A 115,343-nucleotide genomic window follows, 5' to 3' on the forward strand; every position below is an offset into this window, starting at 1 on the left:
TCCGAACCCATGAGTCAAACCGGTCCCGGAAGCCAAACGAAAGAAGGCGGCCAACCGGCCGCCCTCTTCGTTTTACCGGTCGAGATCAAAAATCGTCTTCGACCTGGCCGTCTTTGACTTTGAATTCGCGGTTCTGCAGGTACGCATTGCGGATGAAGGTGTACTTGTCGCCAGTGATCAGCTTCTCGCTCGACAGCAGATTGGCGCGGGTGTCGATGATGTTCAGGCCGAAGATCGAGTTACGCACGGGTACGTCGTTGATGTAAGGGTACGGGCCGGTGTAGCCGTCGACATACTTGGACGGCGCGTCACGCAGGGTGCTTGGGCCCAGAAGCGGCAGCATCACGTACGGGCCGCTGCCGACGCCCCAGTAGCCGAGGGTCTGGCCGAAGTCTTCGTCATTGCGTTGCAGGCCCATTTTGGTGCCCACATCGAAGAAGCCCAGCAGGCCGAAGGTGGTGTTGAAGATCAAGCGTGCGGTGTCAACGCCAGCGGCGGCCGGTTTGACCTGCAAGATATCGTTGGCAAGGTTGGTGACTTCACCGACGTTGCGAAACATGTTGTGGATGCCGTCTTCAAGGAACTGCGGCGTCACAAACTGATATCCCTGGGCCAAAGGCTTCAGCGCATAGGTGTCGAGCACATCGTTGAACTTGTAGATCGGGCGGTTGATGCTTTCCCAAGGGTCGTCTTCCGAGGCTGCCTGGGCAACGAACGGAACCAGCAATACGCTGGTAAACACACAAAACTGAGCTAGATGATTGCTCCAGCGCATAGAAAAACTCCTTGGATTGTACTGGCGCGGGCGCTTGGCCCAAGCGTTAAGCGGGCTAGTATAAGACGGAAAAGCCGCTTAAGGCAGCACTGTGCGAGGCAGCCTGCGGATCATTCGTGATGATTGTGAGCGATTCACATCAGTGTCACTCAACTGTCACCGTCGCCCCCTAGCCTTGAGGCTATTTCAGGGACGTTGATATGCCGCACGCCGAAACCTTGCCCCACATTGCTCCCAGCCTGACCGCCGTCCTGTTCGGCCTCAGTGGTTGCCTGGTGGATTTCGGCGCCCGCACACGCGCACACGGCGTCCCCTCTGCCATGCACGCCGAGGTCACGCCCGGCGCGCTGGATAGCCTGCGCAGCTTGCAGCATCAGCAGATTCCCTGTGCCTGGCTCGATGAACTCCCCCCTGCCCTCAGCCATTCCCTGGCCGCTGCCTTGCCTTCATGGATCAAACCCTCGCAACACCCCGAAACAAACAATCCATGGCCGGCACCGCATGCCTGCTGGCAAGCCCTAATGACATTGAATGTTGAACGACTGGAGGGTTGCGTGTTGGTCAGCGGCGAACCGCGATTGCTGCAAGCGGGGCTCAATGCCGGATTGTGGACGATTGGGCTGGCGTCCTGCGGCTCACTCTGCGGCCTGGCGCCCAACGAATGGCAGGCGCTGACTCAGCAGGAACGGGAATTCAAACGCGGCAAGGCAACGATGCAACTGTTCGGTCTGGGTGTGCATTCGGTAATCGATCACCTCGGTGAACTCGACACCTGCCTGGCCGACATCAGCCTGCGCCGGCTCAAGGGCGAAAAGCCCTGATCGAGATCATGCAGGTTGCGCGCGAGTGGATTAATCTAAAGGTCAAGCCATAGACCTTTGGCGTGCTGCTGCGGTCTATGCCAGTGCCTATCGATAAAAGGAAGAACGCCATGCCTGCCCGCGAACTGCAACAACAACTCAATACTCTGCGCGAGCAATTGGAACAGAATCCACCGCTGACCGAAGCCGAGCGCGAAGACCTGCACGCGCTGATGCAACAAATCGAACTGGAAATTGAGCTGGAAACCAAAACCCAGGACTCCAGCCTCTCCGACAATGTGAACCTGGCCGTCGAGCGTTTCGAAATCGAACACCCAACCCTGGCCGGCACCTTGCGCAACATCGTGCAAGCGCTGGCCAACATGGGGATCTGAACCCCGAATACGCAAAAGCCCCGCTAGTGATAGCGGGGCTTTTTCATCTCCAGCGTTGAAATCAAAAGATCGCAGCCTGCGGCAGCTCCTACAGGGGAATGCATTCCAATGTAGGAGCTGCCGAAGGCTGCGATCTTTTGATCTTATTGGCGGACCAGACGGTGGTTTGGCAGTTGAACGGTTTCAGTGCTGCGATACGGGTTGATGTCCAACCCACCGCGGCGTACATACCGCGCATACACCGTCAATTTCTCCGGTTTCAACAACCGCTGCAGGTCGAGAAAGATCCGCTCCACGCACTGCTCGTGGAAGTCGGAGTGCTGACGGAAGCTCACGATGTATTCCAGCAAGCTCGCGTGATCCAGCGCCGCGCCACGGTATTCCACCGCCACGCTGCCCCAGTCCGGCTGACTGGTGACCGGGCAGTTGGATTTGAGCAAATGGCTGTGCACGCTCTCCTCGACGATGCGCGATTCATCGCAACGCAGCAATTCCGGACGCGGATGCTCATAGTTGCTGACGCTGATGTCCAGATCATCAATGCACACGCCCGGCAATGCCACGACGCCTTCAGCCTCGACGTCCTTGAGGCTGCGAATCCGCACGCCGACCGGTTTACCGGCAGCGGCCGACAGGTCTTTGGCCAACGTCGCTTCAAGGCTCGCGGTGTCGGCAAATGGAGTCTGGTTCAGGGAGTTGAGGTACAGCTTGAACGACTTCGATTCGATGATATTCGGCGAATCCGCCGGGATAATGAACTCGCCAATCGCCACCACTGGCTTGCCGGACGGCAACAGCCACGACAGCTCGAAGCAGTTCCAGAAATCCACGCCCTTGTATGGCAGGGTTTCAGCCGTCAGGCCCAGCTCGGCCCATTTCGCGGTGCGCGGGATCGGGAACAGCAAGGACGGCGTGTAGGTGGCGATGTATTCGCTGGATTTGCCCAGCGGCGAGTGTTCGGCTGCGGGATGCATGGCGGAAACCTGACTGAAGAATCAGCGGATTCTACCAGCCTTTGCTCCCGCCTTTGAGTGCTTACTGACTGACAGTCAACTTGCCGACCATGCCGGCCTGGTAATGACCGGGGATGTTGCAGGCAAATTCCAGGTTGGTGGCCTTGGTGAAGGTCCAGGTCAGCTCGGCGGTCTTGCCCGGCTCGACGAGCACGCTATTGGGATCGTCGTGCTTCATTTCATGCCCCATACCGGCCATGGCGCCGTGGTCCATTTCCTTCATGCCTGTAGGCATCAGCATGCCGCTCTGCTGCATCTTCATCATTTCCTGCTGATGTTTGGCGTGCATTGCCGCGTCACCGAGGTTGAATTCGTGCAGCAACTGCCCTTTATTCACCAACACAAAACGAACTGTCTCACCGGCCTTGATATCAATCGCCTTCGGTGTGAACGACATGTCACCCATGACCACTTCAATGCTGCGAGTCGCCTTTGCCGCCGGGGCCGGCTGACCGAAGTCATAGGTATGCGCCGGGGCAGCCCACGCCGGCGAGCTCAACGCCAGCAAACACGCGACGCGCACCAGTGATTTGCGCAAAAACATAGTCGTACTCCAACAAGATAAGGTTCAGCCTGTGGAAAACTCTAAACTGCTGCGACTGCCCGCAACCTGACAGCCAGATTACAACTTTGTCAGGTTGACCTGTATTAACGCTGCCCACGGTATAAAGCGTTCGTTCCATTTGCCTCGAGTCGCCCATGAAACTGCTGATCGTCGAAGACCAACCGAAAACCGGCCACTACTTGCGCCAAGGCCTGACCGAGGCCGGTTTCAATACTGAATTGGTGGCGGACGGCAGCACCGGCCAGCAACTGGCGCTGACCGGCGACTACGCGCTGTTGATCCTTGATGTGATGCTGCCCGGTCGCGATGGCTGGCAGATTCTGCAAGCGGTGCGCGGTGCCGGCCTCGACACGCCGGTACTGTTTCTGACAGCGCGAGACGCGGTGGAGGACAGGGTCCACGGCCTGGAACTGGGCGCCGACGATTACCTGGTCAAGCCTTTCGCCTTCTCCGAACTGCTGGCCCGGGTCCGCAGCCTGTTGCGCCGTGGTAACGCCACACCTCAGGAAACCAGCCTGCAACTGGCGGACTTGCGTCTGGACCTGATCCGCCGTCGGGTCGAACGCAGCGGTCAGCGCATTGACCTGACGGCCAAGGAATTCACCCTGCTGGAAATGCTCCTGCGCAGGCAGGGTGAAGTCCTGCCCAAGTCGTTGATCGCTTCCCAGGTCTGGGACATGAATTTCGACAGTGACACCAACGTCATCGAAGTGGCGATCCGTCGTTTGCGCCTGAAGATCGACGATGAATTCCCCAACAAGTTGATTCACACCGTGCGCGGCATGGGTTACGTCCTTGAAGAGCGCCCCGCCTGATGCGTCGACTTTCGTTAAGCACTCGCCTGGCGCTGCTGTTTGCAGCGTGCACCGCCGTGGTGTCGCTGTTTGCCGGGGTGTTGTTCAGTCGGGCCAGTGAAGCGCATTTCGTTGAGCTCGATCAGCAGTTGCTCGACGGCAAGTTGATTGGTTTGCGTCGGGCACTTCACGACATTCAGTCGAGTGAAAGCGAAATCAAACTGGCAGATGAACTGAGCCGACAGGCTGATCTGTCGCTACGAATCACTGGCAGCGACGGCAAGCGCTGGTATGACAGCTCAACGCACCTGCCCCAGGCATTGCCGACTCAACCGGGTTTGTCCACGGTGAGCAGCGAAGGTACGGACTACCGCGTCCTCAACGCTCCGTTGTACCTCGACAAACCTGACTCGCCGCAGTTGACCTTGCTGCTGGACATCACCCATCACCAGCACTTTCTGCAACGCATGCAGCACCTGATCTGGCTGACGGTCGGTTTGTCAGCACTGGCCACTGCCCTGCTCGGTGCCTGGGCCGCGCGCAGTGGATTGCGGCCATTACGGCGCATGAGTGCAGTTGCCAGCGGCGTTTCAGCGCAATCGCTCAATGTACGCCTGCCCGAAGAAAACATGCCGCCAGAACTCGCGGAAATGGCCCACAACTTCAATGCCATGCTCGGACGCCTAGACGACTCTTTTCAGCGGCTCTCGGCCTTCTCCGCCGACATCGCCCATGAATTGCGCACGCCATTGTCGAACCTGCTGACCCACACCCAGGTCACCCTCACCCGCCCACGCCCCATTGAGGATTACCGCGAAGCACTGCACAGCAATCTCGAAGAACTGCAATGGATGGCGCAACTGGTCAACGACATGTTGTACCTGGCCAAGGCTGACCACGGGTTGTTGATGCCCAAGCGCGAACCGCTGGAGCTGGCGGAAGAAGCGGATCTATTGCTGGAGTTTTTTGCGCCGTTGGCGGAGGACGCTCAGGTCAGGTTGAGTCGTGAAGGCAGTGCGCGCATGGAGGGCGATCGCAGCATGTTGCGGCGGGCGCTTTCCAATTTGCTGGACAATGCGTTGCGGTTTACGCCGGTCGAAGGCGAGGTTCGGGTGCGGATTGTTGATCAGCCTAAGGGGTTGAGCTTGACGGTCGAGAACAGCGGCGACGGAATTGACCGGGCGTTGCTGCCGCGTTTATTTGATCGTTTCTACCGGGCTGATCCGGCGCGCCAGGAAGGCATTAGTGAACATGCGGGATTGGGGTTGGCGATCACTCAGTCAATCATCCGCGCCCATGGCGGGCAGATTCGTTGTGAATCGGATAACGGATGGACGCGGTTTGTGATTGAGTTGCCTAAGGGGGATTGAGGCCAGCAGGTCTGGCCCCATCGCGAGCAAGCTCGGCTCCCACATTTGACCGAGTTGACTCAGATCTAATGTGGGAGCGGGCTTGCTCGCGAAAGCGGTCTATCAGACTACGAATACCGCAACGCGGTAGCCGGCTCGACTTTCGCTGCACGCCATGCCGGGTAAACCGTGGCGAGGAAGCTCAGAATGAACCCGGCGGAGCAGATCAACACCACATCCGCCCCCTGCAGTTCGGACGGCAGGTTACTGACGAAGTACACGTCGGAACTGAAGATGTGCTGCCCGCTGACCCGCTCCATCCAGCCCACCAGCTCACTGACGTTCAGCGCCGCAATCACGCCAAGCACACCACCAATCAACGTACCGACAACCCCGATCACGGTGCCCTGCACCATGAAGATCGCCATGATCTGCCGCGGCGTGGCGCCGATGGTCCGCAGGATCGCGATATCCGCGCCCTTGTCGTTCACCACCATGATCAGGGTTGCGATGATGTTGAACGCCGCCACGGCGACGATCATCAGCAACAGCAGGCCGATCATGGTTTTTTCCATCTTCATCGCACTGAACAGACTGCCCTGCGTGTGAGTCCAGTCATCAGCCTTGTAAGCAGTGCCCAGCCCGCCAGCAATATCGCTGGAAACCTTCGGCGCAGCGTATAAATCCTTTACCGCCAGGCGCACGCTCTGTACCTGATTAGGTGCCCAGTGCTGCATCTGCGCGGCATCGGCCACGTGGATCAGCGCCATGGAACCGTCCAGTTCGGCGCCAACCTTGAACACGCCGACCACGTTCAACCGCTGCATGCGCGGAGTGATGCCGCCCGGTGCAGTGCTGACTTCCGGCACGATCAGGGTGATCTTGTCGCCGACGTTCAAGCGGAAGCGTCGAGCCGTGATCTCGCCGATCACCACGCCGAACTCACCCGGTTTCAAGGCATCGAGACGGCCCTGAACAATGTGCTGGGCGACGATCGACACCTTGCCTTCCAGCGCCGGATCAACGCCGCTGACCTGGATCGGCTGCATCGTCCCCTTGTAGGACAGCATGCCTTCCATCTCGGTGAACGGCACGGCGGCCGTCACTTCAGGATTCTTCATGGCCGCCGCTGCGACGGGCTGCCAATCATCGATCGGGTTGACGCCGACGATAGTCGCGTGAGGCACCATGCCGAGGATGCGCGAGCTCATTTCGCGCTGGAAGCCGTTCATCACCGACAGCACCACGATCATCGCCAGCACGCCCAGGGCGAGGCCGATCATCGAGGTCATCGAGATGAAGGAAACAAAGCGATTGCGGCGCTTGGCGCGGGTATAGCGCGCGCCGATGAAGATCGATAACGGTCTGAACATTCGCTGGGCACCGTATAAAAATAAAAGACCCGACGTACTGTTCAGTACGTCGGGTTTCGGCCAATCAGATGGGCGTCAGGTAACCTTCCTGCAAATGCAGGACGCGATCCATCTGGCGAGCCAGGTTCATGTCGTGAGTCACCACCAGGAACGCCGTGCGCATCGAGGTGCTGAGTTCCAGCATCAGATCCTGAATGCCCTGGGCGGTGTGGGAGTCGAGGTTACCGGTCGGCTCGTCGAGCATCACCAGGCCTGGCTTGTTCACCAGAGCGCGGGCGATGGCCACACGCTGACGCTCACCACCGGACAATTCGGCCGGTTTGTGTTCCAGACGATGGCCCAGCCCTACCCGCTCCAGCAATGCCGTCGCACGCTGACGCGCTTCCGGGATAGCCGTCTTGCCGATCAGCAGCGGCATGCAGACGTTTTCCAGCGCGGTGAACTCAGGCAGCAAGTGGTGGAACTGGTAAACGAAACCCAGCGACCGATTGCGCAGCAAACCGCGAGCCTTTTCGTTTAGCGCCGACAGCTCTTCACCGGCCAGCCAGACGCTGCCCTTGGTTGGTGTATCGAGGCCGCCCAGCAGGTTGAGCAAGGTACTTTTGCCCGAGCCCGACGTACCGACAATCGCCACGCGCTCACCCGGATGCAGCTCCAGCTGCAGACCGGCCAGAACCTCTACCGATTCCGGGCCTTCCTCGTAGGATTTGCCCAGGTCGCGGCAGCTCAAGATTGCTTTATCACTCATGCCCAACTCACTCATAACGTAGCGCCTCCGCAGGCTGGGTGCGCGCGGCACGCCAGGCTGGATACAGGGTGGCGAGGAAACTCAGGACCAACGCGGCGGCGCAGACCATCAACACATCCTGGCTCTGCACTTGCGACGGCAGGTAATCGATGAAGTACACGTCGGCGTTGAGGAATTTGTGCCCGATCAGGCCTTCGAGGGCCGAGATCGCGGCGCTGACGTTCAACGCGGCGAAGATCCCGACCACGGCGCCGATCAGCGTCCCGACCACTCCAATGACGGTGCCCTGCACCATGAAGATCGCCATGATCGAACCCGGCGTCGCGCCAAGGGTACGCAGAATCGCGATATCGCCCTTCTTGTCGTTCACCACCATCACCAACGTGGAAATGATATTGAACGCGGCAACAGCGACGATCAGCAGCAACAGCAGACCGATCATGGCTTTTTCCATACGGATCGCCTGATACAGATTGCCGTGGGTGCGCGTCCAGTCGCGGGCATAGAAATGGTCTTCGCCAAGTTGCTGGGCGATGCTCCACGCGACGCGTGGCGCCTGGAACAGGTCGTCGAACTTCAGGCGGATGCCCTGGACCTGATCCGGTTTCCAGCGATGCAGCTTGGCCAGATCCTGCAGATTGGTGATGCCCAGATAGCCGTCCAGCTCACCCGCGCCGACATGGAAGATGCCGACCACGGTAAAGCGTTTCATGCGAGGGAACATCCCGGCCGGGGTCACGGTGACTTCCGGTGCCACGAACGTCAGCTTGTCGCCGATCGCCGCACCCAACTTGGCCGCGGCCTTGTCACCGATGACGATGCCGAAACTGCCCGGCGCCAGGTCATCAAGTTTGCCCTGCTGCATGAAGTTATCAATGATCGAGACCTGCCGTTCCAGCGCAGGATCGATGGCATTGAGCAGGACTTTGGACACCTTGCCGTTGTTGGTCAGCAAACCCTGCATCTGGGTAAACGGCGCCACGGCCGTCACCTGCGGGTTCTGCTTGACCTTGGCGGCCAGGCTTTTCCAGTCGCTGATCGGTTCACCGGACTCGATGGTCGCGTGGGGCACCATGCCCAGCACGCGGGTGCGCATCTCATGGTCGAAGCCGTTCATGACCGACAGCACCACGATCATCACGACCACGCCGAGGGCGAGTCCGATCATTGAAGTCAGGGAAATGAACGACACAAAATGATTGCGACGCTTTGCACGGGTATAACGCGTGCCAATAAATACGAAGAGAGGTCTGAACATGTCGGGGCTTGTTCGGAGGGAAAAGGAACGTCCTTGTGGCGGGGGTCGATAACCAGCTTTACACTCAGACCACCGCCGCTACCATGGGTTCGCCATGTCGACATTAGATGAAGAAGATCGCCGCGAATACTACCGTATCGAGGACACGATCGCACTGGAAATTCGGCCCCTGTCCGCTCCCGAAGCCGCAGGCCAGGATGTGTTGCAGGATGCTTCCCCACTGTTCAACTTGCTCAGCGAGCTGCACCTGAGCGAATTCGAGTCACAGCACCTGTTGCGCCAGATCAGTGAGCGCGACCGGAACCTCGCGGCGTTCCTGAAATCCCAGAATAAACGCATCGACTTATTGAGCCAGGTGATCGCAATCACTGTGCTCGGGCAGATTGGCGAGCCGCAGCCGGTGATCATTTCCGAAGGCGGGATCGAGTTTCAGTATCCGACGCCCATTGCCGAGGACGCACACCTGTCAGTCAAACTGGTGCTGATGCCGCAAGCCCTCGGCCTGTTGCTGCGAGCCCGGGTCACCCATTGCGATCGCAAAGGCGACGGCTACGACATCGGTACCGAGTTCGAATACCCGACCGATGCCCAGCGCCAATTGCTGGCCCGCTACATTTTGCAGAAGCAGGCTCAGGAACGACGTCTGGCCCGCGAACAAAACGAATCAGGCATTTAATTTAAGGAAGAACCGTGACTCTCATCTACGGCCATCGCGGCGCCAAGGGCGAAGCACCGGAAAATACGCTGACCAGCTTTCAGCAATGCCTCAAGCACGGCGTGCGCCGCTGCGAACTGGACCTGCACCTGTCCATGGACGGCGAGTTGATGGTCATCCACGACCCGACACTCAAGCGCACCACCGACCGTCGCGGCAAAGTCGTCGAACACACGGCGGCCGAGTTGGTGACCTACGACGCGCGCACTGGAGGACCGGGCTGGATCAAACCGTGCCCGATTCCAAGACTGGAAGAACTGTTCGAGAAATGCGATTTCGAGCACTGGCAGCTGGAAGTCAAAAGCGCTTCGCGCACCCGCGCCGCGACTACCGTACTGGCGATTCGCGAAATGGCTCAGCGTTTCGGCCTGCTCGACAAGGTGACGATCACCTCGAGTTCGCGGGAAGTATTGAAAGCTGCGCTGGACTTCGTGCCAGATGTGTCTCGCGGATTGGTGGCCGAGTACGCCTGGCTCGATCCGTTGAAGGTCGCGCAAAGCTATGGCTGTGAGATTCTGGCGCTGAACTGGACCCTGTGTACGCCGGAACGCCTGCAGAAGGCGCAGCGTCAGGGGCTGCATGTGTCGGTATGGACAGTCAACGAGCCCGCGCTAATGCGCAGACTCGCCGACTTCGGCGTTGACAGCCTGATTACAGACTTTCCCGGTTTGGCCAGCGCCACGCTCGAGAATTGCTGAAATCGGTCTCCCCGGCCGGCTCAGGCCACCGGCCGGAGCCACTCAAAAAAGCCGGTTGAGGCCATCGTACGCCGCTACCCGATAGGCTTCGGCCATGGTCGGGTAGTTGAACGTCGTGTTGACGAAGTACTTCAGCGTGTTCAGTTCGCCCGGCTGGTTCATGATCGCCTGGCCAATGTGAACGATCTCCGACGCCTGATAACCGAAGCAGTGAACGCCGAGTACTTCCAGGGTTTCGCGGTGGAACAGAATCTTCAGCATGCCCTGAGGCTCGCCGGCGATCTGTGCACGCGCCATGCCCTTGAAGAACGCCTTGCCCACTTCGTACGGCACCTTGGCTTGAGTCAGCTCCTGCTCGTTCTTGCCGATCGAGCTGATCTCCGGAATGGTGTAGATGCCGGTCGGCACGTCGTTGACGAAGCGCCAGCTTTGGTTGTCAACGATGCTGCCAGCCGCCGAACGACCCTGGTCGTGAGCCGCACTGGCCAGGCTCGGCCAACCAATAACGTCACCGGCGCCGTAGATGTTCGGCTTGCAGGTACGGTAGGCCTCGTCCACTTCGATCTGGCCACGGCTGTTGACCTTCACGCCGATGTTTTCCAGACCCAACTGATCGGTGTTGCCGGTACGGCCGTTGCACCAGAGCAAGGCGTCGGCCTTGATCTTCTTGCCGGACTTGAGGTGCAGGATCACGCCGTTGTCCACGCCTTCGACGCGGTCGTAGTCTTCGTTGTGGCGAACCGTGATGTTGTTGTTGCTGAAGTGATAGCTCAGGGCCTGGGAAATTTCCGAGTCGAGGAAGCTCAGCAACTGACCGCGGTTATCCACCAGTTCAACCAATACACCCAGACCGCTGAAGATCGAAGCGTACTCACAACCGATCACGCCAGCGCCGTAAACGATGAGTTTGCGCGGGGTGTGGCCGAGGCTGAGGATGGTGTCGCTATCGTAGATACGTGGGTGGTGGAAATCGATGTCCGCCGGACGATAAGGACGCGAACCGGTGGCGATGATGATGTGCTTGGCCACCAGTTTTTCGACCACGCCGTTGGCGCAAACCACTTCAATGGTTTGCTCATCGGCGAAACTGCCGGTGCCGAAGAACACGTCGACGCGGTTACGGGCGTAGTAGCCGGTGCGCGATGCGACTTGTTTGGAGATGACTTTTTCGGCGCTTTTCAAAACGTCCGGGAACGAGAACCAGCGCGGCTCACCAATGGCCCGGAACATCGGGTTGGTGTTGAACTGCATGATCTGCCGGACCGAGTGACGCAGTGCCTTGGACGGGATGGTGCCCAGGTGGGTGCAGTTGCCGCCGACCTGGCGACGGCTATCGACCATCGCCACCTTGCGCCCTGCTTTGGCGGCGTTCATTGCCGCGCCTTCTCCCGCCGGGCCGGAACCCAGCACCACCACGTCGTAGTTGTAGACAGCCATGCATACTCCTCAGAACAGGCCGCGGCGCCCTCGGCACCTGCGGCTAAATCACGCCGATCTGCGGCGTGAAGGAACAATTTGGGGCCAGTGCAGAACCCAGACACAGTCTATATAAGCGTCAACGCCGCGCACATTAACCCTTGGTCGCGTCGTAGGCTAGTTTTGCCTGCACTACAACGCCAGTCTTTGCTGCTTGAATCGCCGTGATCACTCGGTTTTTCCGCCACTCAGGCGTTCAAAAGCCTGATTGGTTCGTGTGACGAAACCTGTATCGGCACGAATCACAAAGAATGCACCGATGTCATGCGTTTGGGCATAGTCCCAACCCCTTTCGGGACCCAGAATCAGCAACAGCGTCGATAAGCCATCGGCCATCAATGCTGAAGGATGAATCACCGTGACTGACGCCAGGGTGTGTAGGACCGGCGCCCCGGTGCGGGCATCGAAGGTGTGGGAATAACGCCGACCGTCCTGCTCGAAATAGTTGCGGTAGTCGCCGGAAGTGGAAACGCCGTAACCGTCGACGGCGATGATGCGCTCGGCCACTTGCTGGTCGTCACGGGGTTCTTCCAGAGCGACGCGCCACGGTGAGCCGTCGAGTTTTTTGCCGGCAGCCTTGAGTTCGCCGGTGGCTTCGGCGAGATAGTTGTGGATGCCCATTGCTTCGAGTTTTGCGGCAATAGTGTCGACTGCGTAGCCAGCGGCGATGCTGTTGAAGTCGACCGCGACCGCGGCGTCCTTGCACAGCTGATCGCCGTCGATGCGCAGGTGACTGTGACCGACGCGCTGCCGCACCTCGGCCAGCGCTTCGGCGCTCGGGACCTTTTCCTCACGCGCCTGCGGGCCGAATCCCCAGAGGTTGAGCAGCGGCTCCACCGTCAGGTCGTAGGAGCCTTCGCTTTGCGAAGACAGTTGCTCGCCGACGCGAACCAATTCGAGGATCGGCTCGGGCATTTTCTGACAATGATTGGCGGGCAGATCGTTGAAGCGCTCGATGTCCGAGTCGCTGCGATAGGTCGAGAATTGTCGATCCACTTCGGCGAGGATCTTTTCTACTTCGGCCTGCACCGCTTTCGGCCCGGGTGTGGAGGAATGTCTTACGTATTGAATGGAATAACGGCTGCCCATGGTCGGGCCGTCGAAGCGTTCCAGACTGTCGCCGTTGCCACAACCGGACAAAACGCCGACCAGCATCACAACCCCACTCCACCGTCCAGTTAACAAATCTTCATCTCCCCTCAAAACTGCGCCCGCCATTATGGGCTCAGGCTCGCACAGGTGCAGCGCTTCCAAACAAGATTTACCAGAGTGAGTATCTACAAATGGCTTCCAACACGAGCAAAGGCAAAGCGATTTTTCGCGTTGTCAGCGGTAACTTTCTCGAGATGTTCGACTTTATGGTCTACGGCTTTTACGCCACGGCCATCGCTAAAACCTTCTTTCCTGCCGATAGCGCTTTCGCTTCCTTGATGTTGTCGCTGGCCACCTTTGGTGCCGGTTTCCTGATGCGCCCATTGGGGGCGATTTTCCTCGGGGCCTACATCGACCGTCACGGCCGGCGCAAAGGCCTGATCATCACACTGGCAATGATGGCCGCCGGCACGGTGCTGATTGCCTGCGTACCGGGTTACGCCACGCTGGGCGTTGCGGCGCCGCTGATCGTACTGTTCGGTCGCCTGCTGCAAGGTTTCTCGGCTGGCGTGGAACTGGGCGGTGTGTCGGTCTACCTCGCTGAGATTTCCACCCCGGGTCGCAAAGGCTTCTTTGTCAGTTGGCAGTCCGCCAGTCAGCAAGCGGCGGTCGTGTTCGCCGGCCTGCTTGGCGTGGGTTTGAACCACTGGCTCAGCCCGGAACAAATGGGCGACTGGGGCTGGCGCGTGCCGTTCCTGATCGGGTGCATGATCGTGCCGGTGATCTTCGTGATTCGTCGCTCGCTGGAAGAAACCCCGGAATTCCAGGCGCGCAAACACCGCCCTACCCTGCGGGACGTCGTCCGCTCGATCAGTCAGAACTTTGGCATCGTCATCGCCGGCATGGCATTGGTGGTGATGACCACAGTGTCGTTTTATCTGATCACCGCCTACACCCCGACCTTCGGTAAAGCCGAGCTGCACTTGTCGGATCTGGATGCTTTGCTGGTGACGGTGTGCATTGGCCTGTCGAACTTTTTCTGGCTGCCGGTAATGGGCGCCGTGTCTGACAGGATTGGGCGCAAACCCTTACTGCTGGCGGCGACCATACTGGCGATCCTCACCGCGTACCCTGCCCTGTCATGGCTGGTGGCGAACCCGAGCTTCAGCCATTTGCTGATTGTCGAGTTGTGGCTGTCGTTCCTGTATGGCTCGTACAACGGCGCCATGGTCGTGGCGCTGACAGAGATCATGCCGGTGGAAGTTCGTACGACTGGATTCTCTTTGGCCTACAGCCTGGCGACAGCAACCTTCGGCGGGTTTACACCGGCGGCCTGTACGTACCTGATTCATGTGCTGGACAACAAGGCGGCACCGGGGATCTGGCTTAGTGGTGCGGCGGTGCTGGGGTTGATTGCGACGCTGGTGTTGTTCCGTGGTAACCGGCATGAACTGCGGATGGCGCAAGCAGCTGTGGTTGGCGACGCCTGAGTGACGCACAAACAAAAACGCCCCGACCAAAGTCGGGGCGTTCTCATGTGCAGCTGACGCTTAGCGCGGGAATGCAGGCGGGTTTACACCGGCCATGTCTTCCATCACGCGAACCACCTGGCAGCTGTAACCGAATTCGTTGTCGTACCAAACGTACAGAACAACGCGGTTGTCTTGGCTGATGGTTGCTTCAGCGTCCACCACGCCTGCGTGGCGCGAGCCAACGAAGTCGGTGGAAACCACTTCCTGCGAGTTGACGTAGTCGATTTGCTTATGCAGATCGGAGTGCAGCGCCATGTAGCGCAGGTACTCGTTCATCTCTTCACGGGTGGCGGCTTTCTCAAGGTTCAGGTTGAGAATGGCCATCGACACGTTAGGCGTCGGAACGCGGATCGCGTTACCGGTCAGCTTGCCGGCCAGCTCAGGCAGGGCCTTGGCAGCAGCGGTGGCAGCACCGGTCTCGGTGATCACCATGTTCAACGCGGCGCTACGGCCACGGCGATCGCCTTTGTGGAAGTTGTCGATCAGGTTCTGATCGTTGGTGTACGAGTGAACCGTTTCAACGTGACCGTTGATGATGCCGAACTTGTCGTTGACGGCTTTGAGCACCGGCACGATAGCGTTGGTGGTGCAGGAAGCCGCGGAAACGATCTTGTCATCAGCGGTGATTTCACCGTGGTTGATGCCGTGAACGATGTTCTTCAGCTTGCCTTTGCCAGGCGCGGTCAGAACAACGCGATCGATACCCGGGCAAGCCAAGTGCTGGCCCAGGCCTTCGGCGTCACGCCATACACCGGTGTTATCCACCAGCAGCGCGTCTTTGATGCCGTACTGGGTGTAGTCCACTTCAGTCGGGTTTTTCGCGTAGATAACCTGGATCAGGTTGCCGTTGGCGGTGATGGTGTTGTTGGCTTCATCAATGGTGATGGTGCCATTGAACGAACCGTGCACCGAGTCGCGACGCAGCAGGCTGGCACGCTTGACCAGATCGTTCTCGGCGCCCTTGCGGACAACGATGGCGCGCAGACGCAGGCCGTCGCCACCACCGGTTTTCTCGATCAGGATGCGCGCCAGCAGACGACCGATACGACCGAAGCCATACAGGACAACGTCGGTGCCGGTACGGCCGGAACCATTCTGCTTGCCGACCACATCGGCCAGTTCGTCACGGACGAACGCTTCGGCGGTACGGCCATTACCTTCAGCTTTGAATTTGACAGCCAGCTTGCCCAGATCTACCGAAGCAGCGCCGAGCTTGAGCTCGCTCATTGCCTTGAGCAGCGGGAATGTTTCGTGGACGGACAATTCGCTGTCATCGGACTGGCGATGGCGAGCAAAGCGGTGAGCTTTGAGAATCGCGATGACAGACTGGTTGATCAGACTGCGGCCATAGATCGAGCTCACCACGTTGTTATTGCGGTAGAGCTGACCGATAAGCGGAATCATCGCTTCTGCGAGTGCTTCACGGTCGATCCATTCACCAAGACACTGGTCGGGCTTCTGAGTCACGGGAACCTTCCACATGTAGGGGCAGAAAAAAGGGGCTACATTATGCCGCCGAGTGCCTCCCGTAGCAATGCGCGCCTGTCGCGCGGTCAGTAACAAATTCCTCTTCAAAAAAATGACGCACGGCTCAAGCCCAATAAAACCGTGGCCTGCAGCGCAGCCATTTTTTGGGAGACAACGCTGTCTTGTCTGTAACCCTCCGTAACACTCGGTCGTTTTGCCACTACATAATCAGTCTTTTTTACTAAAAAACGGGCCGATTTTGTCTTTACCACTACATTTCGCCCAACCTGCGTAATAGACACATCTGCAACTGACAGGCGGCACCCGGGACCGCTACAATTACCGACTTTGTCGCAACGCTTGGAGCTCAACCTTCCGTGCCCGTTCTGCGTCTACCGCTTCTCCCTGCCGCGGCAGGTAAACAGCACTGGGGCAACCTGCCCGGTGCCGCCCTGAGCCTGGCCATTGCCGAGGCCGCCAGCGCTGCCAAGCGCTTTACCCTGCTACTGACCGCCGACAGCCAAAGTGCCGAACGGCTGGAACAGGAGCTGAGTTTCTTCGCCCCGGATTTGCCGGTGCTGCATTTCCCGGACTGGGAAACCCTGCCCTACGATCTGTTTTCGCCGCACCAGGACATTATTTCCCAGCGAATCTCCGCGTTGTATCGGTTGCCGGAACTGAGTCATGGCGTTTTGGTCGTGCCGATCACGACGGCCCTGCATCGCCTGGCGCCGACCAAATTCCTGCTCGGCAGCAGCCTGGTGCTGGACATCGGCCAGAAGCTCGATGTCGAGCAAATGCGCACCCGGCTTGAGGCCAGCGGCTATCGCTACGTCGATACCGTCTACGAGCATGGCGAATTCACCGTGCGCGGCTCGTTGATCGATCTGTTCCCGATGGGCAGCAAATTACCTTTCCGCATCGACCTGTTCGACGACGAAATCGAGACCCTTCGTACATTCGATCCGGAAAACCAGCGCTCCATAGACAAGGTCGAAACGGTTCGCCTTCTGCCAGCGAGAGAGTTTCCGCTGCAAAAGGATGCGGTCACCCGCTTCAAGGCGCGCTTCCGTGAGCGTTTCGATGTCGACTTCCGTCGCTGCCCGATCTTCCAGGACTTGAGCAGCGGGATTACACCGGCCGGTATCGAGTACTACCTGCCGCTGTTCTTCGATGAAACCTCCACGCTGTTCGATTACCTGCCGCAGGACACGCAAGTGTTTTCCTTGCCGGGCATCGAGCAGGCGGCGGAGAACTTCTGGAACGACGTGCGCAATCGCTATGAAGAGCGTCGCGTCGATCCGGCCCGTCCTTTATTACCGCCGGCCGAGTTGTTCCTGCCGGTGGAGGATTGCTTCGCTCGACTGAAGAACTGGCCGCGCGTGGTCGCCAGTCAACAGGACGTTGAAACCGGCGTTGGCCGCGAGCGCTTCCCCGCTCGGGAGCTGCCGAACCTGGCCATTGAAGCTAAAGCCACCCAACCGTTGGCGGCGCTGGCCGGTTTCCTCGACGAGTTTCCCGGTCGCGTGCTGTTTACCGCCGAGTCCGCGGGCCGTCGTGAAGTGTTGCTGGAATTGCTTGAACGCCTGAAGCTGCGACCGAAAACCGTCGACAGCTGGCCAGACTTTGTCGCGAGCAAGGAGCGCCTGGCGATCACCATCGCGCCACTCGACGAAGGCTTGGTACTCGACGATCCGGCCTTGGCCCTGGTCGCTGAAAGCCCGTTGTTCGGCCAGCGTGTGATGCAGCGCCGTCGCCGCGAAAAACGCGCCGATGCCAACAACGATGCAGTGATCAAAAACCTCACCGAGCTGCGCGAAGGCGCGCCGGTGGTGCACATCGATCACGGTGTCGGGCGTTACCTCGGCCTGACGATTCTGGAAATCGATAGTCAGGCCGCCGAATTCCTGACCCTCGAGTACGCCGAAAACGCCAAGCTTTATGTGCCGGTGGCCAACCTGCATCTGATCGCCCGATACACCGGCAGCGACGATGCCCTGGCCCCGCTGCACCGCCTAGGCTCCGAGACCTGGCAGAAAGCCAAACGCAAAGCCGCCGAACAAGTACGCGATGTGGCCGCCGAGTTGCTCGACATTTATGCCCGTCGCGCCGCTCGCGAAGGTTATGCGTTCGCCGACCCGAAAGCCGATTACGCGACCTTCAGCGCCGGCTTCCCGTTTGAAGAAACCCCGGACCAGCAAACCACCATCGATGCGGTGCGCGCCGACATGCTCGCGCCGAAACCGATGGACCGCCTGGTCTGCGGCGACGTCGGTTTCGGCAAGACCGAAGTGGCGATGCGCGCAGCGTTCATTGCGGTGCATGGCGGTCGTCAAGTGGCGATTCTGGTGCCGACCACCCTGCTCGCGCAGCAGCACTACAACAGCTTCCGCGACCGCTTCGCCGATTGGCCGGTGAGCGTGGAAGTGATGAGCCGCTTCAAGTCGACCAAGGAAGTAAACGCCGCGGTCGTGGATCTGGCCGAAGGCAAGATCGACATCGTCATCGGCACGCACAAGCTGCTGCAAGACGACGTAAAAATCAAAAACCTGGGGCTGGTGATCATCGACGAAGAGCACCGTTTCGGTGTCCGTCAGAAGGAACAGCTCAAGGCCCTGCGCAGTGAAGTCGACATCCTCACCCTGACCGCCACGCCGATTCCGCGCACGCTGAACATGGCGGTGTCGGGCATGCGCGACCTGTCGATCATCGCCACGCCGCCGGCCCGTCGCCTGTCGGTACGGACTTTCGTCATGGAGCAGAACAAGAGCACGGTCAAAGAGGCCTTGCTTCGTGAGCTGTTGCGTGGCGGTCAGGTCTATTACCTGCACAACGACGTGAAGACCATTGAGAAATGCGCCGCCGACCTCGCTGAACTGGTGCCGGAAGCGCGGATCGGCATCGGCCACGGGCAGATGCGCGAACGCGATCTCGAGCAAGTGATGAGCGACTTCTACCACAAGCGCTTCAACGTGCTGATTGCCTCGACCATCATCGAGACCGGCATTGACGTGCCGAGCGCGAACACCATCATCATCGAGCGTGCCGACAAGTTCGGCCTGGCGCAGCTGCACCAGTTGCGCGGCCGGGTCGGTCGCAGTCACCACCAGGCTTATGCTTATTTGCTGACGCCGCCGCGCCAGCAAATCACGCCTGACGCCGAAAAACGTCTGGAAGCGATTGCCAATACCCAGGACCTCGGTGCGGGCTTCGTGCTCGCCACCAACGACCTGGAAATCCGTGGCGCCGGCGAATTGCTCGGCGATGGGCAGAGCGGGCAGATCCAGGCCGTCGGTTTCACCCTGTACATGGAAATGCTCGAGCGCGCGGTGAAGTCGATCCGCAAGGGCGAACAACCGAACCTCGATCAACCGCTCGGCGGTGGTCCGGAAGTCAATCTGCGGGTACCGGCGTTGATTCCCGAGGACTATCTGCCGGACGTGCATGCCCGACTGATTCTCTACAAACGCATCGCCTCGGCCACCGACGAGGAAGGCCTCAAGGACTTGCAGGTGGAGATGATCGATCGTTTCGGTCTGCTGCCGGAACCGACCAAGAACCTGATGCGCATTACCGCGCTGAAATTACAGGCCGAGCTACTGGGCATCAAGAAAGTCGACGGCGGCCCGCAAGGCGGCCGAATCGAGTTCGCGACGCAAACCCCGGTCGACCCGCTGACGCTGATCAAACTGATCCAGAGCCAGCCCAAACGCTACAAATTCGAAGGCGCCACGATGTTTAAATTCCAGGTGCCGATGGAGCGCCCGGAAGAGCGCTTTAATACTGTAGAGGCGCTGTTTGAGCACCTCATTCCGAAAACTGCTTGAAGGACGCCGCATGCGCCTGTTTCGCTTACTGACCTCGTTGACAATGTTAATAACAGCGCTGGTCACCCCTACGGCATTTGCCGATGACTTGTATCAGATTGAAATGATTCTGGTCCGCCAAAACGCCGTGCCCGCCATCGTCAGCCGAGCCGCACCGGAAGACTGGGCTGCAGGAGCTCAGCCCATCAGCCCCGACAGCCTGCGCACACCGAGCCTCAATGCTGAAGTGGAAAAACTCACCGCCAGCAATGAATACACGGTGTTGCTGCACAAGGCCTGGCAGCAGAACCTTGGCGAAGAAGCCAGCAAAGTCGCGATCAGCGAGGGCAAAGAACAGTTCGGCCAGTTCCCGATCGAGGGCACGCTGAGCATGAAACTGGGACGATTCACCGATGTGGATGCAGACTTCTGGGTCAACCAGATCGACGCCAACGGCATGGTCACCGCCAGCGAACGCATGAAACAGGAAAGCCACACCAAGAACGGCCAGCTGAACTTCCTCGACAACGGCCATCTCGGCCTGCTGATCAAGATCACCTCGCTGACTACCCCTGCGCCTCGGCCAGTCCCCGATGAAATTCCGGACTGATTGAAGTCCTTATGCCTCCGACCCTGAGCAAACCCCTGGCACCTTCCTGGGTCAGCCGATTCAAGGAACAGAGCCTGGAGCGTGGCCGTCGCTACGCTTTGGAGAACCGCGTCAGGATCGTCGAGGCCGGTGACGCCACGATCATTGCCGCCTGCGAGGGCTCTGGCGGTAACGTTTACCGTCAGACCATTCGCCTGCGCGAGTCAGCCAAAGCCACGTTGTTGATGATCGATGCCACCTGCACCTGCCCGGTCCACAGCAACTGCAAGCACTGCGCGGCAGTATTGCTGAAAGTGCAGGAAACCCTGGCCTACCCCGCTGCGGCGCAAGACGCCGAGCTACTCGAGAAACTTCAAGCCGTACTGGAAAACCGTAGCCCTAAGGCGCCGCCGCAAGTGCAGGTGGATAACGTGCAACCGGTGCCGCGCCTGTGGCTGGCGAGCATCGAGTTCAGCGCCTTCGAACCGCGCAATGGCAAGATGCAGCGTTATATTCAGCATCGCGCGGCGTTGTCTTTCAGCTATCTGGATGAATACGTTTCCGGGCAGAAGAACGCCGACATTCTGATTCGTCAGGAGACGCAAACGTTACGGATAAAACGCCACCCGGAAGTCGAACAGACCTACAGGGAGCAGCTGCGAATCCTCGGCTTCAAAATTGCCACCCGGCAAAGCAAGGCCTTGCCGGAAAGTGCCGGCGAACTGTTCGAGATGGTCAACGACAGCGCGTGGCTGACCTTCACCCTCAATGAACTGCCGAAGCTGCGCACCCAGGGTTGGGAGTTGCAGATCGACGAAGACTTCGGTTTCGACCTGACTGCCGTGGACGATTGGTACGCCACCGTAGAACAGGCACCGGAGCGCGACTGGTTCGATCTGGAACTGGGAATCATCGTCAACGGCGAACGGCTGAGTCTGCTGCCGATCCTGTTGAACCTGATGCGTTCCCACACCGAGATCCTCAACCCGGAACGCCTTGCACGACGTCGCGACGACGAGTTGATCCTGGTGAACATTCCCAATCGCCCGAACTCCGAGTACGGCCCGTTGCAGGTCGCCCTGCCCTTCGGCCGTTTGAAACCGGTACTGGCGACCCTCGGCGAGTTCTACTTGCAAGGGCCCGGCGAAACGACGCTGCGCCTGAGCAAAGCCGATGCCACGCGACTGAATCCGCTGGAAGACCTGCCGTTGCTCTGGGAGGGTGGCGAGCAAATTCGCACCTTTGCCCAACGGCTGCGGGACATCAAGGATTTCACCGCGACCGCACCGGAAGGTCTGAACGCAACCTTGCGCCCCTATCAGCTGGAAGGCTTGAGCTGGATGCAGTCGTTGCGGCAACTGGAAGTCGGCGGGATTCTCGCGGACGACATGGGTCTGGGTAAAACCCTACAGACCCTGGCGCACATTCTCAGCGAGAAGAACGCCGGACGCCTTGATCGGCCGTGCATGGTGGTGATGCCCACTAGCCTGATCCCCAACTGGCTGGATGAAGCAGCGCACTTCACGCCGCAACTCAAAGTGCTGGCACTGTACGGTGCCAGTCGCAAAAAGCATTTCGACACGCTGGCCGATTACGACCTGATCCTGACCACCTATGCGCTGCTGCCCAAGGACGTCGAACGTCTCGCCGCGCAGCCTTTGCACGTGTTGGTTCTGGACGAGGCGCAGTACATCAAGAACCCCAACAGCAAGGCCGCCCATGCTGCGCGCGAATTGAATGCCCGTCAGCGTCTGTGCCTGAGCGGCACGCCACTGGAAAACCACCTGGGTGAACTGTGGTCGCTGTTTCACTTCCTGTTACCCGGCTGGCTTGGTGATGTGAAAAGCTTCAACCGCGATTACCGCGTGCCGATCGAAAAGCGCGCCAGCGAAGTACGACTTCAGCACCTCAACGGTCGGATAAAACCGTTCCTGCTGCGTCGAACCAAGGAACAAGTGGCGACCGAGTTGCCGCCGAAAACCGAAATCATCCATTGGGTCGAGCTCAACGAAGCCCAGCGCGACGTGTACGAAACCATGCGCCTGGCGATGGACAAGAAAGTCCGCGACGAGATCACCCGCAAGGGCGTGGCGCGCAGCCAGATCATCATTCTTGAGGCGCTGCTGAAGCTGCGTCAGGTCTGCTGCGATCTGAGGCTGGTCAACGATGCCACCCTACCCACTCGCGGTAGTACGTCGGGCAAGCTCGACAGCTTGATGGAAATGCTTGAGGAATTGTTCGATGAAGGTCGGCGGATCCTGCTGTTCTCGCAATTCACTTCAATGCTGTCGTTGATTGAAGATGAGCTGAAAAAGCGCGGAGTCGAATATGCGCTGCTGACCGGGCAGACGCGCGACCGGCGCGCGCCGGTAAAAGACTTCCAGAGCGGCAAGCGTCAGATCTTTCTGATCAGCCTGAAGGCAGGTGGCGTCGGCCTGAACCTGACCGAAGCCGACACGGTGATTCACTACGATCCGTGGTGGAATCCCGCGACGGAAAATCAGGCGACTGACCGGGCGTATCGCATTGGTCAGGAGAAGCCGGTGTTCGTCTACAAGATGATTGCCAGAGGCACGGTGGAAGAGAAGATTCAGCATCTGCAGAAGGAAAAATCCGACTTGGCGGCTGGCGTGCTGGATGGGCGCAAGACCGGGGACTGGAAGTTGCAGAGTGATGATATTGAAGCGTTGTTTGCACCGCTGCCGGACAAGTTGGAAAAATAGCGGCGACTGTTAGATTGCCATCGCGAGCAAGCTCGCTCCCACAGGGTTATCACTGTACCTGTGGGAGCGAGCTTGCTCGCGATGGGGTCAACTAGGTACAGCGCCTGGCTCAGCCCTTGAGCACCCGAGCCAACGCCGACTTCACCGTGCCCATCCCGTCATGCAGCGCTTGCTCGATCTCGGCCATGGTGATCACCCCTGTCGACTTGCCCGCTGCCGGGTTCACCACCAACGCCAGACAGGCGTAATCCAGTTCCAGCTCACGAGCCAATGCCGCTTCAGGCATTCCGGTCATGCCGACGATGTCGCATCCGTCGCGCTCCAGTCTCGCGATTTCAGCGACGGTTTCCAGCCGTGGCCCCTGGGTGCAGGCGTACACGCCTTGACTGGCAAAACCAACGCCTTCAGCCGCCAATGCCGCGATTAGCTGCTGACGCAGGGCTTCGCTGTAGGGATAGCTGAAATCGATGTGGGTAACTTGTTCGAGACTATCGGCGAAATAGGTGTGTTCGCGACCACTGGTGTAGTCGATCAATTGATCCGGTACGCAGAAATATCCGGTGTCCATCACAGCATGAATCCCACCCACGGCATTGACCGCGAGAATCGCTTCGGCACCGGCCTGTTTCAGCGCCCAGAGGTTGGCGCGGTAGTTCACCTGATGCGGCGGAAAACGGTGAGGATGACCGTGGCGCGCGAGGAACAGCACTTCCTTGCCGGCGTACTCGCCGATCTGCACTTCAGCCGAAGGCGCGCCGTAAGGAGTGTCCACCGCCAATGACTGACGAATGCTCAGGCCTTCGAGTTGAGTCAGGCCGGTGCCACCGATAATCGCGTAAACCGTCATAACGAAAAGTCCTCAATCAATCAGTTGAGCTTCTTTGAGCGCACCGACGGCTGTCAGCCAGCGCGGGTCTTGACGGTATTCAGTGCTGGCGTACGACTGGCCGCGCATCCGCGCGATGCGCTCGGACGGCTTGACCTTCAGACGCTGGGCGGCGCTCAGGGCCAATTCAGCGGCCGCGCGATCGTTGCACACCAGGCCCATGTCACAACCGGCAGTCAGCGCCGCTTCAATACGGCTGGCAGCATCGCCGACCACGTGGGCGCCGGCCATGGACAGGTCATCGCTGAAGATCACGCCGTCAAATTGCAGCTCGCCACGCAGGATGTCCTGCAACCAGCGGCGGGAGAAGCCGGCAGGCTGGGAATCAACTTGCGGATAGATAACGTGGGCCGGCATGACCGCAGCCAATTGCTTGCTCAGTCGGGCGAACGGCACCAGGTCATTGGCGCGGATTTCGTCGAGGCTGCGCTCATCAACAGGGATCGCAACGTGGGAATCGGCCTCGGCCCAGCCGTGACCGGGAAAGTGCTTGCCGGTGGCGGCCATGCCGGCGCTGTTCATGCCGCGAATGAAGGCTCCCGCCAGCAACGCTGCCCGCTCGGGATCACCTTCAAATGAACGTGTGCCGACCACGGCGCTACGCTGGAAGTCGAGGTCCAGCACCGGAGCGAAACTCAGATCGAGGCCGACAGCCAGCACTTCAGTCGCCATGATCCAACCGCACTGCTCGGCGAGGTACTCGGCATTCGGGTTGTCGGCGATGGCGCGCATGGCTGGCAGTCGTACGAAGCCCTGACGCAAACGCTGAACCCGACCGCCCTCCTGGTCGACTGCCAGCAGCAGATCGGGGCGAATGGCGCGGATTGAGGCGCTCAACTCGCGCACCTGGCGCGGGTGTTCGATGTTGCGGGCGAAAATGATCAGGCCGCCCACTTCGGGTTGGCGCAACAATTGGCGATCTTCAGCCGTCAGCCAGGTACCGGCGACGTCCACCATCAACGAGCCTTGCAGGCCAGCAGTCATAGAGATTCCTTGATAACGATAAACCCGGCTCGCACAAAATCGCCGCCATGGGCTATGCCCGGCAGGTCGGCGATACAAATGGGGAGCGGGTTCAGAACGAGAGTCGGCATGGGCGGCTAGCTTAGCGGATGTCAGCTGCCGCGCCCACCCGTGTACGGTTAAACCTTGGCGGCAACCGGGGTTGATTTGCTGCGCGGACGTAGCTGCGCAGTGGCCATGGCCGCATCAGTCACGCCGGTTTCGGCGCGCATGCCCGCCGCCAGGAACGGCACCATCAGACGCATGACTTGCTCAATGGAGGTGTTGACGCCGAAGTCGGTCTCGGCAATTGCGCGCAGGGCTTTGATACCGGACATGCTGAACGCGGCGGCACCGAGCATGAAGTGCACGCGCCAGAACAGCTCGATCGGCGGAATACGCGGCGCAGCTTCGTTGACCAACATCATGTAACGGCGGAACACCTTGCCGTACATGTCTTCCAGATAACGCCGCAAGTGCCCTTGGCTCTGACTGAAAGCCAGACCCAGCAAACGCATGAAAATCGACAGATCGTTGCCGCTGCGTGGTTGCACCACCAGGGCTTGCTCGACGAGGATTTCCAGCAGCTCTTCAAGCGTCGGCTTGTTCTCCGGCTTGGCTTGACGCCGCTCCAGCTCTTTATCAAGGCTTAAGCAGAACGGCCCGAGAAAGCGCGAGAAAACTGCCTGGATCAGCGCCTTCTTCGAACCGAAGTGATAGTTCACCGCCGCCAGATTGACACCGGCCTTGCTGGTGATCAGACGCAATGAGGTTTCAGCGAAACCTTTTTCCGCGAACAATTGCTCGGCAGCATCAAGAATGCGTTCAACGGTTTCCGACTGGGCCATGGCTACTCCGCCTGACAAACACTTGTTTGAAACATACGTTTCAGCCTGTGCATTGTCAAGCCTGTCGGTTCGTTTTGAGAATGGTCGGTCAGCTATTTAACCATACAACTCGCGAGCGTGAATCAGCAGGCTTATCGACCGTCTGGCGGCCGACAAAAAAAGGGGCATTGCCAAGACCGTTCCACTGTATATAATCCCAGTCACTGTATAAAAAGACAGAGCGATCAATATGCTAAAGCTGACGCCACGCCAAGCAGAGATTCTGGCCTTCATCAAACGCTGCCTCGAAGACAACGGCTACCCGCCCACCCGTGCGGAAATCGCTCAGGAACTGGGTTTCAAGTCGCCCAATGCGGCGGAAGAACACCTCAAGGCGCTGGCACGCAAGGGTGCGATCGAGATGACGCCCGGTGCTTCCCGTGGTATTCGCATCCCCGGCTTCGAAGCCAAGGCCGACGAGTCCACCCTGCCGATCATTGGCCGAGTGGCTGCCGGTGCTCCGATCCTCGCCCAGCAGCACATCGAAGAGTCCTGCAACATCAACCCGTCGTTCTTCCATCCTCGCGCCGACTATTTACTTCGGGTTCATGGCATGAGCATGAAGGATGTGGGCATTTTCGACGGTGACCTGCTGGCAGTGCACACCACCCGCGAAGCCCGCAACGGCCAGATCGTAGTAGCACGGATCGGCGACGAAGTGACCGTCAAGCGTTTCAAGCGCGATGGTAGCAAGGTCTGGTTGATTGCCGAAAACCCTGAATTCGCCCCTATCGAAGTGAACCTGAAAGATCAGGAACTGGTGATCGAAGGCTTGAGTGTCGGCGTCATTCGCCGCTAAAGGAGGCTTTATGCAGTTCCCACACACATCACAGCAAGCCCAACTGCCGTTGTTCGAGGCTTTCATGGTGCAGCCATTGGCGCCGATCCTGAAAGACGTGGTCGAGTCACCCTGGAGCGCCGAGCCCGAAGTCTTCAGTGAGCTGTCGCTGCGTGGTGCAGCCGGGAACTGCCTGAACCTTCTTGCGCCTATTCTCAGGGAACTGAGTCAGGACCAGGACGCGCGCTGGCTGACGCTGATCGCCCCGCCTGCCAGCCTGACCCAGACCTGGTTGCGGGACGCCGGCCTTAACCGCGAACGCATCCTGCTGCTGCAACCGCGCGGCACTCAGAGCGCTCAGCAGTTGACCTGCGAGGCCTTGCGCCTGGGCCGTAGTCACACGGTGGTCAGCTGGCTCAACCCATTGAGCACAACTTCACGGCAACAGTTGATCAGCGCCGCCCGGATCGGGGACGCACAAAGCCTGAACATTCGATTAGGTTAACTGACAAACAATGCGCGCTTTGAACAGCGCGGGGCTTCTCCAAGGATAGAGAAGCCGACCTGTAGCGATATCAGAAAAAAACCGACGGGCGGGATCAATGAAGAACCCGAGCCCCCTCGTCCGTATTGAAATCGCCTTCAACCAAGCGTCCGGCCATCTGAACGCCGACGCTCAACATCGCCTTGGCGACTTCCACGTGCTGGCCCTGCAGGAACGCTTTGGCATCCTCGGAGAAATCCAAAGTAACCAGAGAACCCTCGTCCTCGGCCCTGCGCAGCTCGATACGGCCGTCTGGTAACTCTACAATTTCTAGAAAGGACGTTGGCATAAAGGTCTGTTCTCCACGAAAGGCGGGGATTATATAGGCATCGGCCAGGCTTCGCTCGGTAACTTGACCGGATGTCATTGCGAAGAAATATCTGCTAGCACTCATCCCTGAGCAGACAACCCATCGGGTCATCCTTCCCTCAACACTCGTTCAAACCTTCGCGAAACCGAATCGCCAACCCTTTGAGGTTCTGACGCCAGCTCTCCAGCTCTTCCCGGCTCAGCTCTTGTGGAGCCTCTTCTTCATCCAGGTTAACGGCGAGGATCAGCGGCTGCGTCACGTCACCCTTAGGCTTGTGCGGCGCCCGTGGCGGCTGAAACAGTGCGGCATGGGCCGCAAGCAGTTTGGCCAGCCAGGTTTCCGAATTATTGGCCAACTCGACCATCTCGGCCATTTCCGGAATCGCGATGGCTTCAAGCACTTCGCGCGTCAGCAATAACTCGGCCCGAGGCGCATTGGCCTGAGGCAAGCGATAGAAACCGGCGATTTCATGGCACAGCCCCAGCAACGCACCGTACAAGTGAAACAGGGCCGACTCGCGTCCAGCCTGGATCAGCGCCAGGGAGTTCATCGCCCGCCCCTCTTCGGCTCTGGCGAGCGCTTCCAGCGACAGGCCGGCGAAGTAAATCTTCTGGTTGGTACGGGTATAGAGTTCGTGGGCCATGACGGCAGCCTCCACAACGAAATAATTGCTTCACGCAGGTCAGACAGTGTCGTGGATCACCCGAGTTCACCGCAAGCACAAAACAAAAAGGCCGCATGAAAACCCGAGGGTTGTCATGCGGCCTTTTCAGCACAGCACCTGTTAAGCCTTGGCGGTCTTCGCCGGGCGCTTGTCTTCAACCGTCCACTTGCCGCCGTCGTAGTACGCCTTCCAGCCAGTCGGCTTACCGTCGACTTCAGTCTGTACGTACTGCTCTTTGGTTTTACGGCTGTAACGGATCACAGCAGGCAGGCCGTCCGGATCTTTCTTCGGTGCTTCGCAGAGGAAGTGGTACTTCGGATCGATCTCATCCTTGTGCGGCACAATTTCCATGACCAGCGGAGCACGCGTCTCGCGGTTTTTCGGGAATTGACTGGCCGCCAGGAACAGGCCGGAAGCACCGTCGCGCAGGATGTAGGTGTCGTTGACCTTTTCGCATTTCAGCTCAGGCATCTTCACCGGATCCATCTTCGGCGGTGCTGCATCACCGCTTTTCAGCAGTTTGCGGGTGTTCTTGCACGTCGCATTGGTGCAGCCGAAAAACTTGCCGAAACGGCCGGTCTTGAGCTGCATCTCGCTGCCGCACTTGTCGCACTCCAGGCTCGGACCTTCGTAGCCTTTGATGCGATAAGTGCCCTCTTCGATTTCGTAACCGTCGCAATCCGGATTGTTACCGCAGATGTGCAGCTTGCGCTTCTCATCCAGCAGGTATGCGTCCATCGCCGTGCTGCAGATCGGGCAGCGATGCTTGCCACGCAGCACCAGCGATTCCGATTCACCCTCGTCGTCCGCCGCGATTTCGTCGCCCGGCACCAGGTTGACCGTGGCCTTGCAGCGCTCTTTCGGCGGCAGGCTGTAGCCCGAGCAACCGAGGAACACGCCGGTCGATGCGGTACGAATCTGCATCGGACGCCCACACAACACGCACGGAATGTCAGTCATCACCGGTTGGTTGGCGCGCATGCCGCCTTCGGCGCTTTCGGCTACTTCGAGTTTCTTCTTGAAGTCGCCGTAGAACTCGTCGAGCACGTTTTTCCAATCGCGTTCGCCCTGAGCCACGTCATCGAGATTCTCTTCCATGCCGGCGGTGAAGCCGTAGTCCATGAGATTGGAGAAGCTCTCGGCCAGACGCTCGGTAACGATGTCACCCATCTTTTCCGAGTAGAAACGACGGTTGTGCAGCGCTACGTAGCCACGATCCTGGATGGTCGAAATGATCGCCGCGTAGGTCGAAGGACGACCGATGCCGCGTTTTTCCATTTCTTTAACCAGGCTCGCTTCCGAGTAACGCGCCGGCGGCTTGGTGAAGTGCTGGGTCGGATCAAGCTTGATCAGCTTCATCGCGTCGCCCTGAGCCATGTCCGGCAGCACGTCGTCATCACCAGGCTTGGCGATTTGCGGCATGACGCGGGTGTAACCGTCGAACTTCAGGATGCGGCCTTTGGCGCGCAACTCGAAGTCACCGGCACCGACGGTGACAGTGGTCGACAGGTATTGGGCCGGCAGCATCTGGCAAGCGAGGAACTGGCGCCAGATCAGCTCGTAGAGCCGCTCTGCATCGCGCTCCATGCCCGACAGCTTGCTTGGCTCGGTGTTGGCATCGGAGGGACGAATCGCTTCGTGAGCCTCTTGTGCGCCTTCCTTGCTGCTGTAGACGTTCGGGTTTTCCGGCAGGTATTTCTTGCCGAACTCACCTTCAATATAAGTACGCGCCATCGTCACGGCATCGACCGAGAGGTTGGTGGAGTCGGTACGCATGTAAGTGATGTAGCCGGCTTCGTACAAACGCTGGGCCATCATCATGGTTTTCTTCACGCCGAAGCCCAGGCGGTTACTCGCAGCCTGTTGCAGGGTGGACGTGATGAAGGGTGCCGACGGCTTGCTGCTGGTCGGCTTGTCTTCGCGCTTGACGATGCTGTAGCTGGAAGCCTTGAGCTTCTCCAGCGCGGCCATGGCCTGAGCTTCGTTAAGCGGCTTGAAGGCTTCGCCTTTCTCGCGGGCCACGTCAAAGCGCACGGTTGCGCCTTTGGCGGTGCCGAGGTCGGCGTGAACTTCCCAGTACTCTTCCGGGTTGAACGCGCGGATTTCACGCTCACGCTCAACGACCAGCTTCACGGCAACCGATTGCACGCGACCGGCGGACAAGCCACGAGCGACCTTGGCCCACAGCAGGGGCGAAACCATGTAACCCACCACGCGATCGAGGAAACGACGCGCCTGTTGGGCGTTTACACGATCGATGTCCAGCTCGCCCGGCTTGGAGAAGGCTTCCTGAATCGCTTTCTTGGTGATTTCGTTGAACACCACGCGCTTGTAGCGGCTGTCGTCACCACCGATGGCTTCGCGCAGGTGCCAGGCAATGGCTTCCCCCTCGCGATCCAAGTCGGTTGCGAGATAGATGGTGTCAGCATCTTTGGCGAGCCGGCGCAGCTCTTCGATGACCTTTTCCTTGCCCGGGAGGATCTCGTACTTGGCTTTCCAGCCATGATCGGGATCGACACCCATGCGCGAGACCAACTGCTTGCGCGCCTTCTCTTTCGGCGTGAGCACCGGACCTTCACCCGCGGCGGCCTTGCCGCGCTTGGCGGCTGGCTCTTTGCTGGCGCTAGCCGAACCGCTGGTGGGCAGGTCTCGGATATGGCCGATACTCGACTTCACCACGTATTGGTTACCCAGATACTTGTTGATGGTCTTGGCCTTAGCCGGGGATTCCACAATGACCAGCGATTTGCCCATGGATCAGAAAATTCCTGAATTCTAGAAGTGAAAGGCGGTTGGCGCCTGACGCGGCACCGCTATATATAGTGGCTACAAGGTGAGGTCAAGCGCAGGGTCTTGCGCGCACTCAGCTTATGGCTTGGAAAAAAGGCTCGGTTCGGCTTGCACCAAAGCAAAGCGTGGCACCTGTTCGCCGTCAACCTCGACCGACTCCAGGAACATGCTCAAGGGACGCACCCAAAAGCCGTAATCGCCATACAGGGCTTGGTAGAAGACCACTTCTTCTTCGGTTTCCGAATGCCGCGCAATACTGAATACGCGGTACTGCGGACCTTTGTAATGTTGGTAGAGCCCAGGTTGTATCGGCATGGTTTGGCCCTCGCTCAAATCTTTTAAAAATAAAAACAAAAAATAAATTCAGAAAAACAAAAACCGGGGCACTTGGCCCCGGCTTCCGTCAACGGAACGCTTAAACGCGTTCGAAGACGGTGGAGATGCCTTGGCCGAGACCAATGCACATGGTGGCTACCCCGAAGGTACCGCCATTTTGCTTCATCACGTTCAGCAGAGTGCCGGAGATACGCGCACCGGAGCAACCAAATGGGTGGCCCAGGGCGATGGCGCCGCCGTGCAGGTTAACCTTCTCGTTCATCTTGTCGAGCACTTTCAAATCTTTCAGCACTGGCAGGGCCTGTGCGGCGAAAGCTTCGTTGAGCTCGAAGAAGTCGATATCGTTAATGCCAAGACCCGCACGCTTCAGTGCTTTTTGTGTGGCCGGTACTGGACCATAGCCCATGATTGCCGGGTCTACACCTGCCACCGCCATCGAACGAATCACCGCCATAGGCTGAATGCCCAGGTCCTGTGCACGCTGCGCCGACATCACGATCATGCACGAAGCACCATCTGTGATTTGCGACGAAGTACCGGCTGTCACGGTGCCGCCCTTAGGGTTGAACGCTGGCTTCAGAGCCGCCAGGCTTTCCAGGGTAGTTTCCGGACGAATGGTTTCGTCGTAGTCGAACAGTTTCAGGAAACCGTTCTCGTCATAGCCCTGCATCGGGATGATTTCGTCTTTGAACTTGCCTTCCAGTGTCGCCTTGTGAGCGAGCTGGTGGGAGCGCACGCCGAAAGCGTCCTGTTGTTCGCGAGTAATGCCGTGCATTTTACCCAGCATTTCAGCGGTTAAACCCATCATGCCCGAGGCTTTCGCCGCGTACAGGGACATGTGCGGGTTCGGATCGACACCGTGCATCATGCTCACGTGACCCATATGCTCGACGCCGCCAACCACGAACACGTCACCGTTGCCGGTCATGATCGCTTGCGCAGCAGTGTGCAGAGCGCTCATCGACGAACCACACAGACGGCTGACGGTCTGGCCGGCAGCGGTGTGCGGGATCTGAGTCATCAGGGACGCCATGCGGGCGATGTTCCAGCCCTGCTCCAGGGTCTGGTTCACACAGCCCCAGATCACGTCTTCGACTTCGCTCGGATCAACCTTGACGTTGCGTTCCAGCAGTTTACTGATCAGGTGCGCCGACATGTCTTCGGCGCGGGTGTTGCGGTGCATGCCGCCCTTGGAGCGGCCCATCGGAGTACGACCGAAGTCGACAATCACGACGTCTCTAGGATTCAAGCTCATATATTCACTCTCACTCTAGTTGGGGGCGCTTAACCGAAGAACCGCTGGCCGGTTTTGGCCATTTCACGCAGTTTTGCGGTCGGGTGGTACAGCGCGCCCAAATCAGCGTACTGGTCAGCCAGGGCAACGAACTCTGCAACACCGATCGAATCGATGTAGCGCAGCGCACCGCCACGGAATGGAGGGAAACCAATACCGTAGACCAGACCCATGTCGGCTTCGGCAGCGGTTTCGACAATGCCGTCTTCCAGGCAACGCACGGTTTCCAGGCACAGCGGGATCATCATCCAGTTGATGATGTCTTCGTCGGTGACTTCACGCTGTTCGAAGACGATCGGCTTGAGCACTTCCAGTACCGACGGATCGGCGACTTTCTTCTGCTTGCCGCGCTTGTCGGTCTCGTAGGCGTAGAAGCCCTTGCCGTTCTTCTGGCCCAGGCGCTTGGCTTCGTACAGCACGTCGATGGCCGAACGACGGTCGTCTTTCATGCGATCCGGGAAACCTTCAGCCATTACGTCACGACCGTGGTGGCCAGTGTCGATGCCGACCACGTCCATCAGGTATGCCGGGCCCATTGGCCAGCCGAATTTTTCCATGACCTTGTCGATACGGACAAAGTCCACACCGGCGCTGACCAGTTTGGCGAAACCGCCGAAGTACGGGAACAGCACGCGGTTGACCAGGAAGCCCGGGCAGTCGTTGACGACGATCGGGTTCTTGCCCATTTTCTTGGCGTAGGCAACGGTGGTGGCAACTGCCAGCTCGCTGGACTTCTCGCCACGGATCACTTCTACCAGCGGCATCATGTGCACCGGGTTGAAGAAGTGCATGCCGACGAAGTTTTCCGGACGCTTGAGGGCTTTGGCCAGCAAGGTGATGGAAATGGTCGAAGTGTTGGACGCGAGGATGGTGTCCTCTTTGACCTTGTCTTCGACTTCAGCCAGAACGGCTTGCTTGACCTTAGGGTTCTCGACGACCGCTTCAACCACCAGATCAACGTGACCAAAATCACCGTAGGACAGGGTCGGACGAATGCCATTGAGTACTTCGGCCATTTTCGCCGGGGTCATGCGACCTTTATCAACGCGGCCCACCAGCAGCTTGGCGGCTTCAGCCAGACCTTGCTCGATGCCGTGCTCGTTGATGTCTTTCATCAGGATCGGCGTACCTTTGGAGGCCGACTGATAAGCGATACCGCCACCCATGATGCCAGCGCCCAATACGGCAGCCTGCTTCACGTCCTTGGCGATTTCGTCGTAGGCCTTGGCCTTTTTCTTCAGCTCCTGATCGTTCAGGAACAGACCGATCAAGCTCTGCGCGGCAGAGGTCTTGGCCAGTTTGACGAAACCGTTGGCTTCGACTTCCAGCGCCTTGTCGCGACCGAAGTTCGCGGCTTTCTGGATAGTTTTGATCGCTTCAACCGGCGCCGGGTAGTTCGGGCCAGCTTGACCGGCCACGAAACCCTTGGCGGTTTCGAACGACATCATTTGTTCGATGGCGTTGAGCTTGAGTTTTTCGAGCTTCGGCTGACGCTTGGCCTTGTAGTCGAACTCGCCGGAGATGGCGCGCTTGATCAGCTCCAAGGCAGCTTCCTGCAGTTTCTCAGGGGCAACCACTGCGTCGACTGCGCCGACTTTCAGCGCGTCGTCAGGACGGTTTTCCTTGCCGGCGGCAATCCATTCGATGGCGTTGTCGGCACCGATGATGCGCGGCAGGCGCACGGTACCGCCGAAGCCCGGGTAGATGCCCAGTTTGACTTCCGGCAGACCGATCTTGGCCTTGGTGGACATGACGCGGTAGTCCGCCGCCAGGCACATTTCCAGACCGCCACCCAGGGCGATACCGTTGATCGCGGCGACAGTCGGGACGTTGAGGTCTTCGAAATCGCTGAAAATCTTGTTGGCTTCCAGGTTGCCAGCAACAAGCTCTGCATCAGGCAGCTTGAAGTTTTCGACAAATTCGGTGATGTCGGCGCCGACGATGAACACGTCCTTGCCACTGCTGACGATCACACCCTTGATCGAAGCATCTGCCTTGATGGTGTCTACGGCCTGACGCAGTTCGTTCAGGGTTAGACGGTTGAACTTGTTGACGGACTCACCCTTGAGGTCGAATTTCAATTCGACGATGCCACTTTCAAGAGCCTTAACCGTGATGGCTTTACCTTCGTAAATCATCAACTGATCTCCACGATATGGAAGCTGAACAGTACACGCCGGACGCAGGCGAATGGCTCGGCAGGGACGGTTATCGTCAATGCTACGCCCATCCACCCGGCACACCCGCCAACGCGATAGTCGGGATTCTGTAGGAGCGGTTTGTAATACAAACGCTCAATTCATACGCCCGTTTGATTTGGGTACGTCACCTTCACGGAATTTCCGACAATTGTCAATCGCCCAAAATACGGGTTGAAACGCGACTTTCCGGTCATTTCCGTAACACGAAGACCTGCAACACGCGGCTGCATGTGAGGCCATTCATAGGATCAATAGTTAGAAAAGTCGCCCTAATTCGCTGCAGCCTATGTTTAACAAGCTACGCTGGCGGGACCTTGAGGAAAAAACATGAACGCCTTTGGGCGAATGCCCAGCGTAAGATCAGCGCCACACAGAATTACCGGCCTGCCTGGCCAACTCCAGCCCGATGATGATGTCGGGCTTTTTATTGCCTGTCTGTCGGACGTTTCGCGCCATTGCGGCGCGAAATTTCCGCGATTTATGCCAGCGCCTTCAGCACTGCATCAATATCCTGCAAAACTGTCGCTTCGCCCTTCTCGCCCCAATACAACGTGATCATTTGCTTGTCTGCTTCGACCTTGTAAACGTTGTCTGGCAACTTTTCGAAATGAATTAACAACGCCGGTTCCTCGCAAACCTCCTGCCACCGATTGACCCACACACCCGGCGCTTTTTGCCAGTAACTCCAGCACGCCGGTCGATTGCCACGCCGCGGTCGATGGTACTGGGCGCAAGGGCTCGGCGGCTCCTTGCTCAGCCAGTGCGGCCAGTCCTGAGGCGCCAGCTGCATCGCCAATCCGATGCGTCGCGCCTCCATGCGCAGGGCCATGCGGCCGCTCTGGTGGCGCGACGGCCGCAACCATGCCAGCGGACTCAGTACCACCAACAGGATTGACACCACTATCCAGACCGTCATATCTGTACTCCCGATTCTTGATGAGCGCATTGAGTCACTTTGAAAACAATGCGCTTGAAACCAGCCATACTTACCAATATTGCAACCCTCAGGAGGAGCACCTCATGCCCTACAACCACATTCTGGTCGCTGTAGATCTAACCGAAGAGTGCGATCCTGTAATCCACCGCGCTCGCGAACTGTCGGTGAGCAACGGGGCGAAGCTGTCCCTGGTGCATATTGTCGAGCCAATGGCCATGGCCTTTGGTGGCGATGTCCCCATGGACCTGTCACAACTGCAACAACAGCAGTTCGATCAGGCCAAGGAACGCCTTGACCGGCTGATCGTGAAGTATCCGGAACTCTCCAAGGAATACAGCCACCTGACCTACGGCCAGCCACGCCAGGAGATCCACCACCTGGCCAAGGAACAAACCTGCGACCTGATCGTGGTGGGCAGCCATGGCCGACACGGCCTGGCATTGCTGCTGGGCTCGACTGCCAATGACGTGCTACATGGTGCGCCCTGTGATGTGCTCGCGGTGCGCCTGATCAAAAGCTAATACTCGCAACCCTGTGGGAGCGAGCTTGCTCGCGATAGCGATCTAACATTCAACACCATTGTCGACTGTCAGTCCGTCATCGCGAGCAAGCTCGCTCCCACATTGAGCCCGTCCAGCCTCAAAAATCGCATTCCATACGAAAAGCCCGGCGCTCATCACTGAACGCCGGGCTTTTTTATAGCAGGATCAATCAGGCATCCAGCTCGGCCCAGCGCTCGACCATTACTTCGAGCTCAGCCTGCAACTGCTCCAACTGAGCGATTACTGCAGCGGTCTCGGCAGCAGGACGCTGATAGAAACCGGCATCGGCCATTTGCGCCTCAACGGTAACGATCTGCTGTTCCATGGCCTCGATCTGGCCCGGCAACATTTCCAGCTCACGCTGCAACTTGTAGCTGAGCTTCTTCTTCGCCACTGGCGCTTCGACTACAGCAGCGACTGGCGCAGCTTCAGCCGTCACGACAGCGGAGGTCAGGTCGGCTTTGCCGGACTTGCTCTCGGTCACGCCCAGCAGGCGCGGCGAGCCGCCCTGACGCAGCCAGTCCTGATAACCACCGACGTATTCGCGAACCTTGCCTTCACCTTCGAAGACCAGGGTGCTGGTGACCACGTTGTCGAGGAATGCCCGGTCGTGGCTGACCATCAGCACGGTGCCGTTGAAGGTCAGCAAGACCTCTTCCAGCAACTCGAGGGTTTCGACGTCGAGGTCGTTGGTCGGTTCGTCGAGGACCAGCAGGTTCGCCGGTTTGCTGAACAGTTTCGCCAGCAACAGACGCGCACGCTCACCACCCGACAGCGCCTTCACCGGCGTGCGGGCACGCTGCGGGCTGAACAGGAAGTCGCCGAGGTAGCTCAGCACGTGACGGCTCTGACCATCGATATCGATGAAGTCGCGACCTTCCGCAACGTTGTCAATTACGGTCTTTTCCAGGTCCAGCTGATGGCGCAACTGGTCGAAGTAGGCCACGTCGATGCGCGTCCCCTCTTCCACTGTGCCACTGGTTGGCTGCAGACCGTTGAGCATCAGCTTCAGCAGTGTGGTCTTGCCGGTACCGTTGGCGCCCAGCAGACCGATACGGTCGCCGCGCGTCAGGACCATCGAGAAATCCTTGATCAGGAACGGGCCGCCCGGGTGAGCAAAGCTCACGTTATCGAGGACCATGACCTGCTTGCCGGACTTGTCAGCGGTATCCAGCTGAATGTTGGCCTTGCCGGTGCGCTCACGACGCTCGCTACGCTCGTTGCGCAGGGCTTTCAGTGCGCGGACGCGGCCTTCGTTACGGGTGCGACGAGCCTTGATGCCCTGGCGGATCCAGACTTCTTCCTGGGCCAGTTTTTTGTCGAACAGCGCGTTGGCGGTGTCTTCAGCGGCCAGCGAGGCTTCTTTGTGCACGAGGAAACTGGCGTAGTCGCCGTTCCAGTCGATCAGGCCACCGCGATCCAGTTCGAGAATGCGGGTCGCGAGGTTCTGCAGGAATGAACGGTCGTGCGTGATGAACAGCACAGCGCCCTGGAAATCCTTCAGCGCTTCTTCGAGCCAGGCAATTGCACCAATGTCCAAGTGGTTGGTCGGTTCGTCGAGCAGCAACAGATCGGGTTCGGAAACCAGAGCCTGAGCCAGCAGGACGCGACGACGCCAGCCGCCGGACAATTCGGCGAGGGTCTTGTCGGCCGGCAACTGCAGACGGCTCAACGTGCTGTCGACCAATTGCTGCAAACGCCAGCCGTCACGGGCTTCGAGGTCGTGCTGGACGTGCATCAACTTGTCCAGGTCGGCGTCGGTGACGATGTTCTGGCTGAGGTGGTGATACTGCGCGAGCAGCTCGCCGACACCGTCCAGGCCTTCGGCCACCACGTCGAACACGGTCCGCTCGTCGGCTACCGGCAATTCTTGCGGCAATTCGCCAATCTTGAGGCCAGGTGCGCGCCAAACGGAGCCTTCATCAGGCTTCTGGTCGCCCTTGACGAGCTTCATCATGCTGGACTTGCCAGTGCCATTGCGGCCGATGATGCACACCCGCTCACCACGGGCGATCTGCCAGGACACCTTGTCCAACAACGGCATAGCGCCGAAAGCAAGGGACACATCGCTGAATTTGAGCAGGGTCATGAGCTTCTCCAAAAACCGGGCGCGCATTCTACCTGACTTGAGGCTTCAGAAGGCCGGCAATTTCACCTTCGCGACACTCTGCATGACAAATGTTGCGAACTGATGCTGACAGGCCGGCAAAGCTTTCGCCCGTTGCTGGCAAAAGGCTAAGCTACAGACAATTCAGTGCGGGCCATGCCCGCACTTGTCATGATTTCTCTGCCCGGACGTCTCATGCGCAGTCGCCTTTTCAGTCTTTTATCCTGTTTTCTTCTTTCTGCCACTGCCGTTCAAACCGCCCAGGCGGTGGACCTGTCCACCCAACGCCAGTATTACGATGAAGCCAAGCGTGCCCTCGCCAAGGGGGATACCGGCCCTTATTTCCGTTACAGCCAGGCCCTCAGCGATTACCCGCTGGAGCCGTACCTGGCGTATGACGAGCTGACCGCTCGCCTTAAAACCGCGAGCAATGCCGAAATCGAGAAATTCCTCGCCGAGCACGGTGACCTGCCCCAGGCCAACTGGATGAAGTTACGCTGGTTGCGTTGGCTGGCCGAACGTGGCGACTGGGCGACCTTCGTCAAGTACTACGACCCCAAGCTCAATTTCACCGAACTGGACTGCCTGAACGCTCAGTATCAGATCGGGCATAACCAGAAAGCCGAAGGTTACGCCAACGCCAATAAACTCTGGCTGACCGGCAAATCCCAACCCGCCGCGTGCGATGCACTGTTCGGGCAATGGGCTGCCGAAGGCCAGTTGACCGAGCAGAAACGCTGGGAGCGCACCAAACTTGCCGCCCAGGCACGCAACTATCCGTTGGCCAACAGCCTGGTCAACGGCCTGACCACCCTCGCCCCTCGCGGCCGCTTGCTGGTGGATGTGGCGCAGAAACCCGAACTGCTCAACCAGCCTTCACGCTTCACCCCGGCCGATGAGCCGATGTCTGACGTGGTCAGCCTTGGTCTGCGCCGCCTGGCCAAGCAAGACCCGGACAAGGCCATGGAGCTGCTCGACGGTTACGCCAGCAGCATGCACTTCTCCCGTGATGAGAAAGTGGCCATCGCCCGTGAAATTGGCCTGACCCTCGCCCGCCGCTTCGACCCTCGCGCGCTGGACGTGATGACCAAGTACGACCCGGAACTGCGTGACAACACGGTTTCCGAATGGCGCTTGCGTCTGCTGCTGCGCCTTGCCCGCTGGGACGATGCCTATCAATTGACTCGCCGTTTGCCGCAGGATCTGGCGACCACCAACCGCTGGCGCTATTGGCAGGCCCGCAGCCTGGAACTGGCGCAGCCGCAGAACCCGGAAGCGCAGACGCTGTATAAGGGCCTCGCCCGCGAGCGTGATTTTTACGGCTTCCTCGCGGCGGATCGCTCGCAGTTGCCCTACTCGCTGAACAACAAACCGCTGGTGCTCAGCCAAGCGCTGATCAACAAGGTCCGCAATACCCCAGGCGTGCGTCGGGCGCTCGAGTTTCACGCTCGCGGACAGATCGTCGATGGTCGCCGCGAGTGGTACCACGTCAGCCGCCACTTCAGCCGCGACGAAATGGTCGCCCAGGCGAAACTGGCCTACGATCTGAAATGGTATTTCCCGGCGATCCGCACCATCAGTCAGGCGCAATACTGGGACGACCTGGACATCCGCTTCCCGATGGCCCACCGCGAAACCCTGGTGCGCGAAGCCAAGGTTCGCGGCCTGCACTCGAGCTGGGTGTTCGCCATCACTCGCCAGGAAAGTGCCTTCATGGCCGACGCCCGTTCCGGCGTCGGCGCCAGCGGCCTGATGCAACTGATGCCCGGCACCGCCAAGGAAACTGCGCGCAAATTCAGCATTCCACTGGCCTCGCCGCAGCAAGTGTTCGATCCGGACAAGAACATCCAGCTCGGCGCCGCTTACCTGAGCCAGGTCCACAGCCAGTTCAACGGCAACCGCGTCCTCGCCTCCGCCGCCTACAACGCCGGCCCCGGCCGCGTGCGTCAATGGCTGCGCGGTGCGGACCACCTGAGCTTCGACGTCTGGGTGGAAAGCATCCCGTTCGACGAAACCCGCCAGTACGTGCAAAACGTGCTGTCGTACTCGGTGATCTACGGCCAGAAGCTCAACTCACCGCAACCGCTGGTGGATTGGCATGAGCGCTACTTTGACGATCAATGAGCCTGCTCTGAAGCGCTGACAAAAATGCCCGCATCGATTGATGCGGGCATTTTTTATTCGCGCCCAGAACGTCTACGCAGACTTGAGCCGTGCGGCAATCCGTTTGCCATGCGGGGTCAGACGATATTTTTGAGCTGGGCTGCTTGGCGACTCGGGATTGGTCATTTCAATCAAATCGGCAGCCAATGCCGGCCTGAGGTAGTTAGCCCGAAAGGTCGCCTTGTGAGCCAAACCGAGCTCAGTCATTAAGTCGCTGATTTTAAGTGGACCGTTAACATGGAGCGCTGAAAGCAATTTCCCTACTGGGTCGCTTACCAGGTCGGTTACTGGGTCGGTTACTGATTCACTAAGGGCCGCTTCCTCAAGCGCGAGACTCAATGCTTGCAGCATGAACTCGACAAAAGGCGTCGACTCAGCCAACTGATCGGCCGCCGACAATGCCGCGTAATAAGCGTCCTGCTGCTCTCGAATGACCGCTTCGACAGGCAAATAAGCCAACAACGGTCGCCATTGACTGAGTATCAAAGTCTGCCAAAGACGCCCCATGCGTCCATTGCCGTCGGCGAAGGGATGGATAAACTCGAATTCGTAATGGAAGACGCAACTAATGATCAGCGGATGCCAATCAGAAGCACCAAGCCACGCCAGCAAGTCTTCAATCAATTGCGCAACGCGACTCGGCGGCGGGGCCATATGGACCAGTTTATCGCCACGGTAAATGCCCACACCGGCTCGACGAAACTGCCCGCAGTCGTCAATCAATCCCCCCATCAGCAACTCATGGGCAAAAAGCAAGTCAGCTCGGCGACTCGGCTGCCACTCCGGCATAGCTTCATAAGCCGCAAAAGCGTTGCGCACTTCCTGGATTTCTCGCGGTAGACCAAGCACATGCTGCCCCGCCAGAACAGCCGTCACCTGCTCGATGCTCAGGGTGTTGTTCTCAATCGCTAGAGAAGCCTGAATCGTACGAATCCTATTGCTGCGACGCAGTTGAGGCGTCTGCCGACGATCATCCACAGCCGAAAGCTGACCGATCTGCTCACTGATCTCGGCGACCAACGCCAGCATTTTGGTGGTCAAGGTCAACGGAGGTTGATAACGGCTCATATCCTTTTCCAGGCTCGCAACTGTGGCCGACATAATGCCCGACCCCGGCAGCATTCAGCAGCACTCATTCACGCGGCCTCATGTCCATCGTTAAACTGCAACGCCGCCAACCGCGCATACAACGCGTTGCTCGCAATCAATTCCTGATGCGTCCCCACCGCCACCAGTTTCCCTTGGTCCATCACCGCGATCCGGTCAGCGTTTTTCACCGTGGCCAGCCGGTGGGCGATGACCAGCGTGGTGCGGTTTTTCATCAGGCTTGGCAGGGCTTGCTGGATCAGGTGTTCGCTATGGGCGTCGAGGGCGCTGGTGGCTTCGTCCAGCAGCAGGATCGGCGCGTCCACCAGCAATGCCCGGGCGATGGCCAGGCGTTGGCGTTGACCGCCGGACAAACCGAGGCCACCGTCGCCAAGATGGGTCTGGTAGCCGCTGGGCATTTGTTCGATGAAGTCGTGGGCATAAGCGATTTTCGCCGCTTCCTGAACCTGGGCCAGGGTTGCCGTCGGATTGCCGTAGCGGATGTTCTCTTCGATGCTGCCAAAGAACAGCGCCGGGGATTGCGAGACCAGGGCGAAGCAGCGGCGCAGGTCCAACGGATCGAGTTGAGTCAGCGGCACGCCATCGAGCAGGATGCGTCCTTCGGCCGGGTCGTAAAAGCGCAGCAGCAAGTCATACACCGTCGACTTGCCGGCACCGGACGGCCCGACCAACGCGAGGGTTTCACCGGCATTGATCGTCAGATTCAAACCATCGACCGCATAGCTTTCGGGACGCGACGGATAGGAAAAGCGCACGTCTTGCAGCACCAGGTCACCCTTCACCCGTTCAGGCAAGGTCACCAGGCCAGTGGTCGGTGGTCGGATGATGTTTTCCGAGCGCAGCAACTCGGCAATCCGCTCGGCGGCGCCGGCCGCACGCTGCAGTTCGCCGATCACTTCGCTCAACGTGCCGAATGCGCTGCCGACAATCAGGCTGTAAAACACAAACGCCGCCAGCTCGCCCGCGGAAATCCGCCCGGCGATGACATCCATTCCGCCGACCCAGAGCATCACCCCGACCGCGCCAAGCACCAGCACGATCACCAGGGTAATCAGCCAGGCCCGCTGGAAGATCCGCTTGCGAGCGGTGTTGAAGGCCTCCTCCACCGTTACGGCAAAGCGCTGCTCGTCCTGGATCTGATGGTTGTAGGCCTGCACGGTTTTGATCTGGCCCAGGGTTTCGGAAACATAGCTGCCGATATCGGCAATCCGGTCCTGGCTCAGGCGCGACAGGCTACGCACCCGACGGCCGAAGATCAGGATCGGCGCGATCACCAACGGCAACGCGACCACCACGATGCTGGTGAGCTTGGGGTTGGTGATGAACAGCAGGACGATCCCGCCGATCACCATCAACAGATTGCGCAAAAACAGCGACAGCGAAGAGCCGATCACCGATTGCAGCAGCGTGGTGTCAGCGGTCAATCGCGACTGGATCTCGGAGCTGCGGTTGTCTTCGTAGAACCCTGGGTGCAGGTAGATCAGATGATTGAACACCTGACGACGAATGTCCGCGACGACGCGTTCGCCGATCCATGAGACCAGGTAAAAACGCGCGAAGGTGCCAATCGCCAGCCCGACCACCAGCAACATAAACAGACCGATGGACTGGTTGAGCAAATGCGGCGACTGGGTCATGAAACCCTGATCCACCAGCAGGCGAATCCCCTGCCCCATGGACAAGGTGATGCCCGCCGTGACGATCAATGCGAGCAAGGCACCGACGGCCGGCCAGCGATAAGGCGCGATAAAACGCAGGGCCAAGCGCATGGCGCGCCGTTGACGGGACGACAGGATGGAGATCATTCGATGGCGCAACCAGTAGGGTTTGACGCGATCAAGCCTACACCGGTCGATGGGCTTGATCGCTGTAAATCATAATGAGTCAGGTTAAATATGACCGCAAAGCCTATGCCCTAGACGGTATTGGTCTAAAGTCCGGGTGGCAACACCGCGTTATTTCTGGTGGACTGATGTTGCCGCCTTGGAAAGATCGTAGGGAGTTGTCATAGCCCGGTCACCTGGCGGTTCTACAGTAAGCACACAACCTGATGAGGAGACAGGCCATGTCCTTGCAAAACAGCAGCGAAGACAAGATTGAAGTGATCCGCACGCAGCCAGACCAGTCTCTGGGTTGCTCGATTATCGATAAGGATGGGCGCGAAGTACCGATCACTGAAGGCATGATCCAGGACGCTTGCCGCGAACTGGAAAAGCGATTGGTCAAGCCTGCCGAACAAAAGTGATATAGCCACCGTCTTCTTGACCCGGCCTTTGACGGCCGGGTTTTTTATGGGTGCCTGTTTATATGGACTGGGTAGGAGCTGCCGCAGGCTGCGATCTTTTGATCCTGGCTTTTGATTGCCGAGGATCACAAGCAAGATCAAAAGATCGCAGCCTGCGGCAGCTCCTACAGGGGGCTGGTCAGGACTTTAGATTGCTGTTGCGCCCAACGCCGCCACAATCCTCTGCAACTCAGGCGAATCTCCATCAATGCGCACCTGCAACCCATCAATCTCACGCCGCAACGGATAATGCTTGCGCAGTGAATCGAACGCTGCACGCTGCTCATTCACATTGCCTACAAGGCTGCGACGGAAATCCGCATCGTCGCGGCGCGGGTCGTACACGCCACGGCACAACATGGCCAGCGACCAGGCCGGATCGCTGTTAGCGTTCAAGGTCACTTGCGACAACCAGGGTGCGGGCAGCAAATCGTTCAAGCTGATCTGGGCCGGTTGCCCGAGAAAATCGCAATACGCCTGATAAATCTGCGCGGTGCCACGCTGTCTGCCGTCGAGGCTGTAACCGGCAATGTGCGGCGTCGCCAGCACGCAGAGTTCGGCCAGTGCCACATCGACCTCGGGCTCACCTTCCCAGACATCCAGCACTGCTTGCAGGTCCTCGCGTTGCAGCAGCACCTGGCGCAGCGCGGCGTTGTCCACCACCGGGCCACGACTGGCGTTGATCAGCCAGGTGCCGGGTTTGAGCTGGTTCAAACGGTTTTTATCGAACAGATGCCAGGTCGACTGGGCGCCGTGTTTCTTCAACGGCGTGTGCAGGCTGATGACATCGCACTGCTCGATGATCTGTTCGAGGCTGACGTAATCGCCACCTTCAGCGGCTTGCCTTGGCGGATCGCAAACCAGCACGTTCCAGCCCAGACCTTGCAGAACCTTGACCAAGCGGCCGCCCACTTCACCGGCACCGACGACGCCGTAGGTGCGTTGAGTCAGGTCGGCGCCTTCGATTTCGGCCAGGGTCAGCAGACTGCCGAGCACGTAGTCGACCACGCCCCGGGCGTTGCAGCCGGGCGCGCTGGACCAGGTGATGCCGGCCCGCTGAAAGTAATCCAGATCCAGGTGATCGGTGCCGATGGTGCAGGTGCCGACAAAGCGTACCTTGCTGCCTTCGAGCAACGCGCGGTTAACGTTGGTCACCGAGCGCACCAGCAGCACATCGGCCTGTTCGACGGTGGCGCGGTCAATGGAACGTCCCGGCACCCGGCGGATTTCACCGAAACCTTCGAAGAAGGCATCGAGCAGCGGGATATTTTCGTCGGCAACAATCAGCATGGCAGGCTCCTTTGGCGGATCGGCAGTGTAGGCGGAGATGGCCGTAGTGGGCCAGCAAGCATTAAGGATCACCATGGTCCTGTGGCGAGGGGATTTATCCCCGTTGGGTCGCGCAGCGGCCCCTATTCCTGAATCCACGTTATTACAGACACACCGCGTGCACAGGTTCTGGGACTGCTTCGCAGCCCAACGGGGATAAATCCCCTCGCCACAGGGGATCTCGAACACCACTAGACGTCGATTACAAATCGCTAACACAGGACTTTTCCTGACCACTGCGTCAGGGCGTAGAATGCGCCGCCTTGCGCATCAACATCTTTGGACGTTTCGCCTTTGAATTCCGTGACTGACCGCCCCGCAGCTATTTCCCTCACCCGTCCGGCCCGGGTTCGCCTGGAGCTGAAAAACCTGCTCGGCCTGGCCTTGCCGATCATGATCGCGCAACTGGCGACCACCGCCATGGGCTTCGTCGATGCAGTGATGGCGGGTCGGGTCGGGCCGCGTGACTTGGCGGCCGTGGCGCTGGGCAACTCGATCTGGGTGCCGGTGTTTCTGTTGATGACCGGCACGCTGCTGGCCACTACCCCGAAAGTCGCGCAGCGTTTCGGCGCCGGCACCCACAGCGAAATCGGCCCGATCGTGCGCCAGGCACTGTGGCTGGCATTGGTGGTGGGTTTGATGGCGACCGGCATGTTGTTCAGCGCCGAACCGATTCTGCACATCATGAAGGTCGATCCCGAACTGATCGGCCCGTGCATGCAATACCTGCATGGCATCGCCAGCGGGTTGCCCGCCGTCGCGTTCTACCATGTGCTGCGCTGTTTCAGTGACGGCCTGGGACGCACGCGTCCGGCCATGGTGTTGGGCCTGTGCGGGCTGGCGCTGAACATTCCGCTGAACTACGTCTTCATCTATGGCCACTTTGGTGTGCCTGCCATGGGCGGTGTCGGTTGCGGTTGGGCCACGGCGATCGTGATGTGGGTGATGGCTCTGGGCATGGCCGGGTGGGAGCGCTGGGCGCCGGCGTATCAGTCGAGTCAGTTGTTCAGCCGTTTCGACTGGCCGCAGTGGTCGGTGATCAAGCGCCTGCTGGGCATCGGCCTGCCGATCGGCATCGCGGTGTTCGCCGAGTCGAGCATCTTCGCTGTCATTGCGCTGCTGATCGGCAGCCTCGGCGCGACGGTAGTGGCCGGGCACCAGATCGCGCTGAACTTCAGCTCGCTGGTGTTCATGATCCCCTACTCCCTCGGCATGGCCGTGACCGTGCGGGTTGGCCAGGCGCTCGGCCGTCAGGAACCGCGTGAAGCACGCTTCGCCGCCGGTGTCGGCATGGGCACGGCGCTGGCCTATGCGTGCATTTCCGCGAGCATGATGCTGTTGCTGCGTGAACACATCGCAACGATCTACACGGCTGATCCGACGGTGATTCATGTCGCTGCGATGCTGATTGTTTATTCGGCGCTGTTCCAGTTTTCCGATGCGATCCAGGTGACGGCTGCCGGCGCGTTGCGCGGCTATCAGGACACTCGGGTGACGATGATCCTGACGCTGTTCGCTTACTGGGGGATTGGTTTGCCGGTGGGTTACGCACTGGGCCTGACCGATTGGTTCGGCGCGCCGAGCGGCCCGAGCGGGCTGTGGCAGGGTTTGATCGTGGGCTTGAGTTGCGCGGCGCTGATGCTGTCGATCCGCCTGACGCGCAGTGCACGCAAGCGGATCCGCATCAGTCAGTCGGCGGGTTAAGCGAGTTTCTTGCGGATCCAGTAGAGGTAGGTGCCTGCCTCTTCGTGCTGCGCCACCAGTTCGTGGTCGAGAAACACGCAGAACTTGGGAATGTCGCGACGGGTCGACGGGTCGGTGGCAATCACCTTGAGCAGGCCGCCGGGCACCAGGTCACGAATGTGCTGGTGCAGCATCATCACCGGTTCCGGGCAGTTGAGGCCGGTGGCGTCGAGGGTGCCGTCAACCGGCGTATCAATCATTTCACTCATGATTCACTCCTGAAACTTGCCGGCATTGTCGCGCATTACCGGGTGTTCGGCCATCTGTGGCATAACGCCGTCCCCTGTGGGAGCGAGCTTGCTTGCGATAGCGGTGTATCAGTCAACAAAGATGTTGAATGTGATGGCCTCATCGCGAGCAAGCTCGCTCCCACAGGGGTCCGTGCGCATCAGCGGGATTTCGGTTTCTTTACGTCGAGTCGGCGCAGGTGGCAGGTCACTTCTTCACGGTCGTGATAAAGCTGCTTGCAGCCGATCTCGACCCGAATGCCGCGTTCCTTGAACCCGTCGGCAATGCGCTCCAGCAAGCGCTTCACTTCGGCGTAACGCTGTTTCATCGGCAGTTTGAGGTTGACCACCGCTTCGCGGCAATGCCCCTCGCCAATCCATTCTTCCAGCATCGCGGCGTTGCGCGCCGGTTTCTCGACGATGTCGCAGACCATCCAGTCCACCGGTTGCTTGGGCTTGAAGGTGAAACCGTCAGCCATCAAGTGTTGCACCAGACCAGTGTCCATCAGGCTTTCGGCCATCGGGCCGTTGTCGATCGCCGTCACCAGCATGCCGCGGTTGACCAGTTGCCAGGTCCAGCCGCCGGGAGCAGCGCCAAGGTCGACGCCAGTCATGTCGCTGTGCAGACGCTCATCCCACTGATCGCGAGGGATGAAATGGTGCCACGCCTCCTCCAGTTTCAGCGTCGAACGGCTCGGCGCCTCACGCGGAAACTTCAGCCGCGGAATGCCCATCGGCCACATCGCCGAGTTGTTCGACTCGGCCAGCCCCATGAACACTTCGCGGCCACTTTTGAAGGTCAGCAGCAGACGCGGTTTGTGGGCATCTTCAACCAGTTTGCCAGCGGCCATCAGCGCCTTGCGCAGGTGACCTTCGAACTTCTTGCAGAAGTTCGACAGTTCCTTGCCATCGTTGGTGTCGACCATTTCCAGCCACAGGCTGCCGCACAGCGGGAAGTCTGCCATGTGGGCAAGGATCACACTGATGCGGTCGGTTTCCGGCAGATCGATGAAGATCCCGCGAGCCCATTGGCGCGGGAAGATCAGATCGGCGAAACGCTGGCCACGCATCAGACGCTCGGCGCCGTCTTCTTCGGTGCAAATGAATTCGGCGCAGGCGCTGGCGGTCTTGGCCTTGGCATAACCGGCCACGTTCAGCCGCGCGGCGTGTTCGGAAATCTCGGAACAGACTTCGCTTTCGAAGCCCGGCCGGCAATGCATAAAGAGGGTGTTCATTCTTACTCCTGGGCAGATGGCGAGAAATTCAACCACTGCGCGATGCCCAGACTTGCGTTGAAGCAAAGCCTGTCACGAAAACCGGCGCATGATAGCCGAGTTCGGAACCTTGGACTTGCCGATAGAGTCCAGTTATTAGCCAGCTACTTAAAACAGGGCTAGTTTTAATGCTCTGCCCGTCCCCTCAGTCCGTAGCCGTGCGGACTCAAAGGAGTGATCGTAATGCCGTCCCTTAATAGCCTGAACACCCTTAAAACCCTGCAAGTCGACGACAAGACCTACCATTATTTCAGTCTGCCCGACGCTGCCAAAAGCCTCGGTGATCTCGACAAGCTACCAATGTCGTTGAAAGTGCTGCTGGAAAACCTGCTGCGCTGGGAAGATGAAAAAACCGTCACCGGCGCCGACCTCAGGGCGATTGCCGCCTGGCTCAAGGAGCGTCGCTCCGACCGTGAAATTCAGTACCGTCCCGCGCGGGTATTAATGCAGGACTTTACCGGCGTTCCCGCCGTGGTCGACCTGGCCGCCATGCGCGCCGCGATGGCGAAGGCCGGCGGCGACCCGCAGCGAATCAATCCGCTCTCCCCGGTGGATCTGGTGATCGACCACTCGGTGATGGTCGACAAATTCGCCAGCAGCAGCGCCTTCGAACAGAACGTCGACATTGAAATGCAGCGCAATGGTGAACGTTATGCGTTCCTGCGCTGGGGCCAAAGCGCCTTCGACAACTTCAGCGTGGTGCCGCCGGGCACCGGCATCTGTCACCAGGTGAATCTGGAATACCTGGGGCGCACGGTCTGGACCAAGGACGAGGACGGCCGCACGTATGCCTTCCCCGACACACTGGTCGGCACCGACTCCCACACCACCATGATCAACGGCCTCGGCGTGCTCGGTTGGGGCGTCGGCGGGATCGAAGCGGAAGCGGCGATGCTGGGCCAACCGGTGTCGATGCTGATCCCGGAAGTGATCGGCTTCAAACTCACCGGCAAGCTCAAGGAAGGCATCACCGCCACCGACCTGGTGCTGACCGTCACCCAAATGCTGCGCAAGAAAGGTGTGGTCGGCAAATTCGTCGAGTTCTACGGCGATGGCCTCGCCGACCTGCCGCTGGCCGACCGCGCAACCATCGCCAACATGGCCCCGGAATACGGCGCCACCTGCGGCTTCTTCCCGGTGGATGACATCACCCTGGAATACCTGCGTTTATCCGGCCGCCCCAGCGAGACCGTGAAACTGGTCGAGGCCTACAGCAAAGCCCAGGGTCTGTGGCGTCTGCCGGGCCAGGAACCGGCGTTCACCGACAGCCTGGCGCTGGACATGGGCAGCGTCGAAGCCAGCCTTGCCGGGCCGAAACGCCCACAGGACCGGGTATCGCTGCCAAATGTTGCGCAAGCGTTCACTGACTTCATCGACCTGCAATTCAAGCCCACCAGCAAGGAAGTCGGTCGTCTCGAAAGTGAAGGCGGCGGTGGCGTCGCAGTGGGCAATGCCGATCTGGCCGGTGAAGCCGACTACGAATACGACGGTCAGGTTTATCGATTGAAAAACGGCGCAGTGGTGATCGCCGCGATCACCTCCTGCACCAACACCTCCAACCCGAGCGTGATGATGGCCGCCGGCCTGGTGGCGAAGAAAGCCGTGGAAAAAGGCCTGAAGCGCAAACCGTGGGTCAAGAGTTCGCTGGCCCCAGGCTCGAAAGTGGTCACCGACTACTACAAGGCTGCCGGCCTGACCCAGTACCTTGATGAACTGGGTTTTGCTTTGGTCGGTTACGGCTGCACCACGTGCATCGGCAACTCCGGGCCATTGGCGGAGCCGATCGAAAAAGCCATTCAGGCCGCCGACCTGACCGTCGCCTCGGTGCTGTCGGGCAACCGCAACTTCGAAGGTCGCGTGCATCCGCTGGTGAAAACCAACTGGCTGGCCTCCCCACCGCTGGTCGTCGCCTATGCGTTGGCCGGGACGGTGCGCATCGACATCAGCAGCGAACCTTTGGGTACCGACAAAGAGGGCAATCTGGTTTATCTGCGGGACATCTGGCCGAGTACCAAAGAGATCGCCGACGCGGTGAACCAGGTCAACACCGCGATGTTCCACAAGGAATACGCCGAAGTGTTTGCCGGCGACGAGCAATGGCAGGCGATTGAAGTGCCGCAAGCGGCGACGTATGTCTGGCAGGACGATTCGACTTACATCCAGCACCCACCGTTCTTCGATGACATCGGCGGCCCACCGCCGGTGGTCAAGGACGTCGCCGGTACCAGAGTCCTCGCATTGCTCGGCGATTCGGTAACCACCGACCACATCTCCCCGGCCGGCAACATCAAGGCCGACAGCCCCGCAGGCCATTACTTGCGCGAGAAAGGCGTGGAACCACGGGACTTCAACTCCTATGGTTCGCGTCGCGGCAACCACGAAGTGATGATGCGCGGCACCTTTGCCAACATCCGCATTCGTAACGAAATGCTCGGCGGTGAAGAAGGCGGCAATACGATTTACATTCCCACCGGGGAGAGGATGCCGATCTACGATGCGGCGATGCGTTATCAAGCCTCGGGCACGCCGCTGGTGGTAATTGCCGGGCAAGAATACGGCACCGGCTCGAGTCGCGACTGGGCAGCCAAGGGCACCAATCTGCTGGGGGTCAAAGCGGTCATCGCCGAGAGCTTCGAACGGATTCACCGCTCCAATCTGGTGGGCATGGGCGTGTTGCCGTTGCAGTTCAAGCTGGATCAAAACCGCAAGAGCCTGAACCTGACCGGCAAGGAGACGCTGGATATTCTGGGTTTGACCGGCGTAGAGCTGACGCCGCGGATGAACCTGACGCTGGTGATCACCCGTGAAAACGGCAGCCGCGAGAAAGTCGAGGTGTTGTGCCGGATCGATACCCTGAATGAGGTGGAGTACTTCAAATCGGGGGGGATTTTGCATTACGTGCTGCGACAGTTGATTGCGTCGTAACTGACGCACAAACAAAAACACCGCCATCGCAGGCGGTGTTTTTTTGTGCGCCCTTTAAAAGGACAGAGACTTGGCAGAGCCGAAACTAATACTCAGTATTCCCTTCAATCTTGAAATGCTGAGCCCAACCATTCATCGAAGTAACAAAAGCCAAAACGGGTACCAGCATTAACAATGTCACAGCAATCACAGGCCACGTAATCATGTGCGTCCCCTGGTTCAGGATCATCCGGTAAAGCGCCATTCGAGCGAATGTCAGGCACTCATAGACATAGTCACACCCTGTGCTCTAAGCACTCCATCTTAAGGAAAAATATCAGTGCGCCAATTGCTGACTCGCGGGTATATCTGCCTAAATGCCCCACATTAGGTAGCGATGCCAGTCAATAAGGATGACCCTGATGCTCGTACTGCTCTGGCCGTACCTGACACTACTTTCTGCCGGCTATGTCCTCGCACTGACCTACGGGCAACTGACCGTCCAGGCAAGCATCGCTATCATCCTGCTGCTGCTCGCTGCTTTCGCCGTCCAGCAACAAAACTACCGCTTCGCTCGTTACCTCGGCCACACACTGTTCATCCTCCTGGCACTCGTCTTGGCGCTCCATATATGGCCGGGTTTTTACAATGCCAAAATGATCGTCCAGGAGCGCTTTACCGAAGACGCCGTGCCGTTCTCGATGAACCTGAATCTGGACAAACCGCTGATTGGCTTCTGGCTGTTACTGGTGTGCCCATGGATCGTCGGCCGACACTCGTTGCCGCAGACGTTAAAAGTAAGCGCCGTAGCCTTGAGCCTGACGACACTCGCCACGCTAGGAGGAGCCTGGCTGCTCGGGATCGTCGAGTGGGCACCGAAATGGCCAGATCAAGCCTGGCTCTGGACGAACAATAATCTTCTGCTGGTGACGCTGGTGGAGGAAGCGCTGTTTCGTGGCTATATCCAGGGTGGCCTGAGCCGACGCTTCAAAAATCTGCCCTACGGCGAAACCCTGGCACTGCTACTCGCTTCGTTGTTGTTCGGCCTTGCGCATTTTGGCGCTGGCTGGCAATGGGTGTTGCTGGCAAGTCTGGCGGGTGTCGGCTATGGCTTGGCCTATCGATTTGGCGGTTTGGGTGCTGCTATCGCGACCCACTTCGGTTTGAATCTGCTGCACTTTGGATTGTTCACTTACCCTATGCTCGCCAGCTAAACAGCCTCGATGTTGAGCAAACGGATCAAGTCTTCAGCCTCGGCCAAAATGCCACCAAAAAGGGCGAAATCAACTGCTTAGAAAGAGGGAACTAAGCGGCTTGACTCCTGTCGCCTACAGCGTTTAACCTCCCGCCCCACGAATGGAAGCGATCTGTCCTACGTCGACAGAGAGTCCTCTGAAAATGAATTCAAGCAACGCGTTTATCGCGCCGTTGTGCTGTGCGGTAAATACTCTTGAAGCCTCGCTCGCCCCTCCAAATCAAAAAATCCGTCATCTTTGCTCTGGTTTTACGCGAAGCGCGTGCGCGCATCGGTGATAGCCGCATGGGTGCGGTGTGGATGTTGCTTGAGCCGATTTGCCATCTGTTGATTCTCAGCGTGTTGTTCTCGTTGATTCGCGGCAGAAGCGTGGCCGGCCTCGACTTTCCGGTGTTCGTGCTGGTAGGCCTCGCGCCTTTTCTACTGTTTCGCAACATTGCGCTGCGCCTGATGGACAGCCCCCGGGAAAACCGTTCGCTGTTTGCCTACAAACAGATCAAGCCACTCGACACTTTTATAGCCCGTGCACTCGTAGAGTTCAGTATTTCCGCCACGGTCTACTCCATTCTGGTGTTCGGCTTCGCCTGGTATGGCTTCGATATGTCGATCAAGGCCCCCATCCAATGGATACTGACCATCTTGCTGGGGGTGTTGTTTGCCTTTGGCCTGGGCATGCTGCTCTCCCTGATCGCACACGCCATTCCTGGCAGCAAACTGTTCATCCGCATGATGTTCTTCCCGCTGTACTTCATCTCCGGCGTATTGATCCCGGCAGCCTATCTGCCACACGCGATGCTGCCGCTGCTGCTGCTCAATCCATTCCTGCATCTGCTGGAACTGATCCGCGCCGAGATCTTTCCTTACTACGTGCCAGTCGATGGCGTCTCACTCCATTACGTCGTTGCCGTCACCCTGGTTCTACTGTTTGTGTCGCTTGGCACCTACCGGGTTCGTCGACTGCATTTGATCTCCACCAAGAACGGCTAACCGCAGGCTTCCCGTGTTCGAGCTCAGAAACATCACCAAGTCGTACCTGACCCCCAAGGGGCGTCGCCACGTTTTCCGAGATCTGTCGCTAAAAATCCCCGCCGGAAAAAACATCGGCCTGATCGGTCGTAACGGGGCTGGAAAATCCACCCTCATGCGCTTGTTGGGTGGCGCCGATATGCCCGACTCCGGAACTGTTGCCACAGACAAAAGCATCTCCTGGCCCGTGGGTTTGTCCGGCGGCTTTCAGGGCAGCATGACCGGCCGCGAGAACATCAAGTTCGTCGCCCGCGTCTACGGCGCCGTGGGTGAAGCCATGCGCCAGAAAGTCCGCTATGTCGAAGACTTCGCTGAAATCGGTACCTGGATCGACGAGCCAGTCAAAACCTACTCATCGGGCATGCGCTCGCGCCTGGCTTTTGGCCTGAGCATGGCGTTCGACTTTGACTACTACCTGATTGACGAAGTCATGTCCGTGGGCGACGCACACTTCAAACGCAAGTGCGCCGAAGTCTTCGAGGAGCGACTGCAGAAGTCCAAGGTTGTGCTGGTCTCGCACAACATGAATGAAATTCAAAAACTCTGCGATGTCGTGCTGCTGGTGCGAGATGGCGGAGTGCAGATCTATGACGATGTCGCCGAAGGCATCAAGGCCTACAACACCTGATCGCCCTGACCATGGCGTGATTGTTTTATTTCAAGGATGCGTGTGCATATGAGCAGTACGGGTAAATTCAAGGGCTGGCGCCTGACTCTGGGGTTGATCGTGGTACCGCTGGCACTGGCCATCGTTTACTACAACTTCTTTGCCGTGGACCGCTATGTCAGTTCCGCGCAAGTCGTGGTTCGTCAGGAAGGCAGCAACCCTGGAGCCCAACTACCAGGACTCGGCATGCTGCTCAGTGGTACTAACCCGGCATCCCGGGAAGAAACGCTATACTTGCGCGAATACATCGTATCGATGGACATGATGCAACTGCTGGAAGATCGCCTGCACTGGGTTGAGCAATACACCGCACAACGCAATGACCCGTTCTTCTGGCTGAAGGCGGATACGCCGCGAGAAGACCTGCTTGAATACTACAAGCGCATGGTCTCCGCTCACTACGACGAGACGACCGGCCTACTCAAGGTTGAAGTACAGGCCTTCAGCCCTGAACTGGCCGAGCAAATGGTCAAGACCATTCTTGAAGCCAGTGAACACTTCGTGAACGAAGTCTCCCACAGCATCGCCCGCGAGCAGATGCGCTTCGCCCACGGCGAACTGGAAAGCGCGAAGAAGAACTACACCAAACGCAAAGAAGAGCTGCTGCGCTTCCAGAACGTGAACAAGGTACTGGACGGCAAAAGCTCTGCTCAGGGCCGTGCAAGCATTATCGACACACTGGAAGGCGAGTACTCCAAAGAGCGCGCCGTGCTGACCGAGATGCTCTACAAACTTCGTCAAGACTCTCCGCAAGTCAAACAGCAACAGCAGCGGGTCAACGCCATTCGTGAGCAACTGGCGACTGAAAAACGCATGCTGGTGTCGGCACCCGACGGCGACCAACTCAACGTGGTGGCCTCGCGCTTCCAGCAATTGATGCTGGACGCCGGCATCGCCGAAGAAACCTACAAAACCGCCGTCGCTGCACTGGATAACGCACGAATCGAAGCCAGCAAGAAGATTCGCACGCTGGTCACCGTGGTCACCCCTAATACTCCGCAGCTGGCCCTTTACCCAGAGCGCTTGTACAACCTGGCGACCATTTTCCTGGCACTGCTGCTGCTGTACGGCATTACTCGCTTCCTAATTGCATCGATCGAGGATCATCGTGATTAAATCCATTTCCAACCTGCCCCTTCGCCCCCTGAATTTGAGCATGCGAAACAGCGCAGTTGCGGGTTTGATGCTGGTGACTCTGACATTGGCAGGTTGCGGCGGCACCCTGTCCGGTGCTGGCCCCTACAAAGGCACCATTGAAAACAAGAACACCGCCTATGACCTGGTAGACATCAACGCAAACACAATTGCACCGTTCATGCGCTCACCGTCCAAGCCAGTCAAGGCAACCATTACCAGCCCAATGGCACAAAGCGTCCGCCTGATGGGCGGTGATGTGATTAGCGTGCTGATTACCGATAACGCCCCGGAAGGCTCCAGTCTGTTTGCGCCCCTCTCCACTGGCGGCACCCAACTTAAAGTGCGCATCGACTCGCAGGGCATGATTTCCCTGCCCTATGTCGGTCATCAGTTCGTAGCGGGCATGACCCTGATCCAGGTTGAAGACTTGATCCGACAAAAGCTCAAGGGCGTAACTTCCGACGTACAAGTGCACGTTGATCTGGTTGGCGACCTTTCCGGCTCCGTACTCGTTGCCGGGGCGGTGAAAGCTCCAGGGCGTTTTTCCACCCTGCAAGGACCGCTGACCCTTCTTGACGCCATCAACCAGGCTGGCGGTCCGCTCCTGGAGCCGCACCTGGTTAATGTCACTGTGCGCAATGGCGATCAGGCCAACACCTTCAACTACGAAGAAATACTTGCCGGCAATAACTTTGCCCTGAAACCCAACTCGGAAGTTGTTCTGGACCGCTCACGCCAGCGCTTCGTGGCAATGGGCGCCGTGGGCGAGCCTGGCTTGCACGATCTGCCGTCCCAAAATGCAAGCCTGCTCGATGCGTTGGGCTCCGTCGGAGGGCTGAAAGAGACCAGTGCGAACCCTCAAGGGGTCTTCGTGTTTCGAATGGGTGACTCCAATCCGAAACAACCCGCAAAACCAATCGTCATGCGTATCGACATGCGTGATCCGGCAGCCATTTTTTATGCGCGCCAAGTCATGCTCAAACCTGACGATACGATTTATGTGACCAATGCTGCTGTCTATGAATGGCAAAAGATCATTGGCCCCATCGTACAGACCCTCCTACTTGGACGTGCAGTTGGTGTGAGCCCTACGAACTGACAATCAGCCCCTCGACGACTGTCGCCTCAACCGTAACGAGGCGACAGATGATCACACTCATCCGAACCAATTCCCCTCGTGGATACTCCCGCTCCAGGTACTTGTTGGTACCGTACCGCCATTGTTAATAGCCCACCCCAATGAGTGCCTCAGATGGAAGCCATCAGCAGCAAAACTGTCCCCTCTTTAATCGTTAGTCAATCTGCTGAGGATTGTGCAGAAACCAGCACCGGCAATGAGAGCGTCTCACCACCCTCTAATGTAGAAAGTGCTTTTCAACGATTTGCACATAAAGCCAATGGCATCGATGCACTTGTTATGTGCGGCAACAATCCAAAAAGAGCAGTGATCTCTTTCACGAGTATGAACCCGGGGAAATATGAGCGCTGGTCATGGTTCCACAATAGACATAAGGAGGGATGCGAAGATCTATACATTATCTTCAGGGACAATGACCACCGCTACTACATAGGCAGCGACACAGCCCCAACACAAGTCCGCTACCACAAATTCATTAGCGAACACCTACAGAAGCACAACCTCACAAGTAAAGACACGTTTTTGGTAGGCAGTTCCATGGGTGGGTATGCCGCACTCTATTTTGGCTTTTGGATGGATGTTGCAGGGGTAATTGTTACCAATCCTCAAGTTGACTACCAGAGTTCGCGCAGACATTCCTTACAAAACTGGGAGCGCCAGATTCGCGAAGCAGGTACGAACTGGGTTGATCTTAACGATTTTATTTATAGATTCCCATCCAAACCCAAGCTCTACATAGAGCATGGCGATTACCCGGCAGATGCAGCAGCAGCACAAAAGCTTTTCTCAACACTTGACGACTTGAAGCTTACATATACGCGCTGTTATGTAGGCGGCGATCATAGCTCGACAAATATGAACGCACATTCACTATTTAAAATCATTGATTTCTGGGGACAATAATTTAAATCTGTCTGCCGCAGGCCGCAACACGGATTAATCATGCACACCAGAGTCTCAGACACATGGATTGCTTACCCCTTGACCGCCCCTACCCGCCAATCTTGCATTTTATAAAAAATGCCAAGTAACTTACACACCCCTTGGCATTTACAATAGCTCAAACCTTCTTGATCACTTCAAGCGCAATGTTACTTACACTAACAAAGCACTCCTCATCAAAAACCCTGAGACCAACACGAAGTTGTTGCACATTGTCAGGTAGAATAATCGGCATGGAAAACTGCTGCCTGCAATCTGCAATCAGATCTACATAGAAATGCCATCCAGACGACCTGGAAAAGGAATATTTGTGCTCAGTGGAGAATATTGGCTCCTGATCAAACTCTACTTGAACCACTAAAGCCTTGTGTTTTCTGACCGATTTGGCCGTGCAGTCGATGTTAAGCGAAACAATATAACCTGACTGACCTTCACTTGGGAGTTCTTGCGACGCCAACCAGTGTAGATCTAAATGATTTAAACCAAACTCACTCACACTTAAAGACCGAGAAAAACTCACTGTCTCTTCAGTCAACAACGAATTCTTTATACGATCGAATATACTTTTAGCGGCTACAGAGGCCCCTATATGACTAACATGAAGCTTGTCGTAGTAATAAATATCATTCTTCATGATCAACTTATCTAAATCGACAAGCTCAACAGATTCATTTGCCGCAAAGACCCGAACCCTGGAATTTATAAGCTTTAAATCTTCGTTACTTTGAATCTCAGGATAAGTACAAATATACAACTTTATACCGTGAAGCTTACAGATAAAACTTACAACCTTCAGGTTATCGACCAACTGATCTATATTTTCGCTTACGGATGATTTTGTCCAACTTTCACTTAAGTCTTCCGGAACAATATTTCCATGAAACTTACTGCGATTGCTATAGCCACACTCATACCTTAACGCCGCAAGATCATTTGACGATGTAACAAACACAACTGCTTTCGGTGCATGACAAACAACTTTATTCAACAAAAGATTAGTTGCATTTAAATTGGTAGTCCCTGAAACACCAGCATTTAAAACCTGATAGTCATACCCATTCGCCAAAAGCATTCTTTCTAACTGCGAAGCTATTCTTTTATCCTCGTCAATATAAAGATTCTCCACAAATGAATCGCCCATCAAGACTATTGTCCGAGGCGAGCATTGGTGGGTACCACTGACGATGTATCCATTCTCATCCGTCCGAACGACGTAAGCAGTATTCTTATCGAGCCGCGGCCGATCATTCAAATACGACTCATCGGGAGTGTAAGTTTTGTGAATGTTTGGCTGAAATTCTTTTAGTCTTATTTGTCGCTTTGACATTGTCACACTCTCGAAATTGCAAACTTCCACTAACGGCTGACAACAAGCTGCATATTAATTGAGCTCGATAATCTCAAACCCTGGAAGCAGGTTCAGCAGTTCACTGCCACTTTTCACACTTATAAATGTATTGTAATCCGGCGGATCTACAGAAACCGGCGGCGATACATGCTGCACAAGCTTCATTGAAGATTCGGATATTTTGTAGTACTTGTATCCAAGCGAACTGAAAAAAACAATAATATCATCGGTCTTCGCGGTAGGCAAAAGCTCACATATTATATCCGGCAAATATCTACCAATTGCCTTTCGTGCCCCCTTCATTATTAGATGCTCGGCCCCCTCTGCATCTATTTTTATTAACCCAACACCAGGAATTGCATTTGACTCAATGAAGGAATCAAGGGTAAGGGATCTGACTCTTTTTGACTCGTGAGGGGCACGCGTACAAGCATCAGGAACCATTGAAGATCCCGACACCAAAATATCCTGACCGGAATATATAAGTAAATCTATTTCCGAATCGCTATCTGATACAGCAAAATTAAAACAATTTATATTCGCGGCAGAATTAGCAGCTTTGTTTATCAAGAGCCTTGAGTACACTCGATCCAATGCTTCAACTGCGTAGATTTTAGATTTAGGACTGGCTTTGGATGCGGCGAGAGAATAAACACCAGAATAAGCACCAACGTCAAAAATGCTCACACTTCTTCGCGCCAATGCAGTCCACAATTTCAGGCTAGTACTTTCATACGCATCAATGCCTCTCCAGAAGTAAGCTTGCGCGACAAAATCGTCATTACTACTAAACATCGTAAAAGACGGCACACCAGAAATTTCTACATCAACAAAACCATAATAAGGCGATACTTTCGGATTTACCAACTGCTCCAATACATTCTGCGGCAAGTTATTTATGTACTGAAGTGCATTTTTTAAAGCGATTGCTCCTGCATTTTTTGAGTTTATGACATTCATGCGAAAGCATCACTTGATGTTACCGCCTGGGCAAAAGGCTCATATTCGATATAGGGCCGAAGAAACGACATCTCGCTGCAACTGACCAGTCTCTTGCCCTCACTTTCAAGCAGATTACTGGCGTTCACAATATTCCATATTTGAACACTAGTAAAACTATCTTCCAACTGCGGATTAGTTTCTGTATAAAATCTTGGCGACTCTACCTGATACCTTAGGTCGCACCCCAACAGGTATATATCGGATACACCTAAATAATAGGCCAGTTGAATCGCAAGCATCGTGGTCGTACAGCCAAAAAAATAACCAGCATGGAGATTTTTTGAGAAGCCGTCGCGCTGCAAGGCCGGAATGTAGTAAGTAGGGTTAGCTAACTCGCTGTGGTCTAGCTCTTTCAGCTCAGACCTGAGCACTCGAACTGTTTCTGGGTGAAGAGCTGTTGTCGCCAGATGCTTTTTTTCAGGATGGGCTATAAAGCGCGTATCAGATAATACATAGTAATTGGAATGGAAATTATGGCTAGCCTCCAGCAAAGTGGATGCATTCATTCCAATGGTCAACTCCCCCTTGAGAACAGAGAGATCTTCCTTCGCAATAGAAGGTCCATTTGCCAAAATAAAGGCGCGTCGCCCGGCCTCTTTATTTTTCAACGATTTGATGCTGTTAAATAATTTCATATGCTTTATCAAAGACCGTTGCCATTTTTTCTGGGGTAAGGTGGGCTTTAAAAAATTCGAAACTTTGCTCTTGGAGTTCAGCGGTTTTCTGCCAGTCATTGGCAAGATCTTCTAGCAAACCCGCAATACTTTCTCCGGTCGCATAGACGAACGGGGGAAACAGTCCGTCCGTGAAGTTCGAAAACACGGCTTTACAAAAAAAATCAGCCCTGTTAATGGTAACGTTGCCTGCTGCCAATCCCTCGATTGAAACCTGATGAAAACCGCCTGTGGCTATTTCATCAATGGTAACGTGACACGTCTTTCGCATAGCCATCAACGTTTTCGGAGCAACCGGTTCCGCGGGAATGATTGCTTCGATTTTTCCTAACTTCACAAGAGCATCTATAGCAACATCGAGCTTTTCAACGTACTTATTATTCCATCTACCAGGGCGCAGATGAGTAGGACTAAAAATCACACGAAGCTTTTGATTTTTTTGTCTTGGAGAAAAACTTGGAACATCATGGACTATGTTCGGTACGAAGATATGATCCTTATGAATCCTTGGCTGAAACTGCCCTACTACCAAATTGGCACTGAAGGGTAGATTGATTTCAGCATGCCTAGGCAAATATAGAGGCCCCTCTCTTAGCGGTGAATGCGCCTGATAGAAGTAACGCGCATTCTGATTACTATTTATCAAGCGCTCCGCCCATGCATCCGGTATATCATTATGCACATGTATAATGTCAGCCGCGTGAATAGCCGCATCAATTAGCGGCTTGGTAAACTCATTCTCTAGAATATATTCTTCTATGAATTTTCCAGCCAACGGTCCCTTGACCGGATAGTCATTCAGCGCCACTGCTATCGAGTCATGACCATTCAATCTTTGCGCAAGAGCAATTTTCGAAGGTGCTGCGACCAAAGGTGTCTGTGAAACATGAACAATCTTATACTTCTTTGACATCAAAAAGCCCCCCATCCATCAAACAAGCTTCAATCAGGTTCGTGGCGGGATGACCCGCTTCTACTGCTTCGCAAAGACTTCGATAACGCATGTAAGTCGACTCAAGCACTGCAATGCCCACGATTGAATTCGATGTTTTTTCGTAGATATCCATCATCGTTTTCGAATTTGTATAATCCGTCTTCCTTATTTTCAGGATTCCTTGGTGATGACGCTCGTCAAAATCAACGAAATCCACCTTATCGAAGGCAGATATCCCGCGAATATGCAAAGGCAACAACATATCGCGCTTTTTCGGAAAACCTTCTTGCAGAATTCGCCGCATAGCCAACGATATACCATCTACCGTTTCTATTTTAATAACACGCCTTAGCTTATTATTTTTTACATCTACAGCGTCCGTTGAAATAACACCATCTACAGAGTCTGGGTCGACAGACAAATCGTTGCGTGTTTTTATCAAGATTATCTTTTGCTCTACACCTGCATAACGCAGCGCGTTGCATACATTACTTGGGGCATTCAGCAAGAGAATAAAATTCAACAGAGATAGACTATTTTTATTCTTTACATCTATCCGATTTACAATTGACAAAGCCGATTGAGCTTCAGAAACATTAAACCTCCCAAACTTCATTCTTGAAGAATTCACATACTTAAAATCTTCAAATTGGTTGAGATCATCAATAATTTTTTGCACCAACGATTCATCTTCGAATTCGTGATGCATAAACGCGGTGGAGTAACCCGCTGGCTTCGACTCACTGACCCTAACTTCAATCCGCCCAGTTTGCTCTATAACAGTGCAATAGTCTCTGGACGGGACCAGGGCATTTGAATCCAAAACTACGCTCGGGCCAATTAAAGGCCCAGCAATCAAATCACTTACCGATGGGAGAACCATGAAGTCGGGGTGATCTTTAAACTCTTCTCTTAGCGCCATCAGCTTTTTTAGTTTGCGCTCAGAAATTTTCCTGCGCAAATACTTCGCTTCCGTCGAGTCTCGAAAAAAAGCGACCGGATGGAAAATTAATTTTTGAGTTTTCCTGACAAGTGTAGAGCTTTTCTTTTTTTTCATTTGTTCCTGCTGGCTTTGAACCAAGTCCTTTAGATAATTCTCTATGTTTACGTCGGGGCGGCGAATAATATTTTTTTTATTATCATTCTCAGCCAATAGCTGTGTTGTTCCTTCACGAAAGGCCTGGTTTAATTTGTCAGATACATTACCCTGATCTTTCCACGGTGTTTTCAGAGCACCTTCAATCTTCGATACGAACGATGCAATATCACCTGAGGGCACGGAAACCAAATTTGAGCCACCATCAAAATACTCCACCGCCCCCAAGTGCTGCCACAGTATTACTTTGCAACGAAATGCCAAGGCTTCTATGGCCACCATAGAGGCTGTTTCAAAAATACTAGGAACTATGACCACCGTTGAAAGTGAGTAAATCTCACTTTTCTGCATCAATCGACCATCAAAGAACGTTATATTTTTAAAACTATTCAGAACCGTACTGTCCGTGGGAGGACATACAATCGCGAACCGTAAGTGCGGAAGCCTGGAAATTATTTCTACCAGAGACAATATCCCCTTAAGCCGCTGAAATCGTCCGACGAAAGTCACATCAAATTTTTGTACATGATTCGTCGTAACAATTACCTTCGGTGCGGGATTAGGATAGGCATATGGAATTTTATTAAATTTGAATAGCGCACAACTGGCAAAATACGAAGCCCATGATGGAGAACTCAGATATCGAGCGCGTGATATTTCCTTTTGCTCTTTGCCAACAGCAGATTGGCAATAAGGCATACCCTGAACTGCCGCACCGAGACTTCTTGAACAATGCAACCGTATATGTATGGGATATGCTTCCGGCACCAAAAATGTAGCAGCGAGAGACTCGGGCGCCTCAATGCACATTATATTTTTTCTGAAACCCAGAATCTCAGCTTTCACTCTTATTCGAAAAGCCTCGATGGTTTCGAAGCTGCCGATCTGAATGACTCCCACCTCTAGACCTAGCGCGGTTAATTGCTCCCCCGCCAAGCGGACATAGGCCGTGACGCCGCTGTCCGCTCGATTGAAAGGATCAACAAATAAGTAAATTCCGCCACTAGAGTTTGCCACTTGAAAACCTTTCATCAATTAGGTAACCGTTGTCACCTTATAATTACCCATGCAAACGTCTTTTAGTTGAATTACTAGAACGAACTACAGGCTCCCTGACCTAATCCACATCCTCATGTTAATGAAGTCGATTGAAGCGGCGTATACGACCCACCTCCATAACGCAAACCTTCATTGGTCCAAAGGCTTGATCTAGGGTCGCAAGCAGAATGCTCAGTCAAAAATCTCCACAACCCCCACAACCTCATCACTCCCATCAGCCGTAACCGGCAACGCCCGAATCTTGTGATCCAGCATATAAGCCTCAGCCTCAGACAACTGAGCTGACGCCTTCACCGTATGCGGATTCGGCGTCAGGAAGGTCGCCACGGTTTCATTCACAACGCCCGGATTGCCCAGCAGCGCACGGCGCAGGTCGCCATCGGTGACGATGCCGATCAGTTTGTCTTGCTCCATCACCAAGGCCAGGCCCAAGCGGCTGGAGGTCATGACCAGCAGGCAGTCGTGAAATGAGGTTTCACGGGAGACTTTTGGCAAACCGGTGTGCATGACATCGCTGACGCGGGTCAGCAGTTTGCGACCGAGGCTGCCGCCGGGGTGGTAGCGGGCGAAGTCCATCGGTTTGAAGTCCAGCGCTGCGATCAGCGCGACGGCGAGTGCGTCGCCCATGGCCATGGTGGCGAGGGTCGAGGTGGTTGGTGCCAGGTTGTTTGGGCAAACTTCGCGCTCGACGGAAATATCCAGCCAGATGTCGGCGTGTTTGGCCAGGGTCGATTGGCCGTTGCCGGTCATGGCGATGATCTTGTTGCCGAAGGACTTCAGGCTCGGGATCAGCTTGATGACTTCTTCGGTTTCGCCGCTGTAGGAAATCAGGATCAGCACGTCGCTCGGCTTGAGCATGCCGAGATCACCATGAAAGGCTTCGGCAGGATGCAGGAACAAGCTCGGGGTGCCGGTGGAGGCGAAGGTTGCGACCATTTTCTGGCCGATCAGCCCGGATTTGCCCATGCCGCACACGGCTGCACGGCCCTTGCAACCGAGGATGAGCTCTACGGCGCGCTGGAACTCGCCATCGAGACGTTCTGCGAGTTGGCTAATGGCTTGCGCCTGGGCGCAGAGTGCATCTTTGGCGATTGGAAGGTGATTCATGGGGACGCTATCGTTCCTTGATTTGAGTGGCGCGTATGTTAACGGCTGAGTCGTCAGCAGGGAACGTTGGCGTGTGGGCTTTTCCGAATAATGCGTAGGAAATTTCGTCACCTCTGTTGTCATCCTGACCGCAAGCATGGCAATGCACGGATGGAATCCGTACTATCGCGCCTCCTCTGTTCGACTGTTACGGAGGGTGGCAAGGACACTGCGCCCTTCACTTGTGTGTCAGGCCAGAAACAGGATGGATGTTTACAGTTGGAACGCATGAGCACCAAATCGAATACCGAAACATCAGTCAGCGGCAGGCATGCGTTCTGGTTAAGCCACGCCACCCTGGAAAAACGCTTGGGCTTTCTCTTGCCGGGGTATCGGGCAGACGGATTTAGCATCATTACCACGGACCTCGCGTCCAACGCTTCCTTCGTCAATTACGTCCGCCATCACCAACTGACCGACCTCGACACCGGTGCAACACTGGATGTGGTCGAGAAGTCGATTCGCAAAGTCGCGTTTATCACTAGCCTGGAGTCGCGTTTCTATCGAGAGCGGGATGTCCTGGCCGAAAGTGTTCACTTCAAACACCCCGCGTGCCTGGGCGTTATCGAAACGCCCTGGGAAAGCCTGATTTTTACCGATTACGTGCAAGGGCGAGCACCTCGAATGGCGGCTATAGCCGTGAACGTGGCGCGGGGGATTGCCGAGATCGAAACCTTGTCCAGTCTGCACGTGCAGCGGACTTCGCGGTGGCAAGCGCACAGGTTCTGGACGATGGATTTTTTTCGGCCCTGGTATCTGTTGAGGTCACGTTTCAATTTCGAGCGCTTTTTACCTTCCGTGGAAAAGCTGGCCAAGCAGGATGACCACTTCATCGGTCTGGCCGAGCGTTTGCGCGCCTTGAGTCCGGCGCTGCGGCGAGTGGCTGCTGAGGCCAGGAACAGCCAGCGCTGCTTTTGCCATATGGATTATCTGCGCAAGAATCTCTTCCTCTCGCCCCAGGGGTTACAGTTGATCGACTGGAGCGAAGTCAAGGTTGGGCGAATTGGTTTCGATGGGGGCGCGTACCTGAGCGCGATCTTTCGGCGGAATGATTTGCCGGGCTTTATCAAGGTCCGCGATGAGTTTTTGCAGGCCTATGTCGAAGCGCTGGATGAACGATTCGACCGCCAGAGCGCGACGCTCAACCTCAACTATGTCTTCCTGCTGAACGCTCTGTGGCACTGCTTGCGGCCGGAGACGATTGCTGAGTACCAGAAGAAAGAAAAAATGCCGTCTTTGCGTGAGAAGTATGACTACTTGCTGACACTCCCCCTCCCCGTCAAATGACAAAACGCGCTGCTCAGCGCAGGCCGTTACCCAACGCGATAACGCCCAACATTTGTAGGAAACTTCCTACTTTTATCGTTATAAATTGTCGGCTTTGTATTATCATCCGCGCCCACCTATGGAAGAGCGTTGCCTGACGCGCTTTGGATTTTTTCGCGTCTCGCAACCGAGTGCGTCACTTACGGATATCCGCTGTTTTTTTATGGACAAAATCCTCCTGAATCGGCCGTGCTTGCTGGTGCTGTCTAAAGGCGCTCAGCAAGTCACCACCCTGCCCGCCCTGTTGCCCGACTATCGATTGCTGTCTGGTTCGACGCGTGATGTCGCTCAGGCCGATATGTTGCTGGCGTGGGGTCGCAAGCCAAGCGCCCTGGTCGCGCAACGGGAAGCGCAAAAAGCCGGTCTGCCTGTGCTGTCGGTAGAGGATGGTTTTTTGCGTTCGGTGGGCCTCGGCGCGGATGAGCCGCCGTTGTCGTTGATCGTCGATGACCTTGGGATTTATTTCGATGCCGAGACGCCGTCGCGCCTTGAAGTATTGATCCCGACAGCCTTGAGTGAAGCTCAAATTCTCCGCGCCCGGGCCTTGCAGGCGAGCTGGCGAGAAGAGCGCGTTTCCAAGTACAACAACGCCCGCATCGAGGCCTGCCCGTTGCCACAACCTTGCGTGCTGGTCGCTGACCAGACCAAGGGCGATGCCTCACTTCAGGGCGCTGGCGATGCTGATTTCGAGCGCATGCTCCAGGCTGCACTCGATGAGCATCCTCAGAGCACGGTAGTGGTCAAGGTTCATCCGGATGTCGTGGCGGGTCGCAAGCAGGGTCACTTTGATTTGGCTGCGCTGAGCAAGCGACCGCGCGTTCAGGTGATCAGCCGCAATGTTCATCCTGCCGAGTTGCTGAGCGAAGTTCAGGCCGTGTACGTGATGACCTCGCAACTAGGTTTCGACGCGTTGCTGTGGAACGTGCCGGTACGGACTTTCGGCATGCCGTTTTATGCCGGTTGGGGTTTGACCCGGGATGCGCTACCCGCGCCGATGCGTCGTCAACCGGTCAGCCTTGAACAGTTGCTGCACGCGGCACTGGTTGAATACCCGCGTTATGTCGACCCGGAATCCGGTCAGGCCTGTGAGCCTGAAGTGGTGCTGGCCTGGCTGGGTCTGCAACGACGGATGCGCAGTCGCTTGCCGGAACAGCTGCACATGTTTGGTTTTTCCAGATGGAAGCAGCCGCTGGTCACGGATTTTTTCAACGGTTCATCCATCCGTTTTGCCAAGCGTTCCGGTCATTTGAAAAAAGCCGGGGCAGTTGTGACGTGGGGCTGCGCCCATGACTCGGCCATGACCAGGCTTACCCACGGCAACCATGCAGGAAGAGTCGAAGACGGATTCCTTCGTTCAGTTGGCCTAGGCGCAAACAAGACTCGCCCACTGTCCTGGGTCTTCGACGACCTCGGTATCTACTACGACGCTACCCGCCCCTCGCGTCTGGAACACAACTTGCAGAACGATCCATGCAGCCCTGCCCTGCTCCATCGGGCAGGTGCTTTGCGGGAAGCGATTTGTGCGGCCGGCGTCACCAAGTACAACCTCCCCGGCACGCAGTGGAAACGGCCTGTCGGTGTGAACAAGGTGATTCTGGTGCCGGGTCAGGTTGAGTCCGATGCCTCGATTCGCTACGGCGCTCACCGCATACGCCGCAACCTCGATTTGTTGCGAGCGGTGCGCGAGCGCCATCCGCAGGCATGGCTGCTCTACAAGCCGCATCCGGAAGTCGTGGCCGGTACACGCAAGCGCGGTGATGACGAAGAGCTGACCGCCGACTGGTGCAACCAGGTGGTGGGCGACGTGCCCTTTCACCAGTTGCTGCAGGAAGTGGATGAAGTCCATGTACTGACCTCCCAATCCGGCTTCGAAGCTTTGCTACGCGGGATACCGGTCACCACGTATGGACAGCCATTTTATGCCGGATGGGGTTTAACCACGGATGAGGGCATGCACCCTGACGTTCAGGCGCGTCGCAGCAGACGGTTGAGTCTGGACGAACTGGTGGCCGGCACCCTGATCAACTACCCGATTTATGTAAGCCGCATCACTCAAAAATTTACGACACCTGAACGAACTCTATTGGAACTGCAGAACTGGCATGAAGTACCAGCACAAGGAAGGAAGCCAAGATGGCGCGAAGTGATTCAACGTTTACTCCCCAGCGCTTTGAGAACATCGCAAAAGAACAGTTGAACCCCGCTGGTACTGCAAGACGCTCCGTGTCGACCAAACCGCGCAACTCCTTTTTGTTCCTGCAAGGTGTCAGTTCCCCCTTCTTCGCCCGTTTGGCTCAAGCCCTGCGTGCCGAAGGGCAATGGGTCAAATCCGTCAGCTTCAATATGGGTGACACCCTGTATGGCAAGGGTTCGCGCGTGTTTTACTCGGCCCGGCCCGAGCAGCTCGAAGACTTCTATACCCAGTGCTTCAAGGCGGAAGGCATCACCGATCTGGTGCTGTTCGGTGACCGTCGTCCCGTGCATTTGCCGGCCATCGCGCTCGCGAAACGCCTGGGCGTGCGAGTGCATGTTTTCGAAGAAGGGTACTTCCGGCCTTATTGGGTCACGCTGGAACGTGACGGGGTGAACAACCATTCGTTGCTGCCACGTGACCCGGAATGGTATCGGGAAGTCGGCAAGCACATTCCGCGTTATCACAACGGCGACTCCTTCAAGTTGTCCTTCGCCTCCCGCGCCTTCCACGATGTGATGTATCACGTCGGCGGTGCCTTGAACAAAGTCTGCTTCCCGCACTACAAGACCCACGCGCCTTTTAACGCGGCGGTCGAGTATGCCGGCTACATTCGCCAGGGCATTCGTCTGGCGAGCGCCAAGGGACGTGATTCATCGGTCATCAGTGAAGTGGCGCGCAATCGCCATCGCACCTTCTTGTTGCCACTGCAGCTGGACAGCGATGCGCAGATCCGCGATCACTCGCCGTTCAAGCACATGAAGGATGTGTTGAAGCATGTAATGGGTTCGTTCGCCCGCCATGCCGGCAGTGACACGCGCCTGGTGGTCAAGAATCATCCCCTGACCCCGGGCATCGTCAACTATGACCGTATCACCCGGCGCATTGCCCACAAACTCGGCATCGCCGATCGCGTGGACTTCCTCGAAAGCGGCCACATGCCAACGTTGCTGTCCCACGTCGCGGGCGTGATCACGGTCAACAGCACCGTCGGTGGTTCGTCACTGATGCACAACGTGCCGACCATCGCCCTCAGCGACCCGATCTACAACCTCAAGGGGCTCACCCACCAAGGCAGCCTCGACGATTTCTGGCACACGCCGGAACCGCCAGACACCACGCTGTTCCAGCGCTTTCGCAGCACAGTGATTCACACCACCCAGGTCAACGGCGGCTTCTATACACGCTGCGGTATCGACATGGCCGTGAATAACTCGCTGGAAGTGCTGATGGCCAAAACCTCCAAGATTGAACGGTACCTATGACGCTGCACAAAAACCCACGCTGCATCCTTATCACCGGGGCCACGGGTGGCATCGGCGGCGCGCTGGCACCGGCCTATGCTGCGCCGGGTGTGACCCTGATTTTGCAAGGCCGGCGCACCGAGCGTCTGGAAGAAATGGCCGAGCAATGCCGCGCTGCCGGCGCTCGGGTCATCCTGCACGCACTCGATGTCCAGGACCTGGTGGCGGTGCGCGAATGGGTGACCCGGATCAGCGAAACCGAGCAACCTGACCTGATCATTGTCGGTGCCGGACTCAATACCGCCGCGGGTCCGAACTCGGAAGATGAAGTATGGGAACTGTCTCAGGCCGTGATCGAAGTGAACGTCATGGCAGCCATCGCTACTGTGCAGGCGGCGTTGCCGACCATGCGCGCTCGAAAGCACGGCCAGATCGCCCTGTTCAGTTCCCTCGCCGGTTGGCGCGGGCTGCCCGCCACACCCAGCTACAGCGCCAGCAAAGCGGCAATGAAGGCTTACGGCGAAGCCATGCGCGACCTGGTCGCCGCTGACGGCGTGCGGATCAACGTGATCATGCCGGGTTATGTCGAATCGAAAATGTGCTTTGAAATGCCTGGACCGAAACCGCTGCTGTGGAACCCGGACAAAGCCGCGCAACGCATCCGTCGCGGCCTGGCAGCCAACCAGGCACGAATCAGTTTCCCCTTCCCTTTGAACCTCGGATGCTGGGCCCTGGGTGTGATTCCCCCGCGGATGTCGTCTGTAATTTTGCGATGGCTGGACTACGGTGCCTGATTTCTTGAACAGTCCTTTTACCTGGGTCATCGTTGGCGGGTTTGTCCTGACCTGTCTGCTCGAAGCGTTGCTGATTCCCCGCCCGACCTTGCGTCGTCCACTGCGCAGCTGGCTGCTGCATGCCGGGGTGTGGCTGTTTTCGGTGGCCGTGCTGTACACGATCACCGGGCGCCCTTATTTCAGCGCGGTGAACGCCCTCGCCCTGTGGCTGCTGATCGTGATGGTGAGCAACGCAAAGTATCACTCGCTGCGTGAACCGTTTGTGTGCGCGGACTTTGAATACTTCAGCGACGCGGTGCGTTTTCCACGCCTGTACCTACCCTTCTTCGGCATCGGCAAAACCATCGTGCTGGCCCTGGCGTTTGTCGCCTATCTTGCGTGCGGACTGTATTTCGAGCCTGCCGCTGCGCAGGCGTTGCCCGTTGGCCTCGCTACGTTGGCGAGCGCCGTGCTGTTGCTGATTCTCGGCGGCATCAAGCCACTGCAACCGACTTACGATGCCAGCCTGGATTTGACCCGCTGGGGTCTGGCCGCCAGTTTGTGGACCTATTTTCGCGCAGCACGACGCAAGGTCGCTATCGACCAATTGCACTCGCCGTTCGCCCTCGATCCGCGTCAGGCGCCCGCCACGATGGGCACTGTGCTGCCGGATCTGGTGTCCGTGCAGAGCGAGTCGTTTTTCGATATTCGCCGGTTGTGGCCGGGCATCCGCGAACAGGTGTTGAGTCACTACGACGTGTTGCGCGGTGAAGCGCTGGCACACGGTCGCCTGCAAGTCGCGGCCTGGGGCGCCAATACTGTGCGCACCGAGTTCGCCTTTCTGACCGGGATTGCAGGTGACAAGCTCGGCGTGCACCGCTTCAATCCGTATCGCCATCTGGCGCGCCAAGGGTTGCCGAGCATTGCCGCCGAAATGAAACGCAAGGGCTACCGCACCGTGTGCATTCACCCGTACGCTGGCAGCTTTTACGGTCGCGATCAGGTGCTGCCGGCGCTGGGCTTTGACGAGTTCATCGACCTGCGCAGCTTTAACGATTCGCAAAAAGCCGGGCCATTCATTGGCGATTGCGCTGTGGCCGACAAGATCACTGAACTGCTCAATGCCAGCAACCGCACTCAGCCGTTGTACATCCACGCCGTGACTATGGAAAACCACGGCCCGCTGCACCTGGAAACCGTCGACGCCGCCGAATTGCCGACCTGGTTCGACCGCCCGTTGCTCGATGGCCTGCGCGATCTGGCGCCGTACCTGCGGCACGTCAGCAATGCCGACCGGATGCTGGGCCAATTGCGCGAGTGCCTGATGTCGCGACCGAACCCGACCGGACTGTGCTTTTTTGGCGACCACGTGCCGATTCTGCCCCAGGTGTATACCGCACTCGGTGCGCCGGATGGCGATACCGACTACTTCATCTGGTCCAACAAGGCGTTCAGCAGCCGCGCGGCCACGTCACTGGCAGTCGAACACCTGGCCAGGACGTTCGTCGACCAGTTGAGTCGCACCAAGGCTGCAAGCAAACCTTTGAGCCAGGCCCAGACCGCCCTCCATGACTGAGAATGCCTGCGAGCCGCTGCGGATCGTCCTCGGCTCCCGCTTGCCGGAGCGCGACGAGGCGATCGCGCGGCTGATCGCCTCGGGCCGTGGTTCGCTGGCCTTCATCCTCGGCGATGAAGCCTGCCGCTATCGGCTGCTGGCCCAGGCGATCAATTGGGACCGGATTCTGATTGCCTATCGCGGCCCCACTGCGCTCGGCTATGCCGCGTTCAAGCACCATCGGCGCGGGCCGTTTTCGCCGGGTTTCGGCCCCTTCCGGGGCGAGTTCGGCCGGCTTCGCGGCAGTGTGCGCTACCTGCTGTTTGTCATTACTGAATGCCGCGAGTGGTACTACGGGTTTTATCTGTATGGCTTGCGGGTGATCAAACCGGCGCGCCATCAAGGCATTGCTACCGCGCTGCTGACAGAGACATTCGAACAGGCTCGTCAAGCGGACTACGACAGGGTTGAGCTTGAGGTTCAAGTGAAAAATCAAGGCGCCCAACGGCTCTACACCCAGCAAGGTTTCGTCCGGGTGCGCACCACACCCGTGAATTGGCTCGGCCGGTTACTGCCCTTCCCTGCGGTGGTGAACATGCGCCGCTCACTGAAGCCCCAGCCATGAAGCGCGACGACATGAATCAATCGCTGGTCGAAGGCCCGGGCTGGATCGGCATCATGTCCCAATGGGTCATGTGGCGGGTGTTTCACCTGACCGAATTTCTCGACCCCGAAGGCAAGCCGTCGTGGCTGTGGCGTCGTGGCGCGAAAAAGCCCAAGGGGCTCAAGGCGATTTCCGGGATTGGCTACAAGCGCTCGTCAGACCATGCCCGGGTGCTGTGCAAGCGCTGGGACATTCCCTATATAGCACTAGAGGACGGTTTTCTGCGCTCCTCCTCCCTCGGGGTCGAGGGCGATACGCCGATGTCGATGGTGGTTGATCCGATCGGCATCCACTACCTGGCGGATCGTCCTTCGCTGCTGGAAAACATCCTCCAGCAACCGCAGCAGCTAACGGCCGAGGAACTGGCCACCGCCATCGAACTGATTGCGCTGATGCGCAGCAGTTGCATCGGCAAGTACAACAACACCCCGGACCTGAGCGACGATGACCCATTAGGTCGGAACACGCCGCTGGTGCTGGTGGTGGATCAAACCTACGGCGACTTTTCGATTCCGGGCGGCGGTTTGTGCGAGGCGGATTTCATCCGCATGCTCGATGCCGCACTGGCGGAAAACCCCGGTGCCGACGTTCGCGTACGGATTCATCCGGACTGCATGAGCGGGCACAAAAAAAGCTGCTTGCTCGACGCGGCGAAGGAGCGCGGGGTGACGTTGGAAAGTCGCCCTGTGTCCTGGGCTTCGCTGGCACGGCGGGCCGCGCGCGTGTACATCGCCACCAGCCAGGCCGGGCTCGAAGCCCTGATTCAGGGCGTGCCGGTGACGTGCTTCGGGCTGCCCTTCTATGCCGGCTGGGGTTTGACCGACGACCGTCTTGCCATCCCGCGCCGGCAGGCACGACCGACCCTTGAGCAGCTGGTCGCTGCGGCCTACATCCGCTATTGCCGCTACGTTGATCCGTTGACCGATCAGCGTTGCGACGTCATGACCGTGGCCCGTCAGCTGGCCCGGCAAAAACATCAGGATGCGCAATTTGCCGGCTCACTGACGGTGCTCGGCGTGCCCCGACACCAACAACCGGCCATCCGCAGCTTTCTCAACAGCCGCTGGGGCCGGGTGAAGTTCACCCGTGACAACACCGAGCTGATGACGCAAGTGGCTCGCGAGGACGGCAAACTGCTGGTGTGGGTTGCCGGTGAAGCGGCTGATTTGCACCAGCGTGCCGAGGCGCACGGCGTACCGCTGTGGCGCATCAGTCCGCACGTTTTGCAGGCACCGGGACGCCGCGCACCGGCCTCGCTGGTGGTGGATCGCAGACCGCACCATTCAGTAGCCCGGCAGCGGAAAATGGGGCTCGACGCAGATGTGCAGCGACTGGTGCACGTTCGCGGTATGCCCTGCAGCCCGGAACACAGTGCGTGTCCCGAGACTGGCCTGCTCGACAGCTGCGCGCGTTATCGGCAGATCCGACGCTACCTCAAGGGCATGCTCGGCCTATAACTTTTGCAGTTCCTGCGCCACGGCACTGACGGTTTCGGCGATTTGCTCCGGCGTGTGCAGGCACGACACGAAGAACCGGACACGGGCCGCTTTCTCCGGCACGGCCGGGTGCAGGATCGGCTGGGCGTTGATGCCTCGACGCGACAAGGCCCAGGATAATTGCGTGGCTTTGAGCGAGCTGCCGGTAATCACCGGGATCACCGCCAGCCCCGTGCTGGTGCCGGTGTCCAGGCCCGCCTCTTTGGCCAACTGCAAAAATTGTTGGCCCCGCGCCTGAAGCGTCGCCACCCGCTCACGGTCTTCACGCAGGCAACGCAAGGCGGCCAGCGCCGCGGCGGCCACCGGTGCAGGCATGCCGACGCTGTACAAAAAACCCGGCGCAAGAAACTTCAAGTGCTCGACCAGCGCCGCCTCGCCGGCAATGTAGCCGCCACAACTGGCCAGGCTTTTACTTAAGGTGCCCATCCAGATATCCACGTCACCGCCGTCCAGGCCGAAGTGTTCGCGGATGCCTTTGCCCGTCTGCCCCATGACACCCAGCGAGTGCGCCTCATCGACCATCAAAAACACCTTGTGTTTTTTCTTCAGCTCGACAAAACGCGGCAAGTCCGGGTAATCACCGTCCATGCTGTAGATGCCTTCAAGCACCACCAGCACGCGTTCGAAATGCTGGCGCTGATCGCTCAGCACCCGGTCGAGGGCTTCCCAGTCGTTGTGCGCAAAACTCAGGCGTCGCGCGCCGGACAATTGCACACCTTGCAGCACGCTGTTGTGGATCAGTTCGTCATGCAGGATTAAATCCCGCGGGCCGAACAGGTAACCGATGGTCGTCACGTTGGTCGCATGACCGCTGACAAACGTAATGGCGTCTTCCACTTCGTACAGGTCGGCCAGCTCGCGCTCCAGCTCACGGTGGATCGGCCGGTCGCCCGAGACCGGACGGCTGGCGGACACCGACGTCCCGTAGTGATCGATGGCCGCTTTCGCCGCCGCTGTCACCGCCGGGTGTCCGGAGTAACCCAGGTAGTTGTAGCTGGCGTAATTCACATAACGGGCGCCCTGGATCACGGTTTCCGCGCCCGCCAGGCCTTCATGCAATTTGAAGAACGGATTGGTCAGCCCGAAACGCGCCGCGCCGTCGAGCATGATCCGCAACTGCTGATAGCCGGGGTGCTGATCGAAACGATAAAACTGTTCCGACACGCTGTGCGCCGCACCGTTCACGCTCTCCAGCGAAGGCCCTGGCGCGACATTAGTCGTCTGGCGCAGGCGCCGCTCCAGAGCTTGCTGGATCAGCTTGTCTTTCATCGAGGCAGCAAGCCCGGGTGTGGATTTATTGGCCATAGTCCGAATCAGTTAATCAAACGAGTGAGGTTGGAATCCTGGCCATTGAGGCCATCGCTCAATTGCGCAATGTCCTCCCGGGACAGCTCCGCGCCGTGACGCGACAGCGCATCGGCCGCCCGCGATTGCAGCGTGTCGGCGCTGTTCTGCGGCGCGTCATGCTCCTGGTTGCCACGCAGCAGTTCGAGAATCCGCCCGGTCAATTTGGCGATGCTGGAGGTTTCGCTCAGTTCCATCACCGGTAGGCGAATCCCGAACCGTTCCTCGACCGCGACCACCAGCTCGACACTCATCAATGAGTCCAGCCCCAATTCTTGCAGCGGGCGGGTAATGTCGAGTTTGTTGGCGGGCAAGCGCAGGATTTCGCTGATTTCCTGTTTGAGCATTTCACCGAACAGCTCCGTCAGTTCCTGTTCATCCAGCTCGACCAGCAAACGCTGGATGTCGTCGACGTCGCTCTCCTCGTCCTGTTCACCGCCATTGAGACGGGCCAGTTCGCTGAACTTCGGCGTGTTCGCCGCCGGCAGGAAACGCGACAGCGCTTTCCAGTCCAGCTCCAGCACGCCGAGCCCGGATCGTTGCTGCAAGAGCAATCGCTCGAGGGTGTCCAGCGCCACTTGCGAGAGCAACGCCGAGCCGCCCATGCGACTTTGCAGGGCGTCTTTGATGTCCTCGTTGCGCGCGAGGAAGCCCGCATCGTCAATGGCTCCCCACAACACGCTGGTCGCGGGCAAACCCAGGGCCAGGCGATGGCGGGCCAAGGCTTCGAGCCAATGGTTGGCCGCTACGTAGTTGGCTTGGCCCGGGTTGCCGAATAACGTGGTTGCCGAGGAAAACAGCACGAAGAAATCCAGCGTCAGGTGCGCGGTCATTTCGTGCAGGTATTGCGCCCCCTTGGCCTTGGGCTCAAGCACCCGTTGCACTTGTTGTTGGGTCAGGTTGCGAATCAGCCCGTCGTCGAACACCGTGGCCGCGTGCACAACACCGCGCAACGGCTGGTCACCGGCTTCGATGCGCGCCATGACCGACTTCAGTTGCGCGGCGTCGGTGATGTCGCACGCCAGCGCTTGAACCTCGATGCCCTGCTCGCGCCAGACCGCGAGCATCGGCTGCGCTTCTTCGGTGGCGGCGCCACGGCGACCCAGCAACACCAGATGGCGAGCGCCTTTTTCCACCAGCCATTGCGCGGTGCGCAGGCCAAATCCGCTGAGACCACCGGTGACCAGGTAGGCGCCATCGGCCGACAGCTGCAACGCTGGCGGCTGAGCCACCGGTGCGCTGAAGACATTCTGAATCGGTGTGCGATAGGTGACGACGATCTTGCCGATCTGCCGCGCCTGCTGCATGTAGCGGAACGCTTCGACGACTTCATTGGCATCGAAGGCGCGGTATGGCAGCGGCGTCAGGAAGCCGTCCTGGAAAAGACCCATCATTTCGCTGAACAACCGGCGGGTCAGCTGCGGACGCTCGCTCATCAGCTGATCGGCATCGATGCCGAAGTAGCTGATGTTGTTGCGGAACGGCCGCAGGCCAATCTTGGTGTTCTGATAGAAATCGCGCTTGCCCAGCTCGAGGAAACGCCCGAACGGTTTGAGCACTCTCAGGTTGCGGTTGATCGCCTCGCCCGCCAGCGAGTTGAGCACCACGTCCACACCCCGGCCATCGGTGATTGCCAGGATGTCGTCGGCATACGCCAGCGAACGGGAGTCGAACACGTGCTGGACGCCGAGCAGGCGCAGGAAGTCGCGCTTCTCGTCGCTGCCGGCCGTGGCGTAAATTTCGGCGCCGCACCATTTGGCGATCTGGATGGCGGCGATGCCCACACCACCGGCCGCGCCGTGGATCAGGATCTTCTCGCCAGGCTCCAGCCGCGCCAGGTAATGCACCGCGTAATAGACGGTGAAGAACGTGCTCGGAATGGTTGCTGCCGCTTCGAACGACATGCCTTCGGGAATGCGCGCGACGGCGTTGGCATTGGTCACCAGACGGTTGGCGAAGCTCGACGGACCGAACCCGACGACGCGGTCGCCCGGTTGGAAATCTCCCTCGACCAACGCGCCTTTACCGCAAACCACACCGGCGAACTCAAAGCCCAGGGTCGGACCCGAAAATCCATTTTCAATGGCCTCATCGGAGAGCAGACCCAGGGCATACATGACGTCCCGGAAGTTCAAACCGGTGGCCTGGACTTCGATGTCCAGTTCATCACCGGCCGGTACCAGCGGTGGTCGGGCCTCCCAACGCAAATTGCGCAGCTGACCCGGTAAATCAAAGCCAAGTTTGACCTGGGCGGGCGCATGCTGGAGCGTGTCACCCGGCACGTCATTGGGCTGGATGCGCAAACGGGCGACGTAGCGATCACCAGCGGCGCTGATCGCCAGTTCGGTTTCACCGTCGGCCTGTAACAGCGCTGGCAGCAGTGCTTCGACACCGGCGTCGGTGGCCAGGTCGAGCAGGCGCACGCGGCAACCGACGGCCTCGTTGGCCAAGGTTCGACCGAAGCCCCACAAGGCTGCATCGGCCAGCCCTTGCACGGTGCTTTCGGTTCGAGCGCCAAGGGGCAGCAAATGAACGGCGGCGCCGGAGGTCAGCAACCAGCAATCCGGCGCGATACCTACGGCCTCACAGGCCTGAGTGATCGCGGCGGCCAGCATGCAACGGTCAGCCTGAGCCTCCAACCCTTGCGTGGCGAACAGGCCGGCCAGCATCACCACGTGGTGCGGTGCGGCGCCGGTCAGACGCAATTGATCCGCCAACCCGGCGGCAGAATCCGGGGCCAGCAGCGCAACGTCCTGGCCATGCTCGCACAAGGTCGAGGCCAAGGCGCGGGCAAATGGCGCGTCCGCCCCCTGTTCGCTGGCCACCAGCAACCAGTTCTGGCGCGCAGGTTCAGCGTCAACTTTAAGGGATTTCGGTGTGTGCGCAGCCGCCACCAACCAGTAGCTGCCGGAAGCCGTGTGAGGGATCAGCTCCAACGGCTCGGACACGGCTAGGCCATGACGCTGCAATTCCTGTTGCCAGAAACCTGGACGCTGCTGCGCCGACAGCCTTTGCTGTCCGTACCCGGCCAGCCACCAGGACGGTTGTGCGCCGAAGGTAAAGTCCGCCCAACGCGCGGGGTGTTGCGCCAACAACAGCAGTTCACCGTGAGCGCAAAGCCGTGTCGCCACGTGTTGCAGGCCTTGGTTGACCGCCTCCAGCGGCGCCAGGTCAGTGGTGACCAGCACCAGGTCGAAATCGTTGCCCGGTACCTGTGGCAATTGCGCGAAATCGCCCAAGGTCATGATCTGCAGGTGGGCAAAGTCCGCCTGGAGCATCGACACCTGATCAATGTTTTCCGCGCAGTACTGATAGTCGATGCGGTCGAAGTCCAGCGTCGCCGCGAGGTCGGCGGCCAATGGCACACCGTCAAAACCCAGCTCGAGAATACGCAGACGCTGGCCGTCAGGCAGCACGGCCAGGCGTTCGGTGATGTGCGCGCGCAGGCTGCCGAGCAAGGCGTGATAGCCGGCGGCGCCGAGCACCTGACGGGCCAATAGCGCCGGCGAGGTTTCCCGTGGCAGTAGTTGCGCGATGCTCACTTGCCCGCTCAACAGCGCCAGCAGGTGCACGCCGATACGACCGACCGAATGAATGATCTGGAAGTGTTCGGTATAACTGCGGAACAGTTCCTGCCAAATGTCTTGCGCGCTCGCACGCTCGCCTTGATCGGCCACTTGCCAGCTGCCTTCAGTGGTCAGGACGAGGCTGCCCTCTTCCACCGCCAGCGCCAGCAAATGATCGAGGTAACCCGAGAGCGCGTGCGCCTCCGGGCCCCAGCTCGAACGCTGCTGCAGCGTGAGTTCACCGCCAAGTTGCTCGATAGCTTCCCACAGGAAACTGCCGCACAGGTTGTCGAGCAGCGGGTCGATTTCATCGGCATAACGGACCAGCGCCGGATCGTTCGCAATCGCGGCAACCTGTTGCTGCAAGGTCGCGCCCAACAGCGAGCCCGTCAGCGGCGAACGAGGGCCAGCGACGGGATAGGGTTTGGCAATCCCGACGAAGTCCACCAGTTTCAGATCGCCGCTGCGATCCTTGTGCAGGCGCACACCGCGGAAACGCGCATCCTTGATGCAGATGACCGCACGGCCTTCGGCGTCGTACAGGGTGAAGTCTGCCAACAGCGAATGTTCCGAACGGCGCACTAGCCGGACCTGAGCCAGGCACGGCGGCAGGCTGCCCGCCGCGAACGCGATACGTCCGAGTTTGACCGGTATGAACGCCAGGCCCTTACGGCTTCTGGCGTCGCTGCTCAACAGTTGGGTGATCAACTGGAAAGCACTGTCGAGCAATGCCGGGTGCAAATGCAGGCTCGTGAGTTCCGCCTCGATCAGGCTCGGAACGGTGAGCCGCGCCAACACTTGATTGTCGTCGATCCAGCCGTCTGTCACCGCCTGATAGGCCGGGCCGTAATTGAGACCGACCGCACGGGTCAACGCCAGATGATCCGCCGAGGTGAAGTCCGGTGCGCGGCTCGGCAAGGCCGGCGCGGTGCCGGCGAGCAAACCGCCGCGGGCTTCGCCAGGAAATCTGGCGATCACATGCTGAACCCACGGTTCGGCCTGGGCCGTGCTGCGCGAAACAATGGACAGCGCACCGTCGGTGCTGTCGACCACCACTCGGACTTTCTTGCTGGAATCGGCATGCAGCAACAGCGGGCTGTGGATTTCCAGCTCTTCGATTTCCACGTACTCGCCCGGCTGATACTGCAATGCAGCGGCCAGCGCGACTTCGGTGAAACCGGCGCCAGGGAACAACACCGCGTCGCCGACCATGTGGTCGCCCAGCGATGGGAACAGCTGGGTGTCCAGGCGATTGTCCCAGGTCAGTTCATGCCCGGGCAGCGCATAGCCCAACAGTGGATGAACGCGCTCGCGCTGAAGGTGACCGGAAGATTCGGGTGTTTCCGGGTGCCAGTGACGCTCGCGTTGCCAGGCGTAATTAGGCAACTGCACGAATCGACCGGTGTGCGGGAACAGGCAGTCCAGCTGAATGTCCACGCCGGCGATCAAGACTTTGGCCACGGTGCGGTCGATTAGCTGCGGGGTTTCTTCGCCACGCAGATTCGTCGCGATCACGACGGCTTGCCGTTCCTGACGGCTGTGCGCGTCGGCCACGTACGAACGCAGAATCGGGTGCGGACCGACTTCCACGAACACGTTATAGCCCTGCTCGGCGAGCTTTTCGGTGGCGGACTGGAACAGTACCGGCAAGCGGATGTTTTGCCACCAGTACTCGGCGTCCAGTCGCTCACCGGCCAGTTCGTCACCGGTCACGGTCGAATACATCGGAATGCGCGACGGCCCCGGTACCACATCGCTCAACACGTCGATCAGCGCATCGCGGATCACGTCCATGGCCGGCGAGTGGAACGCGTAATCGAGGCCCAAACGCCGAACGAAGACCTGACGCTCGGTCAGCGCTTGTTCCAGAACGTCCAGTGCGGCTTGCGGACCGGCGACGGTGGCGCCCTTGAAGCTGTTCTCACCGGCGACCACCAGATCGTGGTGCAGGTTGAGCGTTTGCAGCAGGCTGGCGGTGTCTTCGCCGCTGAGACCGACCGCCGACATTTGCCCGCTGCCTGTGGTCAATCCTTGCAAGCGACTGCGGTGGTAAATAACCCGCGTGGCGTCCTTGAGGGTCAGCGCACCGCAGGCCCAGGCGGCGGCGACTTCACCCACGCTGTGCCCGGTGACAGCCATCGGAAGCACACCTTTTGCGGCCAGCATCCGCGTGATACCGACCTGCAATGCAAACAGCGCCGGTTGAGCAATCTCGGTCAATTGATAGCGGTCTTCGCCATTGTCGCCGGCCAGTTCCGCCCGCAGCGAGTAACCCGCCAGCGGTTCGAAAATGGCGTCCACCTCGGCCACGGCCTGATGGAACACCGGGTCGGCGAGCAACGACTTGCCCATGCCTTGCCACTGCGAGCCATTACCGGAATAAACGAACACCGGGCCTTTCGGTTGCTCCAGCGCCAGACCGCTTTCGAGCACCGCCGACAGGGTTGGCACCCCGGGATCTGTCGCAAAATCGAGCAGTGCCTGAGCACTGTGTTGAGCATCGGCGCCAAACACCACGACCCGCTGCGGGTGCACGTCGCGACGCACCAGTGACTGATAGGCAACGTCGTAAAGGCTTCCCTCGCCGGACTCTGACAAAAACTCCGCGAACTGCTCCGACTGAGCGGCCAGACCTGCGCTGTCCTTGGCCGACACAATCAGCGGCACAGGGTGATCGGTCGAGGCTGGTGCCTCATCGGCCTGCGGTGGACTTTCCAGAATAACGTGCGCGTTCGCACCACCAAAACCGAACGAATTGATCCCGACCACTAGTTTGCCGGTGGGCTTGAGTGCCTGGGTTTCGGTGACGACCTGCAAGTTGAGGTCGGCGAACGGGATATTCGGATTGAGCCTGGTGATGCCGATGGTGGCCGGCACCTGGCGTTTAATCACGCAGAAAAGCGCCTTCATCAAACCGGCAACGCCGGACGCGGCTTCAAGGTGGCCAATGTTGCTTTTGATCGAGCCGATCAGCAGCGGCTGGTCGGCAGGGCGTTGCTGGCCGAGCGCTTCGCCAATGGCGCGGCTTTCAATCGGATCGCCGACCGGTGTGCCGGTGCCGTGCGCCTCAAGGTAATCGATCTGCGTGGCGTCGATGCCGGCTATAGCATAAGCCTGTGTCATCAGTGCAATCTGCGCCTCGGCACTCGGTACAGTCAGACTCGACTTGTGGCCATCGGTGTTCGCCGCGGTGCCGGCTACTACGGCCAGGATCTGGTTACCGTCCGCGACCGCCTTGTCGTAATCCTTCAGATAGAACAGACCCGCCCCTTCGGACCGGACATAACCGTCGGCGGATTCATCGAACACATGGCATTGGCCTGTGCGCGAGAGCATCGACGCCTTGGAAAAAATCAGGAAGCCGAACGGATGAAGGTGCAGGCTGATACCACCGGCCAGCGCCTGTTCAATATCACCGTTCTGAATCGCCTGGCACGCCTGGTGAAACGCAATCAGAGAAGACGAGCACGCCGTGTCGATGGCCATGCTCGGACCTTGCAGGTCGTAGAAATAAGAGAGCCGGTTGGCCGCAATGCTGAAGGTGTTGCCCGTGGCGGTGGACGCTTCGATCGCCGACAAGTCATGCGCCAACCTGTAGCTGTAATCGACGCTGGCAATGCCCAGGTAAACGCCACAATCGCTGCCGCGCAGGCTCGAAGGCTTGACGCCAGCGTTCTCGAACACTTCCCAGCCGAGCTCGAGCAACAGACGTTGCTGAGGGTCCATGATCGCGGCTTCGCGCGGAGAAATATTGAAAAAGCCTGCGTCGAAGGTGGAGATATCTCCAAGCGAGCCAGACGCGAACGTATAGGACGTTGCCGGGTTGGCCTTGTCCGGGTGCAGGAACTCGTCTTTGGACCAGCGAGAAAAATCTGCTTCGGTGATGAAGCTCCGCTGGTCTAACAGGTGCGGCCAAAAAGTTGCGGAAGTAGAGCCAGGAAAACGGAACGACGTCCCAATGATTGCAACTTTTTTACGCATTGCTACGAGCCCTTTTCATACCCGGCCTTTTTTCAAAGGCTGGGCAACAATCAACTTCCATTAATTTAAATGCTGGAGCACCGGCGACACTTTATGACAGTCGTGTCGCTAAATCCTGCTTGTACCCAGCCAACGTCCTACATAAAACAGCGGCGAATCATACGCGCCCAGTCTCCTGAGGGAAACCTGAATAGCTCAACCACTGGGCGGGCCGGCCTTTTCAGCGCACTGCCGCAAATTTGAGACCCTCGTCCGATTTATAAAAAAGAATTCAATAAATTCGCGGCGCAGCCGACAACTTCTGAAAGCCTTGCGGATTGAAAAGCCATGCGTAACAACCAGCCTATTACACAACGCGAACGGACCTTCCCGGCTCAGCAACGGTTGATTTCCACCACCGATGCCAAGGGCGTGATCACCTACTGCAACGACGCTTTCGTCGAGATCAGTGGGTATTCTCGTGAAGATCTGATCCGTGCGCCGCATAACCTGGTCCGTCACCCTGACGTCCCGGCCGCAGTGTTCGCGCACATGTGGGGCACACTGAAACAAGGCTTGCCATGGATGGGCATTGTCAAGAATCGCTGCAAGACCGGTGATCACTACTGGGTTAACGCCTATGTCACGCCGGTTTTCGAAGGCAATCAGGTGGTCGGTTACGAATCGGTGCGGGTCAAACCCACCGCCGAGCAGATCCGCCGTGCCGAAGCGCTCTATCAACGCATCAACCAGGGCAAGTCGGCGATTCCTTCAACGGACAAATGGCTGCCGGTGCTTCAGGACTGGCTGCCGTTCATCCTCGTCAGCCAACTAAGCTTCATGATCGGTGCGTCGCTCAATTCCCAATGGGGTTTTGCGTTGGCCGCCGGCCTGTCGGTGCCATTGGGTCTGTTGGGGTTGAGCTGGCAACAACGTGGTCTCAAGCGCTTGCTGGTCCTGGCCGGGCAAACCACCTCCGACCCGCTGATCGCGCAGATGTACACCGACAGTCGCGGCGCTCAGGCGCGCCTGGAGATGTCGATCCTCAGCCAGGAAGCCCGCCTGAAAACCTGCCTGACCCGTCTGCAGGACACCGCCGAGCACCTGAGTGAGCAAGCGAAACAGTCCGACACCCTGGCTCACAGCAGCTCCACCGGCCTGGAACGCCAACGCGTCGAAACCGAGCAAGTGGCCACCGCCGTCAATCAGATGGCCGCCACCACTCAGGAAGTCGCCAGCCACGTGCAGCGCACGGCCGATGCGACTCAAGAAGCCAATCGCCTGACCGGTCGCGGTCGCGACATCGCCGGGGAAACCCGCGAAGCCATCCAGCGCCTGTCGGTGGTGGTCGGTGAAACCGGCCTGACCGTGACCCAACTGGCCAAGGACAGCGACGAAATCGGTGGCGTGGTCGATGTGATCAAAGGCATCGCCGACCAAACCAACCTGCTGGCGTTGAACGCGGCTATCGAAGCGGCCCGTGCCGGTGAAATGGGTCGTGGCTTTGCGGTAGTGGCTGACGAAGTCCGTCAACTGGCGCAACGCACCAGCGAATCCACCGGGCAGATCCATGCTTTGATCGCCAAACTCCAGCAAACCGCCAGCACTGCGGTGCAGACCATGGAGGCTGGCCATCGCCAGGCCGAAGAAGGTGTCGCGCGGGTATTGGAAGCGGATCAAGCACTGGTGGGGATCAGCGAAGCGGTGGCCAACATCACCGACATGACTACACAGATTGCTGCTGCGACTGAAGAGCAAAGTGCTGTTGCCGAGGAAATCAGCCGCAACATCAGCAACATCTCGCACCTGGCGGATCAGACTTCGGAACAGGCTCAACACTCGGCGTTGTTGAGTGAAGAGCTGACGAAGACAGCGAATACTCAGTATTCGTTGGTGGAGCGGTTTAACCGCTGATTGTTGCTGGAATCAAAGAACCCGGACGGCGGAAGCTTCCGGGTTTTTTATTGCCTTGTTGAAAGTTATGGTGCCTGAAAGATTGCTATCGCGAGCGAGCTCGCTCCCACAGGGGATTTGCAGCGGATGAAGATCTGATTCACATCACAAATCAAAATGTGGGAGCGAGCTTGCTCGCGATGAGGCCCTGCCCAACGCCGCAAACTTCACTGCAGAAACTCGGACACCTTCTGCGCCGCAGCCTCCAGATGTTGCTCATGGGTAAACCCGGAAGCCTTCAACGGCTTCAAATCATGATCCCCCGCCACCAGCCAGAACACCTCGATACTTGGTGCCAACGTGTAAGCCTCGACGGCCTCGCGATTCCCCAACGCATCCCGCTCGCCCTGCACGATCAACGTCGGCGTCTGAAGCGCGGCCAAATGCTCAACCCGAGGCTTCTCCGGTTTCCCCACCGCATAAAACGGATACCCGAGGCACACCAACGCATCGGCCTTTAGTTCATCCGCCAAAAGACTCGCCATCCGCCCGCCCATGGACTTGCCGCCAATGGCCAGACGCCCAGCGACATGGCGTCGCACCACGCCATAGACCTCACGCCAGCATTCCAGCAGTTTCGGTGCCGGGTTCGGTGGACGTTTGCCGCCATCAAGACGCCGTTGCGCCATGTACGGAAACTCGAAGCGCAGCACGTTGATCCCAGATGCAGCAAGGCGCGCAGCCATGTCGTTCATCCAGCCGCTGTCCATCGGCGCACCGGCGCCATGGGCGAGAATCAACGTCGTCGAGGCCGGCGCTGAGGCGGCATTCCACAACCATCCATGATCCCGCACACACCGCGCCCATTGATCCCCGTCAATACTGGCCTTGTGCTCTTTGTCCATGCTTGCCTCGCTTTTAGTCTGCCTATAACTCCAGGCGAAGGGAGCGTCTGCCGTGCGGCTTACTCGCAAAGACAGGCCTTCACTTCGGCTGAACCGTGGATGGGGAACCATGAACACTTCTATCAGTACCGCCTACAACTACAAGGTGGTCCGCCAATTCGCCATTATGACGGTGGTGTGGGGCATCGTCGGTATGGGGCTCGGGGTTTTTCTCGCGGCTCAATTGCTCTGGCCTGAACTCAACTTCAATCTGCCGTGGACCAGCTTCGGGCGTTTGCGCCCGTTGCACACCAACGCAGTGATCTTCGCCTTCGGCGGTTGCGCCCTGTTCGCCAGTTCGTTGTACTCCGTACAAAGGACTTGCCAGACCCGCTTATATGCTCCCGCAGTTGCCGCGTTCTGCTTCTGGGGCTGGCAAGTAGTGATCCTGCTGGCGGCTATCAGCCTGCCGCTGGGTTACACCAGTTCCAAGGAATACGCCGAACTGGAATGGCCGATCGACATCCTGATCACCATCGTCTGGGTCGCCTACGCCGTGGTGTTCTTCGGCACGATCATGCAGCGCAAGACCAAGCACATCTACGTCGGTAACTGGTTCTTCGGTGCGTTCATCATCACCGTGGCGATTCTGCACATCGTCAACAACCTTGAGCTGCCGGTGAGTTTCACCAAGTCCTACTCGGTGTATGCCGGTGCGACTGATGCCATGGTTCAGTGGTGGTACGGGCACAACGCCGTAGGCTTTTTCCTCACCGCCGGTTTCCTCGGGATGATGTACTACTTCGTGCCGAAACAGGCCGAGCGTCCGGTGTATTCCTATCGCTTGTCGATCGTGCACTTCTGGGCGCTGATCACCCTGTACATCTGGGCCGGTCCGCACCACTTGCACTACACCGCGCTGCCGGACTGGGCACAGTCGCTGGGCATGGTGATGTCGCTGATCCTGCTGGCACCGAGCTGGGGCGGGATGATCAACGGGATGATGACGCTCTCGGGCGCCTGGCATAAGTTGCGCAGCGACCCGATCCTGCGCTTCCTCGTGGTCTCGCTGGCGTTCTACGGCATGTCGACCTTCGAAGGGCCGATGATGGCCATCAAAACGGTCAACGCCCTCTCCCACTACACCGACTGGACCATCGGCCACGTTCACGCCGGCGCCCTCGGTTGGGTCGCGATGATCTCGATCGGCGCGCTGTACCACATGATCCCGAAAATCTTTGGCCGCACGCAGATGCACAGCATCGGCCTGATCAACGCGCACTTCTGGCTCGCCACCATCGGCACCGTGCTCTACATCGCTTCGATGTGGGTCAACGGCATCGCCCAGGGCCTCATGTGGCGCGCAGTCAATGAAGACGGCACGCTGACCTACTCCTTCGTCGAAACCCTGGTGGCCAGCCACCCAGGCTTCGTCGTGCGATTGGTAGGCGGTGCGATCTTCTTCAGCGGCATGTTGCTGATGGCCTACAACACCTGGCGCACCGTTCGGGCCTCGCAACCTGCCGAAGTCGCCGCTGCTGCGCAGATCGCCTGAGGAGGCCGCCATGAAACACGAAACAATCGAGAAAAACGTCGGCCTGCTGATGTTGTTGATGGTGCTGGCCGTGAGCATTGGCGGTCTGACCCAGATCGTCCCGCTGTTCTTCCAGGACGTGACCAATAAACCGGTGGAAGGCATGAAGCCCTACACCGCGCTGCAACTGGAAGGTCGCGACATCTACATCCGCGAAGGCTGCGTCGGTTGCCATTCGCAGATGATCCGTCCGTTCCGTGCCGAGACCGAACGCTACGGCCACTACTCGGTGGCCGGTGAAAGTGTCTGGGATCACCCGTTCCTGTGGGGCTCGAAACGTACCGGTCCGGACCTGGCCCGGGTCGGCGGTCGCTACTCCGAAGACTGGCACCGCGCGCATTTGTACAACCCGCGCAACGTGGTGCCGGAATCGAAAATGCCCGGCTATCCATGGCTGGTGGCCAATCAACTCGACAGCAGCCACACCGAAACCAAGATCCGCGCCATGCGCACGTTGGGCGTGCCGTACACCGACGATGACATCGCCGGCAGCGTGGCTTCGCTCAAAGGCAAAACCGAAATGGACGCACTGGTCGCTTACCTGCAAGTGCTCGGCACATCCATCAAGAGCAAGAGGTGAGCCATGGCCATGCCCTTTGAAATACTAAGCGTAATGAGCAGTGGAATGATCCGCGGCCTGGGCACGGTCGTGGTGTTCATGGCCTTCGTCGGCCTGACGCTGTGGGTGTTCAACGGCAAGCGCAATCCGGAATTCGCCGAAGCGCGTTTGCTGCCGTTCGCCGATGAACCGCTACCCGATGACGCCACCCAAGAACCTGAAACAAGGAGTACCCGGCCATGACCACCTTCTGGAGTACGTGGATCTGCGTACTGACCATCGGCAGCCTGATCGGCCTGACCTGGCTGCTGATCGGCACCCGCAAGGGCGAAACCAAGGGCAGCGTCGACCAGACCATGGGCCACAGCTTCGACGGCATCGAGGAGTACGACAATCCGCTGCCGCAGTGGTGGTTCATGCTGTTCGCCGGCACGCTGGTGTTCGCCGTAGGTTATCTGTTGCTTTACCCCGGCCTAGGCAACTGGAAAGGCATTCTGCCGGGTTACGAGGACGGCTGGACCGGCGTCCACGAGTGGGAAAAGGAGATGAACAAGGCGGACGCGAAGTTCGGGCCGATCTTCGCCAAATTCGCGGCGATGCCCGTGGAAGAAGTGGCGGCGGACCCGCTAGCGTTGAAAATGGGCGGTCGCCTGTTTGCCTCCAATTGCGCGGTCTGCCACGGCTCGGATGCCAAGGGCGCTTTTGGTTTCCCCAACCTGGCTGACAACAGCTGGCGCTGGGGCGGCAACGCCGACACCATCAAAACCACGATCATGGGTGGTCGCATGGCCGCGATGCCGGCCTGGGGTGAAATCCTCGGTGATGCCGGCGTGAAGAACGTCGCGGCATATGTGCGCCACGACCTGGCCGGTCTGCCGTTGCCTGCCGAAAGCGGTGCTGACCTGCACGCCGGACAGCAAGCGTTCAGCACTATGTGCGTAGCCTGTCATGGAGCAAACGGCCAGGGCACTGAAGCCATGGGCGCGCCGAATCTAACGCAACCGGCCGGCTTTATCTACGGTACAAGCCTGGCGCAGCTGCAACAGACCATTCGCCATGGCCGTCAGGGCCATATGCCGGCGCAGAACGAACTGCTCGGCAACGACAAGGTGCAATTGCTGGCCGCTTACGTTTACAGCCTGTCTCATGGGCTGAGCACCGAGCGTTTGCAGGCTGAAGGCAAACACGAATAAATCTCGACCGCTCTGCTGCCGCATTCTCCCGGATGCGGCAGTTCCCTGCCCCTTTGCGACCAAGTGTCGCACCCCTCCGCTAGTCCTCCTTTCGGTTCCCCAGATTCGGGTCTAAGCTTCCCCGATGCGGACTGGCATGAGCCGGTTCCAGGTCGACCCAACCCGATGTGTTCGACGAATCTGCTCGATGACAAGCCGCAAAGGCTGGTAGATACCGGCTGTCGTGCCAATTGCCATCTGTCACCCGATCGTTGTGTTTGAACACACCCCGTTACATCCGACCTGACCCCCTCACCATTTTCGTCTGCTGCGACATTTTGCCCTTGGGCAATTTTGTCCCTACGCGGCGCATGGAAAGGCCGCAGAATCAGCTTTTGAAAGCATTGACCCAGGTCATGGCGCGTTGCAATGACCCCCCGCTTTCTCCATACTTGCGGCCGATTTTTACTCCTAATAAAACACCCAAACCGTGGAACCTTAGAATGAGCACAGCAATCAGTCCGACTGCTTATAACTATAAGGTAGTCCGCCAGTTCGCCATCATGACGGTGGTCTGGGGGATCCTTGGCATGGGGCTTGGTGTCTTCATCGCCTCACAGCTTGTATGGCCGGAATTGAACTTCGGTCTGCCGTGGACGACTTTTGGACGCTTACGCCCGTTGCACACCAACCTGGTGATTTTCGCCTTCGGTGGTTGTGCTCTGTTTGCCACTTCTTATTACGTCGTGCAGCGAACCTGCCAAACGCGACTGATTTCCGACAGCCTCGCCGCCTTCACCTTCTGGGGTTGGCAAGCGGTGATCGTCGGCGCGATCGTTACCTTGCCGCTGGGTTACACCACCACCAAGGAATACGCGGAACTGGAATGGCCCCTGGCTATTCTGCTGGCCATCGTCTGGGTTACTTACGGTCTGGTGTTCTTCGGCACCATCACCAAGCGCAAAACCAAGCACATCTATGTGGGTAACTGGTTCTACGGCGCTTTCATCGTTGTGACGGCGATGCTGCACATCGTCAACCACGCTTCCCTGCCGGTCAGCTTCTTCAAGTCCTACTCGGCCTACGCCGGTGCGACTGACGCGATGATCCAGTGGTGGTATGGCCACAACGCGGTCGGTTTCTTCCTGACCACCGGCTTCCTGGGGATGATGTACTACTTCGTTCCGAAGCAGGCCGAGCGTCCGATCTACTCCTATCGCCTGTCGATCGTGCACTTCTGGGCGCTGATCACACTGTACATCTGGGCCGGTCCGCACCACCTGCACTACACCGCACTGCCGGACTGGGCTCAGTCGCTGGGCATGGCGATGTCGATCATCCTGCTGGCACCAAGCTGGGGCGGCATGATCAACGGCATGATGACCCTGTCGGGCGCCTGGCATAAGCTGCGCACCGACCCGATCCTGCGCTTCCTCGTTGTGTCGCTGGCCTTCTACGGCATGTCGACCTTCGAAGGCCCGATGATGGCCATCAAGACCGTCAACTCGCTGTCTCACTACACTGACTGGACCATCGGCCACGTACACGCCGGCGCCTTGGGCTGGGTAGCGATGATCTCGATCGGCGCCATCTACCACATGATCCCGAAACTGTTCGGTCGTGTGCAGATGCACAGCATCGGCCTGATCAACACGCACTTCTGGCTCGCGACCATCGGTACCGTGCTGTACATCGCTTCGATGTGGGTCAACGGCATCACCCAGGGTCTGATGTGGCGTGCAATCAACGACGACGGCACCCTCACCTACTCGTTCGTTGAAGCGCTGCAAGCCAGCCATCCTGGTTTCATCGTTCGCGCCCTGGGCGGTGCGTTCTTCGCCAGCGGCATGCTGTTCATGGCCTACAACGTATGGCGTACTGTACGTGCCTCGAACCCGGCTGAAGCCAAAGCTGCTGAACAGATTGCTGTAGTTGGAGCTCACTGATGAAGCATGAAGCAGTCGAGAAGAACATTGGCCTGCTGGCCTTCTTCATGGTTATCGCCGTCAGCATCGGCGGCCTGACCCAGATCGTTCCGCTGTTTTTCCAGGACGTCACCAACAAGCCGGTCGAAGGCATGAAGCCTCGCACCGCCCTTGAACTGGAAGGCCGCGACATCTACATCGCCAACGGTTGTGTCGGCTGCCACTCGCAGATGATCCGCCCGTTCCGTGCTGAAACCGAACGTTACGGCCACTACTCGGTCGCCGGTGAAAGCGTCTGGGACCACCCGTTCCTGTGGGGTTCCAAGCGTACCGGTCCGGACCTGGCCCGTGTTGGCGGTCGTTACTCTGATGACTGGCAGCGTGCGCATTTGTACAACCCGCGCAACGTGGTGCCTGAGTCGAAAATGCCGGCCTACCCGTTCCTCGTGGAAAACAAGCTCGACGGCAAAGACACCGCCAAGAAAATGGAAGTCTTGCGCACGCTCGGCGTCCCTTACACCGACGAAGACATCGCCGGCGCCAAGGATGCTGTGAAGGGCAAAACCGAAATGGACGCGCTGGTGGCCTATCTGCAAGGCCTGGGCACCATCATCAAAAGCAAACGGTGATTTAGATGGATATCGGGATGATTCGTGGCCTGGGCACCGTTGTTGTGATGGTGGCCTTCATCGGTCTGGCGTTGTGGGTATTCAGCCCCAAGCGCAAGTCGGAGTTTGAAGACGCGACCTTGCTGCCTTTCGCGGATGATCCCGAAGCCATCAAGCACGTCGAGCAAGCTTCTAGGAGTAACAAAGAATGACTACGTTCTGGAGTCTGTACGTCACAGTCCTCAGTCTCGGCACGATCTTCGCCCTGACCTGGCTGCTGCTGTCCACCCGCAAGGGCCAGCGCAGCGAAGCCACCGAAGAAACGGTTGGCCACTCCTTCGACGGGATCGAGGAGTACGACAACCCACTGCCGAAATGGTGGTTCATGCTGTTCGTGGGCACCATCATCTTCGCCCTGGGCTACCTGGTGCTGTACCCGGGCCTGGGTAACTGGAAAGGCCTGTTGCCGGGCTACAACTACCTCGATAACGAAAAGCAGACCGCGTTCGCCAACGGCCAGAGCGGCTGGACCGGCGTTCACGAGTGGGAAAAGGAAATGGCCAAGTCGGACGCCAAGTTCGGCCCGATCTTCGCCAAGTTCGCTTCCATGCCGATTGAAGAAGTTGCCAAGGACCCGCAAGCCCTGAAGATGGGTGGCCGCCTGTTCGCCTCCAACTGCTCGGTCTGCCACGGTTCCGATGCCAAGGGCGCTTATGGCTTCCCTAACCTGACCGACGCCGACTGGCGCTGGGGCGGCGAAGCGGAAACCATCAAGACCACCATCATGGGCGGTCGTCACGCTGTGATGCCGGCCTGGGCAGAAGTGATCGGCGAGCAAGGCGTTGCGAACGTTGCCGCGTTCGTACTGACCAACCTCGATGGCCGCAAACTGCCGGAAGGCACCAAGGCTGACCCGGTAGCCGGGCAGAAGCTGTTCGCCGCCAACTGCGCGGTGTGCCACGGTCCGGAAGGCAAAGGCACGCCAGCAATGGGCGCACCTAACCTGACCCACCCGGCAGCGTTCATCTACGGTTCGAGCTTCGCTCAACTGCAGCAGACCATCCGTTACGGCCGTCAGGGCCAGATGCCTGCGCAAGAACAGCTGCAAGGCAACGACAAGGTTCACCTGCTGGCCGCATACGTCTACAGCCTCTCTCACGGTGAGAAAGCGCCAGTGGCGGACGCCCAGTAAGGCAAACGCTTGATGCAACAAAAAACGGCCCCGCCAATGTGAATTGGCGGGGCCGTTTTGGTTTCGGCCGCTTATGGCCTGCGCTGTAGCGACCAACGGTGCTCCACTGCGCGCCTCCGAGATTGCGCATCAACTTGCCGAGTAGTAACGTTTCTACAAAGCACTTTCAGGGGGACATCCACGATGGCCATCACCACCATTTCCAGCCGTGAATTCAATCAGGACACAAGTAGTGCCAAAAAAGCCACGCGCCAGGGCCCGGTTATCATCACCGACCGTGGCAAGCCAGCTCACGTACTGCTAAGCATTGAGGACTACCAAAAACTGACCGGCATCAACGCCAGCATTGTCGAACTGTTAGTGATGCCGGAAGCGGCAGACATCGAGTTCGAAACCGAGCGTGCCGTGATCATTCATCGACCCGTGGACCTGTCCTGATGTTTCTACTCGACACCAACGTGATTTCTGAACTGCGCAAACCCCAGGCTGATGCAAACGTCGTCGCCTGGGCTAAAAGTGTTATCGCGCCACGTATGTTTATTTCGGCCATTACCTTGAAGGAACTGGAGACAGGGGTTCTACGGATGGAGCGTCGTGATCCCGTTCAGGGGAAGGTATTGCGCACTTGGTTGAAGCGACACGTCATACCGGCCTTTGATGCCAGAATCTTGCCGGTCGATGCCGCCGTGGCGCTACGGTGTGCCAGTTTGCATGTTCCGGACCGTGCCAATGAAAGCGACGCCCTAATCGCAGCGACTGCACTGGTTCATGGCCTCACAGTGGTCACCCGTAACATCAGCGATTTTCAATCCAGCGGCGTTGCGCTGATCAATCCGTGGGACGAATGAGTTCGTCGCCCTCGAAAACCGTCCATAATTCACAAGTCAATTGATTCAAGTCATTACACCGCCAGATGATTTCCACCAACGTGACCAAAGGTCGCACCCTTGACCTAGAGCGACAGGCGTATCATTACGCCACTGCAACACCTCTTTTTGACCGCGGTCGGCACGTACTGACCGAGGCATTTTTCCACTGCCGTGGGATGCAATGATGAGCAATCAGATTCCGGTACACGACGTTACCCCTGCCAAGAACGCGAACAACAGCGTCGACCTCTACGCCTCTCGAGAAAAAATCTACACCCGCGCCTTTACCGGCCTGTTCCGCAACCTGCGAATGATGGGCGGTGCCGGGCTGTTTCTGCTGTATTTCGGTACGGTCTGGCTGAGCTGGGGTGGCCATCAGGCCGTATGGTGGAACCTGCCGGAGCGCAAATTCTTCATCTTTGGCGCAACCTTCTGGCCTCAGGACTTCATCCTGCTCTCGGGGATCTTGATCGTCAGCGCCTTCGGCCTGTTCTTCATTACCGTGTACGCCGGGCGGGTCTGGTGCGGCTATACCTGCCCACAGAGTGTCTGGACCTGGATTTTCATGTGGTGCGAGAAGGTCACCGAAGGCGACCGCAACCAGCGCATCAAGCTCGACAAAGCGCCCATGAGCGCCAACAAATTCCTGCGCAAATTCAGCAAACACACGATGTGGCTGTTGATCGGCTTCGTGACCGGCATGACCTTCGTCGGTTACTTCTCGCCGATCCGCGAGCTGACCATCGACTTCTTCACGGGTGAAGCCGACGGTTGGTCGTATTTCTGGGTCGGTTTCTTCACCCTCGCCACCTACGGCAATGCCGGCTGGTTGCGCGAGCAGGTGTGCATTTACATGTGCCCGTACGCGCGCTTCCAGAGCGTGATGTTCGACAAAGACACCCTGATCGTTTCCTACGACCCGCGCCGTGGTGAAAGCCGCGGCCCGCGCAAGAAAGGCGTCGACTACAAGGCCATGGGCCTGGGCGACTGCATCGACTGCACCATGTGCGTCCAGGTCTGCCCGACCGGTATCGACATCCGCGACGGCCTGCAAGTCGAATGCATCGGCTGTGCGGCCTGCATCGATGCCTGCGACAGCATCATGGACAAGATGGATTACCCGCGCGGCCTGATCAGCTACACCACCGAGCACAACCTGTCCGGGCAAAAAACCAATAAACTGCGCCCGCGCCTGATCGGCTACGCCACGGTGCTGCTGGCGATGATTGCCTTGCTGATGACCGCGTTCTTCATGCGTTCGCTGGTTGGTTTCGACGTCAGCAAGGACCGTGTGCTGTACCGCGAGAACGCCGAAGGCCGGATCGAAAACGTCTACAGCCTGAAGATCATGAACAAGGATCAGCGCGACCACACCTACGTGCTCGAAGCCGCTGGCCTGCCGGACCTCAAGCTGCAAGGCAAGCGCGAGATTAAGGTCGCCGCCGGAGAGATTTTCAGCCAGCCGGTCGAACTGTCCAGCGCACCGGAAAAACTGCCATCGAGCACCAACGAGGTGAAATTCATCCTCAAGGATGCCGATGACGACAGCGTCCACATTGAAGCCAAGAGCCGGTTCATCGGCCCACAAGTTCGTTGAGAGAAGTGATCATGCCCGCAGCAAATGCCGCAAGTCCTTGGTACAAGCACCTTTGGCCGTGGATCATCATCGCCATCCTGGCGTGTTCCGTGACCCTGACGTTGTCCATGGTGACGATCGCAGTGAAAAACCCGGACAACCTGGTCAACGACAACTATTACGAGGCCGGCAAAGGCATCAACCGCTCCCTCGACCGCGAACTGCTGGCGCAGACCCTGCTGCTGCGCGCCAGCGTTCATCTGGACGACGTGACCGGTGAAGTCGACCTGCGCCTGAGCGGCAACAGCCAACCGAAAACCCTGGAGCTGAACCTGATCTCGCCGACCCAGCCGGAGAAGGATCGCAAGATCACCCTGGCACGCAGCGAAACCGAACAGGGCCGCTACATTGGCCAGTTGAACGACAAGGTCGACGGTCGCCGCTTTGTAGAACTGCTGGGCGTACAGGACGACAAGACCTGGCGCATGTTCGAAGAAGAACAGGTCAGCCATGACAAGGATCTACTGCTGGGTGATGAACCGCTGCAAGGCGCCGAAGACCTGAAGAAGTAGAAGCCTGCGCTTCGCGCATCGCGAGCAAGCTCGCTCCCACAGGGTTTTGTGAACGCCACAAATCCAATGTGGGAGCGAGCTTGCTCGCGATGAGGCCCTTCCGGACGATATAGACTTCACCTCATGACCACTCCACTCCCCTGCTACCACTGCGCCCTGCCCGTCCCGGCCGGCAGCCGCTTCACCGCTGCCGTCCTCGGTGAAACCCGCGAGTTCTGCTGCCCGGGTTGTCAGGCCGTGGCCGAAGCCATTGTGGCCGGTGGACTGGAGACCTACTACCAGCATCGCAGCGAGTCATCGGCCAACCCCGAAGCGCTGCCGGTGCAGTTGGTGGACGAACTGGCGTTGTACGACCGCGCCGACGTGCAAGCCCCCTTCGTCCGCCACGAAGGCGAACTCGCCGAAACCACCCTGTTGATGGAAGGCATCAGTTGCGCCGCCTGCGGCTGGTTGATCGAGAAACACCTGCGTGGCTTGCCGGCAGTGGCCGAAGCGCGTCTGAACCTGTCCAACCATCGCCTGCACGTACGCTGGGCCGATGCGCAACTGCCGCTGAGCCAGGTACTCAGCGAATTGCGCCACATCGGTTACGCCGCGCACCCCTATCAGGCCGACCGCGCCAGCGAACAACTGGCCAGCGAAAACCGCCTGGCCCTGCGCCAACTCGGCGTGGCCGGGCTGTTGTGGTTCCAGGCGATGATGGCAACCATGGCCACCTGGCCGGAATTCAACATCGACCTCAGTCCCGAGCTGCACACCATCCTGCGCTGGGTCGCGCTGTTCCTCACCACCCCAATCGTGTTCTACAGCTGCGCGCCATTCTTCAAAGGCGCGATGCGCGACTTGCGCACCCGGCACCTGACCATGGACGTTTCGGTGTCGCTGGCGATTGGCAGCGCCTACATCGCCGGGATCTGGACCTCGATCACCGGCGTCGGTGAACTGTATTTCGATGCGGTCGGCATGTTCGCGCTGTTCCTGTTGGCCGGGCGTTATCTCGAACGTCGCGCCCGGGAACGCACCGCCGCCGCCACTGCGCAACTGGTCAATCTGTTACCCGCCTCGTGCCTGCGCCTGAGTGCCGATGGCCAGAGCGAGCGGATCCTGCTCAGCGAACTGCGTGTAGGCGATCAGGTGCTGGTGCATCCCGGCGCGATCCTCCCGGCCGACGGCAAGATCCTCGAAGGCCAGTCGAGCATCGACGAATCCCTGCTCACCGGCGAATACCTGCCGCAACCGCGCACGCCGGGCGATGCCGTCACCGCCGGCACCCTGAACGTCGAGGGTGCGCTGACCGTGGAAGTCCTGGCGCTGGGTCAAAACACCCGACTGTCCGCCATCGTCCGCCTGCTGGACCGCGCCCAGGCCGAGAAGCCGCGACTGGCGGAAATCGCCGACCGCGCCGCGCAATGGTTCCTGCTGCTATCGCTGATTGCCGCTGCCGTCATCGGCCTGATCTGGTGGGAACTGGATTCTTCGCGGGCCTTCTGGATTGTGTTGGCGATGCTCGTTGCGACGTGCCCGTGCGCCTTGTCCCTGGCCACACCGACCGCCCTCACCGCCGCCACCGGCACGCTGCACAAACTCGGTTTGCTGCTGACTCGCGGTCATGTGCTGGAAGGTCTGAATCAGATCGACACGGTGATTTTCGACAAGACCGGCACGCTCACCGAAGGGCGCCTGGCGTTACGTTCGATCCGCCCGCTCGGCGCGCTCAATAGCGATCAATGCCTGAGCCTGGCCGCCGCCCTGGAAAACCGCTCCGAACACCCAATCGCCCGCGCGTTTGGCCGGGCGCCGCTGGCCGCCGAAGAAGTCCACAGCACGCCCGGACTTGGCCTCGAAGGCTTGGTCGGTGAGCAACGCCTGCGCATCGGCCAACCGGGTTTTGTCTGTGAACTCAGTGGCGCTGCTGTGCCGCTAATGCCGGACGAAGCCGGCCAATGGCTGCTGCTCGGTAACAGCCAGGGGCCGTTGGCATGGTTTGTTCTCGATGACCGCCTGCGTGCCGACGCGCCCGCCCTCCTCGCCGCCTGCAAGGCTCGCGGCTGGCGAACATTGTTGCTGTCCGGCGACAGTTCGCCGATGGTCGCCAGTGTCGCCGCAGAACTGGGCATCGATGAAGCCCGTGGCGGTTTGCGTCCGGACGACAAATTGCAGGTCCTGCAACAGCTGCACAAGGAAGGCCGCAAGGTGTTGATGCTCGGTGACGGGGTCAACGACGTGCCAGTGCTGGCCGCCGCCGACATCAGCGTGGCCATGGGGTCGGCCACCGATCTGGCGAAAACCAGTGCCGACGCGGTATTGCTGTCGAACCGCCTCGACGCACTGGTACAAGCCTTCAGCCTGGCTCGACGCACCCGCCGGGTAATCATCGAGAACCTGCTGTGGGCCGGGCTGTACAATGGCCTCATGTTGCCGTTCGCCGCCCTCGGCTGGATCACTCCGGTATGGGCCGCGGTCGGCATGTCCATCAGTTCGTTGACCGTGGTGCTGAACGCCCTGCGCCTGACTCGCATGCCAAACACGCCTGCGATCAACGCCACGCCAGAAACCCGTCCGCTGCCGGCCTGAGCCGCGCGGGCATGGAGTCCAGATGCCAGCTCTCTACGTGATGATCCCGGCCGCGCTGCTGATCGTGGCCATCGCCATTTACATCTTCTTCTGGGCAGTCGACAGCGGTCAGTACGACGACCTCGACGGCCCGGCCCACAGCATTCTGTTCGACGATCAGGACCCAAACCACAAGGCCGCGGTCGACGAAGCCAGCGGTCATCCGGCCAAGCCGGACGACAAGGCGCCACCCCATGCTTGAGTTGGCGCCGCTGCTGGTGTCTGCGGTGATTCTCGGTCTGCTCGGTGGCGGGCATTGCCTGGGGATGTGCGGCGGCTTGATGGGCGCGCTGACCCTGGCAATTCCCAAGGAACAACGCAGCCGGCGTTTTCGACTGCTGCTGGCCTACAACCTGGGGCGAATTCTCAGCTATGCAACGGCCGGCCTGCTGATCGGTCTGGCCGGTTGGGCGGTGGCCAACAGCCCGGCGGCGATGTTCATGCGCGTCATTGCCGGATTGCTGTTGGTCGCCATGGGCCTGTACCTCGCCGGTTGGTGGAGCGGCCTGACCCGCATCGAAAGCCTCGGTCGCGGCCTGTGGCGGCATATCCAGCCGGTTGCCAACAAACTGCTGCCGGTGTCGAGCGTCCCCCGCGCGTTGCTGCTGGGCGCGCTCTGGGGCTGGCTGCCGTGCGGGCTGGTTTACAGCACGTTGCTGTGGTCGGCGAGTCAGGGCAATGCGCTGGACAGTGCGCTCTTGATGCTCGCGTTCGGGCTCGGCACCTGGCCGGTGTTGCTCGCCACAGGGTTGGCGGCAGAGCGGGTCACGGCGTTGTTGCGCAAACGTAGCGTGCGGATGACGGGCGGATTACTGGTGATCCTGTTCGGCATCTGGACCTTGCCGGGGCCGCATCAGCATTGGCTCATGGGGCATTAGATCGGCGGCGCACCCATCGCGAGCAAGCTCGCTCCCACAGGGATTTGCAGTGTTCACAAAACCTGTGGGAGCGAGCTTGCTCGCGATGGCGCCCGTACAAACAACACAAATCCTGACCGTTGATGCAAATCAAGATGCCCCGACGCCGCACCCCATAGACTCGCTGACACTGCCAGCCTATCCGGGGGAATGCCCGCATGATGCTCGACGCCATTCGTTGGGATACCGATCTGATCCGCCGTTACGACCTGGCGGGACCGCGCTACACCTCCTACCCGACCGCGGTGCAATTCGACGGTCAGGTCGGCACATTCGACCTGTTTCACGCCCTGCGCGACAGCCGCAAAGCCCTGCGCCCGATATCGCTGTATGTGCACGTGCCGTTCTGCGCGAATATTTGCTACTACTGCGCCTGCAACAAAGTCATCACCAAGGATCGTGGCCGGGCCCAGCCCTATTTGCAGCGCCTTGAGCAGGAAATCCAGCTGATCGCCTGCCACCTCGACCCCGCGCAGAAAGTCGAGCAACTGCATTTCGGCGGCGGCACCCCGACCTTTCTCAGTCACGATGAACTGCGCCTGTTGATGGCCCAGTTGCGCAAAAGCTTCAACTTGCTGGACGACGATTCCGGCGACTACGGCATCGAAATCGACCCTCGCGAAGCCGACTGGGCGACCATGGGCCTGCTCCGTGAACTGGGTTTCAACCGGGTCAGTATCGGCTTGCAAGACCTCGATCCGGCGGTGCAACGAGCGGTCAATCGCCTGCAAAGCCTGGAAGAAACCCGCGCGGTGATCGACGCCGCCCGCACGCTGCAGTTTCGCTCGATCAACATTGACCTGATCTACGGCTTGCCGAGGCAGACACCCGAGAATTTCGCGCGCACCGTCGATGAAGTCATCAACCTGCAACCCGACCGCCTCTCGGTGTTCAACTACGCGCACCTGCCGGAACGCTTCATGCCGCAACGGCGAATCAACAGCGACGAGTTACCGACTCCGGCGCAAAAACTGGAAATACTCCAGGGCACCATCGAGCAGTTGACCAAGGCCGGTTACCGCTACATCGGCATGGACCACTTCGCGCTGCCCGACGATGAACTGGCGATAGCCCAGGAAGAATCAACCCTGCAACGCAACTTCCAGGGCTACACCACCCACGGTCATTGCGACCTGATTGGCCTGGGCGTGTCGGCCATCAGCCAGATCGGCGACTTGTATTGCCAGAACAGCAGCGACCTGAATCAGTACCAGAACACGCTGGCCAGCGCGCAGCTGGCCACCAGCCGTGGTCTGCTGTGCAACGCCGATGATCGCCTGCGACGTGCGGTCATCCAACAACTGATCTGCACTTTCAGCCTGGAATTCGCCGAGATCGAACACGCCTTCAACATCGACTTTCAGGGTTACTTCGGCGAACTCTGGCCACAGTTGCAGGGGATGGCCGACGACGGGCTGATCGAACTTGATAACGAACGGATTACCGTACTGCCCGCCGGACGATTGCTGGTGCGTTCGGTGTGCATGGTGTTCGACGCATACCTGGAACAGCAAAATCGCCAGCGGTTTTCACGGGTTATCTAGCCATCACCTCACTTGCTGGTCTACGAAACGCTGATTAACGACCCTGCGACGAAATAGCCGCGTGCCTGAACGTCCTCCCGTGGGTTACCCTTACGGCTTATGTGTGTTTTTCCCACAAGGATTGAAGAAATGTCCGAGCCAGTAAAGCTGCGCGCTCATAGCCAGGCCCATTGCAAGGATTGCAGCCTGGCCCCCCTCTGCTTGCCACTTTCTTTGAATCTGGAAGACATGGATGCGCTGGACGAAATCGTTAAACGTGGCCGCCCGCTGAAAAAGGGCGAATTCCTGTTCCGTCAGGGCGACACGTTCGATTCCGTTTATGCAGTACGCTCTGGCGCCCTGAAAACCTTCAGCCTGAGCGATGGCGGCGAAGAACAGCTCACCGGTTTCCACCTGCCGAGTGAGCTGGTCGGCCTGTCGGGCATGGACACCGAAAAGCACCCGGTCTCGGCGCAAGCCATGGAAACCACATCGGTGTGTGAAATTCCTTTCGACCGCCTCGACGAATTGTCGGTGCAACTGCCGCAACTGCGTCGTCAGTTGATGCGCGTGATGAGTCGCGAGATTCGCGACGACCAGCAAATGATGTTGCTGCTGTCGAAGAAAACCGCCGACGAGCGCATCGCCACGTTCCTGGTCAACCTGTCGGCCCGTTTCCGCGCCCGGGGTTTCTCGGCCAACCAGTTCCGCCTGAGCATGTCGCGCAACGAAATCGGCAATTACCTGGGCCTCGCGGTGGAAACCGTGTCCCGGGTGTTCACGCGCTTCCAGCAAAACGAACTGATTGCGGCTGAAGGCAAGGAAATCCACATCCTCGACCCGATCCAGCTCTGCGCCCTGGCCGGCGGTTCGCTAGACGGCTGATTTCGGCGTTTGCGGCTGAGCGAAACGGTTCAGCCGCCGTTATACTGCGTCGTTTGCAGCCTGCCAGGACACCTCGACGATGGTCTTCGACTCCTTCGACATCAAATCCCTCATCCGCCCTGTGATCGACTTTCCCAAGCCGGGCGTGATCTTTCGCGACATTACCCCATTGTTCCAGTCGCCCACGGCCCTGCGCCTGGTGATGGACAGCTTCGCCCACCGTTATGTCGAGGCTGACTTCACCCACATCGGTGCGATGGACGCTCGTGGTTTTCTGATCGGTTCGGTCCTGGCCTATCAGCTGAACAAGCCGCTGGTGCTGTTCCGCAAGCAAGGCAAGCTGCCGGCCGACGTTCTGGCCGAGGGTTATGCGACCGAATACGGCGAAGCCTTCCTCGAAGTCCACGCCGACAGCCTGTGCGAGGGAGATTCGGTGGTGATGTTCGATGACCTGATCGCCACGGGCGGAACGCTGATTGCGGCGGCGAACCTGGTTCGACGCATGGGTGCGCGGGTTCACGAAGCGGCGGCGATTATTGATTTGCCGGAATTGGGCGGGTCGCAGCGTTTGGAAGATATGGGGATTCCGACGTTTTGCCTGACGCAGTTTGCGTTGTCTGATAAATAGGCGGCGTCTGGGCTGACGCTATCGCGAGCAAGCTCGCTCCCACAGGGGTTTTGTGATCGCCGCAAATCCCCTGTGGGAGCGAGCTTGCTCGCGATGACGTCAGCCGCTACACCGCCGATTAAAGCCCCATCTGCTTACTGATGATCTCGTTCATCACTTCCCGCGTCCCCCCACCGATCGACAAGATCCGGTTATCGCGATACAGCCGCTCCACCAGGCTCTCACGCATATAACCGAGGCCACCCAAAATCTGCACCGCATCCGTAGTAATCCGGTCAGCCGTGTCAGTCGCAAAATTCTTGGCCATAGAAATCTCCTTGATCACACTCTGCCCCGCCGCCATTTTCGCCGCCTGGCGGTAGGTGAATTCCCGTGACACCTCCAGCGCCGTCGCCATTTTCGCAAGGCGATGCTTGAGCACCTGAAATTTACCGATGGGTTTACCGAACGCCTCACGTTGGCGAGCCCATTTCAGGCTCTCTTCCAGCGCCAGTTGTGCGGTCATGTTGGCCATTAACGCCAGCGCCAGGCGCTCGCTCTGGAAGTTGCCCATGATGCAGGCGAAGCCCATGTTTTCGGCACCAATCAGATTTCCTACCGGCACCCGGCAATCGTCGAAGAACAGTTCGGCAGTGTCCGACGCCCACCAACCCATTTTCTTCAACTGACGACCGACAGTGAAACCGGGCGTGCCCTTCTCGATCAACAGCAGGCTGATGCCACCGAAACCCGGCGCACCGGTACGCACCGCGACGGTGTAGAAATCCGCGCGGACGCCACTGGTGATAAAGGTTTTGCTGCCGCTGACCCGGTAGAAGTCGCCGTCACGCACGGCGCGGGTTTGCAGGTTGGCGACGTCGGAGCCACCGCTGGGTTCGGTAACGGCCAGGGCGCTGATCTTCTCGCCGGCGAGCACCTGAGGCACAACGCGATCGCGAACTTCGGGCCTGGCCCACTTGAGGATCGGCGGCAGGCCGATGTCCAGCGAGCCGAGCCCCGCCACCAGACCGCCGGAACCGCAGCGCATCAGCTCTTCGCTGGCGGCGACCTTGGCGAACAGATCACCTTCGTGACTGCCACCCAGGGCTTCGGGATAACCGATCCCCAGAATCCCCGCCGCGCCCGCCTTGAGGTAGAGCTCGCGGGGAAAGCTTTCGGCTTCTTCCCACTGGTCGATGTCCGGCAAGATCTCGCGCTCGACGAAACGTCTGACGCTGTCGCGGACCAATTGGTGGCTGGGGTCGAAGTATTCCTGAAAGGCAGGCATCGGCGAACTCCACTGAAGGTTCAGCGAAGTTAACCGAGCGCTTGCTTGGTTTTCAACAGGATTGTGTGAATCAGATGGACCGAAGCGTCTGCATCGCGGGCAAGCCATGCTCCTACAAAAGCAACGCGTTACCTGTAGGAGCCGAGCTTGCTCGCGATGGCGTCAGTCCAGACACTACAAGGTAATCGGCTTACGCCCGGCAAACGAATGCGCCAACGTCCCGCCATCCACCAATTCCAGCTCGCCGCCCAATGGCACGCCGTGGGCGATGCGCGAGGCGATCAGGCCTTTGTTGCTGAGCAACTGAGCAATGTAATGCGCCGTGGCTTCACCTTCCACGGTCGGGTTGGTCGCGAGAATGACTTCAGTAAACGTGCCCGCCTCTTCGATCCGCGCCAGCAGTTGCGGAATACCGATGGCTTCCGGCCCGAGTCCGTCAAGTGGTGACAGATGGCCCTTGAGCACGAAGTAGCGACCACGGAAACCAGTCTGTTCCACCGCGTAGACGTCCATCGGCCCTTCCACCACGCAGAGCAAGGTGTCGTCGCGACGGGTATCGGCGCATTGCGGGCAGAGGTCGTCTTCGGTCAGCGTGCGGCACAACCGGCAATGGCCCACCCCTTCCATAGCCTGGCTCAGTGCCAGGGCCAATCGCGAGCCGCCGCTGCGATCACGCTCGAGCAGCTGCAACGCCATGCGTTGGGCAGTTTTCTGACCCACACCTGGCAAAATTCGCAGGGCGTCGATCAGTTGGCGAATCAAAGGGCTGAAGCTCATGGGGAAAAGTCCGACAAAACAACGAGACGCGGTTTATACCCGCGCCTCTGTTTAGCGTCAATTACTCAGTCCTGGGCGACCCGCACAACCAGTTTGCCGAAGTTGCGTCCTTCCAGCAGACCGATGAACGCTTCAGGTGCCTGCTCCAGGCCATCGACCACGTCTTCGCGGAACTTCACCTTGCCGTCGCGCACCCACGGCGCCATGGCGCTGACGAATTCCGGCTGACGATCACCGTAGTCATCGAACACGATGAAACCCTGGATTCGCACACGCTTGGTCAGCAGCGTGCGCTGCAATTGCGGCAGACGATCCGGGCCGGTCGGTGCTTCGTTAGCGTTGTAGGACGCGATCAGGCCGCAGAGTGGAATTCGCGCCTTGGGCTTGAGCAACGGCAGCACGGCATCGAACACCTTGCCACCGACGTTTTCGTAATAGATGTCGATGCCCTCGGAGCACGCCTTGGCCAATTCATCGGCGAAGTTCGGGCTCTTGTGATCGATGCAGGCATCAAAACCCAGCTCATCGACCACATAACGGCACTTGTCCGCACCACCGGCCACGCCGACTACGCGCAAGCCTTTGATCTTCGCTACCTGACCGACTACCGACCCCACGGCGCCGGACGCAGCCGCAACCACCAGGGTTTCGCCGGCCTTGGGCTGGCCGATGTCCATCAGGCCCATATACGCGGTCATTCCAGGCATGCCCAACACCCCCAGCGCCATTGACGGGCTCGGCAGCCCGGACGGCACCGGAATGATGTCGCGACCGTCGCTGAGGCTGTGGCTCTGCCAACCGGTAGAACCGACCACCAGATCACCTTCGTGGAATTTCGGATTCAGCGAGCGCTCGACTCGGCTGACAGCGCCACCGGTCATCACCTCGCCGATTTCCACCGGTGCGGCGTAGGACGGCGCGTCGCTCATGCGTCCGCGCATGTAGGGATCGAGTGACAGGTAAAGGGTTTTGAGCAGCACCTGACCGTCGGCCAGGTCCGGCAGCGCAACGCGCTCCAGGCGGAAATTCTCCGGCGTCGGCGCGCCTACCGGGCGGGACGCCAGGACGATACGTTGGTTGAGGGTCAATGCTTGTGGCATGTGAGCTTCTCCTTTTGATCGATGAATTCGGCGGTATAGGGAGCAGACACTTGTGGTGATGGCGCGTTCGATGTTTCTACCTTTCATTGTGGCGAGGGAGCTTGCTCCCGCTGGGTCGCGGAGCGGCCCCCTTATCCCTAAGAAGAAGGGGACTGCTGCGCAGCCCAGCGGGAGCAAGCTCCCTCGCCACAGGGATTAACAAACCAGCAGAAACAAAAATGCCAGGCGCGATGCCTGGCATTTTTTTGTAGCCCATCCGACGCGCTTTGGCGAATCAGAATGGCAGTTTCATACCCGGTGGCAGTTGCATACCAGCGGTCATACCGGACATTTTGTCCTGGCTGTTGGCTTCGATCTTGCGCACGGCATCGTTGACGGCGGCGGCGAACACGGCCTCCAGCATCTCTTTGTCGTCTTCGCTCAAGCCTTCGACCAGGCTTGGATCGATGGTCACACGCTTGACGTCGTGACGACCGGTCATCACCACGGTGACCATATCGCCACCGGCTTTACCGGTGACTTCGGCGTTGGCCAGCTCTTCCTGCATCTTGGCCATTTTTTCCTGCATCTGCTGTGCCTGCTTCATCAGGCCGGCCATGCCACCTTTCATCATGGGAATCACCTCAAAAGTACTTGGATAAATACAGTGTCCGACCCTTTCGGCCGAACACCTTCAGTTATTAGCCCTGAGTGACCAGGGTCTCGACAGGCTCAATAGTATCGTTACGGACCACCGCACCGAACTGCTGCATCATTTGCTGGATGAACGGATCACCGTGGATCGACTCTTCAGCCTCGCGCTGACGGTTCGCACGGCGACGGGACGCGGCCTGGGCCGGGGTTTCCTGCTCGGGCTTGATCAGCTCCATGCGCAGGGTCAGCGTACGCCCGTGAAACTGGTTCAACGCATCGTTCAGCCGACGCTGTTGAGTCGCGTTGAACAACGCGCTGTGAGCCGGGTCCAGGTGCATCAGCCAGTTGTCACCTTCGACGGCAATCAGCGTGCAGTTGGCGGCGATGCTGCCGGTCATGCCGGAGATCGGAAGTTTCGGGAACAACTCCAGCCATTGCGCCGCCAGACCGGTGGCCGGCATGGCGGCTGGTTCAGGTTCGGCTTCCGGCGCTGGTTCAGCGGTGTGTTCGCTGGCCAGTTCATCGAGGTAGCTGTAGGCCGACTCCATGTCCGGCTCGATGTAGTCCTCGTCCAGCGGCGGCTCATCGTCCAGGTCCATGCCCGGCGTGGCGGCATCGACTTCGGCCACCGATGGCTCTGGAATCGGCGCAGCAGCCCACTCCGGCGCGTCCGGCACCACGCTGTCGGGGGTCGGCAATGGCATCGGCGCCAAATCGGGCTGTTCGCTGGCGGTTTCCAGCACCGGCTCGACGGCGGGTTGCTGAACGACTTCGGGTTCTATCGGGTCGTTCCAGGGTAGATCGACGAGAGCCTCGACTGCTACTGCCTCAACGACAGGCTCGGGCGCAACGACAGGCGCAACCGGCTCAGGCTCGGGCGCTTGTACTGGAGCAACCACCGCCGCAACCGGCGCAGGCGCGACAGGTGCAACTGCCGCAGCGACTACCGGCGCAACAACGGGCGCGGCAGCCACTGAATTTGCGGAATCAACTGTGGCTTGGCTGATCCCCACTGGCTTTAGCGGCTGCCTCGGGGTGTCCGTGGTGTCTGCCGGTCGGAATGCGAGCATCCGCAGCAGGACCATTTCGAAGCCACCGCGCGGGTCTGGCGCCAGCGGCAAGTCGCGACGACCGATCAGGCCCATCTGGTAATAAAACTGCACGTCTTCGGCCGGCAAGGCCTGAGCCAGTGCCAGCACCCGGTCACGGTCGCCATGACCGTTGTCGACGCCTTCAGGCAAGGCCTGGGCGATGGCGACACGGTGCAACACGTTGAGAATTTCCGAGAGCACGCCGTTCCAGTCCGGGCCTTGTTCGGCCAGATGACGAACGGCTTCGAGCAAAGCCTTGGCGTCGCCTTCGATCAGCGCATGCAGAACGTCGTAGACCTGACCGTGATCTAGCGTGCCGAGCATCGCCCGTACGTCGGCGGCCATGACTTTGCCTTCACCGAAGGCGATCGCCTGGTCGGTCAGGCTCATGGCGTCGCGCATCGAACCGTCGGCGGCGCGGCCCAGCAGCCACAGCGCGTCGTCTTCGAACGGTACGTTCTCGACACCCAGCACATGGGTCAAATGCTCGACCACGCGCTCCGGCGTCATGTTCTTCAGAGAGAACTGCAGGCACCGCGAAAGAATGGTTGCAGGAAGTTTCTGCGGATCGGTCGTCGCCAGGATGAACTTGACGTAGGGCGGCGGCTCTTCAAGGGTTTTCAACAGCGCATTGAAGGAATGGCTGGAGAGCATGTGCACTTCGTCGATCAGGTAGACCTTGAAGCGCCCGCGGCTCGGCGCGTACTGCACGTTGTCGAGCAGTTCGCGGGTGTCCTCGACCTTGGTTCGGCTCGCGGCGTCGATCTCGATCAGGTCGACGAAGCGGCCTTCATCGATCTCGCGGCACACCGAGCACTCGCCGCAAGGCGTTGAAGTGATACCTGTTTCACAGTTCAGGCATTTGGCGATGATCCGCGCGATGGTGGTCTTGCCGACCCCGCGGGTACCGGTAAACAGGTAGGCGTGGTGCAGCCGCTGGCTGTCCAAGGCATTGATCAGAGCCTTGAGCACATGGGTCTGGCCGACCATTTCGCGGAACGAGCGCGGACGCCATTTACGTGCAAGAACCTGATAACTCATCGAAAACCGTCGCAACTAAGGAACAGAAGCGGCTAATGCTATCGGAGCAAGGCCAAAATTGCATCCGGTGCGCTCGTCTAATCTGGCTAAGATGGTCTTTGGGGGGCTTTTATCGGCTCGGGTTTTATCAGCACCGGAGCGTTTATGCGGCGGGTCTTGGGGGCACTGCTGTTAATCAGCCTGAATGTCGCTGGCGCAGAGCCGCCATTGCGCTTCGCGGTGCCCGATAGTTGGGCGATGCCGATGGTGCAACTGGAACGCGGCCACCCCACCCAAGGCATCCTGCACGACGTGATGGTCAGCCTCGCGACCCAGGTCGGCGTGCCGGCCGAATTTCACGTGCTGCCTCGCACGCGAGTGCAAAACGCCATGGAGCACGGCGAAGTCGATATCCGCTGCTATGCGGCGCAGTCCTGGCAGCCGAATCAATCCGGGGATTACATCTGGAGCATTCCACTTTGGTTTCAGCGCGACATGCTGATCAGCCGGCCAGATCCGCTGACCTCAGTGACGCCTGCGAACTTGCCGCGACAAACCATCGGCACGGTACTCGGCTACAGCTATCCGACCTTGCAACCGCTGTTCGACGCCGACCGACTGCATCGCGAAGACGCGCGCAACCAGGAACAGGTGCTGGAAAAACTCCTGGCCGGACGCTATCACTACGCCGTGAGCAATCAATGGACGCTGGACTGGTTCAATCAGCGCCTGCTGCCTGGCCGGCAACTGCAAGGCGTGGCGGTTTTGCAGGAGCAGAGTGTCGGCTGCTATATCCGCAACGACCCCAAGGTGCCCGTGCAGCGTATTTTGCGCACCTTGGTGCGAATGAAAATGTCCGGGGAAATCGACGACATTATTCGGCTCTACATTGGTTCCGAGCCAGGCACACCCTAAGCGACTCCTCTGATCGACACGAAACCATTGTGGGAGCGAGCTTGCTCGCGATAGCGGTATGTCAGTCACCATCAATGTTGAATGTCAGACCGCTATCGCGAGCAAGCTCGCTCCCACATGGGTTCGGTGTTGATCACAAAACTTCAGCCTGCTTGATCCAGCACCTGCCATTGCGCCGGCGCGACAAAACCCTCGACCCAGCCCGGTACTTCTGCGGGCGGCATCGGCCGGGCAATGAAGTAGCCTTGAGCAACTTCACAGCCCAGGCGCAGCAACAATTCACCATGCTCGATACTTTCCAGCCCCTCGGCGATCACCTGCCGGCCAAAGGCCCGAGCCAGCCCAATGACCGCCATGGTCAGGGCCAGATCATCACGATCATTAAGGATGTCACGCACGAACGACTTGTCGATCTTGATGGTTTGGGTTTGCAAACGCTTGAGGTAGCTCAGGGACGAATAGCCGGTGCCAAAGTCCCCCAGTGAAAACTGCACCCCCAGCGCCTGACAGGCCTGTAAACAGGCACTGACATGTTGAATGTTCTCGATCGCCACCGATTCGACGATTTCCAGATCGAGCATCTGTGGGGCCACTTGGGCATGCCGGGCGAGCACGTGTTTGAGTCGGTCGACGAAATCCGCGCGCTGAAAATGTCGTGCCGCAATATTAATGCTGACTGGCCAGCCCTGCCCCGCTTGCTGCCAATGGTGCAACTGCGACAGGACCTGATCCATCACCCACTCACCAATATCGATGATCAGGTCCGTTTCTTCTACCAGCGGCAAAAACTCCCGGGCCGGCACCATGCCGTGTTGCGGATGCTCCCACCGTAACAACGCCTCGAAACCGACAACCTCGCCGCGACGCATGTTCACCTTGGGCTGGAAATGCACACGCAACTCACCGGCAGCCAGCGCCTGGCGCACGCGCTCGACCGTCTGGTGAGTGGCCTTGACCTCCTGATCCCGGGACACGTCGAACAAATGAAAGCGATTGCGACCGCGTTGTTTCGCCACGTACATGGCCTGATCGGCATGACGCAACAGGGTTTCGACATCTTCATTGTCGTGGGGGAACAAGGTGACGCCGATACTGGCAAACACATTGACGCCCTTGCCATGCAACGAGTACGGCGCCGAAATGGCGCCGAGCACCCGGTTCAACGCCGCACGCAGTTCCGGCAGATCCCGCACGTAACGCAACACCAGCACAAACTCGTCACCGGCCAGCCGCGCCACCACATCTTCGCCGCGCACAATGGTGCGCAAACGCTTGGCCACCTCGACCAACAGCAGATCGCCACTGGCATGCCCGTAGCCATCGTTGACCGCTTTGAAGCCGTCGAGATCGAGCATGCATACCGCCAGCGGGATGTTTTCGTGACGGGAGAACTCCAGCGCCTGATCCAGCAAATCCGAGAGGAACGCGCGATTCGGCAGCCCGGTCAGCACGTCATGCCCCACCCGCCATTGCAATGAATGCAGCAATTGGTGTTTTTCGCTGATGTCGAAACGAATCGAAAGATAACGGTCAACCCGTCCGGTGGCGTTATCGAGCACCGGCACCATGGTGCTGTCGACCCAATACAGGCTGCCGTCCTTGGCGCGATTACAAATTTCGCCTTTCCAGACCTTGCCCAAGGCGATGGTGCGCCACATGGCCGCGAAGAAATCGGCGGAGTGCAGACCGGAGTTGAGGAGACGATGATTCTGTCCGAGCAGTTCTTCGCGGCTATAGCCGGAGACAACACAGAACTGATCGTTGACGTGGGTGATCCGGCCGCTCAGATCGGTCTCGGAAAAAATGGCGGCAGCATCCACGGCCCTGCGGTATTTCTCATCCATGAGTCAGGCTCGCTGTGGCTAGCGGTGGTACCGCTCGACCCGTGCAGGATGCCCGGAAGAGGTGTTTTTATAGGTAATGCACAGAAACACGATGTCACTCCATGAACAGTGTTTGATGGCCTCCTGACAGCAGAGATCAACTAACCTTAAAGGCCCAAAATACCCATTTTGAGCGGCGATTCTACGAAACGCATCACATTTTGCAAATCAAGGTGATGGATCATGCAGTTGTCTAATGCAAAAATCTATCGTTAAGTTCTTGATTCTAAATGGGAATTAAGCGATGCAAATTTCAAGTTTGGGTGCGGCCATTCGGCGCTACCGCAAGGTCGCTGGGCTTACTCAGGCTGAACTCGGCGAAAAAACCGGTTTTGACCCCAAAACCATCAGCCGCTTCGAAACCGGCACCTACACCCCCAGCGTGGAATCCTTGTTCCTGTTTGCCGATGTGTTGGGTGTGAAGCTGAAAGCCTTTTTCGCAGATTTAGGCGATGAAGATGAACAGCGGGCGTATCTGTTCGGTGTCATACATAAAGCCACCCCGAAGGATCTGGGAAAGCTGATTGCAGCGGTTGACCAGGCCTTGTCCAAGCCTTAGTGCCGGAAATGAAAAAGGCAGATCTGTCGAATCGACACATCTGCCTTTTGCTCATTCAGGCGCCTGAAAAAACCGCCTCCGCTGGTAGTGAAGATCGTGCATCGATAGTGGCCATCCGATACTCTTCGCATGAAATTAATTCAAAATGTAAGGGACTACGATGAAACACCTCCGCCCGATCCTCATGGCAGCGCTGCTGTGCGCGCTTCACGCCCCCGTGCAAGCGGCCAGCAATCCTCCCCCGGCGCCCGCTGAAGTTGCCCAAGCGCAGCAAACGCCCGAACAATTTCTCGCCACCCTGAAGCAGCAGCACGGCACCATCACCCTGCCCTCCGGCATTGCAACGCTGAAGCTCAGTAAAGAGTTTTATTACCTGGACCCTAATGACACTGAACGCTTGCTGACCGACGGTTGGGGCAACCCACCCGGCCACAAGACCCTGGGCATGATCATCCCAAAAGCCGTGAACCCACTGACCGCCAGCGGCTGGGGCGTGATTGTCAGCTATAACGACGACGGGCATATTTCCGACGAAGATGCGGCAAAAATCGACTATGCCGACCTGCTCAAACAAATGCAGGAAGAGGATGAGGAAGACAATAAGGAGCGGCAGAAGCAGGGCTATGCCGGCCTGCACCTGCTGGGCTGGGCCGAACAACCGCACTACGACGAAACCAGCCACAAAATGTACTGGGCCCGGGAACTGAAAGCCGATGACGCCGAGGACAGCACACTGAATTACAGCATTCGGGTGCTGGGCCGCAAAGGTGTCCTGGAATTGAACGCTGTCGCGTCAATGGCGGACATGCCGATGATCAAGCAGGAATTACCCAAAGTCATCGCCTTCACCAACTTCACTGAGGGCAACCTGTACACCGACTACAACCCCGGAACCGACAAACTGGCGTCTTATGGCCTGGCGGCACTGGTGGGTGGCGGTCTGGCTGCGAAGGCCGGGTTATTTGCCAAGATCGGCATTTTCCTGCTGGCAGCGAAGAAGTTCTTGATCGTGGGGTTGGTAGTGATCGCAGGCTTTGTGCGCAAGCTGTTCAGTCGCAAGGCTTAAGGTTCTGGTCCTTCCGTGCTGCCGGGTGACGCCGGCAGCGCAGGATCTGCAGGCATGACAAACCCGCTACAGGACAGCGCAGCAGACGAACAAAAATAAGGTTTTTAAAAACGAGAGGTATCGGAGGATGTTGCGCGCTCAAGCCCTCGACTCTGAGGACGTGGCGTTATGGAGGCAACCCCACCAGCCACACCCCGGCACACAATGTTCCCGCTGTGGCTGCTTCCTTCCGGATCTGACCAGGTTCACGGGTAATCGTTGCGGGGGGACCGATGGGGTCACCATAACGACGCTCACCTGACGGCGAGCCGCGCCATTGTACCTATCTGAGACGAAGTTACAACCGTTCGGGCGGATTAAAAAATATGTGCTGCTTCAAGGACATGCAGATCCTGGAAATGATCGCGAACTGTAGCAGCTGGCGAAGCCTGCGTTCGGCTGCGCAGCAGTCGTAAACCCGTCACACGCGGTTTACCTGAGAAACCGCGCTGCCTGATTTCACGACTGCTTCGCAGCCGAATGCAGCCTCGCAAGCTCGACAGCTGCTACAAGCGGACTCAGGCGGCTACAGGTCTTGCAACACCTCATCCGCCCGGCCGCCCTCTTCCTGGATCACCAGGTGGATGAAGTGCAGCTTGGCGATTACTGCTGGCGGCAGGACGAACGGATAGAAATCCGGCTGCCCCATGCTGCGTGACAGTTCATTGAGCATGCCCGCCAGTTCGATCCACGCATTGACGAACGACAGGAACGCCGCGCCGCCGGGATGCTGTGGATCGTAGAGGGTACTTGGGGGAAACGGCTGATAGTCGAAGTCCATTTCCCTGGCACTCATCCCGAACCCCAACGCCGTATCCACCGCGTCCATCATGTGCAGGTAGTGAGCCCAGGTTTCGGCCCAATCCTCCCACGGATGCATGGTCGCGTAGGCGCTGACGCAATGTTGCTGCCAGTCGAGCGGCGCACCTTGCTGGTAATGCCGTTCGAGAGCGTCGGTGTAGCTGGCGCGCTCGTCGCCGAACAGGCTACGGAACGGTTCCAGCCAATGGCTGCTGGCGATCAGCCGGTCCCAGTAGTAATGCCCGACTTCATGCCGAAAATGCCCGAGCAGCGTGCGATAAGGTTCATGCATCTGCACCCGAAGCTGCTCGCGATGGGCGTCATCGGCTTCTTTGATATCGAGGGTGATCAGACCGTTGGCGTGACCCGTGGTTGGCGGCTTGCCTTCGAGGTCGACACCGATGAAATCGAAGGCCAGCCCCGTCTCTTCGTCCACGGTTTTGGGAATCACCTGCAAACCAAGGCTGACCAACTGTGCGACCAGACGCCGCTTGGCCGTTTCGACCTTGCGCCAGCGTTCGTGGTTTTCGGCAATCGACAGGTCGGGGATGGTGTGGTTCAGGCTACAAGCGATGCATAACGCATCGTGGTCATTGGCGGGGAGCAGCCAATTGCACGCGGCCGGGGAATCGAGGTTGGCGCAACGGCGGAAGACACCGGCTTCGGGATCGGCGTCGAGCAACCAGGTATCAGCCTGCACGCCGGGCTGCAGCGACGATAGGCGACTCTGCTCCGGTTGATAACCCAACGCCGCCGAACACGCCAGACACTGGCTGTTGCGAAAAAACAGCGACTGCCCGCAGCGGCACTGCCAGACCTTGCTGTTGCGCGAGCTTTCGCCGATGAAGGGCGCAGCGATGCGTGAACTGAGCTGTTCGAAGAAGCGGTACATGGCGATCTCTCCCTGGGGCTTGCCAAGACTAGATCATTCCCGGACCGTGATCGTTCCCGCACTCCATGTGGGTAAAATCAAAAGATCGCAGCCTTCGGCAGCTCCTACAGGTGCACGCCGATCCCCTGTAGGAGCTGCCGAAGGCTGCGATCTTGGCGATCTTAAACGTCGATGCCGTGCTTCTTCAGAAACTCGACAAACGCCTCTTCATCCAGAACCTTCAACCCCAGCTCATTAGCCTTCGCCAACTTCGAGCCGGCACCCGGTCCGGCGACCACACAATGGGTCTTCGCCGATACCGAGCCTGCCACCTTGGCACCGAGGCTTTCAAGTTTTTCCTTGGCGATGTCGCGGCTCATCAACTCCAGCGAACCGGTCAGCACCCAGGTCTGCCCGGCCAGCGGCAAGCCTTCAACGACTTTCTTCTCGCTCTGCCAGTGCATGCCGAAATCACGCAGCTGTTTCTCGGCGGCTTCAGCAATTTGGCGATTTTGCGCAACCGCAAAGAACTCCCGAACCGAAGTCGCCTGCTTCTCCGGCAGCGCCTGACGCATATCCAGCCAGTCGGCGCTGAAAACCCCTTCAAGCGAACCAAACTTGTCAGCGAGCTTCTGCGCCCCACCCGGCCCGACCGAAGGTATGTGCAACTTGTCGAGGAAGCCGCCCAGCGTGGTGCTGGCGGCAAACTCGGCACCCAGCTCACCCTGATCCTGAATCTGCATGCCGTGCTTGAGCAGGTCCTTGATCACCTGCTGGTTATGCGCATCTTCAAAGAAGCTGTGAATCTCATAAGCCACTTCCAGGCCCACGTCCGGCAAGTACGTGAGCACTTGCGGCAAGGCTTGCTGAACCCGCTCCAGCGAGCCGAGA

Annotated in this window: 94 protein-coding genes and 1 other RNA gene (1 of these 95 running past the window's edge); 52 read left to right on the forward strand and 43 right to left on the reverse strand. The window is 58.5% G+C overall.

The features are described from left to right. Positions 1-85: 85 nt before the first annotated feature. Positions 86-775: an MlaA family lipoprotein gene (locus ACA079_RS22125; protein WP_497700951.1), complete on the reverse strand. Its 690-nt coding sequence runs from the start codon at positions 773-775 to the stop codon at positions 86-88. 200 nt (positions 776-975) lie between these two features. Between ACA079_RS22125 and pcrP the strand changes: the two genes are divergently transcribed. Together pcrP and ACA079_RS22135 are read left to right on the forward strand one after the other, a co-directional pair. Next, entirely contained in the window at positions 976-1,596 is a 621-nt protein-coding gene (gene pcrP / locus ACA079_RS22130; RefSeq protein ID WP_497700952.1) for an HAD superfamily inactivated hydrolase PcrP, read from the forward strand. 110 nt (positions 1,597-1,706) lie between these two features. Further along, on the forward strand, positions 1,707-1,970 hold the full coding sequence (locus tag ACA079_RS22135) for a DUF4404 family protein (RefSeq protein ID WP_129442940.1): 264 nt from the start codon (positions 1,707-1,709) through the stop codon (positions 1,968-1,970). Positions 1,971-2,113: 143 nt separating this feature from the next. Here ACA079_RS22135 and queF read toward each other — a convergent pair whose 3' ends face one another. Both queF and copI read right to left on the reverse strand, forming a co-directional pair. Then, on the reverse strand, positions 2,114-2,944 hold the full coding sequence (queF, locus tag ACA079_RS22140) for an NADPH-dependent 7-cyano-7-deazaguanine reductase QueF (RefSeq protein ID WP_497700953.1): 831 nt from the start codon (positions 2,942-2,944) through the stop codon (positions 2,114-2,116). A gap of 61 nt (positions 2,945-3,005) precedes the next feature. Further along, complete coding sequence (copI, locus tag ACA079_RS22145; RefSeq protein ID WP_497700954.1) at positions 3,006-3,527, reverse strand: copper-resistant cuproprotein CopI; 522 nt, start codon at positions 3,525-3,527, stop codon at positions 3,006-3,008. Positions 3,528-3,682: 155 nt separating this feature from the next. On the opposite strand from copI, the gene ACA079_RS22150 reads away from it, so the two are divergent. Both ACA079_RS22150 and ACA079_RS22155 read left to right on the forward strand, forming a co-directional pair. Then, positions 3,683-4,363 carry a heavy metal response regulator transcription factor gene (locus ACA079_RS22150; protein ID WP_497700955.1) on the forward strand — a complete coding sequence of 227 codons (681 nt, stop codon included), beginning with the start codon at positions 3,683-3,685 and terminating at the stop codon, positions 4,361-4,363. Continuing rightward, positions 4,363-5,712, forward strand: coding sequence for a heavy metal sensor histidine kinase (locus ACA079_RS22155; protein WP_497700956.1), 1,350 nt, complete (start codon positions 4,363-4,365; stop codon positions 5,710-5,712). Before ACA079_RS22150 ends, ACA079_RS22155 begins: the two co-directional genes overlap by 1 nt. Positions 5,713-5,819: 107 nt before the next feature. Here ACA079_RS22155 and ACA079_RS22160 read toward each other — a convergent pair whose 3' ends face one another. From ACA079_RS22160 to ACA079_RS22170, 3 genes are all read right to left on the reverse strand, one after another. Beyond that, on the reverse strand, positions 5,820-7,064 hold the full coding sequence (locus ACA079_RS22160; protein WP_095128737.1) for a lipoprotein-releasing ABC transporter permease subunit: 1,245 nt from the start codon (positions 7,062-7,064) through the stop codon (positions 5,820-5,822). A 64-nt stretch (positions 7,065-7,128) separates the two neighbouring features. Continuing rightward, a complete protein-coding gene (gene lolD, locus ACA079_RS22165) occupies positions 7,129-7,812 on the reverse strand; it encodes a lipoprotein-releasing ABC transporter ATP-binding protein LolD (protein ID WP_176471549.1) in 684 nt (227 codons plus the stop codon). A gap of 7 nt (positions 7,813-7,819) precedes the next feature. Continuing rightward, entirely contained in the window at positions 7,820-9,070 is a 1,251-nt protein-coding gene (locus ACA079_RS22170; RefSeq protein WP_461997623.1) for a lipoprotein-releasing ABC transporter permease subunit, read from the reverse strand. Between the two features lie 94 nt (positions 9,071-9,164). On the opposite strand from ACA079_RS22170, the gene ACA079_RS22175 reads away from it, so the two are divergent. Continuing rightward, on the forward strand, positions 9,165-9,746 hold the full coding sequence (locus ACA079_RS22175) for a PilZ domain-containing protein (protein ID WP_497700957.1): 582 nt from the start codon (positions 9,165-9,167) through the stop codon (positions 9,744-9,746). Between the two features lie 14 nt (positions 9,747-9,760). Further along, positions 9,761-10,483, forward strand: coding sequence for a glycerophosphodiester phosphodiesterase (locus ACA079_RS22180; protein ID WP_497700958.1), 723 nt, complete (start codon positions 9,761-9,763; stop codon positions 10,481-10,483). Between the two features lie 42 nt (positions 10,484-10,525). Here ACA079_RS22180 and sthA read toward each other — a convergent pair whose 3' ends face one another. Further along, a complete protein-coding gene (gene sthA, locus ACA079_RS22185) occupies positions 10,526-11,920 on the reverse strand; it encodes a Si-specific NAD(P)(+) transhydrogenase (protein WP_497700959.1) in 1,395 nt (464 codons plus the stop codon). A gap of 207 nt (positions 11,921-12,127) precedes the next feature. Next, positions 12,128-13,114: an FAD:protein FMN transferase gene (locus tag ACA079_RS22190; protein WP_497700960.1), complete on the reverse strand. Its 987-nt coding sequence runs from the start codon at positions 13,112-13,114 to the stop codon at positions 12,128-12,130. A 128-nt stretch (positions 13,115-13,242) separates the two neighbouring features. On the opposite strand from ACA079_RS22190, the gene ACA079_RS22195 reads away from it, so the two are divergent. Beyond that, positions 13,243-14,541, forward strand: a complete 1,299-nt coding sequence (locus ACA079_RS22195) for an MFS transporter (protein ID WP_497700961.1) — start codon at positions 13,243-13,245, stop codon at positions 14,539-14,541. Between the two features lie 60 nt (positions 14,542-14,601). Here the strand turns inward: ACA079_RS22195 and ACA079_RS22200 are convergent, their stop codons facing one another. Further along, positions 14,602-16,065, reverse strand: a complete 1,464-nt coding sequence (locus ACA079_RS22200) for a glyceraldehyde-3-phosphate dehydrogenase (RefSeq protein WP_497700962.1) — start codon at positions 16,063-16,065, stop codon at positions 14,602-14,604. 362 nt (positions 16,066-16,427) lie between these two features. Between ACA079_RS22200 and mfd the strand changes: the two genes are divergently transcribed. The 3 genes from mfd to ACA079_RS22215 are packed head-to-tail and all read left to right on the forward strand — an operon-like array spanning position 16,428 to position 23,168. Then, positions 16,428-19,877: a transcription-repair coupling factor gene (gene mfd / locus ACA079_RS22205; protein WP_497700963.1), complete on the forward strand. Its 3,450-nt coding sequence runs from the start codon at positions 16,428-16,430 to the stop codon at positions 19,875-19,877. Positions 19,878-19,887: 10 nt separating this feature from the next. Beyond that, on the forward strand, positions 19,888-20,466 hold the full coding sequence (locus ACA079_RS22210) for a CsiV family protein (protein ID WP_497700964.1): 579 nt from the start codon (positions 19,888-19,890) through the stop codon (positions 20,464-20,466). A gap of 11 nt (positions 20,467-20,477) precedes the next feature. Continuing rightward, complete coding sequence (locus ACA079_RS22215) at positions 20,478-23,168, forward strand: DEAD/DEAH box helicase (RefSeq protein WP_497700965.1); 2,691 nt, start codon at positions 20,478-20,480, stop codon at positions 23,166-23,168. A gap of 109 nt (positions 23,169-23,277) precedes the next feature. Here ACA079_RS22215 and ACA079_RS22220 read toward each other — a convergent pair whose 3' ends face one another. The 3 genes from ACA079_RS22220 to ACA079_RS22230 all read right to left on the reverse strand — a co-directional run bounded on the left by ACA079_RS22220 (position 23,278) and on the right by ACA079_RS22230 (position 25,904). Beyond that, a complete protein-coding gene (locus ACA079_RS22220; RefSeq protein ID WP_497700966.1) occupies positions 23,278-24,015 on the reverse strand; it encodes an S-methyl-5'-thioinosine phosphorylase in 738 nt (245 codons plus the stop codon). Between the two features lie 12 nt (positions 24,016-24,027). Beyond that, the gene (gene nagZ / locus ACA079_RS22225) at positions 24,028-25,026 is read right to left on the reverse strand and encodes a beta-N-acetylhexosaminidase (protein ID WP_497704360.1); all 999 of its coding nucleotides are present in this window, start codon (positions 25,024-25,026) and stop codon (positions 24,028-24,030) included. Between the two features lie 170 nt (positions 25,027-25,196). Next, positions 25,197-25,904: a TetR/AcrR family transcriptional regulator gene (locus ACA079_RS22230; protein WP_033061916.1), complete on the reverse strand. Its 708-nt coding sequence runs from the start codon at positions 25,902-25,904 to the stop codon at positions 25,197-25,199. Between the two features lie 229 nt (positions 25,905-26,133). Here ACA079_RS22230 and lexA point away from each other — a divergent pair, with 229 nt between their 5' ends. Together lexA and sulA are read left to right on the forward strand one after the other, a co-directional pair. Next, on the forward strand, positions 26,134-26,742 hold the full coding sequence (gene lexA, locus ACA079_RS22235; protein WP_007933171.1) for a transcriptional repressor LexA: 609 nt from the start codon (positions 26,134-26,136) through the stop codon (positions 26,740-26,742). A 10-nt stretch (positions 26,743-26,752) separates the two neighbouring features. Next, on the forward strand, positions 26,753-27,226 hold the full coding sequence (gene sulA, locus ACA079_RS22240; RefSeq protein WP_046055276.1) for an SOS-induced cell division inhibitor SulA: 474 nt from the start codon (positions 26,753-26,755) through the stop codon (positions 27,224-27,226). Positions 27,227-27,320: 94 nt separating this feature from the next. Here sulA and ACA079_RS22245 read toward each other — a convergent pair whose 3' ends face one another. From ACA079_RS22245 to ACA079_RS22275, 7 genes are all read right to left on the reverse strand, one after another. Then, positions 27,321-27,554 (reverse strand): hypothetical protein, encoded by a 234-nt coding sequence (locus ACA079_RS22245; RefSeq protein WP_033061920.1) that lies wholly within the window; start codon positions 27,552-27,554, stop codon positions 27,321-27,323. A 139-nt stretch (positions 27,555-27,693) separates the two neighbouring features. Continuing rightward, positions 27,694-28,218, reverse strand: coding sequence for a DUF6586 family protein (locus ACA079_RS22250; RefSeq protein WP_046047843.1), 525 nt, complete (start codon positions 28,216-28,218; stop codon positions 27,694-27,696). 141 nt (positions 28,219-28,359) lie between these two features. Then, positions 28,360-30,993, reverse strand: coding sequence for a type I DNA topoisomerase (gene topA, locus ACA079_RS22255; protein ID WP_282482085.1), 2,634 nt, complete (start codon positions 30,991-30,993; stop codon positions 28,360-28,362). 114 nt (positions 30,994-31,107) lie between these two features. Further along, positions 31,108-31,344 carry a DUF1653 domain-containing protein gene (locus ACA079_RS22260; protein WP_046047845.1) on the reverse strand — a complete coding sequence of 79 codons (237 nt, stop codon included), beginning with the start codon at positions 31,342-31,344 and terminating at the stop codon, positions 31,108-31,110. Positions 31,345-31,444: 100 nt separating this feature from the next. Then, positions 31,445-32,620 (reverse strand): acetyl-CoA C-acyltransferase FadA, encoded by a 1,176-nt coding sequence (gene fadA, locus ACA079_RS22265; RefSeq protein WP_008007076.1) that lies wholly within the window; start codon positions 32,618-32,620, stop codon positions 31,445-31,447. Between the two features lie 29 nt (positions 32,621-32,649). Beyond that, entirely contained in the window at positions 32,650-34,797 is a 2,148-nt protein-coding gene (gene fadB, locus ACA079_RS22270) for a fatty acid oxidation complex subunit alpha FadB (RefSeq protein WP_497700967.1), read from the reverse strand. A 541-nt stretch (positions 34,798-35,338) separates the two neighbouring features. Beyond that, positions 35,339-35,776, reverse strand: a complete 438-nt coding sequence (locus tag ACA079_RS22275; protein WP_497700968.1) for a hypothetical protein — start codon at positions 35,774-35,776, stop codon at positions 35,339-35,341. A gap of 104 nt (positions 35,777-35,880) precedes the next feature. Here ACA079_RS22275 and ACA079_RS22280 point away from each other — a divergent pair, with 104 nt between their 5' ends. Continuing rightward, the gene (locus tag ACA079_RS22280) at positions 35,881-36,318 is read left to right on the forward strand and encodes a universal stress protein (RefSeq protein ID WP_008151425.1); all 438 of its coding nucleotides are present in this window, start codon (positions 35,881-35,883) and stop codon (positions 36,316-36,318) included. A 190-nt stretch (positions 36,319-36,508) separates the two neighbouring features. On the opposite strand, the gene ACA079_RS22285 is transcribed toward ACA079_RS22280, so the two are convergent. Next, entirely contained in the window at positions 36,509-38,428 is a 1,920-nt protein-coding gene (locus tag ACA079_RS22285; protein ID WP_497700969.1) for an ATP-binding cassette domain-containing protein, read from the reverse strand. Between the two features lie 213 nt (positions 38,429-38,641). Between ACA079_RS22285 and ACA079_RS22290 the strand changes: the two genes are divergently transcribed. Further along, on the forward strand, positions 38,642-40,570 hold the full coding sequence (locus ACA079_RS22290) for a transglycosylase SLT domain-containing protein (RefSeq protein ID WP_497700970.1): 1,929 nt from the start codon (positions 38,642-38,644) through the stop codon (positions 40,568-40,570). 72 nt (positions 40,571-40,642) lie between these two features. Here the strand turns inward: ACA079_RS22290 and ACA079_RS22295 are convergent, their stop codons facing one another. Then, on the reverse strand, positions 40,643-41,677 hold the full coding sequence (locus ACA079_RS22295) for a Fic family protein (protein ID WP_497700971.1): 1,035 nt from the start codon (positions 41,675-41,677) through the stop codon (positions 40,643-40,645). Positions 41,678-41,745: 68 nt separating this feature from the next. Next, positions 41,746-43,521, reverse strand: a complete 1,776-nt coding sequence (locus ACA079_RS22300) for an ABC transporter transmembrane domain-containing protein (RefSeq protein ID WP_497700972.1) — start codon at positions 43,519-43,521, stop codon at positions 41,746-41,748. A 260-nt stretch (positions 43,522-43,781) separates the two neighbouring features. On the opposite strand from ACA079_RS22300, the gene ACA079_RS22305 reads away from it, so the two are divergent. Beyond that, positions 43,782-43,961, forward strand: coding sequence for a PA1571 family protein (locus tag ACA079_RS22305; protein ID WP_033061931.1), 180 nt, complete (start codon positions 43,782-43,784; stop codon positions 43,959-43,961). 186 nt (positions 43,962-44,147) lie between these two features. Here the strand turns inward: ACA079_RS22305 and pdxB are convergent, their stop codons facing one another. Continuing rightward, positions 44,148-45,290 (reverse strand): 4-phosphoerythronate dehydrogenase PdxB, encoded by a 1,143-nt coding sequence (pdxB, locus tag ACA079_RS22310; protein ID WP_497700973.1) that lies wholly within the window; start codon positions 45,288-45,290, stop codon positions 44,148-44,150. Positions 45,291-45,623: 333 nt separating this feature from the next. Here pdxB and ACA079_RS22315 point away from each other — a divergent pair, with 333 nt between their 5' ends. Then, on the forward strand, positions 45,624-47,033 hold the full coding sequence (locus tag ACA079_RS22315; RefSeq protein WP_497700974.1) for an MATE family efflux transporter: 1,410 nt from the start codon (positions 45,624-45,626) through the stop codon (positions 47,031-47,033). Here the strand turns inward: ACA079_RS22315 and tusA are convergent. Beyond that, complete coding sequence (gene tusA / locus ACA079_RS22320) at positions 47,030-47,281, reverse strand: sulfurtransferase TusA (protein WP_007907805.1); 252 nt, start codon at positions 47,279-47,281, stop codon at positions 47,030-47,032. The two genes, ACA079_RS22315 and tusA, sit on opposite strands and share 4 nt — an antisense overlap. Before the next feature lie 179 nt (positions 47,282-47,460). Continuing rightward, a complete protein-coding gene (gene rlmM / locus ACA079_RS22325; RefSeq protein WP_129442892.1) occupies positions 47,461-48,534 on the reverse strand; it encodes a 23S rRNA (cytidine(2498)-2'-O)-methyltransferase RlmM in 1,074 nt (357 codons plus the stop codon). A 222-nt stretch (positions 48,535-48,756) separates the two neighbouring features. On the opposite strand from rlmM, the gene acnA reads away from it, so the two are divergent. The 7 genes from acnA (at position 48,757) to ACA079_RS22360 (ending at position 57,603) form a co-directional block, all read left to right on the forward strand. Continuing rightward, complete coding sequence (gene acnA, locus ACA079_RS22330) at positions 48,757-51,498, forward strand: aconitate hydratase AcnA (RefSeq protein WP_497700975.1); 2,742 nt, start codon at positions 48,757-48,759, stop codon at positions 51,496-51,498. 401 nt (positions 51,499-51,899) lie between these two features. Then, entirely contained in the window at positions 51,900-52,691 is a 792-nt protein-coding gene (locus ACA079_RS22335; protein ID WP_497700976.1) for a CPBP family glutamic-type intramembrane protease, read from the forward strand. Between the two features lie 326 nt (positions 52,692-53,017). Further along, on the forward strand, positions 53,018-53,719 hold the full coding sequence (locus tag ACA079_RS22340; RefSeq protein WP_497700977.1) for an ABC transporter permease: 702 nt from the start codon (positions 53,018-53,020) through the stop codon (positions 53,717-53,719). 13 nt (positions 53,720-53,732) lie between these two features. Further along, positions 53,733-54,386, forward strand: coding sequence for an ABC transporter ATP-binding protein (locus ACA079_RS22345; protein WP_497267018.1), 654 nt, complete (start codon positions 53,733-53,735; stop codon positions 54,384-54,386). A 48-nt stretch (positions 54,387-54,434) separates the two neighbouring features. Then, the gene (locus ACA079_RS22350) at positions 54,435-55,541 is read left to right on the forward strand and encodes a KpsE/RkpR family capsule polysaccharide export protein (protein ID WP_497700978.1); all 1,107 of its coding nucleotides are present in this window, start codon (positions 54,435-54,437) and stop codon (positions 55,539-55,541) included. A gap of 40 nt (positions 55,542-55,581) precedes the next feature. Further along, positions 55,582-56,661 (forward strand): polysaccharide biosynthesis/export family protein, encoded by a 1,080-nt coding sequence (locus tag ACA079_RS22355; RefSeq protein ID WP_497704361.1) that lies wholly within the window; start codon positions 55,582-55,584, stop codon positions 56,659-56,661. A gap of 153 nt (positions 56,662-56,814) precedes the next feature. Further along, entirely contained in the window at positions 56,815-57,603 is a 789-nt protein-coding gene (locus ACA079_RS22360; RefSeq protein ID WP_497700979.1) for a YqiA/YcfP family alpha/beta fold hydrolase, read from the forward strand. A gap of 157 nt (positions 57,604-57,760) precedes the next feature. Here the strand turns inward: ACA079_RS22360 and ACA079_RS22365 are convergent, their stop codons facing one another. The 6 genes from ACA079_RS22365 to ACA079_RS22390 all read right to left on the reverse strand — a co-directional run bounded on the left by ACA079_RS22365 (position 57,761) and on the right by ACA079_RS22390 (position 64,862). Continuing rightward, the gene (locus ACA079_RS22365; RefSeq protein WP_497700980.1) at positions 57,761-58,783 is read right to left on the reverse strand and encodes an SGNH/GDSL hydrolase family protein; all 1,023 of its coding nucleotides are present in this window, start codon (positions 58,781-58,783) and stop codon (positions 57,761-57,763) included. A 240-nt stretch (positions 58,784-59,023) separates the two neighbouring features. Next, positions 59,024-59,950, reverse strand: coding sequence for an FkbM family methyltransferase (locus ACA079_RS22370; protein ID WP_497267026.1), 927 nt, complete (start codon positions 59,948-59,950; stop codon positions 59,024-59,026). Continuing rightward, positions 59,947-60,627 (reverse strand): 6-hydroxymethylpterin diphosphokinase MptE-like protein, encoded by a 681-nt coding sequence (locus tag ACA079_RS22375; RefSeq protein WP_497267028.1) that lies wholly within the window; start codon positions 60,625-60,627, stop codon positions 59,947-59,949. Before ACA079_RS22375 ends, ACA079_RS22370 begins: the two co-directional genes overlap by 4 nt. Beyond that, positions 60,614-61,579, reverse strand: a complete 966-nt coding sequence (locus ACA079_RS22380; RefSeq protein ID WP_497267030.1) for a glycosyltransferase family protein — start codon at positions 61,577-61,579, stop codon at positions 60,614-60,616. Before ACA079_RS22380 ends, ACA079_RS22375 begins: the two co-directional genes overlap by 14 nt. After that, positions 61,563-63,728 carry a glycosyltransferase gene (locus ACA079_RS22385; protein ID WP_497267032.1) on the reverse strand — a complete coding sequence of 722 codons (2,166 nt, stop codon included), beginning with the start codon at positions 63,726-63,728 and terminating at the stop codon, positions 61,563-61,565. Before ACA079_RS22385 ends, ACA079_RS22380 begins: the two co-directional genes overlap by 17 nt. Before the next feature lie 198 nt (positions 63,729-63,926). Continuing rightward, a complete protein-coding gene (locus tag ACA079_RS22390; protein WP_497700981.1) occupies positions 63,927-64,862 on the reverse strand; it encodes a KpsF/GutQ family sugar-phosphate isomerase in 936 nt (311 codons plus the stop codon). 90 nt (positions 64,863-64,952) lie between these two features. On the opposite strand from ACA079_RS22390, the gene ACA079_RS22395 reads away from it, so the two are divergent. The 7 genes from ACA079_RS22395 (at position 64,953) to ACA079_RS22425 (ending at position 74,111) form a co-directional block, all read left to right on the forward strand. Then, on the forward strand, positions 64,953-66,188 hold the full coding sequence (locus ACA079_RS22395) for a phosphotransferase family protein (RefSeq protein WP_497700982.1): 1,236 nt from the start codon (positions 64,953-64,955) through the stop codon (positions 66,186-66,188). Between the two features lie 202 nt (positions 66,189-66,390). Beyond that, the gene (locus tag ACA079_RS22400) at positions 66,391-68,424 is read left to right on the forward strand and encodes a capsule polysaccharide biogenesis protein (protein WP_497700983.1); all 2,034 of its coding nucleotides are present in this window, start codon (positions 66,391-66,393) and stop codon (positions 68,422-68,424) included. A gap of 26 nt (positions 68,425-68,450) precedes the next feature. After that, the gene (locus ACA079_RS22405; RefSeq protein WP_497267040.1) at positions 68,451-69,683 is read left to right on the forward strand and encodes a capsule polysaccharide biogenesis protein; all 1,233 of its coding nucleotides are present in this window, start codon (positions 68,451-68,453) and stop codon (positions 69,681-69,683) included. Beyond that, the gene (locus ACA079_RS22410; RefSeq protein WP_497700984.1) at positions 69,680-70,456 is read left to right on the forward strand and encodes an SDR family NAD(P)-dependent oxidoreductase; all 777 of its coding nucleotides are present in this window, start codon (positions 69,680-69,682) and stop codon (positions 70,454-70,456) included. The genes ACA079_RS22405 and ACA079_RS22410 overlap by 4 nt, the downstream gene beginning before the upstream one ends. A 4-nt stretch (positions 70,457-70,460) precedes the next feature. Then, on the forward strand, positions 70,461-72,011 hold the full coding sequence (locus ACA079_RS22415; protein ID WP_497700985.1) for an LTA synthase family protein: 1,551 nt from the start codon (positions 70,461-70,463) through the stop codon (positions 72,009-72,011). Then, positions 72,004-72,615 (forward strand): GNAT family N-acetyltransferase, encoded by a 612-nt coding sequence (locus tag ACA079_RS22420; RefSeq protein WP_497700986.1) that lies wholly within the window; start codon positions 72,004-72,006, stop codon positions 72,613-72,615. Before ACA079_RS22415 ends, ACA079_RS22420 begins: the two co-directional genes overlap by 8 nt. Beyond that, positions 72,612-74,111, forward strand: coding sequence for a capsular polysaccharide export protein, LipB/KpsS family (locus ACA079_RS22425; RefSeq protein WP_497700987.1), 1,500 nt, complete (start codon positions 72,612-72,614; stop codon positions 74,109-74,111). The genes ACA079_RS22420 and ACA079_RS22425 overlap by 4 nt, the downstream gene beginning before the upstream one ends. On the opposite strand, the gene ACA079_RS22430 is transcribed toward ACA079_RS22425, so the two are convergent. Then, on the reverse strand, positions 74,106-75,455 hold the full coding sequence (locus ACA079_RS22430; RefSeq protein ID WP_497700988.1) for an aminotransferase class I/II-fold pyridoxal phosphate-dependent enzyme: 1,350 nt from the start codon (positions 75,453-75,455) through the stop codon (positions 74,106-74,108). The genes ACA079_RS22425 and ACA079_RS22430 overlap by 6 nt on opposite strands. 8 nt (positions 75,456-75,463) lie before the next feature. Further along, positions 75,464-83,041 (reverse strand): SDR family NAD(P)-dependent oxidoreductase, encoded by a 7,578-nt coding sequence (locus ACA079_RS22435; RefSeq protein ID WP_497700989.1) that lies wholly within the window; start codon positions 83,039-83,041, stop codon positions 75,464-75,466. A 327-nt stretch (positions 83,042-83,368) separates the two neighbouring features. On the opposite strand from ACA079_RS22435, the gene ACA079_RS22440 reads away from it, so the two are divergent. Continuing rightward, entirely contained in the window at positions 83,369-84,934 is a 1,566-nt protein-coding gene (locus ACA079_RS22440; RefSeq protein ID WP_497700990.1) for a methyl-accepting chemotaxis protein, read from the forward strand. Between the two features lie 206 nt (positions 84,935-85,140). Here ACA079_RS22440 and ACA079_RS22445 read toward each other — a convergent pair whose 3' ends face one another. Further along, the gene (locus ACA079_RS22445) at positions 85,141-85,818 is read right to left on the reverse strand and encodes an alpha/beta family hydrolase (RefSeq protein WP_497700991.1); all 678 of its coding nucleotides are present in this window, start codon (positions 85,816-85,818) and stop codon (positions 85,141-85,143) included. A 109-nt stretch (positions 85,819-85,927) separates the two neighbouring features. Between ACA079_RS22445 and ccoN (ACA079_RS22450) the strand changes: the two genes are divergently transcribed. From ccoN (ACA079_RS22450) to ACA079_RS22535, 18 genes are all read left to right on the forward strand, one after another. Then, a complete protein-coding gene (gene ccoN / locus ACA079_RS22450) occupies positions 85,928-87,352 on the forward strand; it encodes a cytochrome-c oxidase, cbb3-type subunit I (RefSeq protein ID WP_497700992.1) in 1,425 nt (474 codons plus the stop codon). Between the two features lie 10 nt (positions 87,353-87,362). Further along, positions 87,363-87,971 (forward strand): cytochrome-c oxidase, cbb3-type subunit II, encoded by a 609-nt coding sequence (gene ccoO / locus ACA079_RS22455; protein WP_150655306.1) that lies wholly within the window; start codon positions 87,363-87,365, stop codon positions 87,969-87,971. A 9-nt stretch (positions 87,972-87,980) separates the two neighbouring features. After that, entirely contained in the window at positions 87,981-88,193 is a 213-nt protein-coding gene (locus ACA079_RS22460; protein WP_497704362.1) for a cbb3-type cytochrome oxidase subunit 3, read from the forward strand. Beyond that, a complete protein-coding gene (gene ccoP, locus ACA079_RS22465; RefSeq protein WP_497700993.1) occupies positions 88,190-89,143 on the forward strand; it encodes a cytochrome-c oxidase, cbb3-type subunit III in 954 nt (317 codons plus the stop codon). Before ACA079_RS22460 ends, ccoP (ACA079_RS22465) begins: the two co-directional genes overlap by 4 nt. A gap of 482 nt (positions 89,144-89,625) precedes the next feature. Then, positions 89,626-91,068, forward strand: a complete 1,443-nt coding sequence (ccoN, locus tag ACA079_RS22470; protein ID WP_008157290.1) for a cytochrome-c oxidase, cbb3-type subunit I — start codon at positions 89,626-89,628, stop codon at positions 91,066-91,068. After that, complete coding sequence (ccoO, locus tag ACA079_RS22475) at positions 91,068-91,676, forward strand: cytochrome-c oxidase, cbb3-type subunit II (RefSeq protein WP_018925301.1); 609 nt, start codon at positions 91,068-91,070, stop codon at positions 91,674-91,676. The genes ccoN (ACA079_RS22470) and ccoO (ACA079_RS22475) overlap by 1 nt, the downstream gene beginning before the upstream one ends. 5 nt (positions 91,677-91,681) lie before the next feature. Next, a complete protein-coding gene (locus ACA079_RS22480) occupies positions 91,682-91,867 on the forward strand; it encodes a CcoQ/FixQ family Cbb3-type cytochrome c oxidase assembly chaperone (RefSeq protein ID WP_003175465.1) in 186 nt (61 codons plus the stop codon). Continuing rightward, entirely contained in the window at positions 91,864-92,847 is a 984-nt protein-coding gene (gene ccoP, locus ACA079_RS22485; protein WP_415770252.1) for a cytochrome-c oxidase, cbb3-type subunit III, read from the forward strand. The genes ACA079_RS22480 and ccoP (ACA079_RS22485) overlap by 4 nt, the downstream gene beginning before the upstream one ends. Before the next feature lie 183 nt (positions 92,848-93,030). Further along, positions 93,031-93,285 (forward strand): type II toxin-antitoxin system Phd/YefM family antitoxin, encoded by a 255-nt coding sequence (locus ACA079_RS22490; RefSeq protein ID WP_497700994.1) that lies wholly within the window; start codon positions 93,031-93,033, stop codon positions 93,283-93,285. Beyond that, positions 93,285-93,695 carry a type II toxin-antitoxin system VapC family toxin gene (locus tag ACA079_RS22495; RefSeq protein ID WP_497700995.1) on the forward strand — a complete coding sequence of 137 codons (411 nt, stop codon included), beginning with the start codon at positions 93,285-93,287 and terminating at the stop codon, positions 93,693-93,695. The genes ACA079_RS22490 and ACA079_RS22495 overlap by 1 nt, the downstream gene beginning before the upstream one ends. 205 nt (positions 93,696-93,900) lie before the next feature. Then, the gene (gene ccoG, locus ACA079_RS22500) at positions 93,901-95,313 is read left to right on the forward strand and encodes a cytochrome c oxidase accessory protein CcoG (protein ID WP_033055652.1); all 1,413 of its coding nucleotides are present in this window, start codon (positions 93,901-93,903) and stop codon (positions 95,311-95,313) included. Between the two features lie 11 nt (positions 95,314-95,324). Then, positions 95,325-95,864 carry a FixH family protein gene (locus tag ACA079_RS22505; RefSeq protein ID WP_123365412.1) on the forward strand — a complete coding sequence of 180 codons (540 nt, stop codon included), beginning with the start codon at positions 95,325-95,327 and terminating at the stop codon, positions 95,862-95,864. A gap of 123 nt (positions 95,865-95,987) precedes the next feature. Next, positions 95,988-98,438 (forward strand): heavy metal translocating P-type ATPase, encoded by a 2,451-nt coding sequence (locus tag ACA079_RS22510; RefSeq protein ID WP_497700996.1) that lies wholly within the window; start codon positions 95,988-95,990, stop codon positions 98,436-98,438. 22 nt (positions 98,439-98,460) lie between these two features. Continuing rightward, positions 98,461-98,679: a cbb3-type cytochrome oxidase assembly protein CcoS gene (ccoS, locus tag ACA079_RS22515; RefSeq protein WP_007905420.1), complete on the forward strand. Its 219-nt coding sequence runs from the start codon at positions 98,461-98,463 to the stop codon at positions 98,677-98,679. Then, complete coding sequence (locus ACA079_RS22520; protein ID WP_033055657.1) at positions 98,672-99,355, forward strand: sulfite exporter TauE/SafE family protein; 684 nt, start codon at positions 98,672-98,674, stop codon at positions 99,353-99,355. The genes ccoS and ACA079_RS22520 overlap by 8 nt, the downstream gene beginning before the upstream one ends. A 200-nt stretch (positions 99,356-99,555) precedes the next feature. Further along, positions 99,556-100,938, forward strand: a complete 1,383-nt coding sequence (hemN, locus tag ACA079_RS22525; protein ID WP_497704363.1) for an oxygen-independent coproporphyrinogen III oxidase — start codon at positions 99,556-99,558, stop codon at positions 100,936-100,938. Positions 100,939-101,067: 129 nt separating this feature from the next. Then, the gene (gene fnr / locus ACA079_RS22530) at positions 101,068-101,802 is read left to right on the forward strand and encodes a fumarate/nitrate reduction transcriptional regulator Fnr (RefSeq protein WP_415770263.1); all 735 of its coding nucleotides are present in this window, start codon (positions 101,068-101,070) and stop codon (positions 101,800-101,802) included. A gap of 79 nt (positions 101,803-101,881) precedes the next feature. Further along, positions 101,882-102,430: an adenine phosphoribosyltransferase gene (locus tag ACA079_RS22535; protein ID WP_008146813.1), complete on the forward strand. Its 549-nt coding sequence runs from the start codon at positions 101,882-101,884 to the stop codon at positions 102,428-102,430. Between the two features lie 118 nt (positions 102,431-102,548). Here the strand turns inward: ACA079_RS22535 and ACA079_RS22540 are convergent, their stop codons facing one another. The 5 genes from ACA079_RS22540 to dnaX form a co-directional block, all read right to left on the reverse strand. Further along, positions 102,549-103,697 (reverse strand): acyl-CoA dehydrogenase family protein, encoded by a 1,149-nt coding sequence (locus ACA079_RS22540; RefSeq protein WP_497700997.1) that lies wholly within the window; start codon positions 103,695-103,697, stop codon positions 102,549-102,551. A 174-nt stretch (positions 103,698-103,871) separates the two neighbouring features. Next, positions 103,872-104,474, reverse strand: a complete 603-nt coding sequence (recR, locus tag ACA079_RS22545) for a recombination mediator RecR (protein ID WP_064676559.1) — start codon at positions 104,472-104,474, stop codon at positions 103,872-103,874. A gap of 65 nt (positions 104,475-104,539) precedes the next feature. Then, the gene (curA, locus tag ACA079_RS22550; RefSeq protein ID WP_415770267.1) at positions 104,540-105,574 is read right to left on the reverse strand and encodes an NADPH-dependent curcumin/dihydrocurcumin reductase; all 1,035 of its coding nucleotides are present in this window, start codon (positions 105,572-105,574) and stop codon (positions 104,540-104,542) included. A gap of 274 nt (positions 105,575-105,848) precedes the next feature. After that, entirely contained in the window at positions 105,849-106,187 is a 339-nt protein-coding gene (locus ACA079_RS22555; RefSeq protein WP_008028561.1) for a YbaB/EbfC family nucleoid-associated protein, read from the reverse strand. Between the two features lie 67 nt (positions 106,188-106,254). Beyond that, entirely contained in the window at positions 106,255-108,339 is a 2,085-nt protein-coding gene (gene dnaX, locus ACA079_RS22560) for a DNA polymerase III subunit gamma/tau (protein WP_497700998.1), read from the reverse strand. Between the two features lie 144 nt (positions 108,340-108,483). Between dnaX and ACA079_RS22565 the strand changes: the two genes are divergently transcribed. Next, positions 108,484-109,233, forward strand: a complete 750-nt coding sequence (locus tag ACA079_RS22565) for a substrate-binding periplasmic protein (protein WP_497700999.1) — start codon at positions 108,484-108,486, stop codon at positions 109,231-109,233. Positions 109,234-109,376: 143 nt separating this feature from the next. Here the strand turns inward: ACA079_RS22565 and ACA079_RS22570 are convergent, their stop codons facing one another. After that, positions 109,377-111,077 carry a putative bifunctional diguanylate cyclase/phosphodiesterase gene (locus ACA079_RS22570; RefSeq protein ID WP_497701000.1) on the reverse strand — a complete coding sequence of 567 codons (1,701 nt, stop codon included), beginning with the start codon at positions 111,075-111,077 and terminating at the stop codon, positions 109,377-109,379. 283 nt (positions 111,078-111,360) lie between these two features. Here ACA079_RS22570 and ACA079_RS22575 point away from each other — a divergent pair, with 283 nt between their 5' ends. Then, positions 111,361-111,675, forward strand: a complete 315-nt coding sequence (locus ACA079_RS22575) for a helix-turn-helix domain-containing protein (RefSeq protein ID WP_497701001.1) — start codon at positions 111,361-111,363, stop codon at positions 111,673-111,675. Between the two features lie 160 nt (positions 111,676-111,835). Further along, complete coding sequence (locus ACA079_RS22580; protein ID WP_497701002.1) at positions 111,836-112,741, forward strand: DUF2167 domain-containing protein; 906 nt, start codon at positions 111,836-111,838, stop codon at positions 112,739-112,741. A 178-nt stretch (positions 112,742-112,919) separates the two neighbouring features. Here ACA079_RS22580 and ffs read toward each other — a convergent pair. The 3 genes from ffs to ligA form a co-directional block, all read right to left on the reverse strand. Further along, positions 112,920-113,016: signal recognition particle sRNA small type (gene ffs, locus ACA079_RS22585), an RNA gene on the reverse strand. Positions 113,017-113,306: 290 nt separating this feature from the next. Continuing rightward, the gene (locus ACA079_RS22590; RefSeq protein ID WP_497701003.1) at positions 113,307-114,473 is read right to left on the reverse strand and encodes a zinc-binding metallopeptidase family protein; all 1,167 of its coding nucleotides are present in this window, start codon (positions 114,471-114,473) and stop codon (positions 113,307-113,309) included. A gap of 161 nt (positions 114,474-114,634) precedes the next feature. Next, positions 114,635-115,343: the final stretch of an NAD-dependent DNA ligase LigA gene (gene ligA / locus ACA079_RS22595; protein ID WP_497701004.1), read on the reverse strand. It continues 1,649 nt past the right edge of the window; the window shows 709 of its 2,358 coding nt (coding positions 1,650-2,358); its start codon lies off the right edge, out of view — the gene reads right to left on this strand; it ends in the stop codon at positions 114,635-114,637.

Source organism: Pseudomonas sp. LBUM1645, assembly GCF_059716185.1.

Coding starts and splice junctions, on each gene's coding strand:
- ACA079_RS22490 (WP_497700994.1), top strand. CDS start 93,031: ATGGCCATCACCACCATTTCCAGCCGTGAATTCAATCAGGACACAAGT.
- ACA079_RS22340 (WP_497700977.1), top strand. CDS start 53,018: ATGGGTGCGGTGTGGATGTTGCTTGAGCCGATTTGCCATCTGTTGATT.
- ACA079_RS22155 (WP_497700956.1), top strand. CDS start 4,363: ATGCGTCGACTTTCGTTAAGCACTCGCCTGGCGCTGCTGTTTGCAGCG.
- ACA079_RS22285 (WP_497700969.1), bottom strand. CDS start 38,428: ATGACCCTGCTCAAATTCAGCGATGTGTCCCTTGCTTTCGGCGCTATG.
- ACA079_RS22495 (WP_497700995.1), top strand. CDS start 93,285: ATGTTTCTACTCGACACCAACGTGATTTCTGAACTGCGCAAACCCCAG.
- ACA079_RS22380 (WP_497267030.1), bottom strand. CDS start 61,579: ATGTCAAAGAAGTATAAGATTGTTCATGTTTCACAGACACCTTTGGTC.
- ACA079_RS22335 (WP_497700976.1), top strand. CDS start 51,900: ATGCTCGTACTGCTCTGGCCGTACCTGACACTACTTTCTGCCGGCTAT.
- ACA079_RS22385 (WP_497267032.1), bottom strand. CDS start 63,728: ATGAAAGGTTTTCAAGTGGCAAACTCTAGTGGCGGAATTTACTTATTT.
- ACA079_RS22565 (WP_497700999.1), top strand. CDS start 108,484: ATGCGGCGGGTCTTGGGGGCACTGCTGTTAATCAGCCTGAATGTCGCT.
- ACA079_RS22430 (WP_497700988.1), bottom strand. CDS start 75,455: ATGGCCAATAAATCCACACCCGGGCTTGCTGCCTCGATGAAAGACAAG.
- ACA079_RS22410 (WP_497700984.1), top strand. CDS start 69,680: ATGACGCTGCACAAAAACCCACGCTGCATCCTTATCACCGGGGCCACG.
- sthA (WP_497700959.1), bottom strand. CDS start 11,920: ATGGCTGTCTACAACTACGACGTGGTGGTGCTGGGTTCCGGCCCGGCG.
- pdxB (WP_497700973.1), bottom strand. CDS start 45,290: ATGCTGATTGTTGCCGACGAAAATATCCCGCTGCTCGATGCCTTCTTC.
- ACA079_RS22540 (WP_497700997.1), bottom strand. CDS start 103,697: ATGCCTGCCTTTCAGGAATACTTCGACCCCAGCCACCAATTGGTCCGC.
- ACA079_RS22575 (WP_497701001.1), top strand. CDS start 111,361: ATGCAAATTTCAAGTTTGGGTGCGGCCATTCGGCGCTACCGCAAGGTC.
- ACA079_RS22125 (WP_497700951.1), bottom strand. CDS start 775: ATGCGCTGGAGCAATCATCTAGCTCAGTTTTGTGTGTTTACCAGCGTA.
- ACA079_RS22440 (WP_497700990.1), top strand. CDS start 83,369: ATGCGTAACAACCAGCCTATTACACAACGCGAACGGACCTTCCCGGCT.
- ccoP (WP_497700993.1), top strand. CDS start 88,190: ATGACCACCTTCTGGAGTACGTGGATCTGCGTACTGACCATCGGCAGC.
- ACA079_RS22175 (WP_497700957.1), top strand. CDS start 9,165: ATGTCGACATTAGATGAAGAAGATCGCCGCGAATACTACCGTATCGAG.
- ACA079_RS22460 (WP_497704362.1), top strand. CDS start 87,981: ATGCCCTTTGAAATACTAAGCGTAATGAGCAGTGGAATGATCCGCGGC.
- recR (WP_064676559.1), bottom strand. CDS start 104,474: ATGAGCTTCAGCCCTTTGATTCGCCAACTGATCGACGCCCTGCGAATT.
- dnaX (WP_497700998.1), bottom strand. CDS start 108,339: ATGAGTTATCAGGTTCTTGCACGTAAATGGCGTCCGCGCTCGTTCCGC.
- ACA079_RS22170 (WP_461997623.1), bottom strand. CDS start 9,070: ATGTTCAGACCTCTCTTCGTATTTATTGGCACGCGTTATACCCGTGCA.
- ACA079_RS22300 (WP_497700972.1), bottom strand. CDS start 43,521: ATGATCTCCATCCTGTCGTCCCGTCAACGGCGCGCCATGCGCTTGGCC.
- ACA079_RS22520 (WP_033055657.1), top strand. CDS start 98,672: ATGCTTGAGTTGGCGCCGCTGCTGGTGTCTGCGGTGATTCTCGGTCTG.
- ACA079_RS22195 (WP_497700961.1), top strand. CDS start 13,243: ATGGCTTCCAACACGAGCAAAGGCAAAGCGATTTTTCGCGTTGTCAGC.
- ACA079_RS22445 (WP_497700991.1), bottom strand. CDS start 85,818: ATGGACAAAGAGCACAAGGCCAGTATTGACGGGGATCAATGGGCGCGG.
- ACA079_RS22190 (WP_497700960.1), bottom strand. CDS start 13,114: ATGCTGGTCGGCGTTTTGTCCGGTTGTGGCAACGGCGACAGTCTGGAA.
- ACA079_RS22135 (WP_129442940.1), top strand. CDS start 1,707: ATGCCTGCCCGCGAACTGCAACAACAACTCAATACTCTGCGCGAGCAA.
- ACA079_RS22555 (WP_008028561.1), bottom strand. CDS start 106,187: ATGATGAAAGGTGGCATGGCCGGCCTGATGAAGCAGGCACAGCAGATG.
- rlmM (WP_129442892.1), bottom strand. CDS start 48,534: ATGAACACCCTCTTTATGCATTGCCGGCCGGGCTTCGAAAGCGAAGTC.
- ACA079_RS22280 (WP_008151425.1), top strand. CDS start 35,881: ATGCCCTACAACCACATTCTGGTCGCTGTAGATCTAACCGAAGAGTGC.
- hemN (WP_497704363.1), top strand. CDS start 99,556: ATGCTCGACGCCATTCGTTGGGATACCGATCTGATCCGCCGTTACGAC.
- fadA (WP_008007076.1), bottom strand. CDS start 32,620: ATGAGCTTGAATCCTAGAGACGTCGTGATTGTCGACTTCGGTCGTACT.
- ACA079_RS22260 (WP_046047845.1), bottom strand. CDS start 31,344: ATGCCGATACAACCTGGGCTCTACCAACATTACAAAGGTCCGCAGTAC.
- pcrP (WP_497700952.1), top strand. CDS start 976: ATGCCGCACGCCGAAACCTTGCCCCACATTGCTCCCAGCCTGACCGCC.
- topA (WP_282482085.1), bottom strand. CDS start 30,993: ATGGGCAAATCGCTGGTCATTGTGGAATCCCCGGCTAAGGCCAAGACC.
- ACA079_RS22220 (WP_497700966.1), bottom strand. CDS start 24,015: ATGACGGTTTACGCGATTATCGGTGGCACCGGCCTGACTCAACTCGAA.
- ccoN (WP_008157290.1), top strand. CDS start 89,626: ATGAGCACAGCAATCAGTCCGACTGCTTATAACTATAAGGTAGTCCGC.
- ACA079_RS22290 (WP_497700970.1), top strand. CDS start 38,642: ATGCGCAGTCGCCTTTTCAGTCTTTTATCCTGTTTTCTTCTTTCTGCC.
- ACA079_RS22215 (WP_497700965.1), top strand. CDS start 20,478: ATGCCTCCGACCCTGAGCAAACCCCTGGCACCTTCCTGGGTCAGCCGA.
- ACA079_RS22435 (WP_497700989.1), bottom strand. CDS start 83,041: ATGCGTAAAAAAGTTGCAATCATTGGGACGTCGTTCCGTTTTCCTGGC.
- ACA079_RS22510 (WP_497700996.1), top strand. CDS start 95,988: ATGACCACTCCACTCCCCTGCTACCACTGCGCCCTGCCCGTCCCGGCC.
- curA (WP_415770267.1), bottom strand. CDS start 105,574: ATGCCACAAGCATTGACCCTCAACCAACGTATCGTCCTGGCGTCCCGC.
- ACA079_RS22295 (WP_497700971.1), bottom strand. CDS start 41,677: ATGAGCCGTTATCAACCTCCGTTGACCTTGACCACCAAAATGCTGGCG.
- ACA079_RS22400 (WP_497700983.1), top strand. CDS start 66,391: ATGGACAAAATCCTCCTGAATCGGCCGTGCTTGCTGGTGCTGTCTAAA.
- ACA079_RS22420 (WP_497700986.1), top strand. CDS start 72,004: ATGACTGAGAATGCCTGCGAGCCGCTGCGGATCGTCCTCGGCTCCCGC.
- lolD (WP_176471549.1), bottom strand. CDS start 7,812: ATGAGTGATAAAGCAATCTTGAGCTGCCGCGACCTGGGCAAATCCTAC.
- ACA079_RS22535 (WP_008146813.1), top strand. CDS start 101,882: ATGGTCTTCGACTCCTTCGACATCAAATCCCTCATCCGCCCTGTGATC.
- ACA079_RS22370 (WP_497267026.1), bottom strand. CDS start 59,950: ATGAATGTCATAAACTCAAAAAATGCAGGAGCAATCGCTTTAAAAAAT.
- ACA079_RS22590 (WP_497701003.1), bottom strand. CDS start 114,473: ATGTACCGCTTCTTCGAACAGCTCAGTTCACGCATCGCTGCGCCCTTC.
- ccoO (WP_018925301.1), top strand. CDS start 91,068: ATGAAGCATGAAGCAGTCGAGAAGAACATTGGCCTGCTGGCCTTCTTC.
- ACA079_RS22480 (WP_003175465.1), top strand. CDS start 91,682: ATGGATATCGGGATGATTCGTGGCCTGGGCACCGTTGTTGTGATGGTG.
- ACA079_RS22200 (WP_497700962.1), bottom strand. CDS start 16,065: ATGTGGAAGGTTCCCGTGACTCAGAAGCCCGACCAGTGTCTTGGTGAA.
- ACA079_RS22350 (WP_497700978.1), top strand. CDS start 54,435: ATGAGCAGTACGGGTAAATTCAAGGGCTGGCGCCTGACTCTGGGGTTG.
- ACA079_RS22360 (WP_497700979.1), top strand. CDS start 56,815: ATGGAAGCCATCAGCAGCAAAACTGTCCCCTCTTTAATCGTTAGTCAA.
- ACA079_RS22390 (WP_497700981.1), bottom strand. CDS start 64,862: ATGAATCACCTTCCAATCGCCAAAGATGCACTCTGCGCCCAGGCGCAA.
- ACA079_RS22160 (WP_095128737.1), bottom strand. CDS start 7,064: ATGTTCAGACCGTTATCGATCTTCATCGGCGCGCGCTATACCCGCGCC.
- ccoN (WP_497700992.1), top strand. CDS start 85,928: ATGAACACTTCTATCAGTACCGCCTACAACTACAAGGTGGTCCGCCAA.
- sulA (WP_046055276.1), top strand. CDS start 26,753: ATGCAGTTCCCACACACATCACAGCAAGCCCAACTGCCGTTGTTCGAG.
- ACA079_RS22250 (WP_046047843.1), bottom strand. CDS start 28,218: ATGGCCCACGAACTCTATACCCGTACCAACCAGAAGATTTACTTCGCC.
- ACA079_RS22425 (WP_497700987.1), top strand. CDS start 72,612: ATGAAGCGCGACGACATGAATCAATCGCTGGTCGAAGGCCCGGGCTGG.
- ACA079_RS22150 (WP_497700955.1), top strand. CDS start 3,683: ATGAAACTGCTGATCGTCGAAGACCAACCGAAAACCGGCCACTACTTG.
- ACA079_RS22505 (WP_123365412.1), top strand. CDS start 95,325: ATGCCCGCAGCAAATGCCGCAAGTCCTTGGTACAAGCACCTTTGGCCG.
- ACA079_RS22365 (WP_497700980.1), bottom strand. CDS start 58,783: ATGGGCGATTCATTTGTGGAGAATCTTTATATTGACGAGGATAAAAGA.
- ACA079_RS22230 (WP_033061916.1), bottom strand. CDS start 25,904: ATGGCCCAGTCGGAAACCGTTGAACGCATTCTTGATGCTGCCGAGCAA.
- ccoO (WP_150655306.1), top strand. CDS start 87,363: ATGAAACACGAAACAATCGAGAAAAACGTCGGCCTGCTGATGTTGTTG.
- ACA079_RS22210 (WP_497700964.1), top strand. CDS start 19,888: ATGCGCCTGTTTCGCTTACTGACCTCGTTGACAATGTTAATAACAGCG.
- ACA079_RS22245 (WP_033061920.1), bottom strand. CDS start 27,554: ATGCCAACGTCCTTTCTAGAAATTGTAGAGTTACCAGACGGCCGTATC.
- fadB (WP_497700967.1), bottom strand. CDS start 34,797: ATGATTTACGAAGGTAAAGCCATCACGGTTAAGGCTCTTGAAAGTGGC.
- ccoP (WP_415770252.1), top strand. CDS start 91,864: ATGACTACGTTCTGGAGTCTGTACGTCACAGTCCTCAGTCTCGGCACG.
- ACA079_RS22395 (WP_497700982.1), top strand. CDS start 64,953: ATGCGTAGGAAATTTCGTCACCTCTGTTGTCATCCTGACCGCAAGCAT.
- ACA079_RS22375 (WP_497267028.1), bottom strand. CDS start 60,627: ATGAAATTATTTAACAGCATCAAATCGTTGAAAAATAAAGAGGCCGGG.
- ACA079_RS22580 (WP_497701002.1), top strand. CDS start 111,836: ATGAAACACCTCCGCCCGATCCTCATGGCAGCGCTGCTGTGCGCGCTT.
- tusA (WP_007907805.1), bottom strand. CDS start 47,281: ATGAGTGAAATGATTGATACGCCGGTTGACGGCACCCTCGACGCCACC.
- queF (WP_497700953.1), bottom strand. CDS start 2,944: ATGCATCCCGCAGCCGAACACTCGCCGCTGGGCAAATCCAGCGAATAC.
- ACA079_RS22305 (WP_033061931.1), top strand. CDS start 43,782: ATGTCCTTGCAAAACAGCAGCGAAGACAAGATTGAAGTGATCCGCACG.
- ACA079_RS22355 (WP_497704361.1), top strand. CDS start 55,582: ATGCGAAACAGCGCAGTTGCGGGTTTGATGCTGGTGACTCTGACATTG.
- fnr (WP_415770263.1), top strand. CDS start 101,068: ATGTCCGAGCCAGTAAAGCTGCGCGCTCATAGCCAGGCCCATTGCAAG.
- copI (WP_497700954.1), bottom strand. CDS start 3,527: ATGTTTTTGCGCAAATCACTGGTGCGCGTCGCGTGTTTGCTGGCGTTG.
- ACA079_RS22275 (WP_497700968.1), bottom strand. CDS start 35,776: ATGACGGTCTGGATAGTGGTGTCAATCCTGTTGGTGGTACTGAGTCCG.
- acnA (WP_497700975.1), top strand. CDS start 48,757: ATGCCGTCCCTTAATAGCCTGAACACCCTTAAAACCCTGCAAGTCGAC.
- ccoS (WP_007905420.1), top strand. CDS start 98,461: ATGCCAGCTCTCTACGTGATGATCCCGGCCGCGCTGCTGATCGTGGCC.
- lexA (WP_007933171.1), top strand. CDS start 26,134: ATGCTAAAGCTGACGCCACGCCAAGCAGAGATTCTGGCCTTCATCAAA.
- ccoG (WP_033055652.1), top strand. CDS start 93,901: ATGAGCAATCAGATTCCGGTACACGACGTTACCCCTGCCAAGAACGCG.
- ACA079_RS22570 (WP_497701000.1), bottom strand. CDS start 111,077: ATGGATGAGAAATACCGCAGGGCCGTGGATGCTGCCGCCATTTTTTCC.